The organism is Streptomyces anulatus (assembly GCF_014650675.1).
Lineage (GTDB): Bacteria > Actinomycetota > Actinomycetes > Streptomycetales > Streptomycetaceae > Streptomyces > Streptomyces anulatus.
This window is the reverse complement of record NZ_BMVK01000011.1, coordinates 1-114,169: the sequence shown is the minus strand read 5'-3', so window position 1 is coordinate 114,169 and position 114,169 is coordinate 1. Positions and strand designations below refer to the sequence as shown.

The following is a 114,169-nucleotide window of genomic DNA, read 5'->3' as shown; positions in this document are numbered from 1 at the left end:
CAGTTCGCGCGGGGAGACGCCCAGCACCGCATGGGCGGCCAGGGGAGGCAGACACACCTCGACGCACGCGACGTTCTCGCCCCGGATACGGGCCGGTCCGGGCGACAACGCGGCGACGAAGCTCCTCAGGGGACGGTGGGCCGTGGCGCTCTCCACGGTGAGGGGGTCGTCCCCGAGCCCGATGACGACGACCACGACCGGCTGGGGGAGCACCTGCATGTCCAGCCCGACGGACGCGCGGTCACGGAAACCGGCCATCCGTACGCCGTCGAGCGCGGTGCCGCCGAGGAGGTGGGCGACCTCCCAGCCGTTCTCGGAATCGTGATCCCCGGGCGCGGGACCCACGTGATTTCTGCGCATGCCTCTACGGTTGCCGACTCCGGCGCGCTTGTCTTGGACGAAAGTTCCGGAGTTCCGGACTCCCGGAGCCCCGCAATGCCGCAATGCCGCAATGCCGCAATGCCGCAATGCCGTTCAGCGGATCGCGCGGGGTGCGCGCCCGCGCCCCGGCTCACGGCAGCAGGCGCTGCTCCTTCGCCACCGACACCGCGCCCGCACGGGTGTCGACGCCGAGCTTGTCGTAGATCCGGCCCAGGTGGGTCTTGACCGTGGCCTCGCTGATGAACAGGGCGCGGGCGATGTCGCGGTTGCCGAGGCCCTGGGAGAGCTGGGCCAGGATGTCGCGTTCGCGGTCGGTGAGGCTGGGGCGGGGGCTGCGCATCCGGGCCATGACCCGGCTGGCGACGGGGGCCGAGAGCGTGGTGCGGCCCTGGGCGGCGGACCGGATCGCGGCGAACAGCTCCTCGGGGCGCTCCGCCTTCAGCAGATAGCCGGTCGCCCCCGCCTCGATGGCCCGGGTGATGTCGGCGTCGGTGTCGTACGTGGTCAGCACCAGGACGTGGACCGTGCCGTCGGCCGCGATGCGGCGGGTCGCCTCGACGCCGTCGATGCCCTCGCCGAGCTGGAGGTCCATGAGGACGACGTCCGGGGCGAGCCGGGCGGCGAGCACCACGGCCTCCTCGCCGCTGCCTGCCTCGCCGACGACCTCGATGTCCGGTTCGCTGCCGAGAAGGGCGAGCAGCCCGGCGCGGACGACCACATGGTCGTCGCAGAGCAGGATGCGTACGGGGGTCGTCTGCGGGCCTCGGCCGGTCATGCGGGGTCCTCCGGGACGGTGAGAGGGGCGGGCGCGAGCGGGATCGCGGCCGAGAGCACCGTGCCCTCGCCCGGGGCCGACTCGATGGTGAGTGTTCCGCCGAGCTGGTGCACGCGGGCCCGGATCGCGGGGAGCCCGTGGCCGCGCACGGTGTCGGGGCTGCGGACGCCCGAGGGCTCCGCGGTGAAGCCGCGGCCGTTGTCGCCGACGTCGAGGACCACCCGGTCGTCGAGGTGGGTCAGGGTCAGCCCGGCGGCGGTGGCCCCGGAGTGCTCCCGCACATTGGCCAGGGCCCCCTGGGCGATGCGCAGCAGGGCGGACTGCACCCGGTCCGGCAGCGGGGCGCCCGGGGTGCCCTCCACATGGCAGTGGACGGTCAACGCGCCCTCCGCCTGGGCGCTCTCGCGGGCCGCCAGCGCTTCCAGGGCCGCCTCCAGGCCGCCGCCCTCGGCCAGGTCGGCCGGGGCCAGGTCGTGGACGAAGCGGCGGGCCTCGGCGAGGTTGCGTTCCGCGATGCCGGTGGCGGTACGGACATGGCGGCGGGCGGCGTCCGGATCGGCCGTCCAGGTGCGGTCGGCCGCCTGGAGCAGCATCTGCTGGCTGGACAGGCCCTGGGCCAGGGTGTCGTGGATCTCCATGGAGAGCCGCTGGCGCTCGGCGAGGGTTCCCTCGCGCCGCTCGGTGGCGGCCAGTTCGCGCCGGGTGCGCAGCAGGTCGTCGATCAGCTCGCGCTGGCGTCCGGCCAGTTCCCGCTGGCGTACCGCCTGACGCTGCATATGGACGAAGACGGCGGTCGCCACGGCGGCGACGGCGGGCGGGGCCAGCACCAGATTCGGGTCGAACCCTTCGGCCAGCCGCAGTTGGGCGGCGACGACGAACGCGGTGAGCAGGGCGACCAGGGCGAGGGCCGCGCGCGGCGGCAGGATGCGCAGCCCGGTGTAGAACAACGGCACCGCGCACCACGCGAAGCTCGGCGCGAGGACGACCAGCACCATCCAGACGAGGACGAGCACCCCCAGCCAGACGAGCCGGCGCGGGGTGGGGCGCGAACCCAGGACGGGCCCCAGGAGGTACAGCACCGCCAGGGTGATCGACAGGGCGATGATCCACGGGGTGCGGGCCTCACCGGGGTGCCGCATCAGGAACCGGGTCAGCGAGGCGCCGAGCAGCAGGAAGAACGCGGCGTGCATGAGGAGCGCGAGCCAGCGGGCGTCGGGGTCGGCGCCGGGACCCGGGCCGGGGGCGGCGTCGGCGGGGCCGCCCCTCTCCGGGGGCCGCGGATCGCTCCGGTGGTCCACCTCGTACCTCGTGTTCCGTCTCGCCCGATCCCGCTGAGACCCTGCTGACCTGCGCGGATCTTCCATGGTGACCCGATCCGGCCACCCCTGCATCAACCGATCGGCTGATGGGGGCGTCGGCCGACCCGCGCGCCGCTTCCAGCCGGTACGTCGACCGTACGGGGCCGGATCCGCCGGGAGGATCGATACCAGAGCGAAACGCCCGGACCTCTTCCGGGCCGCCCCGCACACCGAACCACCGGGCCGCCCCCGGATCACCAAGGAGCCACCATGAAGAAGCTGTCGCTGCGCACCCGTGTCGTCACCGGCGCCGTCGTCGTCGCCGCCCTCGGGGCCGGCACGTTCGGCGCGATGTCCGCGAGCGCCTCCTCCCCGGCCGCCGCCCCCGCCGCCGCCGTCAAGGCCGACACGAGCAACCGGAACCTCCAGCAGACGACGCACCTGACCGTGGCCGCCGCCACCAAGGCCGCGCAGGCCACGCTGGACGCGGCGAAGAAGGAGAACCAGCGGATCTCCGTCGCGGTCGTCGACCGCAACGGCAACACCATCGTCACGCTGCGCGGCGACGGCGCGGGCCCGCAGTCCCCCGAGTCCGCGGTGAAGAAGGCGTACACCGCCGTCTCCTGGAACGCCCCCACCTCCGAGCTGGTCAAGCGCCTGGAGCAGGCCCCGAACCTGAAGGACATCCCTGGCACCCTGTTCCTCGGGGGCGGCGCTCCGGTGCAGGTCAAGGGCGCCCCGGTGGCGGGCATCGGCGTGGCCGGCGCGCCCAGCGGCGACCTCGACGAGAAGTTCGCCCAGGCGGGCGTCGCGGCCCTCGCCCGGTAGTCCCGCACCATCCGCACAGGCACCACCGGGAACGGAGTACCCATGAACGCCCTCGATCACGACCTGCTCACCGCCGCACGCACCGGCGACACCGAAGGTGTGCGCACCGCGATCGAGGGCGGCGCACGGGTCGACGTCCGCGACGACGAGTTGCGCACCCCCCTCCTCCTCGCCGTCCACGGCGGCCACGTCGAGGCGGCCCGCCTCCTCGTGGCCGCCGGGGCCGACCCGGACGCCCAGGACCGGCGCGAGGAGAGTCCGTGGCTGGCCACCGGGGTCACCGGCAGCGTCGCGATGCTGCGGGTGCTGCTGCCGGCCGGCCCGGACCTGACCCTGCGCAACCGGTTCGGCGGGGTCTCCCTCATCCCGGCGAGCGAACGCGGCCATGTCGCGTACGTACGGGAGGTGCTGCGGGTCACCGACATCGACGTGGACCACGTCAACCGGCTCGGCTGGACCGCCCTGCTGGAGGCGGTGATCCTCGGCGAGGGCGGGCTCGCGCACCAGCAGGTCGTGGAGCTGCTGCTCGCGGCCGGGGCGACGCGGGACCTGCCCGACGGCGACGGGGTGACGCCCCTGGCCCACGCCGAGCGGCGCGGCTTCGCCGAGCTGGCCGCCCTGCTGCGGGACGCCGCGTGACCGGGGAACGCGGCCCCCGCGCCGCCCTCCGAGCCTCGGGCCGCGGCGAGGGCCCCCCGGCCCCCGGCCCCCGCACCGCCCTCCGGCTCCCCGGCCCCCGCGCCCGTCGCCTCGCCCTCGGGCTCGTCGCCGCCGCCCTGCTCGCCGGGTGCTCGGCCGGCCCGACGGAGGCGGCCCCGGACACTCCGGAGACGTCCGCCGCGACCGGCGCCCCGGCGACCCCCGACCCCTCCCGCGCCCCCACCGGCCGAACCCCCGACGGCACCCTCCTCGTCGCCGACTTCGGCAGCGACACCGTGACCTTCGTCGACCCCGGCCGGGACGGGTCCGGCAAGGGCGGGGCCCCCATCGCCTCGGTGAAGGTCGGCACCGCGCCCTACGGTCTCGTCGTCGGCGAGGACGGCCGGGCCTGGGTCGCCACCGCCGAGGGCGTCGCGGTCGTCGACACCCGGGAGCGGACCCGGCTCGCGCTCGTCCCGTACGGGACGGAGTCCGGCCCGGTCACCACCGGCGAGTACCGGGGCGGCGGCATGGGCATCGCCCTGGCCCCGGACGGGAAGCACGTCTACGTCGGGGTCAACGTGCCCGGCGGCGACGGCGCGGTCGAGGTCATCGACACCGCGACCCGCGAGGTCACCGGCACCGCGCCCGTCGGCATGCGCCCCTTCGACGTGGACGTGTCCCCGGACGGCCGCGAGGTGTACGCCACCGATCACGACTCCTTCGACGTGACGGCGGTGGATGCCGACTCGCTGGAGACGCGGCGCATGGAAGTCGCCCCGTACGGCACGGAGGGCGGGCTCGGCTCCTGGCTGAAGCCGCACTACGCCGTCGTGCGCCCCGAGGACGGCAAGCTGCTGCTGCCGTTCGAGGGGGAGCGGCTCGCGGTCCTCGACCCGCGCACCGGAGAGGTGACCATCGAGCCGATGACCGCCAACACCCACCAGCACGGCGCGGCCCTCGCCCCCGACGGCACCCTCCTCGTGGTGGGCACCGGCCCGATCGGGTCGGACGACGAGGACCCCTCGCTCACCGTCCGGTCCCCCGACGGCGAGGAGCGGGTCGTCCCGCTGGACGGGCCGCACGAGGACGTGGCGGTGTCGAAGGACGGCCGTACGGCGTACGTCACCGGCGGCTTCACCCGCGACGGGTACTGGAACGGCGTCACGGTCGTCGACCTGGACGACGAGGAGAGCGCGCCGGTCCGCCTGAAGGCAGGCAACCGCCCGCTCGGAATCGCCATCCTCTGAACGGGAGCCGCCCGCTACTCCCCCGAGGCGGGCGGCTCCTTCCGGTCCCGGATTCCGGCGTACCGAGATCTAGGATCGACCGGGTGAACCACCTCCACCCGGCCCGGCGGCGCACCGCGCACCTCGTCCCGCCGCTCGCCCTCGCGCTGGCTCTCCTCGGCGGGGGCTGCACGGGCGGGGTCGAGGGGACCCCGGGCGCGGTCGGACTGCGCGACCCGTACTTCCCGGGGCTCGGCAACGGCGGCTACGACGTCACCCACTACGGCCTGGAGCTCGACGTCGACCCGGCCGCGGACCATCTGCGCGGCACCGCCACGATCACCGCCCGCGCCACCCAGGACCTGAGCGCCTTCCACCTCGACCTCGCCGGGCTCGACGTGGACGGCGCCACGGTCGAGGGCCGCCCGGCCGCCGTGAACCGGGCGGGCAAGGAGCTGACGCTGCGTCCGGCGGCCGACGCCGAGGACCGGCTGCGCAAGGGGCGTACGTTCACCGCCGTCGTGCGCTACTCCGGCTCCCCGGAGACGATCACCGACCCGGACGGGTCGAAGGAGGGCTGACGGCGGACGGCGGACGGCGCGGTCGCCCTCGGCGAACCGGCCGGGTCCATGGCCTGGTTCCCCGGCAACCACCACCCGAGCGACAAGGCCGCGTACGACATCGGGATCACCGTCCCCGAAGGGCTCGCGGGGATCTCCAACGGCGAGCTGGTGTCCCGGCGTACGACCAACGGGCGCACCGCCTACCGCTGGCGGACCGCCGAACCGATGGCGAGCTATCTGGCGACCGTCGCCGTGGGGCGGTTCGTCACCGAGGAGTCGGTGACCCCCGACGGCATCCGGCTGTTCACCGCCGTGGACCCGGCGTCGGCGGCGGCGAGCGAGGACGTGCTGGCGCGGATTCCGGCCGTTCTGAAGTGGTCGGCAGGGAAGTTCGGCCCGTATCCCTTCTCCTCCGCCGGGGCGATCGTCGAGCGGACGGGCGACTCGGCCTATGCGCTGGAGACCCAGAACCGGCCCGTCTTCCCCGGCCCGCCGGACACCGCGCTCCTCGTCCACGAGCTGGCCCACCAGTGGTTCGGGAACTCCGTCACCCCCGCGACCTGGCGGGACATGTGGCTGAACGAGGGTTTCGCGACCTACGCGGAGTGGCTCTGGGCCGCCGACCACGAGGACGTACCGGTCGAGGAGAGCTTTCAGGAGGCGTACGAGTCCGACGCGAACTGGGCGTTCCCGCCCGCGGATCCGCCGACCGCCGCCGAGCTGTCCGAGCCGCCGGTCTACGGGCGCGGGGCGATGGCCGTGCACCGCGTCCGGCTCGCCATGGACGACGACCGGGCGTTCTTCGCCCTGGTCGAGGGGTGGACGAAGGCCCACCGGCACGCCAACGCCTCGACCGGGGACTTCACCGCGTACGTGGAGGAGGAGACGGGGCGGGACCTGACGGAGTTGTGGGACGCCTGGCTGTACGGCAGGAGCCGGCCGCCCCTGGAGGGCTGACCGGCTCCCGTACCCGCTGACGTGACGCGTTACTTGACGTTGACCCCGGTCCAGGTGGCCGAGACCGCCTTCAGCTCCTCGCTGTCCGCGCCGAACAGGTCGGTCGCGGCCTTCTCGGTCGCGACGCGCGCGCCCGCGTAGTCGGTGGTGGAGGTCATGTAGACGGAGAGGGCCTTGTACCAGATCTGGTACGCCTTCTCCCGGCCGATGCCCGTCAGCGTCGAGCCGTCGGAGGTCGCGGAGTCGTAGTCGACGCCGTTGATCGTCTTCTTTCCGCTGCCCTCGGCGAGCAGGTAGAAGAAGTGGTTGGCGACGCCGGAGGAGTAGTGGACGTCGATGTCGCCGAGGTTCTCGTCCCAGAAGTCGGCCGAGCTGCCGTCCTTGCTGGGCTTGTCCATGTAGCGCAGCGGGGTGCCGTCGCCGTTGATGTCGATCTTCTCGCCGATGAGGTAGTCCCCGGCGTCCGACGTGTTGTCGGCGAAGAACTCCACCGAGGCGCCGAGGATGTCGCTGGTCGCCTCGTTGAGGCCGCCGGACTCGCCCGCGTAGTCCAGGTTGGCGGTGGCGGAGGTGAGGCCGTGGGTCATCTCGTGGGCCGCGACGTCGATGGAGGTGAGGGCGTTCTTGTTGCCCTCGCCGTCGCCGTACGTCATGCAGAAGCAGCTGTCGTCCCAGAAGGCGTTGACGTAGTTCTCGCCGTAGTGGACCCGGGAGTAGGCGGCCTTGCCGTCGCCCGCGATGCCGTCGCGGCCGAGCGCGGTCTTGTAGAAGTCCCAGGTCTTCGCCGCGCCGTAGTGGGCGTCGACGGCGGCGGTCTGCCGGTCCGCGCCGGTGCCGTCGCCCCAGGCGTCGTCGTCGTCCGTGACGAGTTCGCCGGTGCCGGAGGAGCCCTGGTTCAGGTCGTACGTCTTGTGGCCGCCGCGCTCGCCGTCGGTGAGCTCGAAGCCCGCGTCGGTCTTCGTGGTGGTCAGCTCGACCTCGCCGCTGTACTGGCTGGTGCCGGTGCCGGTCTCGATCGCCTCGTAGCTGTGCAGCTTCTCGCCGGTCGTGGCGTCGGTGATGGTGTGGACGCGGCTGGGCGTGCCGTCCTTCTGGACGCCCTTCTTGACGGTCTCCCAGGCGAGGACGGGGTTGCCGTCAGCCGCGTAGATGACCTTGCGGGCGCTCGCCGCGGCCTTCAGCTTCGGCGTCGTCGACGCCACGGCTATCTTCGCCTCCGTCGCCTTGTCCACGCTCTTCAGCGTGGAGTCGGCGGCGGTGTGGGTGACGAGGTCGCCGCCGAGGACGGGCAGACCGTCGTAGGTGCGCTCGTAGCGGGTGTGGACCGTGCCCTTGGCGTCCTTGACGACGTCGCGGGCGATCAGCTTCTCCCGGCCGCCGAGCTTCAGGGCCTTCGCCGCCGAGGAGGCGTCCGCCTGCGCCGACTTGATGGCCGTGGCGCGCTGCGCCGAGGGGTTCACGCCGAGTGCGGCGGCCGTGGAGGGCGCCGCCGCGGCGGTACGGGCGTCGTCGCCGCCGGGCGAGGCGACGGCGGATCCGGCCTGGACACCGGCGACGACCATCGCGGCGACCGCCGCGAGTGCTGCGAGCCGACGGGTGCCACGGTTGGCGCGGGAGTTGTGGGGGGTGGTGTGGAGGTTCATGTGTGTGTTCTCCGTTGGTCGTCCTGTGGGGGGACTACGAGCGGAGAGCGTGCCACCTCATGAGCGAAGTTGACGGTGTGCCGACAATTGCCTCACAAGATTTTGACCAGCTCTTGTACGAATGGGGTGCCGTGCTGTCCGGTATTCGGTGAAGTGGTGGATTTTCCGCCGTACGGGGCAGGGGGCGTGACGGACCCTCACACACGCCGGAGCCCCCGGCCGCGAAGGCGGCCGGGGGCTCCGGTGAAGCGGGTGAAGCAGTTGTGCGCTCGGGTCAGAGGTTGACGCCGAAGTCCTGGGCGATGCCGCGCAGGCCGGAGGCGTACCCCTGGCCGACCGCGCGGAACTTCCACTCGGCGCCGTTGCGGTAGAGCTCGCCGAAGACCATGGCGGTCTCGGTGGCGGCGTCCTCGCTCAGGTCGTAGCGGGCGATCTCGGCGCCGCCGGCCTGGTTGAGGATGCGGATGAACGCGTTGCGGACCTGGCCGAAGTTCTGGCTGCGGTTCTCGGCGTCGTAGATGGAGACCGGGAAGACGATCTTGTCCACGTCGGCCGGCAGACCCGCCAGGTTGACATTGATCTGCTCGTCGTCGCCCTCGCCCTCACCCGTGACGTTGTCACCGGTGTGCACGATGGTCTGGTCCGGCGTCGACTTGTTGTTGAAGAAGACGAAGTGGCCGTCGGAGACGACCTTCCCGCCCGGGTTGACCGCGATCGCCGAGGCGTCGAGGTCGAAGTCGGTGCCGGTGGTGGTGCGGACGTCCCAGCCGAGGCCGACCGTGACGGCGGTAAGGCCCGGTGCCTCCTTGGTGAGCGAGACGTTGCCGCCCTTGGACAGGCTTACTGCCATGGGAAGTCCCTTTCCTCGTCGTGTGCGGGCTTCGTGCCATCACGAAAGCTACCGTCACCCGTCATAACGCAAGCAGCAGACCACGAGGTTCCTGGTCGCTTTACTTTCTTTGCCGAGCTTCGTCCCGAAGTGGAGCCGGACAGGGGACCCCGGTGCGTGATCCGGCGCGGACCCCGTGCGCTAAAGAAGGTGACGAGCGGGGTGTCGGGAAGGGACCATGGGTGTCATGTCCGGGCCCTATGTCATCCGCGGCTCGGTCTCCCTCCCGGAGGCCGAGCTCATGTGGCGTTTCTCGCGGTCCTCCGGGCCCGGCGGCCAGCACGTCAACACCAGCGACTCCCAGGTGGAGCTGCGCTTCGACCTGGCGGCGACCGACGCGCTCCCCGAGGTGTGGAAGGCGCGGGCGCTGGAGCGGCTCGCGAGCAGGCTGGTGGGCGGGGTGATCTCCGTACGGGCCTCCGAGCACCGCTCCCAGTGGCGCAACCGCGAGACGGCCGCTGTGCGGCTGGCCGCCCTCCTGGCCGAGGCCACCGCGCCGCCGCCCAAGCCCCGGATCAAGCGGAAGATCCCGCGCGGGATCAACGAGCGCAGGCTGCGCGAGAAGAAGCAGCGCGGCGACACCAAGCGCGGGCGCTCGGGTCGCGACTGGTGACTCCGCCGCTGTGCGCCGTCAGCCCAGCTGGCGGTAGCGGCCCCTGAAGTACGCCAGCGGTTCGCCGTCCGGGCTCGGCAGCTCCGCCGTGAGGACCCGCCCGATCACCAGGGTGTGGTCCCCGGCCACCACCCGCTGCTCGGTGCGGCACTCCAGTGTCGCCAGCGCCCCGCCGATCAGCGGCGCTTTCGTCACCTCGCCCCGTACGTAAGGGACGTCCTCGAACAGCAGCCGGTCGCTGATCCGGCCCTTCATGGCGAACCGCCCCGCGACGTGCCGCTGACTCGCGGCCAGGACGGAGACCGCCCACAGCGGCTGCTCGTCCAGCAGGTCGTCCATCCGGGAGCCGTTGCGCAGGCTCACCATCACCAGGGGTGGTTCCAGGGACACGGACATGAAGGCGGTCGCCGTCATGCCCACGTCCTCGCCCCGGCCGTCCTCGTCGAGGGGCGGCTCCTGGGCGGTGACCAGCACCACCCCGGCGGCCAGCCGCGCGAGAGCGGCACGGAACTCGTCATTGCTCACTCCCTCAGCATGGGGGACGGTCTCGGGGCGCGGGGTGGGAGGTTTCGTCTGGAGCACACCCAGACGCTAACCGCAGGGGCCGGACGGCGGCATCGGGCCAGGGGACCAGGCCGGTCCTAGGACCCCGGAACGACCGTGTGCGCGGGCGCGCGAGCGGTGCGACAGGCGGGCGCACACAACGGGAACCAGCCGTTCCCGGCGCGCACCGAACGAGGTTCGTCGCCCTGAGTCACCGGCGCCTCTCGGCCATCTGTTGTGACTTGAGTCACAGAGTCCATTTTCTGCTGACCCTGTGTACCGGGTGCACAGCTCACTGTGATTCAGTGGCCGTGACACTGCAACAAGTACGTCGATATGAAACCTGGAGTTGCTGTCGAGGTCTCGGGGAGTGCGAGCGATGGAGGCCGAGTCGGAACCGTACGTCCGCCTTGCGACCATGCGGCAGCTGCATCAGGCCGTCGCTGATCTCAACACGGCACGGAGTCTGGCGGACACGCTGCAGACCGTGGCCGACGGGATCGTCGCGGGCCTCGGCTACGAGCTGGGCTGCGTGAACCTGGTCCGGCCGGACGGCGACCTCGTCATCGCCGCCTTCGCGGGCAACGCCGCCGCCGAGGCGCTGATCACCGGCCGCGTCGGCTCCCGCGCCTCCTGGGAACGCCGGCTCTCCATGGGCGAGGCCTGGGACGGCCTGCGCTTCATCCCGCACACCGAGGGCTGGGTCCTCCTCGACGACGACGTACCCCAGTGGCACACCGAGGGGCCCGAACCCCGGTTCGAGGACGAGTGGCACCCGCTGGACCGGCTCTACGCTCCGATGTACGCCTCCGGGGGCGGCCAGGACCTCCTCGGGGTCATATCCGTCGACCGGCCGCGCAACGGACGCCGCCCCGGAGCATGGGGGCGCGAAGCGCTCCAGATGTACGCCTCCCAGGCCGCCATCGCGATCAGCAACGCCCGCCTGCGGGCCAACATGCAGCGCGCCCTGGTCCGGCTGGAACGGGAGCAGCAGGCGCTGCGGGCCAGCGAGGAGTCCTTCCGGCAGGCCTTCGAGTACGCGCCCAGCGGCATGGCCATCGCCGAGATGGGCGGCGACCAGCACGGCCGGCTGCTGCGCACCAACGACGCCCTGTGCCGGCTGCTCGGCCGCCCCGCCTCGGTGCTCCGCCGCTACTCCTTCGCCGATCTGGTCCACCCCGAGGACATCGGCACCCTGCTGCGCACCTCCGCCGAGGGCGGCCGGGCCGAGCTGCGCCTCAGCCGCCGGGACGGCACGTATCTGTGGGTGTCGCTGCGCAACTCGGTCGTCGCCGACACCGCCGACGGGCCGCGCTTCCTGCTCACCCATGTCGAGGACATAGAGGAGCGCAAGCGGCACGAGCTGAACCTCGCCCACCGCGCCTCGCACGACGCGCTGACCGGGCTGCCCAACAGCGCCGAGCTGAAGTCGCGGCTCAGCGCCCGGATCTGCGAGCGGCCGCACTCCCCGGCCGCGACCGCGATCGAGGCACTGGACGCGGCGTACGGGGACGTCGAGTCGTCCCTGACCCACGGCTACCAGGCCGACGGCTACGAGGGCGAGGCGGCGCCCGGCGGCGGGCCCTTCGACCACCATGTGCACGCGGTGGCCCCGGACCCGGAGCACGACGACGGGACGAAGGGGCTCGCGGTCCTCTTCTGCGACCTCGACGGCTTCAAGTCCATCAACGACCGCTTCGGGCACCACACCGGCGACGCCGTGCTCATCGAGGTGGCCCGGCGGCTGAGCACGTGTGTGCGGGACGGTGACACCGTCGCCCGGCTCGGAGGTGACGAATTCGTCGTTCTCGCCGACGGCCTCGGAGCGGCGGACGCCGCTGACCTGGCCGTTCGCCTGAGAAATGCCATCATTCCGCCCATAAGGGTCGACGGTCGCGCGGTCCGGGTCGGGGCGAGTTTCGGCATCGGCTGGGCCGAGTGCGGAATGACCGTCGAAGAGGTCCTGCGCTCCGCCGACCAGCGGATGTACGTGGAGAAGCGGTCCCGGTCGAAGGTTCACCGCAGGGCCGGATGACGTTCACGACCCGTTTCTCCCCCTACCCCGTACCCGTTCCCCGGCGGCCGTCCCGCCCGCTGAGCACAATTCGGGGCCTGCTCCGTTCGAGGTAGGCTCGGCCGGTCGGCGACGGCTGGCGACATGGTGAGGAGTGACCCAGGGATGACGGCCGGAAACAACGGCGCGAGCAAGCCCGAGGACGACGATCCGTTCGGCTATCTGTACGCGGACGGACAGGCGGCAGGCGCCCAGCCGCCCGGTCAGGGCGGCTACGGCTACCCGGGGCCGGCCGCGCAGCCGGGTGTGCCCAGAACGTCCTACAACCAGGTGCGGGCCGTCGGCGAGCGCCAGTACGGCCAGCAGCAGGTGCCGCAGCAGCAGGGCGGGTACGGCTACCCGCCCCAGCAGAACTACGGCCAGCAGCCCGCGCAGCAGTACAACGGGCAGAACCCGCAGTACGCGGCCCCCGAGACCTACCCGGGCGGCGGCTCCAACGGGCAGCCTCCGGCGCAGGGCGGCCACGGCGGCGGTCCGGGCCGGGGCGGCCCGAACACCAGGGCGCTCCTGATCGCGGCGGTCGCCGTGGTCGCGGTCGTCCTCATCGGCATCGGCGCCGCCCTGATCACGGGCGACGACGGCGACAAGGACGACAAGAAGGACGAGGCGTCCTCCTCGCAGGGCCCCGCCGGCGAGGTCGAGGAGTCCGAGAAGCCGGAGAAGAAGCCCAAGGAGACCCCGAAGCCGGTCGAGCTGCCGAAGCAGGACGCGGCGACGCTGACGCTGGGCGGCACGGCGGCCCTGGACTCCACGGTCAAGGGCGCCAAGGGCGCGAACGGCAACTACATCAACCTGAACGAGGTCGGCCGGTCGGCCACCTGGACGGTCGAGGTTCCCGAGGCCGGCGCGTACACCCTGTACGTGACCTACGGCGTGCCCGGCAAGGACGCGAAGACGACCCTGACGGTCAACGCGCAGGAGCCCCGCTCCATCAACATGAAGAACTTCGCCCAGGCCGCCGAGGGCGACCTGGAGAAGGGCTGGACGAACACGTACGCGTACGTCCAGCTCGACAAGGGCTCCAACAGCCTCAAGCTGTCGTGCGAGACGGGCGACGAGTGCGACGCCAATCTCGACCAGCTGGAGCTGAAGTCCGGCCACATCAAGAGCTAGCCACGCGTGTGAGCGACGACGCCCTGACCGCCCCCGAGGTGGTCAGGGCGTCGGCGTGTGCGGCTCCACCGTGACGCGCGGCAGCAGCTCCGCGTAGGCCGCCGCGTCGAAATCGCCGGCCGTCGGGGCCAGAACGGTCGCCGTCGACAGGGCCACCGCCCGGGCGAGGCGCTCCGGCCAGTCGAGGCCCTCGGCCAGGGCGGACAGCAGCCCGGCCACCGCGGAGTCGCCCGCGCCGGTCGGGTTGCCGCGCACGGGGGCGGGCGGGGCGGCCCGCCAGACGCCGTCCGGGGTGACGGCGAGCACGCCCTCCGGGCCGAGCGAGGCGATCACGGAGTGGGCCCCGCGGCGGCGGGCGTCGCGGGCGGCGCGCAGCGGTTCGCGGGAGCCGGTCAGCCGGGCCAGCTCCTCGGCGTTCGGCTTGACCAGGTCGGGGCGGGCGGCGATGCCCCGGCGCAGCGGTTCGCCGCTGGTGTCCAGCAGCACGGGCACGGCGGCGGCGCGGGCGATCCGGACCAGTTCCGCGTAGGCCCCGACATGGATGCCGGGCGGCAGACTGCCGCAGAGCGCGACCGCCTCGGCTCCGGCGACCAGCTCCTCGTACGTCCGCAGGAAGGCGGCCCATTCGGCGGGGCTCACCTGCGGTCCGGGTTCGTTGAGCTGGGTGGTGTCGCCGGTCGAGCGGTCGGTGATCGCGAGCGTGCGGCGGGTGTTCCCGGCGACGGGCACGAGGGCGTCGCGCGGCGGGAGCGGGGCGAGCAGGGAGCGCAGGACGTCCCCGGTCGGGCCTCCGGCGAAGCCGGTGACGACGCAGTCGTGGCCCAGCGCGCCGAGGACCCGGGCGACGTTGAGGCCCTTGCCGCCGGGGCGTTCGGTGACCTCGCCGACCCGGTGGCTGCCGTGCGGGACGAGCGCGTCGACGGTGTACGTCACGTCGAGCGCGGTGTTCAGGGTGACGGTCAGGATCACCTCTGCCGGTCCCTCCCTCGGTGCGCACCCGTCCGCCGGGCGCCGATCTGATGATCATGTCAAAGCGATGGCGGTCGGCCCAGTCCCGCGGGCCGACCGCCATCGCTTCGTTACGTGCTCACCGGCACCTAGGCGGTCTTCGGCTCGATGATCCACTCGCCCTGGCGCATGACGCCCTTGAGGACGAAGTCCTCGTCGAGGACGACCAGGTCGGCGTCCTTGCCCGCCTCCAGCGAGCCGACCCGGTCGTAGACGCCGAGCAGCCGGGCGGGGTTGGCGGAGATGGACCGGACGGCGTCCTCGACGGGGATGCCGTCGAGGGTGACGGCCCGCCGGAACGCGGTGTCCAGGGTGAGCGTGGAACCGGCGATCGAGCCGCCCTCCACCAGCCGGGCCACCCCGTCGGTGACCTCGACCGCGAGCGGGCCGAGCTGGTACTCCCCGTCGCCGAAGCCGGCGGCGTCCATCGCGTCGGTGATCAGCGCGACGCGGCCCGCGCCCTTGTGGCGGTAGGCCAGCTCCAGGACGGCCGGGTGCAGATGCGTGCCGTCGTTGATCAGCTCGACGGTGATCCGGTCGTCCTCCAGGAGGGCGGCGATCGGGCCGGGATCGCGGTGGGCGAGCGGCGGCATCGCGTTGAACAGGTGCGTGGCGACGGTCGCGCCCGCGTCGATGGCCTCGACGGTCTGCTCGTACGTCGCGTCCGTGTGGCCGATCGCGGCGATGACCCCGTGCTCGGCGAGCAGCCGTACGGAGTCGATGCCGCCGGGCAGCTCGGTGGCGAGGGTGAACATCCGGGCGGTGCCGCGCGCGGCGTCCAGCAGCTTGCGGACGTCGGCCGGGTCCGGGTCGCGCAGCAGGTCCTCGCTGTGGGCGCCCTTGCGGCACGGAGAGATGAAGGGGCCCTCGAAGTGGATCCCGGCCAGGTCGCCCTGCTCGACCAGCTCGGACAGGACGCCCGCGCGCCGGGCGAGGAAGTCCATCTCGCCGGTGACCGTGGAGGCGACCATCGTGGTGGTGCCGTGCTCGCGGTGCGTACGGATGCCGGTGAGGACCTCGTCGACGGTGCCGGAGGTGAAGGAGGCCCCGCCGCCGCCGTGGTTGTGCATGTCGACGAAGCCGGGGACCACCCAGTGGCCGGCGAGGTCGATGATCCGGGCGCCCTCCGGTGCGGAACCGGAGATCCGGGAGCCCTCGACGGTCACCCGGCCGTCCTCGACGGTGCCGGTGGGGAGCACCACCCGGGCGCCGGCGAGAACGGTGCTGTCTGCTGCGCGTCCGGCCATCAGGCGGAAACCTCCGTGGAGAGTAGATCCCAGGCGAGCAGCCCCGCGCCCAGGCATCCGGCGGTGTCCCCGAGGGCCGCCGGGACGATGTGGGGCAGTTTCTGGAACGTGATGCGTTCCTCGACGGCCGCACGCAGTGGTGTGAACAAGGTTTCCCCGGCTTCGGCGAGACCGCCACCGATGATCAGCGTGCCCGGGTCGAGAAGGGTGAGCGCGGTGACGAGGCCGGCGGCGAGCGCGTCGACCGCGTCCTGCCAGACCCGGACCGCCGCGGGGTCGCCCGACTCGACGGCCTTCGCGCAGTCCGCGGCGTCCGCCGCGGGGTCCCCGGAGGCGGCGGCCCAGGCCCGGGTCACCGCGGCGGCGGAGGCCAGCGTCTCCAGACAGCCGCGCTGGCCGCAGCTGCAGTCGGGGCCGTCCGGGCGGACCACGATGTGGCCGATCTCGCCCGCGTCCCCGTGGGCGCCCGCCTCGATGGCGCCCGCGATGCCGATGGCCCCGGCGATCCCGGTGCCCAGCGGGACGAACAGGAAGCGGTCCGAGCCCCGCCCGGCCCCGATCCTGCCCTCGGCGAGCCCGCCGGTGCGGACGTCGTGGCCGAGGGCGACGGGGACGCCGAGGCGTTCGCCCAGCAGGGCGCGCAGCGGTACGTCGCGCCAGCCCAGGTTCGCGGCGTACACCGCGATGCCCTTCTCGGCGTCGACGATGCCGGGCACGGCGACCCCGGCGGCGACGGCGCTCTCGCCGAGGTGCTCCTCGCCGTGGGCCCGCAGGTCCGCCGCGAACGCGAGGATGGTCTCGACGACCGCGTCGGCGCCGCGCTCCCGGCCGGTGGCCCGCCGCGCCTCGTGGAGGAGGGTGCCGTCGGTCCCGACCAGTGCGGCCTTCATTCCGGTGCCGCCCACATCGAGGGCGATGACATGTCTCACGGGAGACAGTTTCGCCCGCCGACCCCCAAAAGGTCTAGTCCACTAGCGCGGTTTGTTGCGCACCCATACAAAATGATGAACGAGTGAAGGCCGGTCTTTTTCTGCCGGAAAGTCACTTACGGGGAACGCGGACCGGGGGTAACCCGGACTAAAGGTCTGGACCAACATACGGGTCGGGGGTCCCGACTGCCAGTATGCGCACGGCAGTTGTGGCTCCCGGGACTCGTGTACGTTGCCGAAGCGATACTCCGGTGGTGTAGACCTTCGCAGCGCCAATGGGGGAAAATCGCAGTTCATCCGGATGGTGTCCAGGAAGGGCGGCGTTGCCGCGGCCGATCAGAGGTCGCAGGCCGACGCCGTGCGCGCCATCCGTGAGCAGGCGATCGACGAGGATGGGCGAGGCTGTGCAGCGGCGCTTTTTGGGTCTGACCGCGGTGATGGCCGCGCTGGGAATGACGGCGACGCTGTCGGCTTGCGGGGGTGACGCCGAAGCGGGCGACGTCACGCTCAAGCTGGTCGCCGCCGATTACGGCACCGGACCGGAGAACAGTTCCGAGAAGTACTGGAGCGGGGTGGCGGCGGGCTTCGAGAAGGAGCACCCCGGCATCAAGGTGGACGTCACCGTCCTGCACTGGAAGGACGTCGACCGTGAGGTCGCCGAGATGGTCAAGGCCGGTGACGCCCCGGACATCGCGCAGATCGGCGCGTACGCGGACTACGCCAAGGCGGGCAAGCTCTACACCGCCGACGAGACGCTCGCGATCCGCACCACGGCGAACTTCCTGCCCGGACTCACCGACGCGGGCAAGATCAACGGCACGCTGTACGGCCTGCCCTTCGTCGCCAGCACCCGGCTGCTCTTCTACAACGAGCAGCTCTTCGACCAGGCAGGTCTGGACGCCCCCGAGACCTGGGACGACATCCGGAGCGACGCCGCCGCGCTCAAGACGAAGGGCGTCGACTACCCCTTCGCCCTGCCGCTCGGCCAGGAGGAGGCCCAGGCCGAGACCCTGATGTGGCTCCTCAGCGGTGGCGGCGGCTACACGGACGACGTCGGCGCGTACGACATCGACTCGGCCGAGAACGTCGCCACGTTCCGCTGGCTGCGCGACAACCTCGTCGGCGAGGGCCTCACCGGCCCGGTCGCGCCGGGCAAGCTGGACCGGGCGAAGGCGTTCGAGGCGTTCGCCGACGGCAAGGTCGGCATGCTCAACGGCCACCCCACCCTGATGGACAAGGCCGAGGCCGAGGGCATCAAGGTCGGCATGGTGCCGCTGCCCGGCTCCGACGGCCCGACCAAGGGCTCCATGGGCGTCGCCGACTGGATGATGGGCTTCAAGGAGAACGGCCACCGCCAGGAGATCGGCAAATTCTTCGACTACGCCTACTCCGACGAGAACGTGCTGGAGTTCGCCGAGAGTTACGACCTGCTTCCGGTGACCGGCAGCGCCTCCGCCGCGATGGAGGCCGACAAGAAGCACAAGAAGCTGCGTCCCTTCCTGGCCGCCCTGCCGAACTCGACGTTCACCCCCTACGGCAAGACCTCCTGGGCCACGGTCAGCGACGCGATCAAGAAGAAGATAGGCAGCGCGGTCGCGCCGGGCAGCAACCCCGAGAGCATCCTCGGCGAGGTGGCGGCCGAGGCGACACGGGCGGAGGCCGCCGAGTAGCCACCGCGGGCACGGTGTCGGGGGTGGGCATTAGGTTGGTTGATATGACCGCCCCCGACCACGAGCACCACGCCCCCCGGGCCGAGCCCGCCCCCCGCGCCGGCGAGCTGTCCGTACGGGACCGGGCACTGCTGGCCCTGGAGAGGCGCTCCCATGCGGGGCCCGGGGCGAAGGAGCGGGCGATCCGCGAGGAGCTCGGGATCTCGCCGGTCCGCTACTACCAGCTGCTGAACGCGCTGATCGACGACGAGCGGGCGCTGCGCGAGGACCCCGTCACGGTGAACCGGCTGCGGCGCGTGCGGGACGCGAAGCGCGGGAGGCGCTGAGGACTCCCTTCCGGGGGCTCCGCCCCCGGGCCCCCGCTCCTCGATCGTCGGAGCGGCTTGAGCCCCCCGGAGGGGCGCGAACCTTACGGGGCGCAGCCCAGCACCAGGTCCACCGCCCGGTCCAGGCAGGCCCGTTCGCGGTCGGTCAGATACGGGTTCGCCCGCTGTCGGGCGCGGGCGAGGGCCAGATCGGCGGCCGACGCGCCACCGTCGTCGGCGAGTTCCGCGAGGAGCGCCGCCAGCAGGGGCCGGACGTCCGCCCCGGCCGGGAACTCCGGGTCGAGCGCGATCCGGGCCAGGGTCAGCGCCGACATCGCCCGGTCGAGGCCGGGCGGACCCTCCGCCGCGGTGGACCAGTCGATCACCACCGCGCCCCTCCCCGTCAGCACCACGTTCTCCGGATGCAGATCCAGGTGGAGCACGCAGTCCTCCGGGTTCGCCGAGACCCGGGGCGGTATCGCGTGGAGCTCACGCAGCAGACGGGCGAGCAGCGCGCCCGCCTCGGCCGCCCCCAGCCGCCCCGCCAGCAGCGCCTCGGCCAGGGTCGGGCCGGTCAGCCGCTGGAGCACCAGGTCCGTGGGGCGGGCCCCTTCGGCGGGCGGACCGATGCGCGGCACCGGAAAGCCGAAGGCGCCGACGTAACTCATCACGGCCAGCTCCTCCGTGGTGTCGGTGCGGTCCCGGTAACGGCGAAGGACCCAGGAGCCGTCGAGTGCGTACACGTCGGCGGTGCGTCCCGAGCCCAGAAGTTGCCCTGTGTGCATGAGGCCGAACCTACCCGGGCGCCTCGCGGAAAGGGAGACGCGCTCCCGCTTCGCCCGGCCGGGCAGCCCCATAACGCGGAGGGAGGGGGGTGAACGGGATCTCCTGCACCGGGCGTCACCGCCGCTACGGTTTCGGCAATTCCCTGGTCCGGACCAACCCCCACCGGATCCGGACACCCCCTGAACCAAGGAGAGTTACGTGGAGAGAACCACGCTCCGCAGACGCGCCCTCGCCGTCGGCACCGCCACGGTGGCCGTGGGTGCGCTCGCCCTCGCCGGGCTGACCGGTGTGGCGTCCGCCGACCCCGCGGCCACCACCGCCCCGCCGGTCTCCGCGGACAGCCTGTCGCCCGGCATGCTGGCCGCCCTGGAGCGCGACCTCGGCCTGGACGCGGACGCCGCCCGCAGCCGGATAGCCAACGAGTACCGCGCCGCCGCCGTCGCCGCAGGGCTGGAGAAGTCCCTCGGCGCCAGCTTCGCCGGAGCCCGGGTCAGCGGTGCGAAGGCGGCCCTGACCGTCGCCACCACCGACGCCTCCGAGGCCGCCCGGATCACCGACGCCGGGGCGCGCGCCGAGGTCGTCGGCCACAGCCTGGACCGCCTCGAAGGCGTCAAGAAGACCCTCGACAAGGCCGCGCTGCGCACGGCGCCGAAGGACGTGCCCGTCTGGTACGTCGACGTCGAGGCCAACCGGGTCGTCGTGAACGCCGCGAGCACCGCCGCCGGACAGGCGTTCCTCAAGGCGGCCGGGGTCGACAGCGGCCTCGTCACCGTCGCCCGGTCCGCCGAGCAGCCCCGCGCCCTCGCCGACATCCGAGGTGGCGACGCGTACTACATGAACGGCTCCGGCCGCTGTTCCGTCGGCTTCTCGGTGACGCGCGGCACCCAGAACGGCTTCGCCACCGCGGGCCACTGCGGCCGCGTCGGCACGACCACCAACGGCGTCAACCAGCAGGCCCAGGGCACCTTCCAGGGTTCGACCTTCCCGGGCCGGGACATCGCCTGGGTCGCCACCAACGCCAACTGGACCCCGCGTCCGCTGGTGAACGGCTACGGACGGGGCGACGTCACCGTCGCCGGCTCCACCGCGTCCGTCGTCGGCGCCTCGGTCTGCCGCTCCGGCTCCACCACGGGCTGGCACTGCGGCACCATCCAGCAGCTGAACACCAGCGTCACCTACCCGGAGGGCACCATCTCCGGGGTGACCCGCACCAGCGTCTGCGCCGAACCGGGCGACTCCGGCGGCTCCTACATCTCCGGCAGCCAGGCGCAGGGCGTCACCTCCGGCGGCTCGGGCAACTGCTCCTCCGGCGGCACGACGTACTTCCAGCCCATCAACCCGCTGCTCCAGGCGTACGGGCTGACCCTGGTCACCAGCGGCGGCGGTACGCCGACGGACCCGCCCACCACCCCGCCGACCGACCCGCCCGGCGGCACCTGGGCGGCCGGCACCGCGTACGCCGCCGGCGCCACGGTGACGTACGGCGGAGCCACCTACCGCTGCCTCCAGGCGCACACGGCCCAGCCCGGCTGGAACCCCGCCGACGTGCCCGCGCTCTGGCAGCGGGTCTGACCGGTCCGGGCCCCACCCGGCACCCCCGTACCTCCTGAACCTCCCCGCCTCCCGCCTCCCCGCGTCGAGGACCCCCGAGGACTCCGAGGAATCCGTCATGACCCCACACATGGACAACGCAACCCCCCATGACCCGAACGCCTCCGACGAGGCGTCGGGGGACCGGCGGCGGATCAGCCGCAAGGGTCTCCTGAAGGCCGCGCTCGTCGCGAGCGCCGCGCCCCTGCTCGCCGGAGGGGGCGTCGCGCTCGCCCGGGACGCCGCCTCCACCGGGAACGGGCCCCTGGCCCCGACCCCGGAGTGCGACGACGGCGACGACACGACGCCGCCGCAGATGGAAGGGCCGTACTTCAAGCCCAACTCGCCCCGCCGCACCAGCCTGGTGACCCCGAGCACCCCCGGCATACCGCTCACCGTGAGCGGCTACGTCTTCGGCCGGGCCTGCCGGCCCATCTCCGGAGCACTGCTGGACTTCTGGCAGGCGGACACCAACGGGGCCTACGACATGGTCCAGTTCGCCTTCCGGGGGCACCAGTTCACCGGCGCCGACGGGTCGTTCAGCCTCACCACCATCGTGGCGGGGCTCTACCCGGGCCGCACGCGGCACATCCACGTGAAGGCGCAGGCGCCCGGCGGGCGCATCCTCACCACCCAGCTGTACTTCCCGAACGAGCCGCGCAACAACACCGACGCGCTGTTCGACCCCGAGCTGCTGATGAACGTCCGCAACGTCGGGAACGGGCGCCAGGGCACCTTCGACTTCGTGCTGGACGTCGCCCAGACGCCCAACCCGACCGATCCGCCCACCGAGCCGGGGTCCACCACCTGGGCCGCCGGCACCTCCTACCGCGCGGGTGACCGCGTGACGTACGGCGGGGTCGCCTACCGCTGTCTGCAGGCGCACCAGGCCGTGTCGGGCTGGGAGCCGCCGAACGTCCCCGCGTTGTGGGAACGCGGGTAGACGAGGAACAGCGAGCGCACCACCGCCCGCGCCCCGTTCACGCCGTCCGGCGCGTGAACGGGGCGCTTCTCGTGTTCCTCCCCGCCGTCCGGACCCGGCCCGGAAAGATTTTCGCGGATCGTCCGAAACATTTGCCCGCCCCCGCCGCGTCGTACAGGGGGAAGAGCGGAACGGACGGACGGGGGAGGGTATGAGGGCGTCGCGGACCGAGGAGTTCAAGGTGTTCGCGGCCGGCCGGGCCGGCCATCTGTTCCGCTCGGCCTGCCTGCTGACCAGCGGCGATGTGCACCTCGCCGAGGACCTGGTGCAGGAGACACTGAGCCGGATGTACGTGCTGTGGGGCCGCGCCCGCCGGATCGACAACCCGGCGGCTTACGCGCAGACCGTGCTCGTACGGACCTTCCTGACCCACCGGCGACGCCGCTCCGCGAGCGAACGCCCGCTGGCCGAACTGCCCGAGGGCGCTCCGGCCGACCCCGACGACCCGGCGCTGCGGATGACGCTGCTCCGGGCCCTGGCCCAACTGGCGCCCAAGGACCGAGCGGTCGTGGTGCTGCGGTACTGGGAGGACCGGAGCATCGAGGAGACCGCCGCCGCCCTCCAGGTCAGCCCCGCCGCCGTACGGACCCGCTGCGTGCGGGCGCTCGGGCGGCTGCGTGAACTGCTGGGCGGCAGCATCGCGGAGTTCGCCGCCCGCTGACCTCCGTGCGCCCGCCCAACCGGCCCCTCGGGGCCGTCAACTGTCGAGCATCCAGAACGAGAAGTGGTGGTTCCCCATGCCCAGCGAAGACGATCTGCCGTTCGAGGACGGCCTCGGCGCGGAACTCCGCCGTGCCGGAGAGACCTTCGAACTGTCCGGCCGAGGCGCCGTGGTGGACGGCGCGCTGGAGCGCGGACGGCGCACCGTGCGCCGCCGCCGTGCCGCCGCCGTGGCGGGCAGTGTGCTGACCCTGGCCCTCGTCGGCGGCGGGGTCACGTTCGCCACCGGTCAGCTGAGTGCCTCCGGCGACGTGGCGGGGGTCGCGAACAGCGGTCCGGCCGCGCCGACGGCCGCGACCTTCGCTCCCACGAGCGTGGCCGGGGGCACGCCCGCGCCCCCGTCGCCCGCCCCCGCCACGTCCGCCGCGAAGGACGCGGGGAAGCCGTCGCCCGACCCGAAGGACGCCGCGAAGCCTTCGCCCGGTCCGAAGGACACCGGGAAGCCGTCGGCCCCCGCGAAGGACACCGGGGCGCAGGCTCCCCCGCTCGACTACACGCTGCTGATGCCCACCTTCCGCGCCCTGCTGCCCGAGGGCCTCTCCGTGGGGGAGGAGACGGACACCGGGGGCGAGTTCGTGTCGGTCGTCGTCGACGACGGCGAGGGCCGTTCCCTCGTGCAGATCAATGTGCAGGCCGACATGCGGGACGTCGCCGACGATCTGTACGGCGAGGCGACCACCCTGCCCGACGGCACCCTGCTCGCCACCTCCAAGGAGCCCGGCGAGAAGGGCGGCGCGGGGGTCGTCCAGTGGTCGGCCGACACGATGCGCCCCGACGGCATGCGGGTCGTCGTCTCGGCCTTCAACTCCGGCGCGCAGTCGACGCCCGCCACCCGTCCGGAGCCCGCGCTCACCATGGACCGGCTCGTCGCCCTGGCGACCAGCCCGGAATGGCTGAAGCTCCAGCAGTAGTCCTCCCGCGCGGCCCCCCGTCACTTGGCGTCCGCGTACCGCTCCACCACCGCCGTGGTGAAGGGGAACCGCACCGGCGTCTCCCCGAAGGCGGTCCGCCCGGCCAGCTCGCCCGCCGCGCGGATCGCCTCGGCGACGGCCTCGGTCTCCCCGGCCGGGCAGTGCACGATCACCTCGTCGTGCTGGAAGAACACCAACTGCGCCCGCAGCCCCTGCTCGAAGAGCGCCCGGCGCAGCGCTGCCAGCAGCAGCAGCGCCCAGTCGGCCGCGCTGCCCTGCACCACGAAGTTACGGGTGAAGCGCCCCCGGGCCCGCGCCGGACCGCCGTCGGACGCGGCCCCGGAGCCCTCGGGACCCTCCTGGGGAAGGCCCGCCTCCTCGTCCTGGCCCGCCAGTGCGACCGGCGGGCTGGTCCGGCCCAGCCAGGTCCGCACCAGGCGCCCCTCCTCGCCCGCCCGCGCCGCGTCGTCGACATAGGCGACGGCGAGCGGGAAGCGGCGGCGCAGGGCGGCCAGGTTCTTCAGCCCGTCCCCGGACGTCTGGCCGTAGATCGCCCCGAGCAGCGCCAGCTTGGCGTGGTCGCGGTCGCCGGAGAACGCCCGGTCGGACAGCGCCTTGTAGAGATCGCCGTCATGACCAGCCACCTCCATCAGGCCCCGGTCGCGGGAGATCGCCGCCAGCACCCGGGGCTCCATCTGGTCGGCGTCCGCGACGACGAGCCGCCACCCCTCGTCGGCGACGACGGCCTGCCGGATCACCTTGGGGATCTGGAGGGCCCCGCCGCCGTTGGTCGTCCAGCGGCCGCTGACCGTGCCGCCCGGCTGGTACTCCGGGCGGAAGCGGCCCTCGCGCACCCAGTCCTGGAGCCAGGACCAGCCGTGCGCCGTCCAGATCCGGTACAGCTTCTTGTACGCGATCAGCGGCTCGACCGCCGGATGGTCCACCTCCTCCAGCTCCCACCGCCGGGTCGACTTCACCGGGATCCCCGCCCGCGCGAACGCCTTCACCACATCGGCGGGCAGGTCGGGGCGGACCCTTCGGCCGAACGCCGCCGACACCTCGTCCGCCAGCTCGGCGAGTCTGCGGGGCTCGCCGCCGCCCGCGTACCGCTCGCCCAGCAGTCCGTTCAGCAGCTCCCGGTGGACGTCGGCGCGCCAGGGCAGCCCGGCCCGGTGCATCTCGGCGGCCACGAGCATCCCCGCCGACTCCGACGCGGTCAGCAGCCGCATCCGGTCCGGGTGCTCCGCCGCGTCGTGGCGGCGCACCTGGTCCGCGTAGACCCGGAGCAGCCCCTCGAACGGCACCCCGGTGCCCGACGGTGGCTCGAAGAGGGAGGACTGCGCGCCCGGTTCGGCGGACCGGGCGGGCGGGTCCGGCGGCACCGGCGCGTTGTCCAGCCGGGCCAGCGCGGCGGCGGCGGAACGGGGCTCGCCGAGCCGCCCGGCGTGCCCGAGCAGCAGCAGCTCGGCGCACTCGATGTCGTAGCACCGCTCGACCCGGACCCCGGCGGCCAGCAGCCGGGGGTAGATCTCGGCGGTCGACCGCCACACCCAGCGCACCACGTCGGGCCGGGAGCGGATTGCCTCGACGAGGTCGGGCTCGGCGCGGACCGGCCCGGCGGGCAGGCCGTCCCGGGACAGCGGCGCGAGCAGCGCCCCGCCCCCGTCCGCAGCAGCCACCGCCCACCGTTCGGTCATGGGTGCGAGTCTGGCACCCGCCACTGACAGTGCCCCGGAGGCGGGGCGCCGACTGGCCGCTCGTCCCCGCAGCCGTGAGGATCACTCCATGGAAGCGATCGTGTACGAGGAGTTCGGCGGCCCCGGCGTCCTGCACCTGGAGCGTCTCGACCCGCCGCGCCCCGGCCCCGGCCAGGTCCGGGTCGCCGTGCGGGCGGCCGGCGTGAACCCGCTCGACCACAAGATCCGGAACGGCTGGATGGAGGGCGCCTTCCCCACCCCGTTGCCCGCCACGCCCGGCGCCGAGTTCGCCGGGGTGGTCCTGGAGGCGGGGGAGGGGGTCTCGGAGTTCGCCCCCGGTGACGAGGTCCTCGGCTGGAGCGCCACCGGCTCCTACGCCACCGAGGCGCTGGCCGAGGCCGCCTCCCTCGCGCGCAAGCCCGCGGGGCTGTCCTGGGAGGAGGCCGCCGCGCTGCCCGTCGCGACCGACACCGCCTCCCGGGTGCTGGACGAACTGGCTCTGGCCGAGGGCGAGACGCTGCTCCTGCACGGGGCGGGCGGCGGCGTCGGCTCCGTCGCCGTACAGCTCGCGGTGGCCCGCGGCGCGACCGTCATCGGCACCGCGTCCCCGGCCAACCACGACTATCTGCGGGTGCTGGGCGCGGTCCCGGTGGCGTACGGGGACGGGCTGGTCGAGCGGGTGCGGGAGCTGGTCCCGGAGGGCGTGGACGCGGTGTTCGACGCGTCGGGGCGCGGCGCGCTGCCCGCCTCCATCGAACTGCGCGGCGGCACGACCGACCGGATCGTCACCATCGCGGACGGGGACGCGGCCGAGCTGGGCGTCGCCTTCTCCTCCGGCGGCGGCGGACCCTCGGCCGACCGCCTCGGGGCGAACGCCCGGCTGGCGGAGACCGGTGAGCTGCGCGTGGAGATCGCCCAGGTCTTCCCGCTCGCCGACGCCGCGAGCGCCCACGCCCTGAGCGAGGGCGGCCACGTCCGGGGCAAGCTGGTCCTGCTGCCGTAGACGGCCGTGCGGGCGGTGACAGCGCGTGCGGGCCGTGCGGGCGGTGCGCCTACCCTTGGCCGGATGGAATCGGTGATCGACCGGGCGTGCGCGGCGGCCCTCTACGCGGAGGGCGACGCCGCCCTCGACACCGGGGCCTCCCTGCTCGCCGCCGCTCCGGAGGCGGACGCGGAGGCGCACCGGCGCGGCGAGGAGTTCGTACGCCGGGCGTGGGACCGGGGCTGGCACCCGGCCGACCTGGTGCGGTTCGTCCGCCACGAGCTGGACGAGCGGCGGGCGTCGCTGGCCGCGACCCTGATCGCCGCCGAGACCGCCCGGTATACGGAGCTGCCGCCCCGCTGGCGGCAGCAGCTCGCCGAACTGCCCGCCCCCGTGCCGCGCAACCGACCGGACCGGTTCCGTTACGCCGGTGACCTGCTGGAGCTGTACCGGCTGCTGCTGCGGCTGCCCGCCATCGAACCCGTGGGCCCCCCGCCCGGCGCCGCCGCCGAGCAGCTGCACCGGCCGCCCGCCGCCGACGAGCCCCGGATGCTCACCCGGATCCGGGCGCTGCTGGCGAAGGCGGAGGCGACCGGCTTCCCGGAGGAGGCCGAGGCGCTGACCACCAAGGCGCAGGAGCTGATGGCCCGGCACAGCATCGACGAGGCCCTCCTCGCCGCCCGGACGCACAGCCGCGAGACGCCCGGAGCCTGCCGGATCGGGGTGGAGCCCCCGTACGAGAGCGCAAAGGCGATCCTGCTCGACGCCGTCGCCTCCGCGAACCGCTGCCGGGCCGTGTGGAACGACGGTCTCGGCTTCACCACGGTCGTCGGCTTCGAGCCGGACCTGGAGGCCGTCGAGCTGCTGTTCACCTCCCTGCTCGTCCAGGGGACGGCCGCGATGACCCGGGCGGAGGCCGGGCAGCGCGCCGGGGGGCGCAAGCGGACCAAGACCTTCCGGCAGGCGTTCCTGATGGGGTACGCCCAGCGGCTCGGCCGCCGGCTCGCCGACGGCGCCGAGCGGGTCACGGCGGCGGCGGACGGCGCCGACGCGGCCCCGGCCGGCGAGCTGCTGCCGGTGCTGGCGGCCCGGGACGTCGCGGTCACCGACGCCGCCGGGCGGATGTTCCCGAGGACCACGACATCCCGGGTCCGCGGCGTCACCGACCTGGACGGCTGGACGCACGGCACCGAGGCCGCCGACCGGGCCCACACGGGCGGCACGCCCCGGGGGCCCGAGGGGGAGATCAGGCCCTAGGGCCTGCTCTCGAACTGCCGTCTGCCGGGCGACGCCCGGCACTGGGGTCGACCGGCGATCCGGGTCGGCTTCGCGGGGCTAAGCCCGGCTTGTCCGGGATTGCGGCTAGGCTCGGCCCATGAGCTGGCTCCGGGCGCTGAAGGAGACCGCCCGCTCGGGGCTGGAGATCGAGCGGCAGAGACTGGAACCCCTCATCGCCTTCCGCGGTGCGGCCGGCCTCGCCCTCGTCGTCGGGGTCAGCCTCGTGCTGTTCGGGCCGGAGATCGCGGCGAGCTCCGCGTTCGGCGCGTTCCAGGCGGCCATCGCCACCTTCCAGCGCAGTTGGCGGCCCCGCCCGGTCCTCGCTCTGGTCTCCGGCATGAGCCTCGCCGTCTCGACGTTCGTCGGCTATGTCAGCGGCGCGCACGTCGTGCTCTTCCTCTGTCTGCTCGGCGTCTGGACCTTCCTCGCCGGGCTCGCCTGGGCGGCCGGCCCGACGGGCGGCATCATCGCCGCGTCCAACGTCGCGATCATGCTGGTGACGATCACCCTGCCCACCTCGGTCGTGGACGCCGCCGCCCACGCGGGGATGATCGCCGTCGGCGGCTTCGTACAGGCGGCGCTCATCGTCCTCTTCCCGGTCCGCAGATGGGGCGCCCAGCGCGACGCGCTCGCCGACGCCCTGGCCGCCGAGGCCGACTACGCCCGGCGGCTGCGGCACGACCCGGTCGCCCCCTTCGACCCGCTGCCCCTGATGACCGCCCGCAGCGCCGCCGCCGTCACCCCGCGGGAGGCCCGCCGCCGCCCCGCCGAACTGCACGGGGCCCGGGGGGTCGCCGAGCGGCTGCGCCCGGTGCTCGCCTCGCTCGCGGACCCGGCGATGGGGGTGCCGGGCGACGGTCTCGAACGGCTCTGGGTGAACGAGCTGCTGGGCGCGGCCGGATCGGTCCTGGACGCCGCCGCGCGGGCCGTCCGGCACGGCGAACCCGTCCATCTCTCCGCCACCGACCTGGGCGTCCTGAAGACCCCCGACAACGACGTGATCCTCGTCGGCCCCGCCCGCCGCGCCGCCGACCGGCTCGCGGCCCTGCTCGACGACGTCCTGGAGATCGCGGAGGGCACCGGGACCGACAGCGGGGTCCCCTCCGACCTCGCCCCGGACACCCGGCACCGGCCCACGCTGCTGAAACTGGTCCCGGTGGTGCTGGCCTCGATGCGCCGCGAGCTGCACCACGGCTCGCCGATCATGCGCCACGCCATCCGGGTCGCGGTGGTCGCCGTCGCCGGGTACTTCGTCGGCGAGGCGGTGCCGCTCGGCCACGGCTACTGGGCCCCGATGACCGCCGTCATGGTGATGCGGCCCGAGTTCTCGCAGACGTACGCCCGCGCGGCGGGACGCTTCGGCGGCACCCTGGTCGGCGTCGGGCTCGCCACCGCCGTCGTGCAGACCGCCCACCCCGACGCCCGGCTCTCCGCGCTCCTCGCGGTGGTCTGCGCCTGGCTGATGTACCTGCTGATGCGCACCGGCTACGCGGTCGGCCAGGTCTGCGTCGCCGCGTACGTCGTGTTCCTGCTCGGCATGGCCGGCGACGACTGGTCCCAGACCGTCACCGAGCGCATCGTGCTGACGCTCGTCGGCGGACTCCTCGCGATGGTCTCGTACGCCGTCTACCCGGCCTGGGAGACCCCGCGGCTGCGCAACCGGCTGGCCGAGTGGCTGGTGGCGGACGTGGAGTACGCGGCCACGGTCGTCGACCGGTACGCGGACCCCGCCGCCCGGGACGCCGAGGACGTCCGGGACGCCCTGATCGCCACCCGGGAGGCCCGTGTGGCGTGGCAGGAGGCGCTGGCGACCGCCCAGCACGAACCCGTACGCCACCGGGGCATCTCCCGGGCCGCCGCCACCGACGCCCAGCACGCGCTGGCCCAGCTGGGCCGGTCCGCGATGGTCCTGGAGGCCCATCTGCCGGCCAGGTCGGCCGATCCGGTGCCCGGCGCCGCCCAGCTGGCCGAGGCGTTGCGCGGGGCCACCGAGAAGGGCGCCAGGGCGGTACGGGAGCGGCGGCTGCCCGACTGGCAGCCGGTGGTGGACGCGGTGGCCCACTGGGACATGCCCACCCCGACGGACGACGGCACGACGCCGATCGGCGACCCGGTCGTGCGCCGGGGCGCGGCGCTGCTCCTGGACGCGCTGGAGGAGTTCACCCGCGCCCTGGACGAGCGGGGCGGCTCCACCCGCGTCAGCAGCACGCTGGCCGAGGGCTGAGCGGCCCGGGCGGGCGTCAGGCCGGGGCGGGCGTCACGGCGCGGGGACCTCGGGCAGGTCCGCGACGTCGGGGAGCGAGGGCATGCCGCTCGGCAGCTTGCCCGGGTCGGCCTTGGTGAGCGTGTCCTTGACTCCGCCGTCCCACGAGAGGACCAGCTTCGTGCCGTCCACGGAGTCGATCGCGCCCATCGTGCGGTCGGCGGAGCCGCCGGTGCACTTCAGCGCCAGCATCGGTTCGCCGCCCATGTCCTTCACATCGCCCTGGCACACCGACTGGTCGGCGACGAGGGCGACCTTGCCGCCGGCGATGGACACGGTGACGTTCTTCGCGTCCGTCAGCCCCACCCAGGTGCCCTCCAGCGCCGCGGCGTCCGTGGCGCCGCTTCCTGCGGACTCCCCGGAGCCGTTGCCGCCGCCGCCCCCGGGCGTCGCGCTCGCCGCGGAATCCGCGCCGGAATCCTTGCTCGCGTCGCCGCTGCCGCAGGCGGTCAGCGCCAGTGCGGCGGCCAGAGCGGCGACCGCGACGGCGCCGGTGCGTAGAGAGCTGGTCACGTGGAGTTCCCCCTTGCTGTTTTCCGGTCGAAAGACCGCGCCACGTTACCAAGGTCCGCAACGATCAACTCCCTTGAACGGGAGCGAAATAGGCGTGCCGTTCGTCTCTCTTCCCGGAGGCGCGACCGGGGCGGATAAGCCTGTAATCAAAGGAACACCCGGCGTGCACGTGCATCTGCTCATGCATTGGCATATGAACAGAGCTATGATCCGAGCTAGTTGACACTTGCACCTTGCAACTCGGGGAGCGTCCTGTGCACCACGTGTACAACGGCATGGCGGCCACAGAGCTTCGCGGAGTCGTCTGGCAGAAGAGCAGGCACAGCAACTCCCAGGGATCCTGTGTGGAGTTCGCGCGGCTGCCCGGAGGGAATGTGGCGATGCGGAACTCCCGTCACCCCGACGGGCCCGCCCTCGTCTATACGCCCGCGGAGATAGAGGCGTTGCTGCTCGGCGTCAAGGACGGCGAGTTCGACCACCTCGCCGCCGGCGCCTGACGCGCGGTCCGGCCCGGGACGGGCCGGACCGGAGTACTCACGAACCCGTCTTCGGGTTCTCCTGGAGCCGGAAAAGGGCCCAGACGACCTTGCCGTACAGCGGGCCGGAAGGCAGTTCCCCGAGCTGTACGGGAGAGGGGTGCCAGCCCCAGCTGTCACTGACGCATTCCACCAGGAACAGTCCGCGGCCGGATTCGGCCGAATCCGCGGCCTCGCCCGCCACCGGGCTCTCCCGGCTGGGATCGCGCACGGCGCACACCAGTCGCGAGGTCCAGCGCATCAGGTGCAGGCGCACCGGCGGGTCCTGGAATTCCCGGGGCGGATCGTCGGGCAGTGCGTGGCGCAGGGCGTTGGTGACGAGTTCGGACACCACCAGGGCGACATCGTCGAAACGGTCGCCCAGTTCCCATCGCTCCAGCGTCGACCGGGTGAACTTCCGTGCTCCGCCGACCGCTTCGTAGCGTGCGGGCAGAGCGCAGGACGCCGATCCGGCAACCCCTGAGGGGTCGGTGGGGGGAAGCCCCTGCCGTAACGGCTCGAGCATCGTCGATCCATTCGTCCCCATACGAGGCACTCCCGGGATTCGCGGCTGTAGCGGCACTGCCTGTAGCGGTACTGCGGGGGGTACAGCGGCACAACACGAGCACGCAGGTGCGCGAGGACCATGGTTCCGAATGCGCAGGGCAGATGCAAGGGCAGATGCACGTGCACGCGCCGGACCTGCCCGATACCGTGGTGGTTCTGGGGCATTTCTTCCCGGGGTCAGTTTCGGAGCTTTCTGGACGTCTTCCCATTTCCGTAATCGAATGAGTACGGGCTGAAGCGTTTTGGTGGCAGAATCCGGCACTCGGGGTTGGGGGGCTCCGGATGCCAGGTAGGCGATGGGGAGGGTCGGACCAGTGTCGGCAGGCGAGTCGAGTGGATCGGTGGTGCGGCGCATCCTCCTGGGCTCTCAGCTCAGGAGACTGCGGGAGTCGCGCGGAATCACCCGTGAGGCGGCCGGCTACTCGATCCGGGCCTCCGAATCGAAGATCAGCCGCATGGAGTTGGGACGGGTGAGCTTCAAGGCCAGGGACGTCGAGGACCTGCTCACGCTCTACGGGGTCGCGGACGAGGCTGAGCGCGACTCCCTCCTCGGTCTGGCCCGCGAGGCCAACGTGGCGGGCTGGTGGCACAGTTACGGAGACGTGCTGCCCGGCTGGTTCCAGACGTACATCGGCCTGGAGGGCGCGGCCTCCCTCATTCGTATCTATGAAGTGCAGTTCGTGCACGGGCTGTTGCAGACCGAGGCGTATGCCCACGCCGTCGTCTCGCGCGGGATGCGCGGAGCCTCGCCCGCCGAGATCGACCGCCGGGTCGCCCTGCGTCTGGAGCGTCAGAAGGCCCTCGTCTCGGAGCGCGCCCCGACGTTCCACGCCGTTCTCGACGAGGCGGCGCTGCGCCGGCCGTACGGCGAACGCGACGTCATGCGTGCCCAATTGCGGCATCTGATCGATATGTCGGAGCAGCCGAACATCACGCTTCAGGTCATGCCCTTCAGTCACGGCGGTCATGCCGGCGAGAGCGGATCGTTCACGATGCTGCGTTTCCCGGAATCCGATCTGTCGGACATTGTCTATTTGGGGCAGCTGACGAGCGCGCTCTATCTGGACAAGCCCGAGGAAGTCGCGCAGTACGAAAAGGCCATGGCGGGCCTCGCCCAGGACAGTCCCACTCCGGAAGACAGTCGGGATCTTCTGCGCGGTCTACTCCAACTGGCGTAATTTCTCGTTACGATGACGTCGCATCAGGAGTCTGCGAACGCCTGCAGTAAGGGATTGCATGTCCTTCTTCCATGAACTGGCCCACCAGTACATCGACGGCGAGTGGCTGACCGGCAGCGGCTCGTGGGACATCATCGATTTCAATCCCTACAACGGTGAGAAACTCGCCGCCGTCACCGTGGCCACCGCGCTGGAGGTCGACCGGGCCTACCGGGCCGCCGAGCGGGCCCAGCAGGAATGGGCCGCCGTCAATCCGTACGAGCGTCGCGCCGTCCTCGAACGCGCGCTCCGCATCACCGGTGAGCGCGCGGAGGAGATCGCCGAGGCGATCATCGACGAACTGGGCGGCACCCGGGTGCGGGCCCAGTACGAGGTCCGGGGCGCGACGGAGTTCCTGCGCGAGGCGATCCGCCAGGCGCTGCGGCCCACCGGGCGGCTGCTGCCCGCGGTGGGGGACGGCAGGGAGAACCGGCTCTACCGGCTGCCCGTCGGCGTCGTGGGCGTCATCAGCGCCTTCAACTTCCCCTTCCTGGTGACGATGAAGTCCGTCGCGCCCGCCCTGGCGCTCGGCAACGCGGTCGTCGTGAAACCCCATCAGAACGCGCCCGTCGTGGGCGGCGGCCTGATCGCGAAGATATTCGAGGACGCCGGGCTGCCGGCCGGGCTGCTCAACGTGGTGATCACCGACAGCGCCGAGATCGGCGACGCGTTCATCGAGCACCCCGTACCCAAGGTGATCTCGTTCACCGGCTCCGACCGGGTCGGCCGGCACATCGCCGCCACCGCGGCCGGCGCCTTCAAGCGGACCATCCTCGAACTGAGCGGGAACAGCGCCCTGGTGGTGCTGGAGGACGCCGACGTCGACTACGCCGTCCGGGCGGCCGTCTTCAGCCGCTTCCTGCACCAGGGTCAGGTCAGCATGGCGGCCAACCGGATCCTGCTGGACCGGTCGGTGGCGGCGGAGTTCACCGAGCGGTTCACCGCCGAGGTGGCCGCCCTGAAGACCGGGGACCCGAGGGATCCGGAGACCCGGATCGGACCCGTCATCAACGCCTTCCAGGCCGACGCGCTGGACGCCCTCGTCGACCGGGCGGTCGCGGACGGCGCGACGGCACTCGTGCGCGGCCGGACCGTCGGCAACGTCGTCGGCCCGACCGTCCTGACCGACCTCCCGGAGGACTCCCCGCTGCTTCAGCAGGAGATCCTCGGCCCGGTGGCCCTGCTGCTGACGTTCGACGGCGAGGAGGAGGCCGTGCGGATCGTCAACCGGGGCCCGTACGGCCTCAGCGGCGCGGTGCACACCCGGGACGCGGAGCGCGGGGTGAAGTTCGCGCAGCGCATCGTCAGCGGGATGTTCCACGTCAACGACTCCACCGTGCAGGACGATCCGCTGGTCGCGTTCGGCGGCGAGAAGACGTCCGGGGTGGGGCGGCTGAACGGCGAGGCCGTCGTGGAGGCGTTCACCACCCAGAGGTGGATGTCGATCCAGCACGGGCGTTCGGTCTTCCCGTACTGAGGGGGCCTCCGCCTTCCTCAGTTCCCCGGGCCCCGGAACGTGGTCCGGTACGCGCTCGGCGAGACGCCCAGCGCCGCGTGGAAGTGGTGGCGCAGATTGGCCGCCGTGCCGAGTCCGGCGCGCGCGGCCACCTGCTCGACGGGCACGTCCGACTCCTCCAGCAACTCCCGGGCCAGTTCGATGCGTTGCCGGGTCAGCCAGTTCATGGGCGTCAGGCCGACCTCGTCCCGGAACCGCCGGGTGAAGTGCCGGACGCTCATCGACTCCCTGGCCGCCAACTGCCCCAGCGTGATCGGGTCCTGGAGCCGCCGCAGCGCCCATGCGCGGGCGGCCGAGGTCCCGGGAGCCGACCGTTCGGGCACGGGGCGCCGGATGTACTGGACCTGCCCGCCCTCGCGGTGGGGCGGTACGACGGTGCGCCGGGCCACGTCGTTGGCGACGGCCGTTCCGTGGTCCCGCCGGATCATGTGCAGGCACAGATCGATCCCGGAGGCGCAGCCCGCCGAGGTCAGCACGGTCTCCCCGTCGGTGTAGAGGACGTCCGGGTCCAGCTCGACGCGCGGGAAGAGCCGGGCGAACAGGTCCGTGTACCGCCAGTGGGTGGTCGCGGTGTGTCCGTCGAGCAGCCCGGCGGAGGCCAGGACGAAGGCGCCGGTGCAGATCGAGGCGACCCGGGTCCCGGGGCGGATCAGGGCGAAGGCCTCGGCGAGCGGGGGCGGGAGCGCCGGCGTCTCCTGGACGTAGTCCTCGTACGAGGAGAGGACGATCACCGTGTCGGCCTCGGCCAGCGCCCCGGGGCCGTGCGGGACGGCCACGGTGAAGTCGCCGTCCGTGCGCACGTCCCCGGGCGACAGGGAGCAGGTGGCGACCTCGTACAGCGGCTCGCCGTCCGCCGAGGCCCCCTGTCTGGCCTGTCCGAAGAGCTGGTGCACGATGCCCAGCTCGATCGGGAGCAGGACCTCGCGGGCGAGCACGGCGACGCGGTGCCGTCCGGGGCGGGTGAAGACCGTCATGGCCATATTCTTGCGCACCTGGTCCATCTGGACACTCGTGAGGACGGACCCCGCTCGCGACGCTGAGTCCATGGCCTCTTCGACCTCGGCATCCCCGTACACACCGCCCTCCCGCCGAAGCTTCCGGATCCACCGCGCCTGGCTGATGGCCGCCGTCGCGGGCGCGGCCATCGTCACGGCCGGGGCGTTCGCCACCGTGCCGGGCCTGCTGGTGACGCCCCTGCACGAGGAGTACGCCTGGGAGCGGGGGCAGATCGCGCTCGCCGCCTCGGTGAACATGGTGCTGTTCGGCCTCACCGCCCCGTTCGCGGCGGCGCTGATGGACCGGATCGGGGCCCGTCGGGTCGTCATGGGCGCGCTGCTGCTGGTCGCGGCGGGGGCGCTGCTCACCGGCTTGATGACGCGGCCGTGGCAACTGGTCGCGTACTGGGGTCTGCTGATCGGCCTCGGCAGCGGCTGCCTGACCATGACGTTCGCCGCCGGGATCACCGCCCGCTGGTTCGACCGGCGGCGCGGCCTGGTGACCGGTGCGCTCAGCTCCTCCAGCCACCTGGGCCAGTTGCTCTTCCTGCCGTTGCTGGCCTGGTCCGTCGGGCGCTTCGGCTGGCGTCCGCCGGTGGTGACGCTGGCGCTCGTCGCCCTGGCGGTCGCCGCCCTGGTGTTCCTGCTGCTGCGCGAGCATCCGGCTGATGTGGGTGCGAAGCCGTACGGGGCGAGGGAGTTCGTCCCCCGGCCGCCCCCGGTCCCCGGGGCGGCCGGGCGGGCGCTGAGGGTGCTGCTGCGTGCGGCGCGCACCGGTCCGTTCTGGCTGCTGGCCGGGATGTTCGCCCTCTGCGGGGCATCCACCAACGGCATCATGTGGTCCAACTGGGCGCCCGCCGCGCACGATCACGGCATGCGGGCCACGGCGGCGGCCTCGCTGCTCTCCCTCGTCGGGATCTTCTCCGCCCTCGGCGCGCTGCTGGCCGGCTGGCTGACCGACCGGTTCGACCCGCGCCGCCTGCTGACCGTCTGCTTCGCCGTCCGCGCACTCACCCTGCTCGCCCTGCCCCTGGTGTTCGCCGCCGAGGTCACGGCCCCGATGCTCCTGTTCGTGGCGGTCTACGGACTCGTCGACGTGGCGACCGTGCCGCCCGTCATCGAGCTCGCCCGCCGGGTGTACGGAGAGGACGGCCCCGTCGTCTTCGGCTGGACGAACGCGGCCCACCAGCTGGGGGCGGGCGCCTCGGCGTACCTCGGGGCCACCGCGCGGGACGTCCTCGGCACGTACGACGTGGTGTGGGCCGCGCTGGCGGCCGGCTGCCTCGCCGCCGCGCTGCTGGCCCCGGCGGTACGGATGAGGGCACACCGACCGGCTGTCCGCAAGCGGGCGGCTACCCTAGTCAAAGTTGAATAGGCGCTCCGGCGCGGAATGCCGCCGGGGGAAGGGATGGATGTCATGTCCGCGATCCGGCTGCTGGTCCTCGGCGCCGTGCGTATGCACGGCCGCGCGCACGGCTATCAGGTCCGCAACGACCTGGAGTACTGGGGTGCGCACGAGTGGTCCAACGCCAAGCCCGGGTCGATCTACCACGCCCTGAAGCAGATGGCGAAGCAGGGACTGCTCGTCGCGCACGAGACGGCCCCCTCCACGGCGGGCGGCCCGCCGCGCACCGAGTACGAGGTCACGGACGAGGGGCTGGCGGAGTACCGCGCCCTGCTGCGTGACGCCATCCGCTCCTACGACCAGCAGATGGACGTCCTCTCGGCGGCGGTCGGGTTCATCGTCGACCTGCCCCGCGAGGAGGCGGTCGGGCTGCTCAAGGAGCGGATCGAGGCCATGAAGGGGTGGCGGGACTCGGTCACCGAGTACTACACGCCCGAGGAGGGTCCCGGATCCCTCGGCCACATCGGCGAGATCATGAACCTGTGGGTGCACTCGGCCGACGCCGGCGTGGAGTGGACCCGGGGCCTGATCGCCCGCATCGAGGGCGGCGCGTACACCTTCGCCGGTGAGGGCGAACCGTTCGTCGGGGTGCTGGCCGATGGCGAGGAGAACCCCTACGCCACCGGTGTCCCCGATCCCGGGGACCACGACTAATCAAGTTTGACGAATGGCGGATCGGGGTTTACCTTTTCCCCTGCTAGTCAAGTTTGACTACAGGAGGGTGCGGACATCGTGACCGATGCGATCGTCATGGACGGCGTGCACAAGCGGTACGGGGAGAAGCGCGCCCTGGACGGACTGGACCTGGCCGTCGGCAGCGGCACCGTGCACGGAGTGCTCGGCCCCAACGGGGCGGGCAAGACCACCGCCGTACGGATCATGTCGACGCTGCTGCGCCACGACGCGGGTCGGGTGACCGTGGCCGGCCTCGACGTCCGTGAGCGGGCGGGCGAGGTGCGGCGCAGGATCGGGCTCCTCGGCCAGCACGCCGCGGTGGACGAGCAGCTGGGCGGGCGGCAGAACCTGGAGATGTTCGGGCGGCTGTACCACCTGGGCGCACGCCGGGCGGGCAGCCGGGCGGACGAGCTGCTGGAGCGGTTCGGCCTGGCGGACACCGGGCGCAAGGCCGTCAAGCAGTACAGCGGCGGCATGCGCAGACGCCTCGACCTGGCCGCTTCGCTGATCACCGACCCGGACGTGCTGTTCCTGGACGAGCCGACGACCGGCCTCGACCCGCGCGGCCGGACCGAGGTGTGGGACGCGGTGCGGTCCCTGGTCGGCGGCGGCACCACGGTGCTGCTGACCACGCAGTATCTGGAGGAGGCGGACCAGCTGGCCGACCGGATCTCGCTGATCGACGGCGGCCGGGCGGTGGCCGAGGGCACCCCCGACGAGCTGAAGGCCCTCGTCGGCGGCGACCGGATCGACATCGTCCTGCGCGACGCGTCCCGGCTGGTGGAGGCGGCCGCCCTGCTCGGCGGCGCGGACCTGGTGCTGGACGCCGACCGGCGGCGGATCGGCGCGCCCGCCCCGGACCGGATGGCGGCCCTGGCCCGGGCGGTGCGGGTGCTGGAGGAGGCGGGCATCGAGGCGGAGGACATCGCGGTGCGCCGCCCCACCCTGGACGAGGTGTTCCTGTCGCTGACCGGACAGCCCGTCGACGAACAGCCCGACGAGAAGGCGGAGGTGGCGGCATGAGCGCGACGACGACGGTGGCCCCCGGACCGGGCGGGGCGCCCTCCCGGCTCGGCTGGGCCCTGGCCGACTCCTGGACGATGACCCGCCGCGAACTGGCGCACTGGGCCCGGCAGCCCGTCCAGGTGCTCGTCGGCCTGGTCTTTCCGGTGATGCTGCTGCTGATGTTCACGTATCTGGTCGGCGGCGGCCGGGGCGTGGACGGCGACCCCACGGAGTTCCTGGTCCCCGGGATGCTCGCGCTGACCATGGCCTTCGGCCTGGAGAGCACGATGCTCGCGGTCACCCAGGACCTCGGCAAGGGCGTCATCGACCGCTTCCGTTCGATGCCGATGGTCCCCGGCGCCGTCCTGGTCGGCCGCAGCGCCGCGGACATGCTCCAGTCGACGGCCGCGCTCGCGGTGATGACCGGGGTCGGGTACGCGGTCGGCTGGCGCTGGCACCACGGGGCCGCCGCCGCGCTGGGGGCGTTCGGACTGCTGCTCCTGCTGCGGTTCGCGATGCTCTGGGTCGGCATCCTGCTGGCCATGGTGGCGGGGCGGCCGGAGATGGTCGCGGCGGTCCAGATCCTGGTCTGGCCGGTCGGCTTCCTCTCCAACGTCTTCGCCGCCCCCGAGTCGATGCCGGGCTGGCTGGGCGCGGTGGTCGAGTGGAACCCGATGTCCGCCACGGCCACCGCCGTACGGGAGCTGTTCGGCAACCCGGGCGGCGCGACCGGCTCCTGGGCGGCGGAGCACGCCGGGCTCCTCGCGGTGCTCTGGCCGGTGGCCATCATCGCGGTGTTCTTCCCGCTGGCCGTGGTCAGGTTCGCGCGGCTCAGCCGGTAGTCGCGCTCAGCGGCGCCGGTGGTCGCGCTCAGCGGCGCCGGTGGTCGCGCCCGGCGGTCTCGGAGGGCGCGCTCAGTGGTGGAAGGAGGTCGGGACCGCGCGGTCGTGGCTCAACGGGTGCTTCTGGTCACGGAGTTCGGGCAGCAGCGCCTTCAGGTCCTCGATCAGCAGCTCGGCCAGGTCGGAGGAGAACCCGTTGCGGCACACCACCCGCAGCACCGACAGGTCCTGCCGGTTGGCGGGGAAGGTGTACGCGGGCACCAGCCAGCCGCGCTCCCGCAGCCGGCGCGACACGTCGAACACGTCGTACGCGTGGATGTCCGCGTTCGTCGTGAAGGCGAACACCGGCAGCTCGTCGCCCCGGGTGAGCAGCCGGAAGTCGCCCAGCTCCTCCACGGCGCGGGCCAGGCCGCAGGCCACGTCCCGGGAGGCCTGCTGGACCGCCCGGTAGCCCTCGTGCCCGAGGCGCAGGAACGTGTAGTACTGCGCGACCACCTGCGCCCCGGGCCGGGAGAAGTTCAGCGCGAACGTCGGCATGTCGCCGCCCAGGTAGTTGACCCGGAAGACCAGCTCCTCCGGCAGCGCCTCCGCCGTACGCCACAGCGCCCAGCCGACCCCCGGGTAGACGAGGCCGTACTTGTGCCCCGAGGTGTTGATCGACGCCACCCTCGGCAGCCGGAAGTCCCACACCAGGTCCGGGTCGAGGAAGGGGGCCACCATCGCGCCGGACGCCCCGTCCACATGGACCGGGATGTCGAGGCCGGTCCGCTCCTGGAGGGCGTCCAGGGCCGCGCACAGCTCCGCGATCGGTTCGTAGGACCCGTCGAAGGTGGAGCCGAGGATGCCGACGACCCCGATGGTGTTCTCGTCGCAGAGCTCGGCGGCGGCCCCCGGGTCGAGGTGGAACCGCTCGCCCTCCATCGGGACGAGCCGGGCCTCCACCTCCCAGAAGTTGCAGAACTTCTCCCAGCAGACCTGCACATTGACGCCCATCACCAGATTGGGCCGGGCCGTCGCCGGATAGCGGTCCGCGTTCCGCTTCGCCCAGCGCCGCTTCAGGGCGAGCCCCGCGAGCATGCAGGCCTCGCTCGACCCGGTGGTCGAACATCCCACGGAGGCCCTCGGATCGGGCGCGTTCCACAGGTCGGCGAGCATCGCCACACAGCGCCGCTCCAGCTCGGCGGTGCGCGGGTACTCGTCCTTGTCGATCATGTTCTTGTCCCGGCACTCACCCATCAGGACGCCGGCCTGCGGCTCCATCCAGGTGGTGACGAACGTGGCCAGGTTGAGCCGTGAGTTCCCGTCGAGCATCAGCTCGTCGTGGACCAGCCGGTAGGCCGTCAGCGGCGGCAGCGGGCCGTCGGGCAGCCGGTGCCGGGGCGGCGCGGTGTTCATCGCGGCCGTCGGGTCCGCCTCGCCGAAGAACGGGTTCAGGGCGAGCCTGCGCCGCTCCTCGGAGGGTTCGTCCTGTTGCGGGTGGGCACCGCGGTGGAGCGGCATGGTGGGGCCCTTCTCTCGGCCGAAGCGGTCGGGGTGCGGGGGTCAGCTCTCGGCGGCCAGGCCCGCCTTGATCGCCCGGGTGAACTTCACGACCCGCTCGGCCTGCACCCGGGCGGCGGTCAGGGTCTGCTCGCCGACCGGGATGTCGCCCTGCCCGGCGACGTGGGAGGTGCCGTACGGATTGCCGTCGACGAACTTCGTGGGGTCGGTGTACCCGGGGGTGACGAGAATGCCGCCGAAGTGGTGGATCGTGTTGTAGAGCGCGAGCAGCGTGGACTCCTGGCCGCCGTGGGCGGTGGCGCTGGAGGTGAAGCCGCTGTAGACCTTGTCGGCCAGCTGCCCCGCCTGCCACATCCCGCCGAGCGTGTCGAGGAACTGCTTCAGCTGGGCGGTGACGTTCCCGTACCGGGTCGGCGAACCGAGGATCACCGCGTCCGCCCACGCCATGTCGTCCGGTGAGACCTCGGGGATGTCCGCGGTCGCCCGGACGTTCTCGGCCCACGCCGGGTTGGAGTCGATGGCCGCCTGCGGGGCGAGCTCCGCCGCCCGGCGCAGCCGCACCTGCGCCCCGGCCCGCTCCGCGTCCCCGGCGATGGCCTTCGCGATCGTGGCGACGGTGCCGGTGGAGGAGTAGTAGATGACGGCGACGTTGACGGGCGTGGGCATGCGGGAGACCTCCGTCGAAGCAGCGGGGCGCAAAAGGCTCTTATCAGTGGATAACGATGCTGAAGCGCACGCAGCAGACGATACGGAGGTTCGGCGTGTCCGGCGCGCCGAACGGGGCCTTCTCCGTGACCGGGGCGCCGCCCCCTCAGCGCAGCGACTTCCCGTCCCCGTCCAGCTGCATCTGGGCCCGCCCGGTGACCAGCAGCCAGGCGGGCAGGGTGGCCGCGCACAGCAGCGGCAGCACGGAGGTGTCGCTGACCAGCACCGCCGCGGTGAACAGGCTCACCCAGCCCTGCCGGGTGACGGCCAGCAGGACGCCCAGCACCGCGCAGGACACCGCGAGCGACGGCGGGACCGCGTCGACCAGCGCGTGGGCGCAGAGCCCCAGTGACACCCCCGCGAAGACCGCGGGGAAGATCCGCCCGCCCCGGAAGCCGCAGGCCGCCGCGATCACGAGGGCGGCCGTCTTCACCACCGCCATCCCCGCGAACTCCCCGGCCGACCAGCCGTCGGGGTCCCCGGCGAGCACCTTCACCTCGTCGAGCCCCTTGAAGAGGGTGAGGTGGCCGCCCAGCGCGCCGAGCAGTCCCAGCACCAGCCCGCCCAGCGTCAGGGCGAGCACCGGATGCCGCAGCGCCGTGAAGGCCCGGTGGGCCACCGGGAAGGCGTACACCGCGAGCAGGCCGAGGAGCGCGCCCGCCGAGGCGATCAGCAGGGCGGAGAGCAGATCGCCCCAGTGCGGTCCGGCGTACGCCGGGAGGGACAGGTCGAAGCTGGGGTGTGCGATCAGCGACATGGTCAGCGCGCCCGCCGTGCCGGCCGCGAGCGGGGCGAACAGCCGGTCCCAGAACGCCCCGGGGCCCGGCTGCGAGGCCAGCGCCTCGGAGAGGATCAGCGCCGCGGCGACCGGGGTCCCGAAGAGGGCCCCGATGGTCCCGGCCGCGGCGAGCGCCACCCACAGCTCGCCCGGCGCACCGGGCGCGAACCGCCGGCCGAGCCAGAAGGCCAGCGCGATGTTGGCCGCCGTGATCGGGTTCTCCGGCCCGAGGCTCACCCCGCCCGCCAGCGCCAGGGTGGTCACCAGGAGCAGCCCGGGCACGATGCCGGGCCTCATCGGCGCGTCCACCAGCCCGGTGGTGGCCGGATCCGGCCCGCCGTGCCCGGGCACGGCCCGTAGGGCGAGCCCCACCGCGAGGCCGGTCGCGGTGAGCATCACGATCATCCACAGCGAGGAGAACCGCCCCACCCCGAGCGCGTCGGGCAGGGTCTCCCAGAGCACGTCCTGGAGCTGCTCCGCCAGCAGGCTCACCCCGAGCAGGATCAGCGCGCAGACGACGCCGACCGCGATGGCGGGCAGCACGAGCGGCAGCAGCCGCCGGGCCGGGGCGGCCGGAGGGTGCGGGGGAGCCGGCGGGGGTGCGGGGGATTCGGGGGCCACCGGCTCACCCTAGGGTGACAAAGCTGACAAAACGCTTCAATGGTGGCCCCAGTGGCCCCGCGTCACACCTTGCTGATCACCGCCGCCGTCCCGTACGCGCAGACCTCCGTGCCGACGTCCGCCGCCTCCGTGACGTCGAAGCGCATCATCAGGACCGCGTTCGCGCCCCGGGCCCTGGCCTGCTCCACGAGCCGTTCCATCGCCTGGTTGCGCGTCTCGACCAGCGTCTTGGTCAGCCCCTTCAGCTCGCCGCCGATCATCGACTTCAGCCCGGCGCCGATCTGGCTGCCGAGGTGACGCGACCGCACGGTCAGTCCGAAGACCTCGCCGATGACCTGCGTCACCTGATAGCCGGGTACGTCGTTCGTGGTGACGACCAGCACGTCCGCCTGGGCCGCCTGGCCACCGCCGAATTCCTCAATGCCCATGTTTGTGGCACCTCCTGTGATCAGCTTCGGGTCGCTCCGCACGATGCGCATTCCCGCTGTGCGCCACTGGAACCAAGGGCACCGGCCGGGCGTTGATAGCTTGGGGCAGCCACAGAGCCGCCATCGCACACCATCCTGGAGCCCGGACCCTTGAATACGCTTGCGCTCGGACCGAGCTGGCTGGACCCGGACTATCTGCTCAACACGTTCGGACTCCCCGGCCTTCTTCTCATCGTCTTCGCCGAGTCCGGCCTCCTGATCGGGTTCTTCCTGCCCGGCGACTCGCTGCTGTTCACCACGGGGCTGCTGGTGACCACGGGGCAGCTGAAGTACCCGCTCTGGCTCGTCTGCACGCTGGTGGCCGTCGCCGCGATCGTCGGAGACCAGGTGGGCTATCTCTTCGGCCGCAAGGTCGGCCCGGCCCTCTTCAAGCGCCCCGACTCCCGCCTCTTCAAGCAGGAGAACGTGGAGAAGGCCCACGAGTTCTTCGAGAAGCACGGACCGAAGTCCCTGGTCCTGGCGCGCTTCGTGCCCATCGTGCGCACCTTCACGCCGATCATCGCGGGCGTCAGCCGGATGAACTACCGCTCCTTCATCACGTACAACGTCGTCGGCGCGATCCTCTGGGGCGTCGGCGTCACCGTGCTCGGCGCGATGCTCGGCAAGATCGACTTCGTGCACGAGCACATCGAGATGATCCTCATCCTGATCGTGCTCATCTCCGTGGTGCCGATCGTGGTCGAGGTGCTGCGGGCCCGCAGCCAGGGCAAGAAGGCCGCCGCGGCCGAGGCCCTGGAGGGCGACGGCTCCGGCCGCCCCCCGGCGGGCGGCAACGGCCCCGCCACCGGCCAGCGCGGCCGGCACGCCAAGCGCTGACCTCGCGCCGCGTACGTACGCACCGAAGGCGCCCCTCCCCGCAGGTCCGGGGGAGGGGCGCCTTCGTCGTACGGGGCACGGGGCGCGCGGGGTGCGAGGGGCGGGGTACGAGGCGCGCAGCCGCGCGGTGCGCACGGGCCCCGCGCCGCCCCGCGCGCTCAGAACCCCCTGGTCCGCTTCGCCGCCCGGCGGCTCGCCCCGCCGACCGCGCCCGGCACCCCCATGAACAGCCGCGAGATCTCGCTCCCCAGGTTCACCCCGATCGCGATGGCCAGCGCCGTCGCCACCGCCGTCGACAGCGAGGCCAGCCCCGTGTCCAGCTCGTTCTGCGCCACGCCGAGCAGACCGAAGTACGTCGCCGAACCGGGCAGCAGCGGCCCGATCGCCGCCGTGATGTACGGCAGCGAGGAATGGAACCGGTAGCGCGAGAACAACTGGCCGAACAGTCCCACCAGACCGGCCGCCACCGCCGTCGCCGCGACCGGCGAGATGCCCCCGGTCCGTGCCATCGCCCCGAAGATGATCCAGGCCACTCCGCCGTTCAGGGTGACCGCCAGCACGGTGGAGCGCTCCTGCTGGAGCAGCACCGCGAACGCCAGGCTCAGCGCCATCGACGCCAGGATCTGGATCACCGGCTCGTTGTACGGCGTGAACCGGGCCTCGGGATTGAGCTCGGCCCCCAGCTGGAGCCCCAGGTACAGGACGATCAGCACACCCGCGACGATCCCGATGAAGAAGTACATGACCTCCAGGAGGCGGGCCGAGGCGGTGATGTAGTAGCCGGTCAGCCCGTCCTGCACCCCTGCCACCAGCGCCCGCCCCGGCAGCAGCGCGAACAGCCCACCGGTGATCACCGCGGACGGCCGGATATCCGTCGAATGGGTCAGCGTCAGCGCCACCCCCATCGCGGCGGGCGGCATCGCGGCCACCGTGAACTGGTAGAACTCCGGCAGCCCGCGCCCGGCGCACAGCCACGCGAGACGGTCGCCGAGCATCGCGCCCGCCGCCGCCACGACGAACACCAGGAACCCGCCGCCGACCAGCACGGAGGCCGAACCGGCCAGCAGCCCGGCGGCCGCCGTCAGCACCCAGCCCGGATACGGGTGGCGATTACGGCGGATCTCCGCGAGCCGCCGGTAGGCCTCCTCCAGCGAGATCTCGGCGTCCGTGCTGGTGATGTCGTCGACCAGCCGGAACACGGCCGCCAGACGGGTGTAGTCGGTGCCCCGACGGCGTACCGTACGGCTCGCCGTCACCGGGTCGTCGACCAGCGACGGCTGGTGCGAGATGGACAGCAGCGTGAACGTGACCGTCGGCTCGCTGCGGTCGAGACCGTAGGACCGGGTCACCGCGAACATGGCCGCCTCGACGTCCTCGGCGCCCTCGCCGCCCGCCAGCAGCAGCTCCCCGATACGCAACGTCAGGTCGAGCACGCGCGGCACGGCGGGGCCCGTCTCGTCGTCGGTCCGCTGGATCGCCTCCGTGGCCGGACGCTCGGTCACCGGCATCCGCAGCATTGTGCGCATCCGGTCCTGCCAGGGGGCCTCCTTGGTCAGCCTGACCATCGGAATGCCCTGCGCCGGGGTGAACGCGGGCGGCGACTGCTGGGCGTTGTACGTGCTCGGCGGGGTGAAAGCGGAACTCAGCGTGTCGGAGTTCGTGCCGCTCCCGGACCCGCCGCCCGAAGCGGCCGGACCACCCTGGTCCTGGTGCACACCGGTCGGCAGCGCGAACTCCGACGTCGGATGGTCCTCCTCGGGCGGCGACGCCGGATGACTCGTCCCCGCGGGCGGGGCGAAAGCGCTCCGCGCCTCGTCGGACTGGGGCTTCTGGTCCTCAGGACCGCCCGATTCCGCCACCACTCGACCTCGTTCCTCCTCGACTGCACGTCACTGGGAGTGCCCCGCCGCACGTGTGCCCAGTATGGCCACGGCCATGGGCCCCGCACGCGCAGAAGTGCGGACAGCGAAACGGGCGGCACACCCGCGAAGGTGTACCGCCCGTTCCGGGACGGCCGTCCGGCTCACAAACGGAACCGGAAGAGGGACGTCAGTGCGCGCCGCCCTGGGCCTCAAGACGCTTGTACGAGGCCTCGATCTCGGCCTCCGCCTCGGTACGGCCGACCCAGTCGGCGCCCTCGACGGACTTGCCCGGCTCCAGGTCCTTGTAGACCTCGAAGAAGTGCTGGATCTCCAGGCGGTCGAACTCCGACACGTGGTGGATGTCGCGCAGGTGCTCCACCCGCGGGTCGGACGCCGGGACGCAGAGCAGCTTGTCGTCGCCGCCCGCCTCGTCGGTCATCCGGAACATGCCGATGGCACGGCACTTGATGAGGCAACCGGGGAAGGTCGGCTCGTCCAGAATGACCAGCGCGTCCAGCGGGTCGCCGTCCTCGCCGAGGGTGTTCTCGACGAAGCCGTAGTCGGCCGGGTAGCTGGTCGAGGTGAAGAGTCGACGGTCCAGGCGGATCCGACCGGTCTCGTGGTCCACCTCGTACTTGTTCCGCGAACCCTTCGGGATCTCGATGGTGACGTCGAACTCCACGGGTGGCTCCTCCATGATCAACACATACGACTGGTGATTAAGTGTCCCCCACGCAGAAGAGTGCTCGCGAAAGGGGCTGGTCAACGGTGGCCGAGCCGGTGGAAAGACCGTCGATGCGCCCGTCGGACCCGTGGGGCAGGCTGAAGGTCCTGAAGAACAGACACAACGGGTCGTACACCTGGCAGGTCATCGCAGGCTCCGCCACGCTCGGCCTGGTCGTCGCTGCCGGCGCCGTCCTCGCCGCCGGCCCCTGGGACAACGGTCAGCGTAAGGCCGAGCGGGCACTGGCAGTCACCGCGGACCGAACAGGTGGCGCACATCACGGCCGCCCGACGCCCGACGGCCCCCGCCCGGCCCCCAGCGCCCCGGCGGTCCTCCCGGCGCTCGGCACCACCACCCACGACGCCCCCCAGGACGCCGCGGCGCTCCGCGACACCCTCGCCCCGCTCATCGGCGTGCCCGAACTCGGCGACAAGGTCACCGCGTCCGTCATCGACACCGCCACCGGCAAGCAGCTGTACGGAAACGGCGCCACCACCGCGATGACCCCGGCGTCCACCATCAAGATCGCCACCACCACCGCCGCGCTCTCCGTGCTGGGCCCCGACCACCGCATCGCCACCACCGCCGCGCTGTCCCCCGACGCCCGCACCCTCACCCTCGTGGGCGGCGGCGACCCGACGCTGAGCAAGGCCGCCCTGCGCTCGATGGCCGCGGACGCCGCGAAGGCCCTGCGTGAGGACGGCAAGGACTCCGTGCGGCTCGCCTACGACACCTCCCGCTACACCGGCCCCGTGCTCCACCCGATCAGCCCCAACGAGAACATCGCCCCCGTCACCGCCCTGATGGTCAACGAGGGCCGTGTCAACGACACGGACCGCGGCCCCGCCAAGCGCACCGACGACCCCGCCGGAGACGCGGCCCGCGCCTTCGCCGCACAACTGGAAAAGGCCGGCGTCAAGGTCACCGGCACGCCCCGCGAGGCCCGCCCGGCGGACAAGGCCCGCACCGTCGCCACCCACCGCTCGGCCCCGCTCTCCGCCCTCGTCGAGCGCACCCTCACCAACAGCGACAACGACATCGCCGAGGCACTCGCCCGGCAGACCGCCATCGCCAAGGGAGAGAGCGCCGACTTCGCCGGAGCCCGCCGCGCCGTCACCAACGAACTGAAGAAGCTGAAGGTCCCGGTGACCGGGGCCCACCTCGCCGACGGCAGCGGCCTGGACCGCAAGGACCGGGTCACCCCCGCCCTCCTCACCGCCCTCCTCGCCCGCGCCGCCGACCCCGACCGCCCCGGACTGCGCCCGGTCCTCACCGGCCTCCCGATCGCCGGATTCAGCGGCACCCTCGGCGACCGCTACCGGGACGGCTCCGAAGGCACCGGCCTGATCCGCGCCAAGACCGGCACCCTCAACGGCGTCAACTCCCTCGCCGGAACCGTCGTCGACCCCCGGGGCCGCCTGCTCGCCTTCGCCTTCCTCGCCTCCGGCAGCCTCTCCGCCACCGAAGCCGAACCCGCCCTCGACGCCCTGGCCACCGCACTCGCCCGTCCGGCCCGCTGATCACCGCCCAGCACCCGAAGAGCCGTGCAAGACCCCACCACGGGGCGACGGGCTCACGTACGGTTGACGCATGACGAGCATCGGTGGTGCCCAGATGGTCGACTGGAATCTCGCGGTGGCGACCGCGACCCGGCTCGTACGGCCCGGGCCCGACATCAGCCGCGAGGAGGCCCGCGCCGTCGTCGCGGAGCTCCGGCGGCACGCCAGGGCCTCGGAGGAACACGTCCGGCTCTTCACCCGGATGATCCCCGAGGGGACCGAACCCGAGGACACTCCCGTCCTCGTCGTCGACCGGGCCGGCTGGATCAAGGCCAACGTCGCCGGCTTCCGCGAACTGCTGCGCCCCCTGCTCGCCAAGATGGAGAGCCGCCGCTCCGGCGGACCCGGCGGCGCCGTCCTCGGCGCGGTCGGCGGCAAGGTCACCGGCGTCGAGCTGGGCATGCTGCTCTCCTTCCTCGCCTCCCGGGTCCTCGGCCAGTACGAGACGTTCGCCCCGGCCACCAGGGACCTGCCCGCCTCCGCCGACGGCGGCGGCCGGCTGCTCCTCGTCGCCCCGAACATCGTCCACGTCGAACGCGAGCTGGACGTCGACCCGCACGACTTCCGGCTCTGGGTCGCCCTCCACGAGGAGACCCACCGCACCCAGTTCACCGGCGTGCCCTGGCTCCGCGACCACCTCCAGGGCGAGATCCAGACGTTCCTCGACGAGACCGACGTCGACCCGATGACCTTCCTGGAGCGCCTCCGCGAGGCCGCCCAGTCCCTCTCCGGCGCCGGACGGCCCGAGGGCGAACAGGGCGAGAGCGACAACCGGAGCCTCGTCGACATCGTCCAGACCCCCGCCCAGCGCGAAGTGCTCGGCCGCCTCACCGCCGTCATGTCCCTCCTCGAAGGACACGCGGACTTCGTGATGGACGGCGTGGGCCCCGAGGTCGTCGGCTCCGTCTCCGAGATCCGCGAGAAGTTCCAGCAGCGCCGCGCCCAGGGCGCCGGCCGTCTCGACCAGGCCCTGCGCAAGCTCCTCGGCCTGGACGCCAAGCTCCGGCAGTACAAGGACGGCGAGAAGTTCGTACGATCGGTCGTCGAAGAGGTCGGCATGGACGGCTTCAACCGCGTCTGGACCTCACCGAACACCCTCCCGACCAAAGCCGAGATCGCCAAGCCCGCCGACTGGGTCGCGAGGGTGCACCGTAAGGCCGAATCCTGACCCTCGGGCGGTCCGGGGACCGATATTGGTCCGCCAATCACCCATCCGAGGGACCGTAGGGGCATGGGAAGGCGTGCAATGCTCGATGAACAGCTTGCCTCTGTCACCATCGACGCACTCTGAGTGACGGGACTCACGCGTTCCGGCGCTCGACGCTCCTCCCGAACTCCACGAAGGGCACCGGACATGGGTCCCCATCCTGCGGTCGCGGCGATACGCCTGGCGGTCCGCCGCGTACTCCACGACGTACTCACCGAATTCCACCGGCACGCCGACCACGACCGGCCCGCCGACGCGGCGAGGCGCCCCGCGCACGCCGCCCGCTCCCGCTACGCCGAGGCCGGCGCCGCGGGCAGCCCCCGCACAGCACTCCCCGAACGGCCCGACACCCCCCTCGTGCTCGTCGCCTGCTCCGGCGGCGCCGACTCCATGGCGCTCGCCTCCGCGCTCGCGTTCGAGGCCCGCAAACTCGCCGTCCGGGCCGGCGGCATCACCGTCGACCACAACCTCCAGCCGGGATCCGGTCTCCGCGCCGCCGAGGTCGTCACCCGGCTCACCGCCATGGACCTCGACCCCGTCGAGGCCGTCGCCGTGCACGTCGGACGCGAGGGCGGCCCCGAGGCCGCCGCCCGCGACGCCCGCTACGCCGCGCTGGACGCCGCCGCCGAACGCCACGGCGCCGCCGCCGTCCTGCTCGGCCACACCCGCGACGACCAGGCCGAGACGGTCCTCCTCGGGCTCGCCCGCGGCTCCGGCATCCGCTCGCTCTCCGGCATGGCCGCCGCCTCCGGGCCGGCCGGCCGCTACCGCCGCCCCTTCCTCCAGCTCGACCGGCAGGCCGTCCGCAAGGCCTGCCTGGTCCAGTCCCTGCCCGTCTGGGACGACCCGCACAACATCGACCCCGCCTACACCCGCTCCCGGCTCCGCCACGAAGGCCTGCCCGCCCTGGAGAAGGCGCTCGGCAAGGGCGTCGTCGAGGCCCTCGCCCGCACCGCCCAGCTCTCCCGCGACGACGCCGACGCCCTGGACACCTGGGCCGCCCAGGCCGAGCTGTCCGTACGCGACGAGACCGGCCGCCTGGAGTGCGCCAAGCTCTACGTCCTGCCGCCCGCGGTGCGCCGCCGGGTGCTGCGCCGCGCACTGATCGAGGCCGGGGCGCCCGCCGGCTCCCTCTTCGCACGGCACCTCGAAGAAGTCGACCGCCTGATCACCGGCTGGCGCGGCCAGCGGGCCATCAACCTGCCCGGCCGCGTCGAGGCGATGCGGCAGGGTGGCAGACTGGTCATTCGGCAGAGCTGACGCGCAAGCGGCTGAAGTGCAGGCGAACAGCCGGCCCGGCCCGGGGCGCTTTCCCGGGCCGGCAGGCAGAGAAAGAGACGTGGGTGAACGAGAAGGACATGGGTACCGACCTTCAGTCGGTGCTCCTCACCAAGGAAGAGATCGACGCGAAGCTCGTCGAGCTGGCCGCGAAGATCGACGCGGAGTACGCGGGCAAGGACCTGCTGATCGTCGGCGTCCTCAAGGGCGCGGTGATGGTCATGGCGGACCTGGCGCGCGCGCTGTCCACCCCCGTCACGATGGACTGGATGGCCGTCTCCTCGTACGGGGCGGGCACCCAGTCCTCCGGCGTCGTCCGGATCCTCAAGGACCTCGACACCGACATCAAGGGCAAGCACGTCCTGATCGTCGAGGACATCATCGACTCCGGTCTGACGCTGTCCTGGCTGCTGTCCAACCTGGGCTCCCGGGAGCCGGCCTCGCTGGAGGTCTGCACCCTGCTGCGCAAGCCGGATGCCGCAAAGGTCGCGATCGATGTGAAGTGGATCGGTTTCGACATCCCCAACGAGTTCGTCGTCGGCTACGGGCTGGACTACGCGGAGAAGTACCGCAACCTGCCCTTCGTCGGCACGCTCGCCCCGCACGTCTACGGCGGCTGACCCCGGCCGACCCGCTGGGGAACCCTCACTGCCCTCGGGCCGTTGAAGCTGCGAAAGCAGGTTTCTCCGCCGAACCCGGCAGTCGCGGGTGACGATGCTGGGGTACCGTCCGAAGAACAGTCTTTTCAAACAGTCTTTTCAAACAGCAGCATTTACCTACGGGCAGGAGGGACGGGGCGTCTTCGCTCCGTATGGATGGACGTGAAGCGATACTTCCGTGGGCCGGTCATGTGGATCGTGCTGGCCGTCCTCGCCGTGGTCGTGTTGATGCAGGTCGTCGGCTCGTCTGGCGGCTACAAGACGGTGGACACCGGCAAGGTGATCCAGGCGATCAGCAAGGACCAGGTGGAGCAGGCCAAGCTGACCACCGGTGACGAACAAATCCTCAAGATCGAACTGAAGGACGGCCAGAAGCTCGAAGGCGAGTCCGGCAGCAAGTTCCAGGCGAGCTACATCGGCAACCAGGGCGTCGAGCTCGCCGACACGTTGCAGCAGAAGTTCGAGAACGGCGACATCGAGAAGGGTTACACCGTCTCGCCGTCGAAGCAGTCCCCGTTCGTCTCGATCCTCCTCTCGCTGCTGCCCTTCGTCCTCATCGTGGTCGTCTTCCTGTTTCTGATGAATCAGATGCAGGGCGGCGGTTCCAAGGTCATGCAGTTCGGCAAGTCCAAGGCCAAGCTGATCACCAAGGACACCCCCAAGACGACCTTCTCCGATGTGGCGGGGTCCGACGAAGCGGTCGAGGAACTCCACGAGATCAAGGAGTTCCTCCAGGAGCCGGCGAAGTTCCAGGCCGTCGGCGCCAAGATCCCCAAGGGCGTCCTGCTCTACGGGCCGCCCGGTACGGGCAAGACGCTGCTCGCACGCGCCGTCGCCGGCGAAGCGGGCGTGCCGTTCTACTCGATCTCCGGTTCCGACTTCGTCGAGATGTTCGTCGGCGTCGGCGCCTCCCGTGTGCGCGACCTCTTCGAGCAGGCCAAGGCGAACGCTCCGGCGATCGTCTTCGTCGACGAGATCGACGCCGTCGGCCGCCACCGCGGCGCCGGCATGGGCGGCGGTCACGACGAGCGCGAGCAGACGCTCAACCAGCTGCTCGTCGAGATGGACGGGTTCGACGTGAAGGGCGGCGTCATCCTGATCGCCGCCACGAACCGCCCGGACATCCTCGACCCGGCGCTGCTGCGCCCGGGACGCTTCGACCGGCAGATCGCGGTCGACCGCCCGGACATGCAGGGCCGCCTGGAGATCCTCAAGGTGCACCAGAAGGGCAAGCCCGTGGCGGAGGGCGTCGACCTCGGCGCCGTCGCCCGACGCACGCCCGGCTTCACCGGCGCCGACCTGTCGAACGTGCTCAACGAGGCGGCGCTCCTGACGGCGCGCAGCAACAAGAAGCTCATCGACAACGAGAGCCTCGACGAGGCCATCGACCGCGTCGTGGCGGGCCCGCAGAAGCGGACCCGGATCATGTCCGAGAAGGAAAAGAAGATCACCGCGTACCACGAGGGCGGACACGCCCTGGTCGCGGCGGCCTCCCCCCAGTCGGACCCGGTCCACAAGATCACGATCCTCTCCCGCGGTCGCGCCCTCGGTTACACGATGGTGCTCCCGGAGGAGGACAAGTACTCCACGACCCGCAACGAGATGCTCGACCAGCTGGCGTACATGCTGGGCGGGCGCGCGGCCGAGGAGCTGGTCTTCCACGACCCGACCACCGGCGCTTCGAACGACATCGAGAAGGCCACTGCGACGGCCCGCGCGATGGTCACGCAGTACGGCATGACGGAGCGTCTCGGCGCGATCAAGTTCGGCAGTGACAACTCGGAGCCCTTCCTGGGCCGCGAGATGGGTCACCAGCGCGACTACTCGGAAGAGGTCGCGGCCCTGGTCGACGAGGAGGTCAAGAAGCTCATCGAGACCGCCCACAACGACGCGTGGGAGATCCTCGTCGAGAACCGCGACATCCTCGACGCCCTGGTGCTCGAACTGCTGGAGAAGGAGACGCTGGGCAAGGACGAGATCGCGGAGATCTTCGCCCCGCTCGTCAGGCGTCCCGCCCGCCCGGCATGGACCGGATCCGCCCGACGCACCCCGTCGACGCGGCCCCCGGTGCTCTCTCCCAAGGAGCTGGCCCTCACCAACGGCGCATCGGTCGCCAATGGTTCGGCCACCCCGCCGGAGATCGCCCCGACGGACCTGACGAAGGACATCGCCCCGTCCACCGAGGCGATTCCCGAGGAGCGTCCCGAGAGCTAGTCCCGGACCGAATCCGGTGAGACCCCCGTCACGGGAGCCGACCCGGTCCCGGAATGGATGCCGCGCCCCCCAGGTTTTAGCCTGTGGGGGCGCGGCTTTTTCGTATGCCTGCGAGGTCTGAGCGCGAACCCGCGCACGGGACAGCACAGAGGAACGAGGCACAGATGACCGACCCGGTGACGCTGGACGGCCAGGGTTCGATCGGCGAGTTCGACGAGAAGCGGGCCGAGGCGGCCGTACGCGAACTGCTGATCGCCGTCGGAGAGGACCCGGACCGCGAGGGCCTGCGGGAGACGCCGGGGCGGGTCGCGCGGGCGTACAAGGAGATTCTGGCCGGCCTGCGCCAGGAACCCGAGGACGTACTGACCACGACCTTCGATCTCGGGCACGACGAGATGGTGCTGGTGAAGGACATCGAGATCATGTCGCTCTGCGAACACCATCTCCTGCCCTTCCACGGTGTCGCGCACGTCGGCTACATCCCGGCCGATTCGGGCAAGATCACCGGCCTGTCGAAGCTGGCCCGTCTGGTGGACGTCTTCGCCCGCAGGCCCCAGGTACAGGAACGCCTGACCACGCAGGTGGCGGACTCGCTCATGCGGATTCTGGAGGCCCGGGGAGCGATCGTGGTGATCGAGGCTGAGCACATGTGCATGTCGGTCCGAGGCATCCGCAAGCCCGGAGCGAAGACCACGACGTCGGCCGTTCGCGGTCAGCTGCGTGACGCCTCGACCCGGGCCGAGGCGATGAGCCTCATATTGGCGCGCTAGCCCCGTATGTCAGTGGTGCCCGATACGCTCCTCGGCCTGTGATGGTGAGCAGGCCGAGGAGCGCCGCATGAGCTACGGGTTACCGAGCAAGCAGACCGTCAACGCGGTGGGAGGGCGCCTCCGGGCCCGGGACATAGCTGTCGGCACCAGGCTGTGGACGCTGGACGGCCTCCGTACGGCGCAGACCACCGTCACGCACGTTATGGCGGCAAAGGCGCGTACCGCCGTGGAGGTCGTCACCGGCCACGCAGCGTTCATGGTGGCCACCGACCTCCCGTTGGTCACCTCGGACGGCTGGGTCCGTGCCGAGGACGCCGCAGGCAGGACCGTCATCCGGACCCACGCCCGCAAGCTCTGCCGCGAGCGGCTCACGTTCCGGGTGGGATACGCCTTCGGCTACTTCGTCGGCGCCACCTGTGCGGACGGCACGGTGGGAAGGAACTACGTCTCACTCGTCGTGAACGACGAAGCGTTCGCCTCCCGCTACGCACGTAGCCTCAACGAGGCGACGGGGCTGGATGCACGGCCCCAGCCCGTGACGCGGCCCTCCGGGTACCTGGGCCGGGACATTCCCGGATTCCGCGTGCGCGTGGTGTCCTCCTACCTTGCCGACGCGCTGCGACAGTACGCGGGCGGCGACGCGCATCACATGAGGCAGTCCTTCCCTCGCGTTGTGCTCCGGGACCGCGAGGTCTTCGACGGCTTCCTGGACGGGTACGCGGACGGTGACGGGTGCCGGGCCAAGCACTGGGCCGGTCGCACTCTGGTCAGTGCCAACGTGCCGTTCCTCGTCGACCTGGCCGCGATCATCGGCGCGCGATTCACTCCCGCCAGGAAGGGCCTGGCCTCGCATCTGACCGTGGTGGACCGCTGGGCGGCCCGAGGCACCTTCCGTCCGGAGCATCATGACGCCGAACCGGTGGAATCGAACTGGGTGACGGTCGAGGCCGTCCGGCCCCGCACCGCGCCCGGCAAGCCGTTCACCCTGTACCGGTACCGGCTCCGGCCGCATCCCACGTTCCTGGTGAACGGGCATCTGGTCCGCGCGGCGGAGTGAGTGGACCGGGCGACCGCCCTACGCGGCTGCCGCGCCCGTGCCGTCGTGGTCGTTGCCGTTCTCCGGGAGGCGGCAGACGCGTTCCAGGAAGAGCGCGGCCGCGATGACCGCGATGCCGGCCACCACCGCCGCGCCCGCGTAGATGGCCTGGTCGCGGCGGGGCGGGATGTCGAGGTAGCTCAGCAGGAAGACGCCGGTGCCGCCGTACATGCCGGCGACCAGGGCGGCGACCAGGGCGCTCGCCTGGCCGAAGACGACCGCGCGGGCCGCGAACAGGGGCTCGACGCCCTTGGCGCCGGGGCGGCGCTCGCGCTGGGCGCGGAGGCGGGTGCGGGTGGAGAGGGCGGTCGCGAGGAGGATCGCCGCGATCACGGCGAGCACGATCGACGCGGCCAGCGGGACGCTCGGCAGGGTGCCGAAGGCGTCCCAGAGGCGGGCCCCGCCCCAGGAGAGGACACCGGCGGCGGCGAAGAGGCCCGCCAGTACCCCGAGCCGTAGTTGCTTCACCGAGTGAGCCGCCCTTCGCGCCGCCTGTGCCCGGTCCGGCCGTGCGCCGGACCACCGTCCGTCGAGCCTAACGATTACTCCGGCAGGCGCAGTTCCAGGTCGGCGCGGGGCAGGACGCTGTCGCGGCCGACCCCGGCGAGGAGCTGGGCCACCGGGCCGGCGCCGGGCAGCTGCGCCTCGGGGTCGATGTCGTGCCAGGGGGCGAGGACGAAGGCCCGCTCGTGGGCGCGCGGGTGGGGGAGCGTGAGCACCGGGTCGTCGGAGAGGACGTCGGCGTACGCCACGATGTCGACGTCGATGGTGCGCGGACCCCAGCGCTCCTCGCGGACCCGGTCGAAGGCCTCCTCCACGGCCTGGCCGCGCTCCAGCAGGGAGGCGGGGGGCAGCGTCGTCTTCACGAGGATGACGGCGTTGAAGTACGAGGGCTGGGAGTCCGCCTCGACGCCCCAGGGCTCCGTCTCGTACACCGGGGAGACGGCTTTGACCCGGAGGCCCGGGGTGTCCTCCAGGGCGTCGACGGCCCCCTGGAGGGTCTCCAGCCGGTTGCCCAGGTTGGAGCCGAGGGAGATCACGGCCATCTTGGGGTTGGAGAGCGTGACGTCGGCGGCGTCGACCTGTCGGACGACGGCGGTCGGAACCGGCTGTACGGTCGGGTCGCTCTGCCCTTCGGTGGAAAATGCAGTCATGATCGGCTCCGGGTGATGGTGATGGTCACGTCGTCGAAGGGGACGGTGATCGGTGCGTCCGGCTTGTGCACCACCACCTCGACCTCCAGGACGCCTTCGTGCTTCAGGCACTGCTGGGCGATGCGCTCGGCGAGCGTCTCGATCAGATCCACCGGTTCGCCGGTCACCACGTCGACGACCTCCTCGGCCACCACGCCGTAGTGCACGGTGCGGGCCAGGTCGTCGGTGGCTGCCGCGGGACGGGTGTCGAGGCCGAGCACCAGGTCGACGATGAAGGTCTGGCCCTCTTCCCGTTCCCGGGGGAAGACACCGTGGTGCCCACGGGCCTTGAGGCCGCGCAGCGCGACACGATCCACGCGAATCACTCCTGCTGTCGTTGGTCGAGAGGCACCCGGCCGCGTGCGGGCGGCGAGGTGCCTTCTTTCGAATCTACCTGCGAGCACCGACAGTGCTCGCCCGTGGGGGCCATGGACAGCGCCTCACCGGGCTGGTAGCCGCCCATACCCGGTGGTCATCGGTTCCAATCCCTACCGGTCCCGTACCCACTCAGGAGGGTGTTTCCTCGTCGTCGTCCTCATCGGAATCGGTCAGGACGGGCGACCCGTGGTGGGACCAGAGTTTCCAGCCGTCGGCGGTGCGCCGGAACACGTTCGTGGCGACGACCAGCTGGCCCACGAGCGGGCCCAGCGCGTTGCCCTCCTCGGCGGGACCCCCGCTGAGGATGTTCTCGGTGCAGGTGACCAGCGCGGTGTCGCCGGTCATCGAGACGTTGACGTCGGTGAGGAAGAACTGGATGTACTCCGTGTTCGCCATGATCAGGGCGTAGCTGCGCAGCACGTCGCCCCGGCCCGTGAGGACCGGCCAGCCGGGGTGGACGCAGGAGACGGTGAGGTCCTCGCCCGGCAGCCACCGGCCGGAGAGCTCGTCGTAGTCGCCGCGTTCCAGCGCCTCGTAGAAGGCGGTGTTGGCCGCTTCGACCTCCGCGATGTCGGCGGCGGCCTGTGCGTGTTCCTCGTTCACGCGGCTCCCTCGACCGCGCGGGCCACGCGGACGGCGTCGGCGGTGGCCCGTACCTCGTGGACCCGGACCGCCCAGGCTCCGGCCGACGCGGACAGCGCGGAGACGGCCGCGGTCGCCGCGTCGCGTTCGCGGGCGGGCGGCGGGGCCGAGCCCGGCCCGGCCAGGACGTGCCCGAGGAAACGTTTGCGGGAGGCGGCCACCAGCAGCGGGCGGCCCAGGGTGCGCAGCTCGGCCAGGTGCGCGACGAGCGACAGATCGTGGGCGGCGTCCTTCGCGAAGCCGAGGCCGGGGTCGATCACGATGCGCTCGGGGGCGACGCCGCCCGCGATCACCGCGTCCATCCGCTGCCGCAGCTCGTCGAGGACCTCGGCGACCACGTCCTCGTACACCGCGCGGCTGTTCATCGACTCGCTGAAGCCGCGCCAGTGCATCACGACGAACGGGACCTCGGCGGCGGCGACGGCCGGGATCATGTCCGGGTCGGCGAGGCCGCCGCTGACGTCGTTGACCAGGACGGCCCCGGCGGCGACGGCCTGCTCGGCGACGCGGGCGCGCATGGTGTCCACGGAGACGGTGACGCCCTCGGAGGCCAGCCCTCGCACGACCGGGACGACCCGGCGCAGCTCCTCGGCCTCGTCCACCCGGCTGGCGCCGGGGCGGGTCGACTCACCGCCCACGTCCACCAGGTCCGCGCCCTCGGACACCAGGTGCAGACCGTGCTTGACCGCGGCCGTGGTGTCGAACCAGCGGCCGCCGTCGGAGAAGGAGTCGGGCGTCACGTTGACGACGCCCATGACCGCGCAGCGGTCCCACTCCGGCAGTCCTCGGACCGTGCCCCGCGTGCGTGTCGTACTCATACCACCAGCCTAGGCCCGTCCCGCCGCCCGTCACGCCGCGCGTACCCCGTGCTCCTGGGCGGCGGGGAGCGTGTGGCCGCACGGGCGCGGGCGGCCGCGGCGGAACGGGCGGGGCAGCGAGAGGTTCACGAAGCCCTCCGCCCGCATCGCCGCGATCCCGATGCGGGGCAGGTCGCGGCTGGTGCGGAAGACCACGAAGCGGGGCTCCCAGCGGGGCTTGAACTTGGCGTTGAACTTGTACAGCGACTCGATCTGGAACCAGCGGGAGAGGAAGATCAGCAGCCCGCGCCAGCAGCGCAGGACCGGGCCCGCGCCGAGCCGCTCGCCGCGGGCCAGCGCGGAGCGGAACATGGCGAAGTTCAGTGAGACCCGGGTGACGCCGAGCTTCTCGGCGGCCTGGAGCGAGGCGACGATCAGGAGCTCGTTCATGCCGGGGTCGGCCGAGCGGTCGCGGCGCATCAGCTCCAGGGACATGCCGTCGCGCCCCCAGGGGACGAAGTGGAGGACCGCCTTCAGGTCGCCGTTCGGGGAGTCCTCCGTACCGGAGCCGGGCAGGTGGGCGGTGGCGATCACGCAGTCGCCGTCGGCCGGGTCGCCGATCCGGCCCAGCGCCATGGAGAAGCCGCGCTCGGTGTCGGTGCCGCGCCAGTCGGCGGCGGCGCGGCGGATCCGGTCCAGCTCGGTGTCGCCGATGTCACGTGCCCGCCGGACCCGGGTCTCGTAGCCGTTCCGTTCGATGCGCTTGACCATCTGGCGCACGTTCCGCATGGCCCGTCCGGCGAGGGAGAAATCCGCTGTGTCCACCACCGCCTCGTCGCCCAGTTCGAGGGCGGTGAGTCCGGTCTCGCGGGTCCAGACCTGGCCGCCGGTCTCGCTGCAGCCCATCACGGCGGGGGTCCAGGAGTGCGCCTGCGCCTCGTCCATGAAGCGTTCGATCGCGCCCGGCCAGGCCTCCACGTCACCGATGGGGTCGCCGCCGGCCAGCATCACCCCGGAGACGACCCGGTAGCAGACGGCGGCCTTGCCGCTGGGGGAGAAGACGACGCCCTTGTCGCGGCGGAGCGCGAAGTGGCCGAGCGAGTCCCGGCCGCCGTGCCGCTCCAGCAGGGCGCGCAGCCGGCTCTCGTCGTCCTCGGTGAGGCGGGCGGCCGGGTGTTCGGGGCGGAAGGCGAGGTAGATGGTGGTGACGGCGGTGAGCAGGCCGAGCGCGCCCAGCGAGTAGGCCACGGTCCAGCCGGTGCGCCCGGCGTAGTCGACGGGCCCCTCGACGCCGAACAGGCCGTACAGCACGTGCTGGAGGCGGTCGGCGATGGACGGGTCGCCGACGACCCGGCCGGGGTGGACGCTCACGATGATCAGCCCGAGTCCCAGCGAACCGGCTCCGAGCAGGACGAAGTTGGCGAGGGCGCGCCAGCGGCTGCGGGGGTCGGGCAGCGCCCGGAACTGGTCCCGGTGGCGCACCAGCAGCCAGCAGAGCGCCAGTGAGACGAGCACCCCGACGATCGAGTGGCGGTAGGTGAACTGGGCCACGGCCCCCGCGGGCAGCAGGATCACCGCCGCGCGCCAGGCCCGCCGCTTGTGCCGCTTCAGCCCGTGTGCGAGCAGGAGCAGCAGCATGCCGACGCTGAGCGAGAGCGCGGCGGCGAACGGCCCGAGAGCCCCGGGGAGCACCTCGGCGAGGGTGTGCATCCGGCTGTGCCGGAAGCGGGGGAAGACCCCGGCGGCGACGTCGATCAGTCCGACGACGGTGCAGGCGCTGCCGACGAGCGCCGGTACGGATTCGGGGCGCGGCCCGTGGAGCAACCGGCGGACGCGCTGCGGAACCGACACCGAATTATCCCCATCTAGCGTGACAGACATCGCTTCCCGTGGCTTCGCGAGAGATTCCTTGAGTCCGCCGGCCGGAGCCCCACGGACGATGTGCGCCCTCTAGGACGTGGGTTGTGGAGCGCGGGTTCACCCACATTCCGGAAATTTCCCGTATCCGGCCCGCGTAAGGAATCACGGAGAAAGCACGCTCATGGGTCTCACCAGCACCGCAGTCCTGGCGGTCGTGGCGGCAGTCGCCGTCGCGCTGTTCGCCGCCACGGTCGGGCTCTGGCCGCGTCTGGCCCGGCCCGGAGCGGCCGCGGTGTCGGGCCGGGTCGGGCTGCTGCTGGCGACCCAGCTGACGCTGTTCGCCGCGGTGGGTCTGGCGGCCAACAACGCGTTCCTCTTCTACGGGTCGTGGGCCGACCTCTTCGGCCGGCAGCAGGAACTCGGTGTGGTCACCGACCACGCGGGGAACGGGTCCGGCTCGCGGCACATGGCGCGGATCGGCACCCGGCACCCGGACGTGCCGGGCGGCCGGGTGCCCTCGGTCGGCGGGCGGATCGACCAGGTGGTCGTCTCCGGGCGGACCTCGGGCATCGAGTCCCCGGCTTACGTCTATCTGCCGCCGGAGTACTTCCGGGCGGCGTACGCCGGGCGGACGTTCCCGGCGGCCGTGGTCCTCACCGGCTACCCGGGCACGGCGGAGAACCTGCTGAAGGGGTTGCGCTACCCGCAGACGGCGCATGACCGGGTGAAGGCGGGGAAGGCCCGGCCGATGATCCTGGTGATGCTGCGGCCGACGGTCGCGCCGCCCCGGGACACCGAGTGCGTGGACGTCCCCGGGGGCCCGCGGACCGAGACGTTCTTCGCGAAGGACCTCCCGGAGGCGATCGCGGGGTCCTACCGGGTCGGGAAAAAGGCCCGCAACTGGGGCATCATCGGCAACTCGACCGGCGGCTACTGCGCGTTGAAGATCGGGCTGCACCACCCGGAGCGGTACGCGGCGAGCGCCGGGCTCTCCGCGTACTACAGGGCGGCCGAGGACCCGACGACGGGCGACCTGTTCCACGGGAACGAGGAGCTGCGCGACCGGGCCGACCTGATGTGGACCCTGGAGAACCGGCCCCCGTCCGGCGGTTCGTTCCTGGTGACGACGTCCCGGGAGGGCGAGGACAACCTCGGGAGCACGATGGAGTTCATCGAGAAGGTGAAGGCGCCCGCGAAGGTGTCCTCCATCGTGCTCGACAGCGGCGGGCACAACTTCACCACCTGGCGGCGGGAGATCCCGCCGGCCCTGGAGTGGCTGAGCGCCCGCCTCAGCGCGGGCTGAGCGCTGTCGCTCAGCCGGTCGGAGCGATCGTCGCCACCGTCTCCACGGCGACCTCGGCGCGCGGTACGTCGTGGGCGTCCGCGTCGATGGAGCGGCGCAGGGCCTCGTGGAGCCGGGCGGGGGTCAGCACGCCGAGGAAGCGGCCCTCGCTCTCCTTGTCGATGACCGCGATCCAGCCCGCGTCGTGCTGGAGCATGGTGGCGAAGGCCTGCTTGAGGGGTGCGCCGAGCGGAAGCCAGGCCTCCATGCGGCGGGCGTGTTCGCGGACGGTGCCCTTGGCCGTGGCGTCGGCGGTCGCGTCGGCGGGGATCCAGCCGTGGAGGTTGTCCCGGCCGTCCAGGACGACCGCCCAGCGCGCGCCCTGGGACCGGAGCCGTTCGGTGGCGGTGGCCAGGGAGTCGTCGAGGTGGACGACCGGCGGCTGGTCGAGGTCGCTCTCCTCGATGGGCGTCACCGAGAGCCGCTTGAGCCCGCGGTCCGCGCCGACGAAGTCGGCCACGTACGGGGTCGCGGGGGCTCCGAGCACGGTGGCGGGGGAGTCGAACTGCTCGATGCGGCCCTGCCCGTAGACGGCGATCCGGTCGCCGAGGCGGACGGCCTCCTCGATGTCGTGCGTGACGAACAGCACGGTCTTGCGCACCTGGGCCTGGAGTTTCAGGAATTCGTTCTGGAGGCGTTCGCGGACGACCGGATCGACCGCCCCGAAAGGCTCGTCCATCAGGAGAACGGGCGGATCGGCGGCCAATGCGCGCGCCACGCCCACGCGTTGGCGCTGGCCGCCGGAAAGCTGTTCCGGATAGCGGTCGCCATAAACGGAAGGGTCGAGTCCGACGAGGTCGAGGAGTTCGGCGGCGCGCTCGCGTCCCTTTCCGCGCTTCCATCCCAGCAGATGGGGAACGGTCGCGGTGTTCTCCAGCACCGTCTTGTGCGGGAAGAGTCCCACCTGCTGGATCACATAGCCGATTCGGCGGCGCAGTTGGACGGGATCGATGGTGGATATGTCGTCCCCGTCGAGGAATATCCCGCCCTCGGTCGGTTCGATCAGCCGGTTCACCATCTTCATGGTGGTCGTCTTGCCGCAACCGGAAGGTCCGACGAGCGTGACCAGTTCACCCTCGGCGACCTCGAAGGAAAGGTCGTCGACGGCAGTGGTGCCGTCGGCGTACCGCTTGGTGACGTGCTCGAAACGGATCATGGTTCCCCATTGTGGAGGGCGTTCTGTGAAGGGCATGTTGCCGGAATGCGACAGCTTCCGCGATTGTCAGTGGTCGAGGATAGGCTCGCCAGTCATCAGTTCGATCCGGGGCGATCCGGGGGAGAACCCGGCATGGTCCGGGCGTGATCCGGGCGCGGTTCCGGGCGACGAGCGAAAGCAGGAGGTGGGGGGCGGATGGCCGAGCAGAACTGCCTGGTGACGAACGACTGGATCTGCGGGGAGTATCTGCGCTCCCGCAGCCAGGAGTTGACCGACGCGACCGTGCAGCACATCGGGATCACGGTGGTCTCGGTGCTGATCGGGCTCGCGGTCGCCTTTCCGCTGGCGCTGCTCGCCCGCCGGGGCCGGCGCTTCGCCGGACCGGTGCTCGGGCTGACGACCGTGCTCTACACCGTGCCCTCGCTGGCGATGTTCTCGCTGCTGCTGCCCGTGTTCGGGCTGTCGGCCGCGCTCGTCGTCACGGGCCTGGTGCTCTATTCGCTGACCATCCTCGTACGCAACATCCTGGCCGGGCTCGAAGCCGTGCCCGAGGAGGCCAGGGACGCCGCCCGAGGCATGGGATACGGGCCGGGGCGGCTGCTGTGGGAGGTGGAGCTCCCGCTGGCGCTGCCCGCGGTGATGGCGGGGCTGCGGATAGCCACCGTGTCGACGGTCGCGCTGACCACGGTCGGCTCGCTCGTCGGCAAGGGGGGCCTCGGCAATCTCATCGAGGACGCGCTGCCCAGCTTCTTCAAGGCCCAGGTGCTCGCCGCCTCGGTCCTGTGCGTGCTGCTCGCGGTGGCGGCGGACCTGCTGCTGCTCGGCCTCCAGCGGCTGCTGACGCCCTGGACCCGGATATCGGGCACGTCCCGGACGCCCGGGACGGCCGGGGGCGGGCGCACCGACCCGGACGGACCGGGCGGACCGGCGGGCTTGCCCGCTCCGGCGAAGGTGGAGGCGGGCTGACCCGTGGGAGTCATCGGCGATGCCTGGACCTGGCTGACCACCGGGGCCAACTGGTCGGGCGACGGAGGGGCCGCGCACCGGCTCGGCGAGCATCTGTACGTGAGCGGGGTCGCCCTCGCGGTGGCCTGCGCGATAGCCCTGCCGCTCGCCCTGTATCTGGGGCACATCGGCAGGGGCGGTGCGCTCGCGGTGAACATCTCCAACGTGGGGCGGGCCGTCCCGGTCTTCGCGGTGCTGGCCCTGTTCATGGTCACGCCCCTGCGCAACTCGGGCTACTGGCCCACCATCATCGCGCTGGTGCTGTTCGCGGTGCCGCCGCTGCTGACCAACGCCTACGTCGGGATGCGGGAGGTGGACCGGGCCGTGGTGGAGGCCGCGCGCGGCATGGGGATGTCGGGCGGGCAGCTCTTCGTCCGGGTCGAGCTGCCGCTCGCCTACCCGATGATCATGACGGGGCTGCGGTCCGCCGCCGTCCAGGTCGTGGCCACCGCGTCGATCGCCGCGATGGTCGGCCTCGGCGGTCTGGGCCGGATCATCACCGCCGGGTTCAACACCTACGACACCGCCCAGGTCTTCGCGGGCGCCGTCCTGGTCGCCGGACTCGCCCTGCTGGTGGAAGGGGTGCTCGTGGGCCTGGACCGGTTGCTGTCACCGCTGCGCCGCCGCCGGCCCGCATGAGCGCACGCCCTTCTTCCGGCCCGCTTTCAGCCGGTCATTTTTCTTCTGGTCACTTTTCTTCTGTTCGGACGGAGAACAACACATATGAGCAGGACCTCGCGGATAGCTGGAGCGGTCGTCGGCATGGTGGCGCTGGCCGGGTCGCTCGCGGCCTGCGGCGGCGACAGCCTGGAGAAGGAGAAGGGCGGCTCGGGCTCCTCGGCCGGTGACGGCAAGAAGGGCTCCCTGGTCGTCGGCTCCGCCTCGTTCACCGAGTCCAAGGTGCTCGCCGAGCTGTACGCACAGATCCTGGACGACGCCGGATACAGCACCTCGATCACCACAGTGAAGAACCGTGAGCTGTACGAGCCCTCGCTGGAGAAGGGCGAGATCGACGTCGTACCGGAGTACGCCGCCACCATCGCCGAATTCCTCAACGCCAAGGTCAACGGCGCCAAGGAGGCCCAGGCCGCGCCCGTGGCCTCCGGGGACGCCGCCGCCACGGTGGCCGCTCTGGAGAAGCTCGCCGGGCCGCTGGGCCTCAAGGTCCTCCCGGCGGGGAAGGCCGTCGACCAGAACGCCTTCGCGGTCTCGAAGGAATTCGCCGAGAAGAACAACCTCACGACGCTTTCCGATCTGGGGAAGTCGAAGATCAAGGTCAAGATCGCGGCGGGCGACGAGTGCGAGGTGCGGCCGTTCTGCGCACCCGGTCTGAAGAAGACCTACGGCATCGACGTCACCGGTATCGACCCCAAGGGCGTCGGCACCCCGCAGTCCAAGCAGGCCGTCCGCGACGGCAAGGTCCAGCTGGTCCTGACGACCACCACGGACGCGGTGCTGGACGGGCTGGTGTTCCTGGAGGACGACAAGAAGCTCCAGAACGCGGACAACGTCCTCCCCGTTCTGAATGCCGCGGACGCGGGCGCGCCGGAGATCGCCGAGGCACTCGGCAAGCTCACTTCCGCACTCACCACGGAAGATCTCGCCGAGTTGAACCGGAAGGTCGACGCCGAGCGGGCCAAGCCGACCGATGTGGCCAAGGAGTATCTGGAGTCGAAGGGCCTGATCAAGAAGTAGCACGCGATCACGAGGCAAAAGGGCCGGGTGGAGGGCCTTTGGGGGGCCGCGAGGTAACCGGCGGGGAACAGATTGGCGGGCGGCCCCCCAAGTGGCCCGTACACACGGTAAATTTCAGGCCATGCCACGTGGACGCCACCGCCATTCGCCACCCCTCCACAGAATCCTGCCCCCCTCCGTGGTGGCGGGAGTGTCGGTCGTCGGTGCCGCCGGCGCCTGGCTCCTGGCCGAACCCCTGGTCCTGCGCGGCCTGGTGACCGCCGTGGCGGCCGCCGCCGTCACCGGCGCGTATCTGATGCGCAGCTGGGACCGGGCGGCGGGGCTGCGGGTCGCCGAGCTGACCCGGGCACGCGTCAGTGACGAGTGGCGGGCCGAGGAGCGGATAGCCGAGCTGGAGCAGGACCTGGAGGAGTCGCGCGAGCTGCGCACCCGTCTGGAGACCAAGCTCCGCCGCAAGCGCGTCGAGCTCGCGGGGCTGCGCGGGGAGCACGCCGGACTGCTCCGCCGCTACGCCAACGCCGAGACCGAGCGGGCCAGCGCCCTGGAGGGCCGCAGGCAGCTCGCCATCGAGGCCGCGGCCCCCAAGGAGCTGCTGCCCGCGCGGTCCACGCCGACCCCCGAGTCGTACCGGCGCGCGGACGAGGCCCTGATGAACCTCACGCGCAACGCGGCGCTCCAGGAGACCCGCAGGACGGTGGAAGCGGTCCGGCGGCGTCAGTCGGCCGTTGCCGACCGGCACCGGGACACGGAGGCGGACGGCCCGCAGGGGAAGCACGCGGCGGCCACCGGGGCGGGCGAGCACCGGGACCACCAGCACCGCCGCTCCTCGACCACCCCGCCCGCCCCGGCCCCGAACGCCGAGAACGCGAACGCCCCGGCCCCGAACGCCCAGGACGCTCCGAACGCGGGCACCCCGGCCCTCGCGAAGGCCCCCGGGACCCCGGCGCTCCCGAGCGTGAAGGCCCCGGCCTCCATCGCGCCGCTGCCCGTGCCGCGCGCGATCCCGGCCGCCTCGGCCGTCGTCCCGTACGCCGCCGCGCGCCGCCACCTGGCCCCCCAGGGCAACTTCGACTTCTTCGGCACGCAGCACGCCCAGAGCACCGAGAAGGCGAACGCCGCGATCGAGTCCGTGCAGAACGAGGACCTCGCGGACGTCGTCGGCGAGGAGGCGCTCGCCGCCCACCGCACGGGAGCCGTCGACAACCGGGCCGTCGGCAAGGTCATCGACCTCACCGCGCACGACGAGACCGAGCAGATCGAGGTGGCGGAACTGCGCGGCGCGGTCTCCTGAGCGGGCGCGGCCGCCCGGGAGGAGGTCCCGGGGCCCTCAGCCTGTCGCTGTCGCCGACGACTACTTGTCGATGTCGCCGACGACGAAGAACAGCGAGCCCAGGATCGCCACCATGTCGGCGACCAGGGTGCCCGGCAGCAGCTCGGTGAGCGCCTGGATGTTGTTGAACGAGGCGGAGCGCAGCTTCAGCCGGTAGGGCGTCTTCTCGCCCTTGGACACCAGGTAGTAGCCGTTGACGCCGAGCGGGTTCTCCGTCCAGGCGTAGGTGTGGCCCTCCGGCGCCTTGAGCACCTTCGGCAGCCGCTGGTTGATCGGCCCCGGTGCCAGGTGGGCCATCCGGTCCAGGCACGCGTCCGCCAGGTCCAGGGAGTTGAGGGTCTGCTCCAGCAGGCACTCGAAGCGGGCCAGGCAGTCGCCCTCGGTCCGGGTGACGACCTTCAGGGTGTCCTGGAGCTCCCCGTACGCGAGATACGGCTCGTCGCGCCGCAGGTCGAAGTCGACGCCCGAGGCGCGCGCGATCGGCCCCGACACCCCGTACGCGTGCACCGCGGCGGCGGACAGCACGCCCACGTCGCGCGTACGGCCCCGGAAGATCTCGTTGCCGAGGACGAGGTTCTCGTACACGTCCATGCGGGAGCGGACGGAGGCGACGGCGTCGCGGACCCGGCCGGCCCAGCCCGCCGGGACGTCCTCCTTGAGCCCGCCGACCCGGTTGAACATGTAGTGCATCCGCCCGCCGGAGACCTCCTCCATCACCGCCTGGAGCTCCTCGCGCTCCCGGAAGGCGTGGAAGACCGGGGTGATGCCGCCGAGTTCGAGGGGGTAGGAGCCGAGGAACATCAGGTGGTTGAGGACCCGGTTCAGCTCGGCGAGCAGGGTCCGCGTCCACACCGCGCGCTCGGGGACCTCCATGCCGAGCATCCGCTCGACGGCCATCACCACGCCCAGTTCGTTCGAGAACGCGGACAGCCAGTCGTGGCGGTTGGCGAGCATGATGATCTGCCGGTAGTCACGCGCCTCGAAGAGCTTCTCCGCGCCCCGGTGCATATAGCCGATGACCGGCTCCGCGTGCTGCACGCGCTCGCCGTCCAGCACGATCCGCAGCCGGAGGACCCCGTGCGTCGAGGGGTGCTGGGGACCGATGTTCAGCACCATGTCGGTGCTCTCCGCCGCTCCGCCGATGCCGATCGTCGTCTCCGTCATGCGGGACAGTATTCCCTGACCCCGCCGCGCCGGGGCGGTCACCCGCGTTCCGGCCCCACCCGGTGCAGCAGCCACCCGAAGTCGCCGAGGCCGCCGCGCGCGGTCAGCTCCGCCGCCTGGCCCGCGGCAGCCAGCGCGGTGACGTAGCCCGCCGGATCGGTCGCGGCCAGGCTCAGCGGCGGCCGGCCGCCGCCGACGCCCAACCGGTGCAGCGCCGCCCGCTGGTCGGTCAGCTCGGCGCTCGCCTGCCCGGCGGCCGCCGCGCAGGCGTCCAGCGCCACATGCGCGGTCAGGTCGCAGGAGCCGTCCGGCACCGGACGCACCTCGCGCCCGCCCCGGAAGCCGGTCAGCGTCCCGAAAGGCGGCCGCGCGCCCCGTACATGGGCGTAGTCCACCGCCACCGCGACACCGGCGGCGAGCGAGCCGACGGCTCCCGCCCAGGCCGCGTCCCGGGGGCGGCCGATCTCCGCCCGCTCGCCCGGCTCGGTCAGCGGCCACCAGCGCTCCAGCCACGCCGCGTCCGCCCCGCCCACCGCTTCGCCGAGGCGCTCCGCACCGTCCGAGGTCCGCACCTGGACGTACCGGGGGACGCCGTCCGGGTCGGCCTCCGCCACCTCGGCCGGAACGTTGTCCAGCCACTCGTTGGCGAACAGCAGCCCGGTGACCCCCGAGGGCGGCTCCGCGCACCACTCGATCCGGGGGTCCAGGCCCGGGGGCCGGTCCGCGACCTCGACGGCGTACGCGGTCACCTCCAGGCCCGGTGGCAGTGCGGCCAGCACTCCGGTCAGCAGCTCGCCGCGCCCCGCCCCGACATCGACCAGCGCGACCGTGCCGGTGTCCAGCTCCCGCGCGGTCCCGGTCAGCAGCCGGGCCACCGCCGCCGCGAAAAGGGGCGAGGCGTGGACCGACGTACGGAAGTGGCCCGCCGGTCCCTCCGGGCTCCGCAGCGGGCTGCGGTAAAAGCCCTCATCTCCGTACAGAGCGGCCTGAGCCGCCTCCCGCCACCCACGCCACTCGTCCGTCACGTAGGCAAGTCTCCACCTTGGGGAGTACGGTCCCAGGACCCGGATCGACCCTTCGGTTGACCCGGGCACCGATCAGCTGTCCCTACGCTGGGTTACGTGCAGCGCCTCTACGATTTCATCCGCAGACACCCGACGGGCGTCGACGTCTTCTGGGCCGTCTTCCTCCTCGGGCTCTCCGGCGTGTCGATGGTGTCGGGCATGTACGACGCGGGGCGCGAGGAGATCGTCGCCGTTCCGGTGATCCTGGGGCTCTCCACGGTGGTGGCGCTGCGCCGCAGGGCCCCGGAGAAGATGCTGCTGCTCGCCATCCTGGTGGGCGTCGTGCAGCTGGTGTTCGACGTCCGGCCCGGCATCGGGGACTTCGCGTTGCTGGTGATCACGTACACCGTGGCCACCGTCGGGGAGCGCTGGGCGTCCCGGCTCGCCCTGGTCTGCAGCCTGAGCGCGGCGGCCCTGTCGCAGCTGCGGTGGGAGGCCGAGCCGGGCGGATCCTGGCCCCAGGTGGTCTTCGTGACGATCATCATGACCGTGCCGTTCGTGCTGGCCTGGGTGCTCGGGGACTCGCTGCGGACCCGGCGCGCCTACTTCGACCAGCTGGAGGAGCGTGCCGCCCGCCTGGAGCGGGAACGCGAGGCGCAGTCCAAGGTCGCGGTCGCCGCCGAGCGGGCCCGGATCGCCCGCGAGCTGCACGACGTCGTCGCGCACAACGTGTCCGTGATGGTCGTCCAGGCCGACGGCGCCGCCTATGTCATGGACGCCGCTCCCGACCAGGCCAAGCAGGCCCTGGAGACCATCTCCAGCACCGGCCGGCAGGCGCTCGCGGAGATGCGGCGGCTGCTCGGGGTGCTGCGGACCGGGGACGCCCCGGAGAGCGGGGAGTACGTCCCCCAGCCCGATGTGGAGCAGATCGAGGACCTGGTGGCGCAGGTGCGGCAGACCGGCCTGACGGTCGACTTCAAGGTCGAGGGCACCCCCCGCCCGCTGCCCAGCGGCGTGGAGCTGACCGCGTACCGCGTCGTGCAGGAGGCCCTGACGAACACCCGCAAGCACGGCGGACCGGACGCCGGGGCCAGCGTCCGGCTGGTCTACTTCGACGACGGCCTCGGGCTGCTGATCGAGGACGACGGCCGGGGCGCGGCGCACGAGCTGTACGAGGACGGCGGCGCGGACGGTGCCGGGCACGGGATGATCGGGATGCGGGAGCGGGTCGGCATGGTCGGCGGCACCCTGGACGCGGGGCCCCGGCCCGGCGGCGGGTTCCGGATCAGCGCCCTGCTGCCGCTCAAGCCTCCGGGCTGACCCCGGCCGGGGCCCTCCACGCCCCGCCGCCCCCGCCTTCCACGACGACGACCCAGGACAGGACACGATTCCCATGACCACGGCCATCCGCGTGATGCTCGTCGACGACCAGGTGCTGCTGCGGACCGGCTTCCGGATGGTGCTCGCCGCCCAGCCCGACATGGAGGTCGTGGCCGAGGCCGGGGACGGGGCGGAGGCGATCGAGATCCTGCGGTCCACCGCCGTCGACGTGGTGCTGATGGACGTCCGCATGCCCCGGCTGGACGGCGTCGAGGCGACCCGTCGCATCTGCGCGCAGCAGGACCCGCCGAAGGTGCTGATCCTGACCACCTTCGACCTGGACGAGTACGCCTTCTCCGGGCTGAAGGCGGGGGCCAGCGGCTTCATGCTCAAGGACGTGCCGCCCGCCGAGCTGCTCGCCGCGATCCGTTCGGTGCACAGCGGGGACGCGGTCGTCGCCCCGTCGACCACCCGCCGGCTGCTCGACCGCTTCTCGCCGATGCTGCCCAGCGGCGAGAAGGAGCCGAAGAACAAGCACATCGGGAAGCTCACCGAACGCGAACGGGAAGTCATGCTCCTGGTCGCCCAGGGTCTGTCGAACGGGGAGATCGCGGCCCGGCTCGTGCTCTCCGAGGCCACCGTCAAGACGCACGTCGGCCGCATCCTCACCAAGCTGAACCTCCGCGACCGGGTCCAGGTCGTCGTCCTCGCCTACGAGACGGGCCTGGTCCGGGCCGGCGGCGGCGCGGGCTGAGGAGCCCCGGCGCGGATCGCCCTGCGGGAAACCGGGGGGCTCAGCGCAGGACGCCCTCCAGGAAGTCGCTGCCGAGCCGGGCGACGACCGTCAGGTCCAGCTGGTGCAGGACGTAGCGGCCGCGGCGGCGCGTCGTGACCAGCCCGGCCTTCTTGAGCATGGAGAGGTGGCGGGAGACCTCGGGGGAGGTGATGCCGTTGGAGTCGGCCAGCTCGCCGGTGGTGTACGGGGAGCGGGCCAGGTTGCGGCAGAGCCGCATCCGCATCGGGTGGGCCAGCGCTTCCAGGCGCAGCTGGAGCAGTTCCACGGAGGCGGGCGCCGGCAGGTCGGGCAGGTGGACCGGGTAGTGGATCACCGGCCGCCAGCCCGGGGCGTGCAGCACCATCAGATGCGGCCAGCCGAAGCTGGTCGGGATGAGCGTCAGGCCCCGGCCGACGCCCGGGTCGACGGCGGTGGTCCGGCCCTCGGACAGCTTGTCGACGTTGATCCGGCCCGCACTCTCGTCCAGCGTCACGGCGGCCGACACCGCCCCGACCGCGTCGGCCAGTCCCTTGCGCCGCAGCAGCTCCGTCTTGTGCCGGGCGTCGGCGACCAGCTGGACGGAGACCCGGCGCCAGGTGTCGGCGAAGAACGCCTGGTCGCAGTCCTCGAAGAGCCGCCGGACCCAGCCGCGTACGGAGGCGGGGTCGGCCAGCAGCCGCCGGGTGAAGTCCATCTGCTGCGGGCCGCGCGCCGCCGCCAGGTCCAGGGCGCGGCCCCGCATCCCGGCGTCGTTCAGCGGTGACGGCGCCCCGGCCCCGTAATGGCTGGCGCAGGTGAACTCCAGGGCCGCGGCGACGAACCGCTCGTCGTCCAGCTTGTCCAGCAGGTCCAGGTCCTCGGCGAGCGTCGCCCCGGTCCTGCCGTCGCCGCCCCGGATCCCGGAGAACGGCATGAACACGTCGGAGAAGGTGTTCCGCCAGAGGAACTCCGCCTCCAGCAGCCGGTCCGCGAGGTCGGGCTCCAGGGCCGTCGCGGTCGCGGTGGCCCAGCCGTGCAGCCCCGGATGGTGTCCGGGCTCGGAGAGGGCGTGCAGGGCGAGGCCCAGCTCGGCCAGGGGAGAGGTCGCGAAAACGACGCGGTCGGCGGGCAGGCCCGCGATGTCTATGTGCACGCTCACCCCTCCATAGTGGGGGTACGGGCACGGGGCCGTCGTTCCGATTGACGGGGGCCGTCAATCAACGCGCGGCGCCGCCGTGACCTGCGCAGGCTGGTTCGTATGGACGCCATTCAGCAGCACATGCTCGACACCTACCGCGCGGCCCGGCTGGCGGAGCCCGCACCCCCGCCGCCGGGCCGGCACGACCGCTCCGTCCTGCGCGACCTGTACCGCCACTGGCTGACCCACCCGCCGACGCGCCGTTCCGGCAAGCCGGGCCGTTCCGGCAAGCCCGGCGAGTCCGGCACACCCAGCCCGTCCGGCGTTTGAGGACGGAACCCCGAGGCCGGAGGGCCCGGCCACTCGACGAGGTCCCGACGCCGGGGCCCGGCCACGCGACAAGGCCCCCGACGCCGACGGCCCGGCCGGTCCGCGCAGCCCCTACGTCAGGTACCCCACGAACCCCGCCACCGCATCCCGCACATCCTCGGCCGACCACTCAAGACCCGCCCCCGCCACCGTCACCTCGGTGTACGAGACCCCCGGCGGCAGCCCCGTCCCGGCCGCACCAGCGAACCAGCGCCGGAACAGCGTCACGCCCGTCTCCTCGGCCTGCCGCACCGACGCCTCGTCCAGCACCTCGGCCCCGTACGGCAGCCAGACCTGGAACTGATGCGTGTGCGGCGGTTCCGGATGCACCCGGAACCACGGCACCCCCGACGCCGCGAACCCCTCCGCCAGCGCCCCGGCCACCACCTTCGCGTGGGCGACGTACGACGGCAGGCGCGGCAGTTCCCGCTCCAGGCCCAGCAGTGCGGAGAGCGCCGCCGGGTACTGCTGGAAGAGCTGGCCCCCGTACCGGTGGCGCCACACCCGGGCCTCCTCCACCAGCGTCGAGGGGCCGGCCAGCACCGCGCCCGACAGCCCGTCCAGGGACTTGTAGAACGACACGTACACGCTGTCCGCGAGGGCGGCGATCTCCGACAGCTCCCGCCCGAGGTGCGGGCCGCACTCCCACAGCCGCGCCCCGTCGAAGTGCACCACCGCGTCCCGCTCCCGGGCCGCCTCCACCACCGCCGTCAGCTCCTCCCAGGACGGCAGCACGAACCCGGCGTCCCGCAGCGGCAGCTCCAGCATCAGCGTGCCGAACGGTTCGGGGTACTCCCGGACCTCCTCGGCGCTCGGCAGCCTCGGCCCGGACGTCGGATGCACCGTGCGCAGCCCGCTCACCGCGGCCAGCGCCCCGCCCTCGTGCAGCTCCGGATGGGACAGGGGGTGCAGCGCCACCGTCGCGTCGCCCGTACGCCCCGCCCAGCACCGCAGCGCGACCTGCTGGGCCATCGTCCCGGTCGGGAAGAACGCCGCCTCCTCCATCCCCAGCAGCCCGGCCACCCGCCGCTCCAGATCGGCGACGACCCCGCCCCCGTACACATCGGTCCAGTCCTCCGGATCGTGTACGGAAGCGGCGCCGGCGGCCAGCGCCGCCAGCCGCTCGCCCAGCGTGCCGTCCGCGCCCACCCGGGCCAGCGTCCGCCGCGACGCCCGCCATGCGGTCAGCCTGCGCCGCCGCCGCTCCTGCTCATCCATGGTCACCATGGGACGATCATCACCCGGGCCTCCGCCCGCCCGCCCGCCGGTTTCCGCCCGCCCGGGTCCGGCCCGGAATCGGGCCCGGAGGTAGGTGCAGGGTCAGGGCCGGAAAGTTATCCACAGGCTGTGGGCGGCTGGGGAGCTTCGCCGAAACGCTGGCGTAGCATGCAGAGAAATCGTCCGGTACCCCCCGCGGACTGGAACGGAAGGCCATCGCCGCGTGAACGCACCAGTTTCGAAGGAACCCCTCGACGCGAGGGACCGCCCCGCCCGACTCACGGTCGGCGTCGTCGGTGCGGGCCGGGTCGGACCCGCCCTCGCCGCATCCCTCCAGCTCGCCGGGCACCGCCCGGTCGCCGTGTCCGGTGTCTCCGACGCCTCCCGGCGCCGCGCCGCCGAGCTGCTCCCCGACGTGCCCGTGGTGGAGCCCGCCGAGGTGCTGGCCCGCGCCGAGCTGGTGCTGCTGACCGTCCCCGACGACGTGCTGCCCACGCTGGTCGAGGGCCTCGCCGAGACCGGCGCCGTACGGCCGGGCCAGCTGCTCGTCCACACCTCCGGGCGGTACGGGGCGCGGGTGCTGGACCCCGCGCTGCGGGCCGGGGCCCTGCCGCTCGCGCTGCACCCCGCGATGACGTTCACCGGCACCGCCGTCGACGTCCAGCGGCTCGCGGGCTGCTCCTTCGGCGTCACCGCCCCCGAGGAGCTGCGGCTCGCCGCCGAGGCCCTGGTCATCGAGATGGGCGGCGAGCCCGAGTGGATCGCCGAGGAGTCCCGCCCGCTCTACCACGCGGCCCTCGCCCTCGGCGCGAACCACCTGGTCACCCTGGTCGCCCAGTCGATGGAGCTGCTGGCCAAGGCCGGGGTCGCCGCCCCCGACCGGATGCTCGGCCCGCTGCTCGGCGCGGCCCTGGACAACGCCCTGCGCTCCGGCGACGCCGCTCTGACCGGCCCGGTCGCCCGGGGTGACGCGGGCACGGTCGCCGCCCACATCGGCGAACTGCGCGAGCACGCCCCGCAGGCGGTGGCCGGATACATCGAGATGGCCCGCGCCACGGCCGACCGGGCGCTCGCCCACGGCCTGCTCAAGGCCGAGCTGGCCGAGGACCTCCTCGTCGTCCTGGCCGACCAGGAGCGCCGCCCCGGCGGCCCCGGACCGGGGGAGACCCGATGAGGATCATCAGCTGTACGGGATCCGGGGGAGACCGATGACGATCATCAGTTGTGCCGGACCGGGGGAGACCCGATGACGCGCACGGTACGGCCCGCCCTCCTGCGCACCGCCGCCGAGCTGGACGCGCTGTCCCGCCCCGCCGGGGCCGAGCGGGCCGTCGTCATGACGATGGGCGCGCTCCACGAGGGCCACGCCGCCCTGATCCGGGCCGCCCGCGCGGCGGCCGGTGCGGACGGCCAGGTCGTGGTCACCGTCTTCGTGAACCCGCTCCAGTTCGGCGAGGCCGCCGACCTGGACCGCTATCCGCGCACCCTGGACGCCGACCTGGAGATCGCCGGGGCGGCGGGGGCCGACGCGGTCTTCGCCCCCGGCGCGGACGAGGTCTACCCGGGCGGTGAGCCCCAGGTGCGGATCACCGCGGGCCCCATGGGCGAGCGCCTCGAAGGCGCGGCCCGTCCCGGGCATTTCGACGGGATGCTCACCGTCGTCGCCAAGCTCCTCCACCTCACCCGCCCCGACGAGGCGTTCTACGGGCAGAAGGACGCCCAGCAGCTCGCCCTGATCCGCCGCATGGTCCGCGACCTGAATTTCGGCGTCCGGATCACCGGCGTGCCCACCGTCCGGGACGCGGACGGCCTCGCGCTCTCCAGCCGCAACCGTTTCCTGACCGCCGAGGAGCGGCACACCGCCCGCGCGCTGTCCCGCGCCCTGTTCGCGGCCCGTGACCGGCTCGCCGCCCAGCAGGCGCTGCACGAGCGGGCCCGGGCCACCGCACCCGGCGGCGACCGGGCCGCCGGGCTCAACAGGCTCGGCGAGGCCCGCGCCGCCGCCGACGCCCAGGCCGTGGCGCTGGTCCGGCCGGGCGGGGCGCCCGCAGCCGTCCGGGCCGCCGCGCGGACCGTCCTGGAGGAGGCCGCGGCCCGGGACAGGGCGCCGCTCGCCCTCGACTACCTGGCCCTGGTGGACCCGGCGGACTTCACCGAGATCCCGGACGACCGCGAGAACGGGGAGGCGATCCTCGCCGTCGCGGCCCGGATCGGGGACACCCGCCTCATCGACAACATCCCCCTCACCTTCGGAGCCCTGACGTGACCGGAATACGGCTGACCGCCCCCGCCCCCGGCTGGGCCATCGACGCGGACGTCGTGGTCGTCGGATCCGGCGTCGCCGGGCTGACCGCGGCGCTGCGCTGCGCCGCCGCCGGCCTGGACACCGTCGTCGTCACCAAGGCCCGCCTCGACGACGGCTCGACCCGCTGGGCCCAGGGCGGCATCGCCGCCGCGCTCGGCGAGGGCGACACCCCCGAGCAGCACCTCGACGACACCCTCGTCGCGGGCGCGGGCCTCTGCGACGAGGAGGCCGTGCGCACCCTGGTCACCGAGGGCCCCGACGCCGTACGCCGGCTGATCAACACCGGCGCGCACTTCGACACCACCGACAGCGGCGACATCGCGCTGACCCGCGAGGGCGGCCACCACCGCCGCCGCATCGCCCACGCGGGCGGCGACGCGACCGGCGCGGAGATCTCCCGCGCCCTGGTCGGCGCGGTCCGCGAGGCCGCCCTGCACACCATCGAGAACGCCCTGGTCCTGGATCTGCTCACGGACGCCGAAGGCCGTACGGCGGGCGTCTCGCTGCACGTCATGGGCGAGGGCCAGCACGACGGCGTCGGCGCGGTCCGGGCCCCCTCGGTCGTCCTGGCCACCGGCGGCATGGGCCAGGTCTTCTCCGCCACCACCAACCCCCCCGTCTCCACCGGCGACGGGGTGGCGCTCGCGCTGCGGGCCGGGGCGGAGGTCTCCGACCTGGAGTTCGTCCAGTTCCACCCGACCGTCCTGTTCCTCGGCGCGGACTCCGAGGGCCAGCAGCCGCTGGTCTCCGAGGCCGTACGCGGCGAGGGCGCGCATCTCGTCGACGGCGACGGCGTCCGCTTCATGCTCGGACAGCACGAGCTGGCCGAGCTGGCCCCCCGCGACATCGTCGCCAAGGCCATCACCCGCCGCATGCTCGACCACGGCGCCGAGCACATGTATCTCGACGCCCGGCACTTCGGGGCGCGGATGTGGGAGCAGCGCTTCCCCACCATCCTGGCCGCCTGCCGGTCCCACGGCATCGACCCGGTGACCGAGCCGATCCCGGTCGCCCCGGCCGCGCACTACGCCTCCGGCGGCGTCCGCACCGACCTGCGGGGCCGTACCACCGTCCCCGGCCTGTACGCCTGCGGGGAGGTCGCCTGCACCGGTGTGCACGGGGCCAACCGCCTCGCGTCCAACTCCCTCCTGGAGGGTCTGGTCTTCGCCGAGCGCATCGCCGCCGACATCGCCGAGGCCCGCCCGCCCCGCACCGAACCGGCCGGGGACCCGGACGCGGGCGATCCCGCCCCGCTGCTGGCCCCCGAGGCCCGTACGGCGATCCAGCGCACCATGACCCGGGGCGCCGGAGTCCTGCGCTCCGCCGACAGCCTGGCCGCGGCCGCCGAGGAGCTGGAGGCCCTGCACCGCGGTGCCGCCGCCGACGCGGAGGGGCCGAGCGGCGCCAAGGCGGTCGTCCCCGGGGTCGACGCCTGGGAGGTCACCAACCTGCTCCTGGTCTCCCGGGTCCTGGTCGCCGCCGCCCGGGACCGCGAGGAGACCCGCGGCTGCCACTGGCGCGAGGACCGGCCCGACCGCGACGACGCCCACAGCCGCCGCCACCTGGTCGTCCGCATCGCGCCGGACCGCACCCCGGTCGTCCACCGCACGGAGACCGCCGCATTCCCGCCCGTACGCCCGTCGGATTGAGCAGACTGCTGGAAGCAGCCGCACCGCCGGACAGCACAGGGCGGCACCGGCCGCAGCAGAAGCACCAGCCCTACCCGCACCACCCGCCACACCCCGAGGAGCCGTCACCGTGAGCACGCCCGAAGAGAATCCGCGCCCCACACCCGTGGACGTACCGCTGATCCGGGTCGGCGCGCCCGCATCGTCGACGCCGGCGGAAGGCGGCTGCGGCGACGGCTGCGGCTGCGGCGGTGACGACGGATTCGACCCCGAAGCCCTGGAGTGCGGCCTGGACCCCGCGCTCGCCCTGCTGCTGGCCCAGTCGGGGCTCGACCCCGTCCAGGTCGAGGACGTCGCCCATGTGGCGATCGAGGAGGACCTCGACGGCGGGGTGGACGTCACGACCGTGGCGACCGTCCCCGAGGACGCCGTGATCACCGGTGACTTCACCGCCCGGGAGGCGGGCGTGGTCGCCGGGCTCCGGGTCGCCGAGGCGGTCCTGTCGATCGTCTGCACCGAGGAGTTCGAGGTCGAGCGGCACGTCGAGGACGGCGACCGGATCGTCCCCGGCCAGAAGCTGCTGACCGTCACCACCCGCACCCGCGACCTGCTGACCGGCGAGCGCAGCGCGCTGAACCTGCTCTGCCGCCTCTCGGGCATCGCGACCGCCACCCGCGCCTGGGCGGACGTGCTGGAGGGCAGCAAGGCCAAGGTCCGCGACACCCGCAAGACGACGGCGGGCCTGCGCGCGCTGGAGAAGTACGCGGTGCGCTGCGGCGGTGGCGTCAACCACCGCATGTCGCTCTCCGACGCGGCCCTGGTCAAGGACAACCACGTGATCGCCGCGGGCGGCGTCGCCGAGGCGTTCAAGCGGGTCCGCGCCGAGTTCCCCGAGCTGCCCATCGAGGTCGAGGTCGACACGATGGACCAGGTCCGCGAGGTGCTGGACGCGGGCGTCGACCTGATCCTGCTGGACAACTTCACCCCGGCCGAGACCGCCGAGGCCGTCGCCCTGGTCGACGGCCGGGCGATCCTGGAGTCCTCCGGCCGGCTGACCCTCGACTCGGCCCGCGCCTACGCCGAGGCGGGCGTCGACTACCTCGCGGTCGGGGCGCTCACCCACTCCTCGCCGATCCTCGACATCGGCCTGGACTTCCGCGACGCCGACGCCACCGACGGGGCCGACGCCTGATGCTGCTCACCATCGACGTCGGCAACACGCACACGGTCCTCGGCCTCTTCGACGGCGAGGAGATCGTCGAGCACTGGCGGATCTCCACGGACGCCCGCCGCACCGCCGACGAGCTGGCCGTCCTGCTCCAGGGCCTGATGGGCATGCACCCGCTGCTCGGCATGGAGCTGGGCGACGGCATCGAGGGCATCGCGATCTGCGCCACCGTCCCCTCGGTCCTGCACGAACTGCGCGAGGTCACCCGGCGCTACTACGGCGACGTCCCCGCCGTCCTGGTGGAGCCCGGCGTCAAGACGGGCGTGCCGATCCTGATGGACAACCCCAAGGAGGTCGGCGCGGACCGCATCATCAACGCGGTCGCCGCCGTCGAGCTGTACGGGGGCCCGGCGATCGTCGTCGACTTCGGCACCGCCACCACCTTCGACGCGGTCTCCCCGCGCGGCGAGTACGCGGGCGGGGTGATCGCCCCCGGCATCGAGATCTCGGTCGAGGCCCTCGGCGTCAAGGGCGCCCAGCTCCGCAAGATCGAGCTGGCCCGGCCGCGCAGCGTGATCGGCAAGAACACCGTCGAGGCCATGCAGTCCGGCATCGTCTACGGCTTCGCGGGCCAGGTCGACGGGGTGGTGGCCCGGATGAAGAAGGAGCTGGCCGCCGACCCGGACGACGTCACCGTGATCGCGACGGGCGGCCTTGCTCCGATGGTGTTGGGGGAGTCCTCGGCCATCGACGAGCACGAGCCGTGGCTGACGCTCATCGGGCTGCGCCTGGTGTACGAGCGGAACGTCTCCCGGTCGTAGCGGCCCTCCCGCCGGGACCCGGTGGCACCTGCGGGAACGGCCGGGGGCGGGGGCCGGGGACGCCGCCGGGGTACGCCGCGCCACCGACGACCAGTTAAACGGATTTTGTCCATTTAGCACGTATTGTCGCGTTATGCCCACGCCCTACGGTTCACGAGGCGGCATGGCGTTCAGCGCGGACGAGCTGCGGGTGCTCCGACGTGCCCTTGCCATCGCCCTCCACCCCATGCCCCTGTCCGACGAGGACGTCCAGGACTGCCTGCGGCTCGCCGGCTCCGTGGACGAGGCGGCCGGCGAGGCGGGTCGGCTGCGAGCGTTCCTCCTCGCCGACCTCGCCCGCTACCGCAACGCCCTCCCCGGCTCCGCCACCGGCTACCTGGAGCTGCTCCAGGACGCCCTGGCGGCCGGCTACGACCCCCGCCCGGACGATCTGGCCGCCCTGCGGGCCCTGCGCGGCGGGCGGCTCGCAGCGGCCCTCCTGGAGCGCTGCCAGGTGCTCGCCGAGCGTTCCGTACGGGCCCGCCTCGCCGGCCGCTCCGCCGGGCTCACGGCTCCCGGGCCCCGCAGCCGGCTGCTCGCCCTGCCCGGCGGCCGTGCCGCCGACCGGGAGCCGGACCGGCCCAGGACCCCGGCCGCCCCGGACCGCCCGCAGAAGCCGGGCGACCGCCCGATGCCCAAGCCCTCCGAAGTCTTCCCGCCGCGCCGCCGGCCCGCGCCGCCCCCGTCCGAGGAGCGGGCCGCGGGCTGATCCCCGCGCGGCATCCGACGCGGCGGCCTCCCACCGGGAGGTCGCCGCGTCGGGCGGTTCCGGGCTCGCTACTCTGGACGGCATGGACTATGTATCCGCGCTCGTGCCCCCCGTGGTGATGGCCGTCTTCTTCATCGCCCTGATCGTGATCATCGTCAAGAGCCAGGGCGGTCCGAACAAGACCAAGGAGGACGCCGTGGTGGACGCGGCGCTCGCCCGCGCGGAATCCGTAAAGCAGACCGCTCGTCCGGAGAATGTCTGATCGCGAGAGCGGCCCGTCCGCCCCGTAATCCTCCCGACGCGCACACCCGGAGCGCACGACTCGTCCGAGCCGTGCGCTCTTTTGCTGTGTAAATACCAGAACATTCAGGACATCTAGCACTAAAGTGATCTCGTGCCCCGCCAATTGGGAGACCTCGAAGACGCCGTGATGACACGCGTCTGGCAATGGAACCGACCGGTCACGGTGCGGGAAGTCCTTGAGGACCTTCAGCAGGAACGGTCCATCGCCTACACGACCGTGATGACGGTAATGGACAATCTCCATCAGAAGGGCTGGGTGCGCAGGGAAGTCGACGGCCGGGCCTATCGATATACGGCCGTCTCCACCAGGGCCGCCTACTCGGCCGCACTGATGAACGAAGCCTGGTCACGCAGTGACAACCCCGCCGCCGCACTTGTCGCGTTCTTCGGCATGATGTCCGCCGAACAGCGCGAAGCACTGCAGGACGCTGTTCGCATGGTTTCCCCCAACCTTGCCGAAACCACCCCCGGCGACCCCGCGGAACCGACCGCCGGCGCCGCCGGAGATGACGCCCCGGCCGATGACGCGACGCAGGAGAGCGGGCGATAGCGTCGGGGCATGTCCCCAGAGCAGCCACAAAGTGATCCGGATACCGAACTTCATACCGACCCGTCGGTAAATAAGCCCGCCATCACCGTCCGACGGGCCAGAACGAGTGATGTCGCGTCGGTGCGACGACTCCTCGACGGGTACGTGTCCGGACGCATCCTGCTCGACAAAGCGACCGTCACCCTTTACGAGGACATCCAGGAGTTCTGGGTCGCGGAACGCGACGAGGACGCGACAGTCATCGGCTGCGGCGCACTTCACGTCATGTGGGAAGACCTGGCGGAAGTGCGGACCCTTGCCGTCGACCCCCGCATCAAGGGCGCGGGAGTCGGGCATCACGTACTGGACAAGCTCTTGCAGACCGCGCGATGGCTCGGTGTCCGCAGGGTTTTCTGTCTCACCTTCGAAGTGGACTTCTTCGCGAAGCACGGCTTCGTCGAGATCGGGGAGACGCCCGTTGACACCGATGTCTACAGTGAGCTGCTGCGTTCCTACGACGAGGGTGTCGCGGAGTTCCTCGGTCTCGAACGAGTGAAGCCGAACACCTTGGGCAACAGCCGGATGCTTCTGCACCTGTGATCTGCAGAAGGACCTGCAACCCTATGTCCGAATCGCGCATGTTTCCTGTCTTCTCGGGCTGCTGAACCTCTCCCGGGGGTTTGTGTTTTCGAGGGAAAAGCGGTTTCCTTTCCGCGTACTCCATTTTCGATGAAAGGAAATCCCGTGGCACAGAAGGTTCAGGTCCTTCTTGTCGATGACCTCGACGGCGTCGAGGCCGATGAGACCGTCACGTTCGCCCTTGACGGCAAGACGTACGAGATCGACCTCACCACGGCCAACGCGGACAAGCTTCGCGGCCTTCTCGAGCCCTACACCAAGGGTGGACGTCGCACCGGTGGCCGTGCCGCCACGGGCCGCGGCAAGGGCCGCGCCGTGGCCGGCGGTAACAAGGACACCGCGGAAATCCGCCGGTGGGCGCGGGAGAACGGCCACAACGTGAATGACCGCGGCCGCGTTCCCGCCGAGATCCGTGAGGCTTACGAGAAGGCCAACGGCTGATCCGCTCCACCCCTTGTCAGCACCCCGGAACGGGCGCGTGACAACCGGACCCGATGGCATTCGGTAGCCGCGGCGTCCACCAGGCGTACGAGATCGGGGGCATCCCCACCGCTGCTCCCGAAGCCCGCGAGGGCCGGCAGTCCCGGCCCGGGCACACGCCTCGGCTCTGGGGGCCGCAGCCACACAGCGGCCCCCGGCGAGTCCCCCGGGGCGCCCGGGAGAGGCGGGGCCGTGACGCGGCCCCCCGCACCCACGGCGGCCAGGTCCAGCGCGACCGGGCCCCACTCCAGCCAGTCGAGCAGCCCCGGCAGCTCATCGGCGCCGCCCGCGGCGACCAGCAGCCCCATCCGCGTACCGGACAGCAGCACGGGACCGGTGCGCACACCGCGCCGCAGCACAGCGTGACCGGCCTCGGCGGGCAGCTCCAGCACATCGAAGAGCGCCCCGGTGAGCAGTCGCAGCGGAGCCCGGCCCGCGGTGGCCCAGCCCAGCTCCGTCGCGTACCGCCGGGCAAGTGCGGCGTCGGCGGAACCCGGAGCGGCATCGGGCGACGATCGGGGCTGAGGGACGGCGGGGGTCATGTCCGATGAACCGCCGAATCACCTCCGGGGTTACGCAGGGTTCGCGACGGATCACGTTCCGTCCCGGCCGTGGGGGCGCGCGAGAGCATTCAGCAGCGCAAGGATGTTCGCCCGTAGCGGAGGGAACCGGGGCGCGCCGCATGGACTGTCAGTGATTGCGGGTAAGACTTTCCTAGTGGGAAGGGGCGACACGCGGGCCGAGGCGTCTCACGTTCGCCATCGGCGTACTGGCGAAAGGGGTATCTGCCTGGCCTGCGGGAACATCGTCTCGCACCATCGGGTTGGAGCAGTTGTCAGCTGTTCGGCAGTAAGAATCCCCGCCCGGCGCGGGGTGATCCGGACGGATGTCGGCAGTTGGAATGAGCTGTCCCGTCCTGCGGGACTAGCATGCGGAAGGACTGGGAGGGGACCGACCCCTCACTGACCGACCGCTCTGAGGAGCGATTAACGATGTTCGAGAGGTTCACCGACCGCGCGCGGCGGGTTGTCGTCCTGGCTCAGGAAGAAGCCCGGATGCTCAACCACAACTACATCGGCACCGAGCACATCCTCCTGGGCCTGATCCATGAGGGTGAGGGTGTCGCCGCTAAGGCCCTGGAGAGCCTCGGGATTTCGCTCGAGGCGGTCCGCCAGCAGGTGGAGGAGATCATCGGGCAGGGGCAGCAGGCTCCTTCCGGGCACATCCCCTTCACTCCGCGAGCCAAGAAGGTCCTGGAGCTGTCGCTCCGCGAGGCTCTTCAGCTGGGCCACAACTACATCGGCACCGAGCACATCCTGCTCGGCCTGATCCGCGAGGGCGAGGGCGTCGCCGCCCAGGTCCTCGTGAAGCTGGGCGCCGACCTGAACCGGGTCCGGCAGCAGGTCATCCAGCTGCTTTCCGGGTATTCGGGCGGCAAGGAGGCGGCCACCGCAGGCGGTCCCGCCGAGGGCACGCCCTCCACGTCCCTGGTGCTCGACCAGTTCGGCCGGAATCTCACCCAGGCCGCTCGTGAGTCCAAGCTCGACCCGGTCATCGGGCGCGAGAAGGAGATCGAGCGGGTCATGCAGGTGCTGTCCCGCCGGACCAAGAACAACCCGGTCCTCATCGGCGAGCCCGGCGTCGGCAAGACGGCGGTCGTCGAGGGCCTGGCCCAGGCGATCGTCAAGGGCGAGGTGCCCGAGACCCTCAAGGACAAGCACCTCTACACCCTGGACCTCGGCGCCCTGGTCGCCGGCTCCCGGTACCGGGGTGACTTCGAGGAGCGCCTGAAGAAGGTCCTCAAGGAGATCCGCACCCGCGGCGACATCATCCTGTTCATCGACGAGCTCCACACGCTGGTCGGTGCGGGTGCCGCGGAAGGCGCCATCGACGCGGCTTCGATCCTGAAGCCCATGCTGGCGCGCGGTGAGCTCCAGACCATCGGCGCCACCACGCTCGACGAGTACCGCAAGCACCTGGAGAAGGACGCCGCTCTCGAGCGCCGCTTCCAGCCCATCCAGGTCGCGGAGCCGTCGCTGCCGCACACCATCGAGATCCTCAAGGGCCTGCGCGACCGTTACGAGGCCCACCACCGGGTCTCCATCACGGACGAGGCGCTGGTCCAGGCCGCGACCCTGGCCGACCGGTACATCTCGGACCGCTTCCTGCCGGACAAGGCGATCGACCTGATCGACGAGGCCGGATCCCGGATGCGCATCCGCCGGATGACCGCGCCGCCGGACCTCCGCGAGTTCGACGAGAAGATCGCGGGCGTCCGCCGCGACAAGGAGTCGGCCATCGACTCCCAGGACTTCGAGAAGGCGGCTTCCCTCCGCGACAAGGAGAAGCAGCTGCTGGCGGCGAAGGCCAAGCGCGAGAAGGAGTGGAAGGCCGGCGACATGGACGTCGTCGCCGAGGTCGACGGCGAGCTCATCGCCGAAGTCCTGGCCACGGCCACCGGAATCCCGGTCTTCAAGCTGACGGAGGAGGAGTCCTCCCGTCTGCTGCGCATGGAGGACGAGCTCCACAAGCGCGTCATCGGGCAGAAGGACGCCATCAAGGCCCTTTCGCAGGCGATCCGCCGTACGCGAGCCGGTCTGAAGGACCCGAAGCGCCCCGGTGGCTCGTTCATCTTCGCCGGCCCGTCCGGTGTCGGTAAGACCGAGCTCTCCAAGACGCTCGCCGAATTCCTCTTCGGCGACGAGGACGCGCTGATCTCCCTCGACATGTCGGAGTTCAGCGAGAAGCACACGGTTTCCCGTCTCTTCGGTTCGCCCCCCGGCTACGTGGGCTACGAGGAGGGCGGCCAGCTCACCGAGAAGGTGCGCCGCAAGCCGTTCTCCGTCGTCCTCTTCGACGAGGTCGAGAAGGCCCACCCCGATATCTTCAATTCCCTGCTCCAGATTCTGGAGGACGGTCGCCTGACCGACTCCCAGGGTCGGGTCGTGGACTTCAAGAACACGGTCATCATCATGACGACCAACCTCGGGACCCGGGACATCTCGAAGGGCTTCAACCTGGGCTTCGCCGCCCAGGGCGACGTCAAGACGAACTACGAGCGGATGAAGACCAAGGTCAACGAAGAGCTCAAGCAGCACTTCCGGCCGGAATTCCTCAACCGTGTCGACGACACGGTCGTCTTCCACCAGCTGACCGAGGAAGACATCATCCAGATCGTCGACCTCATGCTCGCCAAGGTCGACGAGCGCCTCAAGGACCGCGACATGGGCATCGAGCTCAGCGGCGAGGCCAAGATGCTGCTCGCGAAGAAGGGCTACGACCCCGTGATGGGCGCCCGGCCGCTGCGCCGGACGATCCAGCGGCAGATCGAGGACATCCTCTCCGAGAAGATCCTCTTCGGTGAGCTGCGTCCCGGTCACATCGTGGTCGTGGGCACCGAGGGCGAGGGTGACGACAAGACGTTCACCTTCCGCGGCGAGGAGAAGTCGGCTCTGCCCGACGTCCCGCCGATCGAGCAGGCGGCAGGCGGCGCCGGCCCGAACCTCACGAAGGACGCGTGACACGCGCGTAGGGCGTGAGCCCGAGCGTGTGAAGGGGCTGCCCCGGAACCGGTTTCGTCACCGGTCCGGGGCAGCCCCTTTTCTGCGGCTCACAGGTACGGGCTGACCGTGAGCCGTTCGCCCAGTCCCTCCGCACCGACCACGGTGATGTGCTCGCGTCCGGTGACCGTCACCGCGAGGTCGGGCCAGTCGCCGACCGCTGACAGATCCAGGCCGCCGGCATGCTCCGAGACGTCCAGGGTGAGGTGGGTGACTCCCGGGAAGAGGGGCCGGACGACGTCCAGGACCCGGCCGTCGCGCGGAGCCTGGAGCCTCAGCTCCTCGACGGCCGGGAGGGCGGGCGCGTCGGTGGGCGGGTCCTGCCAGGGGAAGGCTTTGAACGTCAGCTCGGTGATCCGAGGGAACGCGGCCAACGCGGTGAGCGCCTCGTTCCAGTCGCTCAGCTCGGAGACCTCCAGGGCGATCAGCGAGGGCCAGGCGTCCAGGGCGTCCAGCACGAGCGGCCGTCGCGCCGTGAGGGCGAGGTCCTCCACCGGAGGGTGGGGGGCGATGTCGCTGAGCCGGTCGGTCGCGAGCCCCGTCAGCTCCAGCGACCCCAGTGAGGCGGGCAGGTCGGCGGCGATGGCCTCGTGCGCGGTCGGCAGACCGGAGAGATCCAGGCACAGCGTCGTCAGCGCGGTCAGTTCCCCGAGAGCAGTCAGATCCCGGATCCCGGGACAGCTGTCGATCTTCAAGTACCGCAGGGTCGGAGCGACCGGCAGCAGACAGGAGAGGCCGGTCAGCGACGCGTTGTCGTCCAGGACGAGGTGCACCGGCCGTTTGCCCTCCAGCGCCGCTCGTATCTCCGCTTCGGGGGCGTCCACCTCCAGGCGCAGATACTGGAAGTCGGGCAGATGCCGCAGGGCCGCCAGCCGCCTGCGGTCGCTCACGATGAGGAACACCGCCGCGAGGTCGCACCGGGCCAGCACCTCGATGGCGTACTCCTCGGGGGGAAAGCTCTCCCACTCGTACGCGAACCGCATGCTCAGATCGGGATGGGCGAGAAGCCAGGACTCGGCGTACGGCACCGCCGCGGCTCCCCCGATCGCGGCGATCAGGTCCGCCACGTGCTCGACGCCGTGGTCTCCGGGCCTCCTCCGTCCCGGCGCCGGCAGGAACTCCAGCGCCGCCTCGCCCAGCCCGGCCAGGACGTCCACCTGGTCGCCGTCCGTCGGCGGGAACAACGCCGCCGTGCCGGCGCGCACCCGTTCCCGTACCCCACCGTCCAGCCACGCCGCGTGCTGCGCGCACAGGGCGGCGAGGACATGGAGGCCCACACGGTCGATCGTCCCTTCCTCGTGCGTCAGCCCCGCGTCCAGCAACCCCTCGACCAGCACGGCCAGTTCGCGGCGCCCGCAGTGGCCCGCCGCCAGCAGGACCACGTCCTGCCAGGGCTCCTCGTCCGCGTGGCGCAGCAGTTCGTTGAGGTGGTCGTCCTCGACGAGCTCCTTCGCGGCCAGGTAGTCCTGGAACGTCCGGTGGATGAACTGGTAGGTGGCGTCGGCGCGTTCCTGGAGCAGACCACTGCGGTTGAGCAGGTGGGTGAGGATCCTCTCGGGCGGGCCCTGGGCCCTGACCCGGTCCATCCCCGCCAGCGCACGGCCGAGTTGGCGCAGTGCCTGGCCCCGGGTGAACTCCGACTGGCCCTCGCGGACCAGCCAGACGGCGATCCGCTGGAGGAGCTGGGTGGCTTCCTCGACGTCCAGCTCGATGCCCTCGGGGTTCCCGATCCGGCGGCGACGGTCGCGGTGGCCCACCAGCAGCTCCAGGGCCGAGCGGTACAGCTGCCAGCGGGTCTCGGGAAGGAAGCCGTCGCGCCGGCGGTGCAGCGCGCAGATCACCGCGCAGAGCAGCGGCGTACGGGCCAGGTCACCGAGCGTGGGGTTCTGGTCGAACTGGCGGGACAGGTCGCGGCCCAGCTCGTCCAGCCGATCGGCGTCGTCCTCCTCCGACAGCCGTGCCGCCCGATGCCAGGAGGCCACGAACGCCTGGATGTCCTCGTTCCGCATCGGCAGCAGCCGCAGCTCCCCGAAACCCTCGGAGCGCAGCCAGTCCGGCTCGACGGCGAGCGGTCGCACGGTCGCGACGCACCGGGTGTCCGGGTAGCGGTCCAGGAGCTGCGCGAGCCAGAAGTGCGCCTGTTCGCGCTCCTCCGGCGGCACCTCGTCCAGGCCGTCCACCAGCAACAACGCCCGCCCGGACGCCAGGACCCGGCCCGCCCAGCCCTCCGGGGCCGCGTCGATCACCAGCCCCGCCGCACCCGACAGCTCGGCCGGACCCGGGAACGTACCGCCGCGGGCCCGCAGGGTGCGCAGGGGCACCACGAAGGGGATCAGGCCGTTCAGCGGGGCCAGCGCGTCGCTCAGGGTGCGGGCCGAGGCATGGGCGGCGAGCCACCACAGCAGCGTCGTCTTGCCCGCGCCCGCCTCGCCGCGCAGCAGGACCCGGGGGCGGTCGGCGAGGAGGGCGTCGATGCGCTGGGGGAGGGGCGGGGCGTGGGCGGCGGGGGGTCCGGGAGCGACCCGGTCCTGCGCCTGGGCCCGGTCCTGCACCCGGTCCTGCGTCTGTGCCTGGGCCTCCAGGCTGAGATAGGCGGTGTCCAGGTCCCATTCGGCGTCGTGCCGACTCAGCTCGTCCAGGCCGAAGATCTTCGTACGGCGGTAGGCGACGCCGAGCGCCTGGGCGTACTCCGCCTCGTACCGCAGGTCACGCGGGAAGCTGCCGTGGACGAGCTCTTGGCGCAGGTCGATTCCGGTCCGCTGATAGACGAGGCGGAAGGGCTTCGCCGCCAGGACCGGGGCGAGCGGGACGCATTCGACCCGCCGGCCGTCGCGCTGCTGCGGGACCTGCCGGGCGATGCCCAGGAGCACGTCCCCCATGAAGACCGGGCCGCCGGAGAGCCCGGACAGGGCGGCCGGCTCGTCGTCCGGGCGTGCGGCGGGCGGGCCGTCCAGATCGCAGACCAGCAGGTCGCGGACCCGGCCCGCCATGGGCAGGACCGTCGCCGTGTACTGGTCCGCCTCCAGGCGCTGGTCGCGGCCGTAGCGCTGGATGCGCGGGAAGCCGGTGATCTCGCACTCGGGTATCGCCTGGCGGGTGTCGACCACACCGAGCCGTACGGGGGGAACGGGCCGCACCGGTTCGATGGCCTGGAGGAGCGCCACGTCCAGGCGGTAGTCGATCCAGGCGACCGTGGCGCGGGTGCGCTCCGGGCTGTCCGGGTGGGCGACGTGGACGGTGCCGGTCTTGACCACATGGGCGCAGGTCAGGATCAGCAGGTCGGTGAGGAGGACACCACTGCCCTGGAGGACCCCGGAGACGACCACCGTGCGGTCGGAGGGGTGGGTGCCGGAGGGACGCGTCGTGCTCACGCGCGGGCGGACCCCTCGCCGAACCCCGCCGTGGACCCGTCGTCCTCTGCTGTGCTCCCGCCGAACCCCGCCGTGGACCCGTCGTCCTCCGTCCCGATCTCCCACGCCTCGCCCGTGGCGGCGTTGCGCGGGGTCAGGGTGAAGGCCACCTTGTGCGTGCGGCCCGTGGTGCGGGCGGCGTCCGCGCCCGCCTCGACCACCCAGGCCTTCACCTTGCCGCCCGCCTTGGCCTCCCGGCGCAGTTCGAGGGTGAACTCCATCTGGATGTCGCCGACCGCGAAGGAGACCGGGTGGTCCGTGGCCCGGGTCGCCGCGTCGATGAGCTGGTTGCGGATGGACGCGACGGCATCGGCGAGCTCGATGCCGTCCAGCGCGTGGGTGTTCTCGGCCGTCATGGGGTCCCCCGGGGTGCGGTGCCGCTTTCCCGTCAGCGTAGTGAAGTAGCAGGCCGAAGGTCCCGAATCGGAAGGACTTAGGTCCCACCGGCGGTGACAAGGCGCACAGCCCGAAACAGGCCTACTACCCGGGCTAGGAGAAAGCGCCGTGATCGGCCGCGGGACCTTCGGCCCGGCGGCGGCAGGCCCTTTCGAGGCTCTGGGCGATACAGCCCTTTCGCGGTGCCATGTCCGGAAAAGGGCCCATGGAGCAGGCGTTAAACGTCTTCCGCGCGAAGGATTTCGTAGCCCGCGCCGACTCCTCACAGGGGGACAAGCGCGACGAATTCCCCCGGCCCCCTCTACGGCTTTTCTTCGTAGATGGGGTGTTTGAGCACCGGCGGGGGTGCGGGTTACCAAGGTGGAGCAAGCCCGGACAGCACGCCGGGTCCACTCACCTTCGGAGGACTTCCTCGTATGAAGCGCGCAACGAACCAGCACACCATCCGCCCGTCCGCCTTCCGCGTCCGTGGCGCCGTCCTGGCCGCCGGCCTGGGAGCGTCCGTGGTGCTGGGTGCCGGATCGGCGTTCGCGTCCAGCGGCAGTGAAGCCGCTGCCGCTCCCCTCGCCGCCGCCACGGCCGCCGACTCCGTCGCCCAGCAGGCGACCGCGCAGGGCAAGGCCGCCGACGCGGCCAAGAAGGCCTCCGCGAAGAAGGCCTCCGACGCGAAGAAGAAGGCCGAGGACAAGAAGAAGGCCGCGAAGAAGAACGCCGCCTCCTGGAAGTCCCCGGTCAAGAAGTACACGCTGAGCGCCAGCTACGGCACCGGTGGCGCCCGCTGGGCCGCCAAGCACTCCGGCCAGGACTTCGCCGTGCCGGTCGGCACCGACGTCGTGGCCGCCCACAAGGGCACCGTCGTGAAGGCCGGCCCGAACGGCGCCGGCGACGGCCCCGCGTACGGCAACGCCGTCGTGATCAAGCACTCCAACGGCAAGTACTCGCAGTACGCGCACCTGTCGAAGGTCAACGTGAAGATCGGCCAGACCGTGAAGACGGGCCAGAAGATCGCCCTGTCCGGCAACACCGGAAACTCCAGCGGCCCGCACCTGCACTTCGAGATCCGCACCAGCCCGAACTACGGCTCGGCGCTGAACCCGGCCGCGTTCCTCCGCTCGGTGCACGTCTCCATCTGATCCGGCCGGCGTAACCGCCCACCCGCCGGGACCCGGCGGGCGAGCAGCACAACCGAAAAGAGTCAGTGGACCCGTTACACCCCGGTACCCGGGGCGTGCGCCCGGGTCACCCGTCCGACGGCGACGTCGAGGACAGCCTCACGGCTCACTCCTCGGGGTCGCCGTCGGCGTTCCCGCAGCCCGATGCGTGCCCCGTGCGTGCCCGGTGCGTGCCCGATGCGTGCCCGACGGGGTGCCGACGGGTGCCCGACCGGCGTACGGCTCAGTCCGACGCCTGCCGCTGGTCCGCCATCCGCAGCACCGGGAAGCTCCCGGTGTCCGTCGGCGCGTGCTCCGGCAGCCACAGCACCGCGATCGCCCCGCCCGTGCCCTCCGCCGCACCCGAGGGCGCCGCGTTGCGGAAGGTCAGCCGGGCCCCCAGCACCCTCGCCTGGCCCGCCGCGATCGTCAGCCCGAGCCCGTGCCCGTGCCCGGCCCGGTCCATGCTTCCGGTACGGAACCGGCTCGGCCCGTCCCGCAGGAGCTCCTCCGGGAACCCCGGACCGTGGTCGCGGACCCGCACCACCCGGCCCTCGACGGTGACCTCCACCGGGGTCGAGCCGTGCTTGGCGGCGTTCCCGAGCAGATTGCCGAGGATGCGCTCCAGCCGGCGCGGATCGGTGGAGACCCACGACTCGTGCACCACCCGCACGGTCACCTCGGGGTTCAGCAGCCCGATCCGGCGGCTGACGAACTCGCCGAGCGGCAGCATCTGGAGTTCGGCCCGCTCCGACGCGCTGTCCAGGCGGGCCACCTCCAGCACGTCCTCGACCAGCGTCCGCATCGCCTGGGCCCGGTCCCGTACCAGCTCGGTGGGGCGGCCCGGCGGCAGCAGCTCGGCCGCCGTGAGCAGCCCGGTCACCGGGGTACGCAGCTCATGGGCGATATCCGCGGTGACCCGGCGCTCCGCCTCGATCCGCTCGTTCAACGCGTCGGTCAGCGCGTCGACCGCCCGCGCCAGCTCGTCGGTCTCGTCGCGGACGACCCCGCCGACGGCCTCCCTGACCCGTACGTCCGTCTGCCCCTGGGCGACCCGGCCCGCCGCTGCCGCCGCCTTGCGCAGCCGGCGCGAGAGCTGGCCGCCGATGAGGACCCCGAGCGCGCAGCCGCCGAAGACCACCGAGACCGAGCCGATGATCAGGGCCCGGTCCAGGTCGTCCATGATCGTGGCGGAGCGGTCCGCGAACCGGGAGTGCAGCGAGAGCACGTCCCCGCCTGCCAGCGGAACCGCCGCCCAGACCTCGGGGACCCCGTCGGGTGCCTGCGTCACATGGGTGGCCCGGCGGTTCTTGCGGACCTCGTCGCGCAGGCTCGGCGGGATCGTCGGGTCGTTGAGCTTCGCCCCGAATTTCGGCCCGCCCTTCTGCATGCTCGTCGCCTCGTAGAAGCGCTGGGCGCCCAGCAGCCGCTCCAGCTGCACCTCGCGGGCGTTCTCGATCATCGAGACGCGGGCCGCGTTGTGCACCACGAGGCTCAGCGCCACCGCGATGAGCGCGCCGACCGCCGCGATGGCGATGCTGATCTTCCAGCGGACTCCGGTCCGCAGGGCCAGTCGCTTCATCCGCGCAGCTTGTAGCCGAAGCCGCGGACCGTATCGATCCGGTCCTGGCCGATCTTGGTGCGCAGCCGCTGGACATGGACGTCCACGACCCGGGTGTCACCGCCCCAGCCGTAGTCCCAGACCCGCTCCAGGAGCTTGTCGCGGGACAGGACGGTGCCCGGCGCGGACGAGAACTCCAGCAGCAGCCGCATCTCGGTGGGCGTCAGCGCCACCTGCTCGCCGGCGCGCCGGACCTCCATGCCGTCCGTGTCGACCTCCAGATCGCCGAAGACCAGCACCCCGCCGAACGCCCCGGCCTCCTCCTCCGCACCGCCGCGGCCCGGCCCGTCCGGCCCGGCCGCGTGGCCGAAGCGGCGCAGCACCGCCCGGATGCGCGCTACCAGGACCGCGCCGTCGAACGGCTTGGTGACGTAGTCGTCGGCCCCGGCCTCCAGGCCGAGCACCACATCGATCGAGTCGGCCCGCGCGGAGAGCATGATCACCGGGACGGTCGACTCGTCGCGGATACGGCGGCACAGGCTCACCCCGTCCAGGCCCGGCACCATCACGTCGAGCAGGGCGATGTCCGGCCGGTCGGCGCGGAACGCCTCCAGACCGGAGAGCCCGTCGGGCATCGCGGTGACCGTGAAGCCGACCCGTTCCAGGGCGAGCTGGGTGGCCTCGCGGATGACGTCGTCGTCCTCGACGAAGAGGACGTGGGTCTCGGCCATGGGGCTGCTTCTCGCTTTCCGTTCCCGCCCGGTTCCACCGGCACGACGTCGTTCCTGCCGGGGTTCAATTCCTGCTCTGCTCCGCCGGCGTGTCCGACGGAGCAGGCTCCACCGGCTCTACCGGTTCCACCGGTTCCATCGGCTCCGACTGCACCGGAAGCTCGCTGTCCGTGCCCTCGACGGCACGGCTGAAGTCGTTGTGCACCCGGTCGTGCTCGGTGAAGCGGTCGCTCGCCCAACGGTAGGTGACCACCTCCGAGCCGGACGGGTACGCCAGCGGATCCTTCGACCCGTAGACCTGGGTCGTCACCACCAGGTCGCCCCGGTCGATCGTTCCGTAGACGGCGGGGACCTCGGCCGCGAAGACGTTCTTGTACGAGCCGTCGCCGTCCGCCCGGTACACATACGTTCCGACGCCCACCGAGTCGGCGCAGCTCATCACGTTGACCACCACGTCGGCGGCCCGGCCGCCGGTCATCGACCCGTAGGAGGTGTCGATCGGATAGGCCTTGCCCGCGCAGGGCTTGAGCCCGTCCCTGACCTGCTCGCCCACCTTGGGGTCGTCCTGGAGGAGCCGCACGGCGTCGACCCGCCTGACGGGCGGGGTCGTGCCGGAAGGGGTGGCCCGGGGGGTGATCTGGGCGACCGGCTGACTCCCGGCGGGGCCCTCGTCGCGGGTGCCGGTGCCGCCCGTGGAGCAGCCGACGCCGAACAGCCCGAAGGCGACGAGTCCGGCCAAGGCCGTGCCACCCGCCGCCATACCGCTCCGGAATCCCCGGCTCCGGCCCGATCTCCCCGGGTCGTCGCCGTCGTCCGATCCCCCGGAACCACTCAAGGAGGAGTCACTCGAGGCAGGGCCGCTCCCGGAAGGGCTGCCCGGGGAGTCGTCCCCGAAGCCGCCCCCGACACCGCTGCTGCCGCTCAGGCCGCGCACCGCTCCATCCCCCGCTCGTCGTGACGCCCGTTCCGCTGCGCCGGTGTGTGTGCCCTCGCCCCCGGCACCGTCGTCACCGGCGACCGCTGGGCGGGGACACGGGCGGAGGTGACCGGCGCCGCGCTCCGGTGGCCCCCGGTCTCCCGGGCGACCGCCTCGCGGCTGACCAGCTCGCGGCTCTCCAGCTCCTGGCGCAGCCGCGCCAGGGCCCGGTGCAGCGTGCTCTTGACCGTACCGGCCGACATGCCGAGCGCCGCGGCCGTCTCCTCCGTGCTCATCTGCTCCCAGTGTCGCAGCACGACGACGCTGCGTTGCTTGGGAGCCAGAATGCCCAGGATGTCCATCAACAGGGCGCGGTCGGCGCGCTGCTCACTGCCGTCCTCGACGCTCGCGTCGGGCAGCTGCTCGGTCGGGACCTCTTCGAGCTTGCGCGCCCGCCACCACTCCGTACGGGTGTTGATCATGACGCGGCGCAGATAGGCGTCGGCCAGGGACTTGTCGGCGATGCCGTCCCAGCGGCCGTAGGTGCGCACCAGAGCGGTCTGCAGCAGGTCCTGGGCATCCACGGGGTCCGGAACCAGACGGCGTGCGCTGCGCAGCAGCGCCTCCTGCCGTGTGCGTACGTAGTCCTCGAACGCGAGCACCTCGCCCTGCGCCATGACAACCGCCTCCGTCCCCGAACATCCCCGTGTCACCCCGGGCCGCGGGTGTTCCGCGGTCCGGCCGTCCTGCTGTCGGAGACGCTACGGAGGCGTTGTCACGGCGATGTGCGGAGCAGCCGTAGGCCGGTGCACGGCTGCCCATCGGTTGTGTAACAGTGCCGGAGAGGACGTTTCCCGGGGACCGGCGACAGGGCCGCCGGATTCGGGGCCGGGTGTCAGGTCATCGGCAGCCGGTACCGGCCGTCGGCCAGCGGCTCGACCAGCCCGTCGGCCACCAGCCCGTCCAGCGCACGGGCCCGCTGCACCGGCTCCTCCCACACCGCGTCCAGCGCGGCCTGGGCCACGGGGCTCACCGAGTCCCGCAACACCGCCAGCAGCCGCCCGCGCACCTGGCGGTCGGTACCGGCGTACGTCTGACCCTTGCGCGGCGGCCCCTGGTGCGCGGGCTTCCCGGCCAGCCGCCAGGCACACCGCGAGGCGATCGGGCACCGGTCGCAGTCCTCGTTGCGCGCGGTGCACACGAGGGCGCCCAGCTCCATCGTGGCCGCCGCCCAGCGCGCCGCCCGTTCGTCCTCCTCGGGCAGCAGCGCCCGCGCGAGCTTGCGCTCGGCGGCCGTGGTCGCGTTCGGCGGGTACTGGACCCCGGACGCGGCACGGGCGAACACCCGGCGGACGTTCGTGTCGAGCACCGCGTGCCGCTGTCCGTACGCGAACGAGGCCACGGCCGCCGCCGTGTACTCGCCGATCCCGGGCAGCGCCAGCAGCTGGGCGTGCTCGCTCGGCACATCGCCGCCGTGCCGTTCCGTTATCGCCTGCGCGGCCCCGTGCAGGCGCAGCGCACGGCGCGGGTAGCCGAGCCGGCCCCAGGCGCGGACCGCCTCCCCGGGCGCCTCGGCGGCGAGGTCGGCGGGGCGGGGCCAGCGGGCGAGCCACTGTTCGTACACCGGGAGGACCCGGCTCACCGGGGTCTGCTGCAGCATGAACTCGCTGACCATCACTCCCCAGGCGCCCGCTTCGGGGCGGCGCCAGGGCAGATCGCGGGCATGCTGCTCGAACCACCCGATGACGGGGGTGTGGAGGGAGGCGGCGGGGGGCGTCTGTGTCGAAGTCATGGCAGTCATCGCACGGACGATCCTGGCACGGAAGCGGGAGCGGCGGTCACGGGCGCGGGGGTGTCGGCCCACGAGGCGGTCCAGGGGGTGACAACGCCACCCGTTCTGTCCCCTGTGACCGGATCCCCGTGATGATGATCGGCAAAACTTGCGGCCGGAGCGGCGGGTGGGGCCTGAGTCGGTCCGGATCTCTCGTAGAGTTCGGGCCGTGGGATCTATGCGCAATCCGGTCGGTCCGCTTCCCTCCAGCATCTACTGGCGACGAAGGGCGGTAGCGGGACTTCTGGTTGCGCTGCTCGCCGTGCTGATCGCCTGGGGTGTGACGTCCGGAGGCGGTGGAGGAAGCCGGAACGACGGCAAGTCCGGCGGCTCCGACCCGGTCGAGTCGATCACTCCCGGGCCCTCGGGCTCCGGTCCCGCGATCAGCCAACAGCCGGGCGGCCGCGACGAGTCGGGTGAGAACGGCGGCTCCGGGGGCTCCGGCGGGTCGGGCGGCTCCGACGGCGGCGCCGGCGCGTCCTCCGGCGGTGCGGGCGACGGCGCTTCGTCCGACGGGGCGTCAACGGGCGGTGCGGGCACGGCCGGTTCGGGTACGGGCGGCGGCGGCACGGCGGGCCAGCAGGTCCCGGCCGGCTCCCCGCTCCCCGAGTGCAAGCCCGCCGCGGTGCGGTTGAGCCTGCGGACGAAGGTCAGTTACGGCCCCGACGACCGGCCGAAGTTCGAACTGATCGCGAAGAACACCTCGTCGGCCACGTGCAAGGCCGACCTCGGGCCGAAGAGCGCGGTCCTCACGGTCACCGAGGCCGGTGGCGAGGACGACGATCCGATCTGGTCCTCGAAGGACTGCCCCGCCTCGGCCGGCCCGCTGTTCCTGAAGGTCCCGGCGGGCGCGACGGTGATCCACACGGTCGACTGGAACCGCACCCTGTCCGCCCCCGGCTGCGCGACCCCTCCGGCGGGCAAGGCCGGCCCGGGAACGTACCTCCTGGAGGCGAAGACCCCGGGCGAGGCGGTCCAACGAGCGTCGTTCGTCCTCGCCAAGGACTGACCACCCGAGCCCCCTCGGACCACCTTCAGCCCGCCCGGCCATCCCCAGCCCGCCCGGCCATCCCCAGCCCGTGCAGCCATCTCCAGCCCGTCCGGCGTTTGAGGACGGAACCGTGCACACGGACGTGCGATGCGCCCACGGGGCCGGGTGGGCCCGGTAACCCCAGCCTGTCCGGCGTTTGAGGACGGAACCGTGCAGGCGGACGAGCGAAGCGACCATGGGGCCGGGTGGGCCCGGTAACCCCAGCCTGTCCGGCGTTTGAGGACGGAACCGTGCAGGCGGACGAGCGAAGCGACCATGGGGCCGGGCAAGCCCGCATGAGCACCGCCCGTCCAGCCCCAGGGTTCCGTCCTCAAACGCCGGACGGGCTGGAGGTGGCCGGGGCTCCGTCCTTGTGCGCGCCGGACGGGCTGGAGGTGGCCGGGGCTCCGTCCTTGCGCGCGCCGGCCGCCCGGCCCGAAAGCCTGGGCGGCACGCGAAAGAGGGCGCCCGTCAGGACGCCCCCACCCGCGGCCGATCTCAGACGTACCGCTCCAGGATCGACGACTCCGCCAACCGCGAGAGCCCCTCCCGCACGCTGCGCGCCCGCGCCTCGCCGACGCCGTCCACCGTCTGGAGGTCGTCCACGCTCGCCGCCAGCAGCTTCTGCAGACCGCCGAAGTGCTCCACCAGCCGCTCGATGATCGCCCCCGGCAGCCTCGGCACCTTCGCCAGCAGCCGGAAGCCCCGCGGGGAGACCGCCGAGTCCAGCGTCTCGGGCGAGCCGCTGTAGCCCAGCGCCCGCGCCACCACCGCCAGCTCCAGCAGCTCCGTGTGGCTCAGCGCGTCCAACTCGGTCAGCGCCTCGGCCACCGTGCGCGACCGCTTCGCCGTCGGCTCGGGGACGTAGTCGCGGACGACCAGCTCCCGCTCCGGCTCCACCCCGGCGATCAGCTCGTCCAGCTGGAGGGAGAGCAGACGTCCGTCGGTGCCGAGCTCGACCACGTACTCCGCGATCTCCGTGGCGATCCGCCGCACCATCTCCAGCCGCTGCGCCACCGCCGTCACGTCCCGGACGGTGACCAGGTCCTCGATCTCCAGGGCGGACAGCGTGCCCGCCACCTCGTCGAGCCGCAGTTTGTACCGCTCCAGCGTGGCGAGCGCCTGATTGGCCCGGGACAGGATGGCGGAGGACTCCTCCAGGACCCGCCGCTCCCCGTCCACGTACAGCGCGATCAGGCGCATCGACTGGGAGACCGAGACGACGGGGAAGCCGCACGCCTTGGAGACCCGGTCCGCCGTACGGTGACGGGTGCCCGTCTCCTCCGTGTGGATCGAGGCGTCCGGGACCAGCTGCACGCCGGCCCGCAGGATCTTGGTCATGTCCTTGTCGAGGATCAGCGCCCCGTCGAGCTTGCACAGCTCGCGCAGGCGCGTCGCCGTGAACTCCACGTCCAGCACGAATCCGCCGGTGCACATCGACTCGACGGTCTTGTCCATGCCCAGCACGATCAGCCCACCGGTATTGCCGCGGAGAATGCGCTCCAGGCCGTCCCGCAGGGCCATTCCGGGCGCGACCGCGCTCAACGAGGCGCGCATCAGCGCCTCGTTACCGGTGCCTTGGCCGGACTTTCCGGGCGTCGTCGCCCGGTCGTTGGCTGCCACTGCACTCCTCCGGTCACAGGTTGCGATGCCCTTGCGTCCCCCATGCCGTGTCCACGGGCGGGCGAGACCAGGGCAAAGTCTACCGGCGCGCGTTGTCTTCCTGACGAGGCTGCGGCGCCTCTTGACGAGAGCGGCGCGGGAGGACCCGCAGAGCGTCGCCCATGTCGGCGACTTCCGTGACCTTCATACCGGCCGGTACCTTCCCCGGGTCCGTCGGAACGAGCGCGTGGGTGAAGCCCAGTCGGTGTGCCTCGGCCAGTCTCCGCTGCACCCCGGTGACCCTCCTGACCTCGCCCGCGAGCCCCACCTCACCGATCGCGACCAGGTTCTTCGGCAGCGGGGTGTCGCTGGCCGCGCTGGCCAGCGCGAGCGCGATGGCCAGGTCGGCGGCGGGCTCGGTGAGCTTCACGCCGCCCACCGTCGCGCTGTAGATGTCCCGCTTGCCGAGCGCGCTGATCCGGCCGCGCTGCTCCAGCACGGCGAGCATCATCGAGACCCGGGAGGTCTCCAGGCCGGAGGTGGTGCGCCGGGGCGAAGGGATCTGCGAGTCGACGGTGAGCGCCTGCACCTCGGCGACCAGGGGCCGCTTGCCCTCCAGGGTCACCGTCAGGCAGGTGCCCGGCACCGCCACGTCGCGGCGGGTCAGGAAGAGGCCCGAGGGGTCGGCGAGTCCGGTGATGCCCTCGTCGTGCAGTTCGAAGCAGCCGACCTCGTCGGTCGCCCCGTAACGGTTCTTGACGCCGCGCACCAGACGCAGCCGGGCGTGGCGGTCCCCCTCGAAGGACAGCACGACGTCCACCAGGTGCTCCAGCAGCCGGGGGCCGGCGATCGCGCCGTCCTTCGTGACGTGGCCGACGAGCAGCGTGGCCATCCCGCGCTCCTTGGAGGCCCGGATCAGCGCTCCGGCGACCTCCCGCACCTGGGCCATCCCGCCGGGCGCGCCGTCGATCTCGGGCGAGGCGACCGTCTGCACCGAGTCCAGGACGAGCAGCGAGGGCTTCACCGCGTCCAGGTGGCCGAGCACCGCGGACAGATCGGTCTCCGCCGCGAGGTAGAGGTGGTCGTTGATCGCCCGGATCCGGTCGGCCCGCATCCGGACCTGGCTCGCGGATTCCTCGGCGGTCACATAGAGCGTGCGGTGGTCCTCGCTCGCCGCCTTGGCCGCCACGTCGAGCAGCAGCGTCGACTTGCCGACACCCGGCTCGCCCGCCAGCAGTACAACCGCGCCCGGCACCAGCCCGCCGCCGAGCACCCGGTCCAGCTCACCGACGCCGGTCGACCGGGCGGTGGCCTGCCGGCTGTCGACCTGGCCGATGGGCACGGCCGCCGTGGAGACCCGGCCCGCCGCGGTGGTGCGCACGGCGGGGGCGCCGCCGAACTCCTCGACCGTCCCCCACGCCTGGCACTCGGGGCAACGGCCGAGCCACTTGGCGGTGGTCCAGCCGCATTCGGTACAGCGGTAGGACGGCCGGTCCTTCGCGGATTTCGTACGGGCAGCCATGGCGCCACCGTATAGGTGGGGTACGACAACGCCTCCCGGCCGGGAGGGCGCGCGGGGCCCCGCCGCGCGCAGGGCGCACGAAGGCGCACCGGAGCACTACGGGCGGAATCCATGATCCCTGTCCTCTTTCGAGGTATACGTTCACCCGTAAGGATTAAATGTGCTCAAGGGGTACTTGGGGCATGTGCTCCTTTGCCTACGGTCGCCGGGTGACGAGCAGCAGGCTGGAGACCCCTACGCACACCACCGGCGCACACCGGGCGCACCGCCGAGCACCCCACGCCCCGGCGCAGCGACCGCCCGTACGGTACGAGCCGTATCTCGACGGACTCTTCACCTACTGCCTCTCCGTGCTCTGCGACCACGAAGCGGCCACCGAAGCGCTCGGCGCCGTCCTGTCGATCGCGGACCGGCAGGACGCCCGGGGCCCCACGGCCGAGGAGGAACGTAAATCCTGGCTGTACGCGCTGGCCCGCTGGGTCTGCCTGCGCACCCTCACCGAGCGCGGCCGCGGCCGCCAGGCCCACCGCCGGTCCTCCGGGACGGTCAAGCCGCCCCGCACGGCCAAGGCCTCCGAAACGCGGAAAGGCTCCAAGGCCTCCGCGCCGTCCCGGCACCAGGGGGTGCACACCGCCCGGCGCACGCCGGAGCACACCACGCCCGCCACACCCGAGGACGCCGCCACGCCCGCCCCCTCGGAGTCGCCGGCCGCCGAAGCCCGTCGCCGGGAGCTCGCCACGCTCGCCTGGCCCGAGGCCGCGGGCACCACCCCGGAGCAGCGCGAAGCCCTCGAACTGGCCGTGCGCCACCGGCTCGCCCCGCGCTCCGTCGCCGTCGTGCTGGGGCTGGAGCCGACCACCGCCCGGGACCTGCTGGCCGGCGCGGCCTGCGAGGTGGAGCGCACCCGCGCGGCCCTCGCCGTCGTCGAGACCGCCGGCTGCCCCACCGTCGCCCGGCTCACCGGCGACCACCAGGTGCTGCTCTCCGCCGCCCTGCGCCGCGAGCTCGTCCGGCACGTCGACGACTGCCCCCGCTGCCGCCGTGCCGCCGAGCGGGCCGATGCCGAGGGACCCTGGCCCGGAGCGGCCCTGGCCCCCGTCGTCGCCCTGCCCGTCGTCGAGGCCCCCCGCCCCTCCGTGTACGTCGCGATGGCCCAGGCCCAGCGCTCCCGCACCGCCGGCCCGCGCTTCGACCGGGCCGGGTATCCGCTCGACCCCAAGGACCAGGCCGCCCGCCGGGACCGGCTGCGCGCCCGGGTCGTCACGACCACGGTCGTCGCGACGGTGGTCGCCGCCCCCGTGATCGCCCTGTGGGCCGCGTACCGGGGAGCGCCCCAGACCGGCGAGGGCCACGACGGGACCTCGGTCACCGCCACGGAGGTCGACGGCGCCGGCGGTATGAGCGGCGCCCCCTCCGACGCCACCGGCGACGACCGCCCGGGCAACCGCTTCGGCGCCCGCGTCCCCGATGTCACCGCCGAGGTCGTCAGCACCGGCGGCGCGCAGCACGGCGATGCCCGGCTCGCGGTGACGGCCCGGACCTCGGGGGCCGTCACGACGCTCACGCTGACCGCCTCCGGCCGGGGGCCGGTCAGCTGGTCGGCGGCGACGGACGCCCCGTGGCTGCGCCTCAGCCGTACGTCCGGAACGCTCGCGGCCGGGCAGAGCACCACGATCGCGGTCTCGGTGGTCCGGGACGCGCAGCCGGGCGGGCCGTGGCGGGCCCGGATCTCGCTGACCCCCTCGGGTTCCGCCGTGCTCATCGACGGTCACGGGGGCACGTCCCCGACGACGGGCGGCCCGCGCCCCACGCGCCCCGGCACGGGCTCCCCCCGCCCCACGGACCCCGGCCCGACCGATCCGGGCCCGACCGATCCCGGTCCGACCGACCCGGGTCCCACGGACCCCGGACCGGGCCCGACCGACCCGACCGGTCCGCCGGACCCCACCGATCCGCCGGACCCGACCGGTCCGCCCGACCCCACGGACCCGCCCGAACCGACACCGGGCCCGACCGACCCGAGCCCCACGGACCCGGCCCCGACCGACCCCGGCCCCTCCGCCCCGGACCCGACGGGCTGAGCGCCCGCCGGCCGGTCTCAGCGCTTCTTCGGCGCGGGGAGCGGGTCCGCCGGGTGCGGGGCCATCGGCAGCAGCGACGACAGCCGCTCCTCGCACAGCTCGACCAGCCGGTCGTACCCCTCCTTGCCCATCAGCTCGATCAGCTCCGGGCGGTAGGACACGTACACCGGGTCACCGGCCCCGTGCGCCGAGGTGGCCGAAGTGCACCACCAGTGCAGGTCGTGACCGCCCGGACCCCAGCCCCGGCGGTCGTACTCGCCGATCGTCACCTGGAGCACCCGGGTGTCGTCGGGCCGGTCGATCCAGTCGTACGTCCGCCGCACCGGCAGCTGCCAGCACACGTCCGGCTTGGTCTCCAGGGGCTCCTTGCCCTCCCGCAGCGCCAGGATGTGCAGCGAGCAGCCCGCCCCGGCGGGGAAGCCGGGCCGGTTCTGGAAGATGCAGGAGCCCTCCCAGCGGCGCGTCTGGCGTTCGCCGTCCTCGTCGACGCCGACCCAGCCCGTCTCCGCACCGACGTCGTGGAACTGCCACAGCTCCGGGGTCAGCCGCGCCACGTGCCCCGCGACCCGCTTCTCGTCGTCCTCGTCGGAGAAGTGCGCCCCCAGCGTGCAGCAGCCGTCGTCCGCGCGGCCCGCCTGGATGCCCTGGCAGCCGCTGCCGAAGATGCAGGTCCACCGGGAGGTCAGCCAGGTCAGATCGCAGCGGAAGACCTGCTCGTCGTCCGCCGGATCGGGGAACTCCACCCAGGCCCGTGCGAAGTCGATGCCCTTCTCGTCGGACGGGTCCGGACCGATCGCCTCCGGCGGTGACGCCTGCTTGTTCGACTTCTGCTTCTTCGTGGCTTTGTCCTGCTTAGCCTTTTTCGTCTTTGGCACGCGCCCAGAGTAGGTCCAACAGCGCAGTAGCGTTCCCGTATGAGACTCGGAGTCCTCGACGTGGGATCGAACACGGTTCATCTGCTGGTGGTCGACGCCCACCCCGGCGCCCGCCCGCTGCCCGCGCACTCGCACAAGGCGGAGCTCCGGCTCGCCGAACTCCTCGACGAGGGCGGCGCGATCGGCCCCCTCGGCGTGGACCGGCTCGTGGCGACGATCGCCGGTGCGGTCCAGGCCGCCGAGGACAAGGGGTGCGAGGACGTGCTCGCCTTCGCCACCTCCGCGGTGCGCGAGGCGACCAACGCGGACCTGGTCCTGGAGCGCGTACGGGTCGAGACCGGCGTCGACCTCGCGGTCCTCAGCGGCGAGGAGGAGGCCCGGCTGACCTTCCTGGCCGCCCGCCGCTGGTTCGGCTGGTCGGCGGGGAAGCTGCTCGTCCTCGACATCGGCGGCGGCTCCCTGGAGATCGCCTTCGGCATCGACGAGGAGCCGGACACCGCCGTCTCCCTGCCGCTCGGCGCGGGCCGCCTCACCGGCGCCTGGCTGCCGGACGACCCGGCCGGCCCCGACCAGGTCAGGGCGCTGCGCCGGCACGTCCGGGCCAGCATCGCGCGGACGGTGGGGGAGTTCGCCCGGGCGGGCCGTCCCGACCACGTCGTCGCCACCTCCAAGACCTTCAAGCAGCTCGCCCGGATCGCCGGTGCCGCCCGCTCCACCGAGGGCCTGTACGTCCAGCGCTCCCTGAGCCGCAAGGCGCTGGAGGACTGGGTGCCCAAGCTGGCGGCGATGACGGTCGAGGAACGCGGCCGGCTCCCCGGGGTCTCCGAGGGCCGGGCCGCCCAGCTGCTCGCCGGGGCCCTGGTGGCCGAGGGCGCGATGGACCTGTTCGGCGTCGAGGAGCTGGAGATCTGTCCCTGGGCCCTGCGCGAGGGCGTCATCCTGCGCCGCCTGGACCACCTCCCGGCGGAGCACGCCGCGCTGCCGGGGTGACGCATGGCGGCGGCGGCCTCCGGCCCGCACCGCCCGGGTGACGTACGGCGGCGGAAACTCCGGGCCGCACCGCCCCGGCGACGTACGGTGACGGGGCCATGGCCCTGATCACTTTCCGCCGGGAGCCCTCGGCGCGGCGCACCGGTGCCCGTACGCTGTCCAGGTGGCAGAACCAGTGGTGCGCATCCCCGATGCGAAGGTCGCCCTGTCAACGGCCTCGGTCTATCCCGAGTCCACCGCGACGGCCTTCGAGATCGCCGCGCGCCTGGGGTACGACGGCGTCGAGGTCATGGTCTGGACCGACCCCGTCAGCCAGGACATCGAGGCCCTGCGCCGGCTCTCCGACTACCACCGGGTCCCGATCCTCGCGGTGCACGCCCCCTGCCTCCTGATCACCCAGCGGGTCTGGTCCACCGACCCGTGGGTCAAGCTCCAGCGGGCCAGGGCCGCCGCCGAGAAGCTCGGGGCCTCCACCGTCGTGGTGCACCCGCCGTTCCGGTGGCAGCGCAACTACGCCAAGGACTTCGTGACCGGGATCTGGCGGATGGCGGAGGAGACGGACGTCCGGTTCGCCGTCGAGAACATGTACCCCTGGCGCTACCGGGACCGCGAGATGCTCGCGTACGCCCCCGACTGGGACGTCACCAACGACGACTACCGGCACTTCACGGTCGACCTCTCGCACACCGCGACCGCCCGCACCGAGGCGCTCGCCATGGTGGACCGGATGGGCGACCGGCTCGCCCACATCCACCTCGCCGACGGCAAGGGCTCGGCCAAGGACGAGCACCTGGTGCCCGGCCGGGGCGACCAGCCGTGCGCGGAGCTGCTGGAGCGCCTCGCCCGTACGGGCTTCGACGGCCATGTCGTCATCGAGGTCAACACCCGCCGCGCGATGTCCTCCGCCGAACGCGAGGCCGACCTCGCCGAGGCGCTGGCCTTCACCCGCCTCCACCTGGCCACCTCCGCCCGGTCCTCCTCCGGCACGGCCGACCCGGCGTCGGCCGACCCGGCCTCCGGGCTCCGCCGCCCGTGACCGAGGACGCTCCCGCCCCGCGCCGCCGGGGCCGCCCCTCCCGCAAGACCGCGTCCGAGGGCCCCGACGCCCGTACGCGCATCCTGGAGGCGGCCCGTACGGAGTTCGCCGAGCGCGGCTACGACAAGACGTCGATCCGGGGCATCGCCAAGGCCGCCGGGGTCGACGCGGCCCTCGTCCACCACTACTTCGGCACGAAGGACGAGGTCTTCGCCGCCGCCGTCGAGGTCACCTTCGAACCCGCCCTGGTCGTCCACACCGTTCTCGGCGGCCCGCCGGAGGGCCTGGGGGAGCGGCTCGCCCGCTTCTTCCTCTCCGTGTGGGAGGACCCGGCCACCCGCTCCCCCCTGCTGGCGATCCTGCGCTCCGCGCTGACCCACGAGGCGGCGGCGAAGGTGCTGCGCGAATTCGTCCTGCGGCGGCTGCTGGAGCGGATCGCGGCGGAGCTGGACGTTCCGGACGCGACGTTCCGCGCCGAGCTGGCCGCCTCGCACATGATCGGCATCGCGACGCTGCGGTACATGATCCGCGCCGAGCCGCTCGCCTCCGCCGACCCGGAGGACATCGTGGCGATGGTCGCCCCCACGCTCCAGAGATACTTGGGCGAGCGCTGACCGTCCCCCGTACGACCCCCGCACCACCCCCGTACGGGCTGCCCGCCCATCGGCCTGCGCGTCCCGCATTCCGGACAGGCTGTCCAGATCTTGGATCCGGGGCGTACGCTCGAAGACAGTCATTCCTGCCCGAATTCGCAAGGCAGTCTTCTCTGCCGAAGGAGCGAGCGACGATGCCGCAGCTGAGGTCCCGCACGGTCACCCACGGACGCAACATGGCGGGCGCGCGCGCCCTTATGCGCGCGTCGGGCGTAGCGAGCGCGGACATCGGCAAGCCGATCATCGCGGTCGCCAACTCGTTCACCGAGTTCGTCCCCGGCCACACCCACCTCGCCCCGGTCGGCCGGATCGTCTCCGAGGCGATCCTGGCGGCGGGCGCGGTCCCGCGCGAGTTCAACACCATCGCCGTGGACGACGGCATCGCGATGGGCCACGGCGGCATGCTCTACAGCCTGCCCTCCCGCGACCTGATCGCCGACTCCGTGGAGTACATGGTCGAGGCGCACTGCGCGGACGCGCTGATCTGCATCTCCAACTGCGACAAGATCACCCCGGGCATGCTGATGGCCGCCATGCGCCTCAACATCCCGACCGTCTTCGTCTCCGGCGGCCCGATGGAGGCCGGCAAGGCCACCCTGGTCGACGGCACCGTGCGAAAACTCGACCTGGTCAACGCGATCAGCGACGCGGTCGACGAGTCCGTCTCCGACGAGGACATGCTCCGCATCGAGGAGAACGCCTGCCCCACCTGCGGCAGCTGTTCCGGCATGTTCACCGCCAACTCGATGAACTGCCTGACCGAGGTCCTCGGCCTCTCCCTCCCCGGCAACGGCTCCGTCCTCGCCACGCACACCGCCCGCCGGGCGCTGTACGAGGACGCCGGCCGCACGGTCGTCGAGATCACCAAGCGCTACTACGAGCAGGACGACGAGACGGTCCTGCCGCGTGCCATCGGCACCCGCGCCGCGTTCGACAACGCGATGGCGCTGGACATCGCCATGGGCGGCTCGACCAACACGATCCTGCACCTGCTGGCCGCCGCCGAGGAAGCGGAGCTGGCGTACGGCCTCGACGACATCAACGAGGTCTCGCGCCGGGTCCCCTGCCTCTCCAAGGTCGCCCCCAACGTCGCCCCCGGCGGTACGTACTACATGGAGGACGTCCACCGGGCCGGCGGTATCCCCGCCCTCATCGGCGAGCTCCACCGCGGCGGCCTGCTCAACGAGGACGTGCACGCGGTGCACTCCGACACCCTCGCCGAGTGGCTGAAGAACTGGGACGTCCGCGGCGGCTCCCCGTCCCCCGAGGCCGTCGAGCTGTGGCACGCCGCCCCCGGCTGCGTCCGCTCCGCGACCGCCTTCTCGCAGTCCGAGCGGTGGGACACCCTCGACCTGGACGCGGCGGGCGGCTGCATCCGCGACGTCGAGCACGCCTACTCCAAGGACGGCGGCCTCGCCGTCCTCAAGGGCAACCTCGCCGTGGACGGCTGTGTCGTGAAGACGGCCGGCGTCGACGAGTCGATCTGGACCTTCGAGGGCCCGGCCGTCGTCTGCGAGTCGCAGGACGAGGCCGTCGACAAGATCCTCCGCAAGGAGATCGAGCCGGGCGACGTCGTCGTCATCCGTTACGAGGGCCCGCGCGGCGGACCCGGCATGCAGGAGATGCTCTACCCCACCTCCTTCCTCAAGGGCCGGGGCCTGGGCAAGGTCTGCGCGCTGGTCACCGACGGCCGCTTCTCCGGCGGCACGTCGGGCCTCTCCATCGGCCACGCCTCGCCCGAGGCGGCCTCCGGCGGCACCATCGCGCTCGTCGAGGACGGCGACCGGATTCGGATCGACATCCCGAACCGCTCCATCGAGCTGCTCGTCGACGACGCCGAACTGGCCACCCGCCGCGAGGCGCTGAACGGCGTGTACGCGCCGAAGAACCGCGACCGCAAGGTCTCGGCGGCGCTGCGCGCCTACGCGGCGATGGCGACGAGCGCGGACCGAGGCGCGGTCAGGGACGTCTCGAAGCTGGGCTGACTCTCGGCTTTCAGCCCCTCCGGCGTTTGAGGAGCGGGGTCCGGGGTGGAGCCCCGGGTACCTGAGGCCGGACCCGGGCCCGCCCTCACCAGGCGCCCGGGTCCGCCCCGTCCACCGCGAACACCGACCCGTCCGGCGCCGTCCCCACGACCGTCCGCCCCGCCGTCACCGGCGCGGGCAGGTCCGAGGCGTAGGCGAGCTTCCCGCCGCTCAGCCGCGCCCGGGTCTGCCCCACCAGCGCACCCCGGCCCGTGTCGACGGCCAGCAGCCGCCCGTCCGCGGCGGAGAAGTACAGGTGCCCGCCCTCCCCGAGCACCGGAGCGGAAGCCCGACCGACCCCCGTCTCCAGCCGCCACAGCTCCGGCTTCGCACCGCCCGCCGCGGTGTCGACGGCGAGCAGCGACCCGCCCCGCGCCAGCAGGTACGCGACGTCCCCGGCCATGACGACCTGCGGCCCGTCCAACGTGAAGGGCAGCGGGACCCGGGCGGCCGCGCCGGTCGCGGGCGCGTACCGGACCAGCTCGGCGGTGTCCGAGTTCTCGTCCATCGCCGTCAGCACCAGCTCCCCGGCCCCGGCCGTGCCGACCGGGGTGAGCACCCCGTCCAGCCGCCGCTGCCAGGACGCCCGGCCGCTCGCGGCGTCCACCGCCGTGACGAGGGTCGACGCCCCGGAGGGCGCGTGCTCGAAGGCGTACGCGAGTCCGGACGCCCCGTCGTACAGGGCGAAGTCGGGCCGGGTGTGCTTCGCCAGCGGCCCCTTCCAGCGGGACGCCCCGCTCGCACCGTCCAGCGCCGTCACCGTGCCGTCGTCCGCGACGGCCAGCAGCGTGGTGCCCGCCGGGAAGGCGCCACCGGGGCTCGCGGACAGCGCGGTGTCCCGGACGGCGGTGCCCTTCACCGGGTCGAGCGCGCGCAGCTTCCCGTCCGGGCCCGCGGACAGCACGACTCCGCCCGAGACGATCGGAGCGTGGGCGGCCGTCCGCGACGAGGAGGACCGGGACGACCACAGCACGCGCCCGTCCGCCGGATCGATCCTGGCCGTGCCGGCCCCGGCCGCCGAGCAGTACAGCGCACCCCCCGCCCCGGCGGTGGAACAGACGGGCGTGGCGTTGCCCGAGGTCCGCAACGCGGTACGCCACGGGGTGACGGCGTCGTCGCCCTCCCCGCTCCCGGCGCCCGCGCTTTCCGGCTCCGGGCGGCTCACGTCCGTACCGCCGCCGCCCCACACGGCGTACGCCCCGGCGCCCGCCCCCGCCACGAGCAGGAGCAGCGCCGCCGTCACGATCAGCCGGACGCGCGGCAGCCGCCGACGACGCACCACGGGCGCGGGGCCCACATGGGTGTCCGCCTCCGAACCGTCCCGCTCCCTCGCCGCCGGCACCGCCGCCGCGACCACCGTCCGGCGCCGCTGCGACGGTATGAACGCGTCGGCCTCGTACGACGGGGGCAGCAGCGCTTCCATCACCTCGCCCGGCGTGGGCCGGTCGGCCGGGTCCTTCGCCAGGCACCGGGCGACCAGCGGCGCGAGGTCCTCCGGCACCCCGCCGAGGTCAGGCTGGTCGTGCACCACCTGGTACGCCACGATGTACGGGCTGTCCGAGTCGAACGGACCCCGGCCCGTCGCCGCGTGCACGATCACGGCCCCCAGCGCGAACACGTCGACCGGCGGCCCGACCTCGCGCGGCCGCTGGAACTGCTCGGGCGCCATATAGGGCGGCGAGCCGATCAGCTTGCCCGTCTCGGTGCGCAGATCACTGTCGTACGGCCGGGAGATCCCGAAGTCGATGACCTTGGGGCCACCGTCGGTCAGCAGCACGTTGCTCGGCTTCAGATCCCGGTGGATCACGCCCGCCCGATGGATGTCCCGCAGCGCCTCGGCCAGCCCGGCGGTCAGCCTGCGCAGCTCGGCGGGGGCCATCGGGCCGCTCCGCTTCACCTGCTCGGCGAGCGTGGGCCCGGGAATGTAGAGGGTGGCCATCCAGGGCCGCCCGGCCTCCGGATCGGCATCGACGACAGGTGCCGTGAACGCCCCGCTCACCCGCCGCGCGGCCGCCACTTCCTGCCGGAACCGCGCCCTGAACTCGGGATCCGCCGCGTACGGCGCGTGCACCACCTTCACCGCGAGCTGCATCCCCGAGGCCGAGCGCGCCAGATGCACGACCCCCATGCCGCCCGAGCCGAGACAGGCCTCAAGACGGTAGGTGCCGGCGTACTGCGGAAACTCCGCTTCCGGATGCGCTCCGGGCTCTCGCAGCGGCGGCATCGCCCACCCCCGTGTGTTCGTGCGCATGCGACGCACGGAGCCTAGTCGATGGTGCGTGCGAGAGGCACGGGGCTTGCTAGCCTGCGCGTCGTACGCGTCCCGCGTACGCATTTCTCAACGGGGGAGGCCCACATGGGCGTTGAAGAGCAGACCGCGGAGCACACCCAGGACCCGGCGGAAGCGGTGGACGGGATCGAGGGGGCGACGACCGCGGCGGAAGCCGCGGCGACCGGCACCCGCTATCCGATCGCCCCGGGCCACCGGGTCAACGTCCGCACCGGACCGGGCACCAACTACCGCATCGTCAGGACCCTGCCGTACGGACAGAAGATCCCGATCTACTGCCAGAAGCCGGGCGAGTGGGTCACCGGCCCGTACGGCACGTCGAACCTCTGGGACAACATCGCCAACGGCCAGTTCGTCGCGGACGCCTACGTCTACACGGGGCGTGACGGCTACATCGCACCGCGCTGCGACTGACGGCGAGGGCCCGGGTGCCCGGGGGCGACGGGGATAATCGACCCCGTGAGCGAGAACAGCGCAGCCCCCGGCACCCCGCCCGCCACGGCCACGGCCCCGGGCCCGCAGCCCGAGCCCATCCGCTTCTTCGGCACGACATGGGTCGACCACGACGGCGGTTACGGCCTCCGGCGCGTCGGCGTCGCCGTCGGCTCGCTGGCCGCCGCCGTGGCCGCCTGCTTCCTCCTGCGCTTCGCCTACGAGGGGCTGGAGATCGCGGAGGTCGGGGGCATCGTCGGGATGCTGGTGATCGCGATGTTCTCCATCTGCAGCGCCATCGCGTTCCGCAAGACCTGGGAGGGCTTCGCCGCCCGCCCGAAGGACCCGGCCCGTGAGGACTCCCTGCGCGGACTGAAGTCGATCGGCTTCATCGGCTCGCTCCTCGCCTACTTCGTCCGCTCGCTCACCGAGGCCCCGGGCGAGAAGCTGCGCCGCACCGAGTACGAGACGGCCCGCGTCCGGTTCGAGAAGCGCCGCTCGACCCGCACCGGCAACCCGGCGGCCCGCAGGACCTCCGGCCGCAAGCGCCCGAAGCGCGGCTGAGGACCGGCCCGCCCGAGAGACGACCCAGCAGCCCGCCGACACCGCGTCGGCGGGCTGCTGGGTTGTCCGCGTCCCCACCCCTTGACGGGCGGCACTGCCGGGCGAAGAATTCATCACATGATGAATTATGAACCCGGGGCAACCCCGCCCGAGCCCCCGACGGACCCGCCACCCCCGGCGATCGAAGCCCGCGGCCTCACCGTCGTCCGCGGCGACCGCACCGTCCTGCGCTCCCTCGACTTCACCGTCCGCCCCGGCGGCATCACCGGCCTCCTCGGCCCCTCGGGCTGCGGTAAGACCACCCTCATGCGCGCCGTGGCCGGCACCCAGGCCCGCGCCACCGGCACCCTCGACGTCCTCGGCCGCCCCGCGGGCGACCCCGCGCTGCGCAGCCGCATCGGGTACGTCACCCAGGCGCCCTCCGTCTACACCGACCTCACCGTCCGGCAGAACCTCGACTACTTCGCCGCCGTCCTGCACCCGGGCCGCGCCCACCGGGACGCCCGCCGCGCCGCCGTCACCCGCGCCATCGGGGACGTCGACCTCACCAGCCACGCGGACGCCCTCGCCGGGGCGCTCTCCGGCGGCCAGCGCAGCCGCGTCTCGCTGGCCGTCGCCCTCCTCGGCACCCCGGAGCTGCTGGTCCTGGACGAACCGACCGTTGGGCTCGACCCCGTACTCCGCCGCGACCTCTGGAACCTCTTCCACCGCCTGGCCGCCGAACGCGGCACCGCACTCCTCATCTCCTCGCACGTCATGGACGAGGCCGAGCGCTGCCACCGCCTCCTCCTGATGCGGGACGGCCAGATCCTCGCCGAGGACACACCCGACGCCCTGCGCCACCGCACCGGCACCCGGACCGTCGAGGAAGCGTTCCTCCACCTGGTCAACGCACGCCTGGCCGACGAAACCGCGCCACCCGGCCCGCCCCTCACCCAGGAGGCCTCCCGATGACGGCCACCGCCCCGCCCGCGACCGGCAGCGCCCCCGCCCGCCCGCTCACCCCGTCCCGTACGACCGCCACTGCGGCCCGCGTCCTGCGCCAGCTGACCCACGACCCCCGCACGATCGCGCTCCTCGTGATCGTCCCGGTCCTGCTGATCACGCTGCTCCGTTACGTCTTCGACGGCGCGGCCGGCACCTTCGACGCGATCGGGGCCTCCCTCCTCGGCATCTTCCCGCTGATCACGATGTTCCTGGTGACCTCGATCGCCACCCTGCGCGAACGCACCTCGGGCACCCTCGAACGCCTCCTCGCCCTCCCGCTCGGCAAGGGCGACCTGATCGCGGGCTACGCCCTCGCGTTCGGCGCGGTCGCGGTTCTCCAGTCGGCGCTCGCCACGGCCGTCTCCATCTGGCTGCTCGGCCTGGACGTCGTCGGCTCGCCCTGGCTGCTGCTCCTGGTCGCCCTGCTCGACGCCCTGCTCGGCACCGCGCTCGGCCTGTTCGTCTCGGCGTTCGCCGCGTCCGAGTTCCAGGCGGTCCAGTTCATGCCGGCGGTGATCTTCCCCCAGCTCCTGCTCTGCGGCCTGTTCACCCCGCGCGAGGCGATGCACCCGGTCCTGGAGGCGATCTCGAACGTCCTGCCCATGTCGTACGCCGTCGACGGCATGAACCAGGTCCTCCACCACTCCGAGATCACCGGCGACTTCGTCCGCGACATCGCCGTGGTCGCGGGAAGCGCCCTGCTGGTCCTCAGCCTCGGCGCGATCACCCTCCGCCGCCGTACGCCGTGAGAACCCCGATGCGAGGATGACGGGAGGACGGCCCGAACCAGACGACAGAGCACAGCCCAGCACCGCCCGGAGGGTGAACGCATGACCCAGACAGTCGCAGTCCTCGGCACCGGCAAGATCGGCGAGGCCCTGCTCAGCGGGATGATCCGGGCGGGCTGGCGACCGGCCGACCTCCTGGTGACCACCCGCCGGGGCGACCGGGCCCAGGAACTCCACACGCGGTACGGGGTCGAGTCCGTCACCAACGCGGAGGCGGCCAAGAACGCCGACATCCTCATCCTCGCGGTCAAGCCGCAGGACATGGGCAAGCTCCTGGACGAACTCGCCCCGCACGTCACCGCCGACCGCCTGGTCATCAGCGCCGCGGCCGGCATCACCACCGCGTTCATCGAGGACCGGCTCACCCCGGATACCCCGGTCGTGCGGGTCATGCCCAATACCCCGGTCCTCGTCGACGAGGGCATGTCCGTCATCTCGGCCGGCAGCCACGCCACCGGCGCGCACCTCGCCACCGCCGAGGAGATCTTCGGAGGCGTCGGCAAGACCCTGCGCGTCCCGGAGTCCCAGCAGGACGCGGCGACCGCGCTCTCCGGCTCCGGCCCCGCCTACTTCTACTTCCTGGTCGAGGCCATGACCGACGCGGGCATCCTGCTCGGCCTGCCCCGCGCCCAGGCCCACGACCTGATCGTCCAGGCCGCGATCGGCGCGGCCGTCATGCTCCGGGACAGCGGCGAACACCCGGTCAAGCTCCGCGAAGCCGTCACCAGCCCGGCCGGCACGACCATCAGCGCCATCCGCGAGCTGGAGAACCACGGCGTGCGCGCGGCCCTCATCGCCGCCCTGGAGGCGGCCCGCGACCGCAGCCGCGAGCTGGCCTCCGGCAACGGCTGACGCCCAGCTCAGACCCACAGTCCGCCCCCGGCCACCGGCACCACGGGCCGGGGGTTGACACACTCCGGACACATCCGTAGTGTGCTCCGAGTTGTCCGACGTGAGCGCCGACCCCGGTCGGTCCCCGGACAGCCATTCCGCAGTAACCACGACAGAACGCGCGACCTCGTGTCGCATGCTTTTTCGTGTGCCTGCGCGAAATGAGGAATCCGCGTTCGAAGGAACGCACCCCGATTAGCGTCGGGGCCAAGGATTCCGCTAAAGTCTCACTCGTCGGAACGGCCCAACGGCCGGGAGGACAAGCCCCGCTGACTGGGAATCAGGCCCGAAAGGATCTGATAGAGTCGGACTCGCCGGAAAGGGAAAACGCGAAAGCGAAGGACCTGGAAGGCGAGATGCGAGACCCGCTTCGACCGGGAATCGGACACGAAAGAGTCTGATAGAGTCGGAAACGCAAGACA

At 72.4% G+C, this 114,169-nt stretch carries 104 protein-coding genes and 1 pseudogene (1 of these 105 cut by a window edge); 62 read left to right on the top strand and 43 right to left on the bottom strand.

Going from position 1 to position 114,169, the window contains the following annotated elements:
* The 3 genes from IE272_RS25385 to IE272_RS25375 all read right to left on the bottom strand — a co-directional run.
* Positions 1 to 360 carry the start of an AraC family transcriptional regulator gene (locus IE272_RS25385; RefSeq protein ID WP_097935309.1) on the bottom strand. The gene continues 468 nt to the left of window position 1, outside the view, so 360 of the gene's 828 nt are visible here — the first part of the coding sequence; it begins with the start codon at positions 358 to 360; its stop codon lies beyond the left edge, outside the window.
* Between the two features lie 151 nt (positions 361 to 511).
* A complete protein-coding gene (locus IE272_RS25380) occupies positions 512 to 1,156 on the bottom strand; it encodes a response regulator (protein ID WP_057663838.1) in 645 nt (214 codons plus the stop codon).
* Entirely contained in the window at positions 1,153 to 2,454 is a 1,302-nt protein-coding gene (locus IE272_RS25375; protein ID WP_098891545.1) for a sensor histidine kinase, read from the bottom strand. The genes IE272_RS25380 and IE272_RS25375 overlap by 4 nt, the downstream gene beginning before the upstream one ends.
* 270 nt (positions 2,455 to 2,724) lie before the next feature.
* On the opposite strand from IE272_RS25375, the gene IE272_RS25370 reads away from it, so the two are divergent.
* From IE272_RS25370 to IE272_RS25355, 4 genes and pseudogenes are all read left to right on the top strand, one after another.
* On the top strand, positions 2,725 to 3,282 hold the full coding sequence (locus tag IE272_RS25370; RefSeq protein ID WP_007446530.1) for a GlcG/HbpS family heme-binding protein: 558 nt from the start codon (positions 2,725 to 2,727) through the stop codon (positions 3,280 to 3,282).
* Positions 3,283 to 3,324: 42 nt separating this feature from the next.
* Positions 3,325 to 3,921 (top strand): ankyrin repeat domain-containing protein, encoded by a 597-nt coding sequence (locus IE272_RS25365; protein WP_056699827.1) that lies wholly within the window; start codon positions 3,325 to 3,327, stop codon positions 3,919 to 3,921.
* The gene (locus IE272_RS25360) at positions 3,918 to 5,171 is read left to right on the top strand and encodes a YncE family protein (protein ID WP_190008138.1); all 1,254 of its coding nucleotides are present in this window, start codon (positions 3,918 to 3,920) and stop codon (positions 5,169 to 5,171) included. The genes IE272_RS25365 and IE272_RS25360 overlap by 4 nt, the downstream gene beginning before the upstream one ends.
* Positions 5,172 to 5,254: 83 nt before the next feature.
* Positions 5,255 to 6,670 (top strand): annotated as a pseudogene (locus IE272_RS25355) (M1 family metallopeptidase).
* A 29-nt stretch (positions 6,671 to 6,699) separates the two neighbouring features.
* Here the strand turns inward: IE272_RS25355 and IE272_RS25350 are convergent.
* Positions 6,700 to 8,313, bottom strand: coding sequence for a M4 family metallopeptidase (locus IE272_RS25350; RefSeq protein WP_056699820.1), 1,614 nt, complete (start codon positions 8,311 to 8,313; stop codon positions 6,700 to 6,702).
* Between the two features lie 274 nt (positions 8,314 to 8,587).
* A complete protein-coding gene (locus IE272_RS25345; protein WP_007446537.1) occupies positions 8,588 to 9,163 on the bottom strand; it encodes a TerD family protein in 576 nt (191 codons plus the stop codon).
* Positions 9,164 to 9,380: 217 nt separating this feature from the next.
* On the opposite strand from IE272_RS25345, the gene arfB reads away from it, so the two are divergent.
* Positions 9,381 to 9,815, top strand: coding sequence for an alternative ribosome rescue aminoacyl-tRNA hydrolase ArfB (gene arfB, locus IE272_RS25340; RefSeq protein ID WP_007446538.1), 435 nt, complete (start codon positions 9,381 to 9,383; stop codon positions 9,813 to 9,815).
* An 18-nt stretch (positions 9,816 to 9,833) separates the two neighbouring features.
* On the opposite strand, the gene IE272_RS25335 is transcribed toward arfB, so the two are convergent.
* Positions 9,834 to 10,340, bottom strand: coding sequence for a flavin reductase family protein (locus tag IE272_RS25335; RefSeq protein WP_098891549.1), 507 nt, complete (start codon positions 10,338 to 10,340; stop codon positions 9,834 to 9,836).
* A gap of 397 nt (positions 10,341 to 10,737) precedes the next feature.
* Here IE272_RS25335 and cdgB point away from each other — a divergent pair, with 397 nt between their 5' ends.
* Positions 10,738 to 12,393, top strand: coding sequence for a diguanylate cyclase CdgB (gene cdgB / locus IE272_RS25330; protein ID WP_190008136.1), 1,656 nt, complete (start codon positions 10,738 to 10,740; stop codon positions 12,391 to 12,393).
* A 144-nt stretch (positions 12,394 to 12,537) separates the two neighbouring features.
* Positions 12,538 to 13,545 carry a carbohydrate-binding protein gene (locus IE272_RS25325; protein ID WP_050361987.1) on the top strand — a complete coding sequence of 336 codons (1,008 nt, stop codon included), beginning with the start codon at positions 12,538 to 12,540 and terminating at the stop codon, positions 13,543 to 13,545.
* Positions 13,546 to 13,587: 42 nt separating this feature from the next.
* Here the strand turns inward: IE272_RS25325 and IE272_RS25320 are convergent, their stop codons facing one another.
* The 3 genes from IE272_RS25320 to IE272_RS25310 form a co-directional block, all read right to left on the bottom strand.
* Complete coding sequence (locus IE272_RS25320) at positions 13,588 to 14,514, bottom strand: 1-phosphofructokinase family hexose kinase (RefSeq protein ID WP_056699815.1); 927 nt, start codon at positions 14,512 to 14,514, stop codon at positions 13,588 to 13,590.
* A 128-nt stretch (positions 14,515 to 14,642) separates the two neighbouring features.
* Positions 14,643 to 15,800 carry an N-acetylglucosamine-6-phosphate deacetylase gene (gene nagA, locus IE272_RS25315; RefSeq protein ID WP_056699812.1) on the bottom strand — a complete coding sequence of 386 codons (1,158 nt, stop codon included), beginning with the start codon at positions 15,798 to 15,800 and terminating at the stop codon, positions 14,643 to 14,645.
* The gene (locus IE272_RS25310) at positions 15,800 to 16,729 is read right to left on the bottom strand and encodes an ROK family protein (RefSeq protein ID WP_190008128.1); all 930 of its coding nucleotides are present in this window, start codon (positions 16,727 to 16,729) and stop codon (positions 15,800 to 15,802) included. The genes nagA and IE272_RS25310 overlap by 1 nt, the downstream gene beginning before the upstream one ends.
* 392 nt (positions 16,730 to 17,121) lie before the next feature.
* On the opposite strand from IE272_RS25310, the gene IE272_RS25305 reads away from it, so the two are divergent.
* Together IE272_RS25305 and IE272_RS25300 are read left to right on the top strand one after the other, a co-directional pair.
* A complete protein-coding gene (locus IE272_RS25305) occupies positions 17,122 to 18,399 on the top strand; it encodes an ABC transporter substrate-binding protein (protein WP_050356795.1) in 1,278 nt (425 codons plus the stop codon).
* A 44-nt stretch (positions 18,400 to 18,443) separates the two neighbouring features.
* The gene (locus IE272_RS25300; protein WP_050356794.1) at positions 18,444 to 18,725 is read left to right on the top strand and encodes a DUF3263 domain-containing protein; all 282 of its coding nucleotides are present in this window, start codon (positions 18,444 to 18,446) and stop codon (positions 18,723 to 18,725) included.
* Between the two features lie 83 nt (positions 18,726 to 18,808).
* On the opposite strand, the gene IE272_RS25295 is transcribed toward IE272_RS25300, so the two are convergent.
* The gene (locus IE272_RS25295) at positions 18,809 to 19,489 is read right to left on the bottom strand and encodes a phosphotransferase (RefSeq protein ID WP_050356802.1); all 681 of its coding nucleotides are present in this window, start codon (positions 19,487 to 19,489) and stop codon (positions 18,809 to 18,811) included.
* Positions 19,490 to 19,688: 199 nt separating this feature from the next.
* Between IE272_RS25295 and IE272_RS25290 the strand changes: the two genes are divergently transcribed.
* From IE272_RS25290 to IE272_RS39155, 4 genes are all read left to right on the top strand, one after another.
* Positions 19,689 to 21,062, top strand: a complete 1,374-nt coding sequence (locus tag IE272_RS25290) for an alpha-lytic protease prodomain-containing protein (protein WP_050356793.1) — start codon at positions 19,689 to 19,691, stop codon at positions 21,060 to 21,062.
* A gap of 109 nt (positions 21,063 to 21,171) precedes the next feature.
* The gene (locus IE272_RS25285; protein WP_057663824.1) at positions 21,172 to 22,023 is read left to right on the top strand and encodes a dioxygenase family protein; all 852 of its coding nucleotides are present in this window, start codon (positions 21,172 to 21,174) and stop codon (positions 22,021 to 22,023) included.
* Positions 22,024 to 22,213: 190 nt separating this feature from the next.
* Complete coding sequence (locus tag IE272_RS25280) at positions 22,214 to 22,723, top strand: SigE family RNA polymerase sigma factor (RefSeq protein ID WP_050356791.1); 510 nt, start codon at positions 22,214 to 22,216, stop codon at positions 22,721 to 22,723.
* Positions 22,724 to 22,799: 76 nt separating this feature from the next.
* On the top strand, positions 22,800 to 23,693 hold the full coding sequence (locus tag IE272_RS39155) for a hypothetical protein (RefSeq protein WP_190008126.1): 894 nt from the start codon (positions 22,800 to 22,802) through the stop codon (positions 23,691 to 23,693).
* 20 nt (positions 23,694 to 23,713) lie between these two features.
* On the opposite strand, the gene IE272_RS25270 is transcribed toward IE272_RS39155, so the two are convergent.
* Entirely contained in the window at positions 23,714 to 25,390 is a 1,677-nt protein-coding gene (locus IE272_RS25270; protein WP_190008124.1) for a bifunctional 3'-5' exonuclease/DNA polymerase, read from the bottom strand.
* Positions 25,391 to 25,478: 88 nt separating this feature from the next.
* Between IE272_RS25270 and IE272_RS25265 the strand changes: the two genes are divergently transcribed.
* The 3 genes from IE272_RS25265 to IE272_RS25255 all read left to right on the top strand — a co-directional run bounded on the left by IE272_RS25265 (position 25,479) and on the right by IE272_RS25255 (position 29,874).
* A complete protein-coding gene (locus IE272_RS25265) occupies positions 25,479 to 26,393 on the top strand; it encodes an NADP-dependent oxidoreductase (protein ID WP_056711918.1) in 915 nt (304 codons plus the stop codon).
* Positions 26,394 to 26,456: 63 nt separating this feature from the next.
* Positions 26,457 to 27,629, top strand: a complete 1,173-nt coding sequence (locus IE272_RS25260; protein WP_057663818.1) for a DUF2786 domain-containing protein — start codon at positions 26,457 to 26,459, stop codon at positions 27,627 to 27,629.
* Between the two features lie 118 nt (positions 27,630 to 27,747).
* Positions 27,748 to 29,874 carry an FUSC family protein gene (locus IE272_RS25255; protein WP_190008122.1) on the top strand — a complete coding sequence of 709 codons (2,127 nt, stop codon included), beginning with the start codon at positions 27,748 to 27,750 and terminating at the stop codon, positions 29,872 to 29,874.
* Positions 29,875 to 29,907: 33 nt separating this feature from the next.
* Here the strand turns inward: IE272_RS25255 and IE272_RS25250 are convergent, their stop codons facing one another.
* On the bottom strand, positions 29,908 to 30,426 hold the full coding sequence (locus IE272_RS25250; RefSeq protein WP_190008120.1) for a hypothetical protein: 519 nt from the start codon (positions 30,424 to 30,426) through the stop codon (positions 29,908 to 29,910).
* Positions 30,427 to 30,680: 254 nt separating this feature from the next.
* Between IE272_RS25250 and IE272_RS25245 the strand changes: the two genes are divergently transcribed.
* Complete coding sequence (locus tag IE272_RS25245; RefSeq protein ID WP_003968242.1) at positions 30,681 to 30,923, top strand: DUF397 domain-containing protein; 243 nt, start codon at positions 30,681 to 30,683, stop codon at positions 30,921 to 30,923.
* Positions 30,924 to 30,960: 37 nt separating this feature from the next.
* Here the strand turns inward: IE272_RS25245 and IE272_RS25240 are convergent, their stop codons facing one another.
* Positions 30,961 to 31,467 (bottom strand): ATP-binding protein, encoded by a 507-nt coding sequence (locus tag IE272_RS25240; RefSeq protein ID WP_050356784.1) that lies wholly within the window; start codon positions 31,465 to 31,467, stop codon positions 30,961 to 30,963.
* Between the two features lie 355 nt (positions 31,468 to 31,822).
* On the opposite strand from IE272_RS25240, the gene IE272_RS25235 reads away from it, so the two are divergent.
* Entirely contained in the window at positions 31,823 to 32,686 is an 864-nt protein-coding gene (locus IE272_RS25235) for a Sco1979 family transcriptional regulator (protein WP_190008118.1), read from the top strand.
* Positions 32,687 to 32,744: 58 nt separating this feature from the next.
* Positions 32,745 to 34,202 (top strand): aldehyde dehydrogenase family protein, encoded by a 1,458-nt coding sequence (locus IE272_RS25230; RefSeq protein ID WP_057663807.1) that lies wholly within the window; start codon positions 32,745 to 32,747, stop codon positions 34,200 to 34,202.
* 17 nt (positions 34,203 to 34,219) lie between these two features.
* Here IE272_RS25230 and IE272_RS25225 read toward each other — a convergent pair whose 3' ends face one another.
* The gene (locus IE272_RS25225) at positions 34,220 to 35,221 is read right to left on the bottom strand and encodes a GlxA family transcriptional regulator (protein ID WP_229897649.1); all 1,002 of its coding nucleotides are present in this window, start codon (positions 35,219 to 35,221) and stop codon (positions 34,220 to 34,222) included.
* 64 nt (positions 35,222 to 35,285) lie between these two features.
* Here IE272_RS25225 and IE272_RS25220 point away from each other — a divergent pair, with 64 nt between their 5' ends.
* The 4 genes from IE272_RS25220 (at position 35,286) to IE272_RS25205 (ending at position 39,163) form a co-directional block, all read left to right on the top strand.
* Positions 35,286 to 36,611, top strand: a complete 1,326-nt coding sequence (locus IE272_RS25220; protein WP_190008116.1) for an MFS transporter — start codon at positions 35,286 to 35,288, stop codon at positions 36,609 to 36,611.
* A 42-nt stretch (positions 36,612 to 36,653) separates the two neighbouring features.
* A complete protein-coding gene (locus IE272_RS25215) occupies positions 36,654 to 37,295 on the top strand; it encodes a PadR family transcriptional regulator (protein WP_056700412.1) in 642 nt (213 codons plus the stop codon).
* Positions 37,296 to 37,373: 78 nt separating this feature from the next.
* Positions 37,374 to 38,339, top strand: a complete 966-nt coding sequence (locus IE272_RS25210; protein WP_050356780.1) for an ATP-binding cassette domain-containing protein — start codon at positions 37,374 to 37,376, stop codon at positions 38,337 to 38,339.
* Positions 38,336 to 39,163, top strand: coding sequence for an ABC transporter permease (locus IE272_RS25205; RefSeq protein WP_190008114.1), 828 nt, complete (start codon positions 38,336 to 38,338; stop codon positions 39,161 to 39,163). Before IE272_RS25210 ends, IE272_RS25205 begins: the two co-directional genes overlap by 4 nt.
* Before the next feature lie 72 nt (positions 39,164 to 39,235).
* Here the strand turns inward: IE272_RS25205 and gad are convergent, their stop codons facing one another.
* The 4 genes from gad to IE272_RS25185 form a co-directional block, all read right to left on the bottom strand.
* On the bottom strand, positions 39,236 to 40,663 hold the full coding sequence (gene gad, locus IE272_RS25200) for a glutamate decarboxylase (RefSeq protein ID WP_190008112.1): 1,428 nt from the start codon (positions 40,661 to 40,663) through the stop codon (positions 39,236 to 39,238).
* Positions 40,664 to 40,705: 42 nt separating this feature from the next.
* Positions 40,706 to 41,329 (bottom strand): NAD(P)H:quinone oxidoreductase, encoded by a 624-nt coding sequence (gene wrbA / locus IE272_RS25195; RefSeq protein WP_050356777.1) that lies wholly within the window; start codon positions 41,327 to 41,329, stop codon positions 40,706 to 40,708.
* Between the two features lie 145 nt (positions 41,330 to 41,474).
* Positions 41,475 to 42,767 (bottom strand): ion channel protein, encoded by a 1,293-nt coding sequence (locus IE272_RS25190; RefSeq protein ID WP_056700399.1) that lies wholly within the window; start codon positions 42,765 to 42,767, stop codon positions 41,475 to 41,477.
* Between the two features lie 62 nt (positions 42,768 to 42,829).
* On the bottom strand, positions 42,830 to 43,195 hold the full coding sequence (locus IE272_RS25185; RefSeq protein WP_012380348.1) for a YbjQ family protein: 366 nt from the start codon (positions 43,193 to 43,195) through the stop codon (positions 42,830 to 42,832).
* A 150-nt stretch (positions 43,196 to 43,345) separates the two neighbouring features.
* Between IE272_RS25185 and IE272_RS25180 the strand changes: the two genes are divergently transcribed.
* Complete coding sequence (locus IE272_RS25180; RefSeq protein ID WP_050356775.1) at positions 43,346 to 44,071, top strand: DedA family protein; 726 nt, start codon at positions 43,346 to 43,348, stop codon at positions 44,069 to 44,071.
* Between the two features lie 158 nt (positions 44,072 to 44,229).
* Here the strand turns inward: IE272_RS25180 and IE272_RS25175 are convergent, their stop codons facing one another.
* Both IE272_RS25175 and IE272_RS25170 read right to left on the bottom strand, forming a co-directional pair.
* On the bottom strand, positions 44,230 to 45,933 hold the full coding sequence (locus IE272_RS25175; protein WP_190008110.1) for a threonine/serine exporter family protein: 1,704 nt from the start codon (positions 45,931 to 45,933) through the stop codon (positions 44,230 to 44,232).
* Positions 45,934 to 46,120: 187 nt separating this feature from the next.
* Positions 46,121 to 46,615, bottom strand: coding sequence for an inorganic diphosphatase (locus tag IE272_RS25170; RefSeq protein WP_018959738.1), 495 nt, complete (start codon positions 46,613 to 46,615; stop codon positions 46,121 to 46,123).
* Positions 46,616 to 46,728: 113 nt separating this feature from the next.
* Here IE272_RS25170 and dacB point away from each other — a divergent pair, with 113 nt between their 5' ends.
* The 7 genes from dacB (at position 46,729) to IE272_RS25135 (ending at position 55,401) form a co-directional block, all read left to right on the top strand.
* Positions 46,729 to 48,177 (top strand): D-alanyl-D-alanine carboxypeptidase/D-alanyl-D-alanine endopeptidase, encoded by a 1,449-nt coding sequence (gene dacB, locus IE272_RS25165; RefSeq protein WP_190008108.1) that lies wholly within the window; start codon positions 46,729 to 46,731, stop codon positions 48,175 to 48,177.
* 70 nt (positions 48,178 to 48,247) lie between these two features.
* A complete protein-coding gene (locus IE272_RS25160; RefSeq protein WP_050356772.1) occupies positions 48,248 to 49,384 on the top strand; it encodes an Rv3626c family coenzyme F420 biosynthesis-associated protein in 1,137 nt (378 codons plus the stop codon).
* A gap of 186 nt (positions 49,385 to 49,570) precedes the next feature.
* Positions 49,571 to 50,683: a tRNA lysidine(34) synthetase TilS gene (gene tilS, locus IE272_RS25155; RefSeq protein WP_050356771.1), complete on the top strand. Its 1,113-nt coding sequence runs from the start codon at positions 49,571 to 49,573 to the stop codon at positions 50,681 to 50,683.
* 98 nt (positions 50,684 to 50,781) lie between these two features.
* Positions 50,782 to 51,321, top strand: a complete 540-nt coding sequence (hpt, locus tag IE272_RS25150) for a hypoxanthine phosphoribosyltransferase (RefSeq protein WP_003968263.1) — start codon at positions 50,782 to 50,784, stop codon at positions 51,319 to 51,321.
* Positions 51,322 to 51,516: 195 nt separating this feature from the next.
* Positions 51,517 to 53,574: an ATP-dependent zinc metalloprotease FtsH gene (gene ftsH, locus IE272_RS25145; protein WP_190008106.1), complete on the top strand. Its 2,058-nt coding sequence runs from the start codon at positions 51,517 to 51,519 to the stop codon at positions 53,572 to 53,574.
* A gap of 164 nt (positions 53,575 to 53,738) precedes the next feature.
* Complete coding sequence (gene folE / locus IE272_RS25140; RefSeq protein WP_007456833.1) at positions 53,739 to 54,344, top strand: GTP cyclohydrolase I FolE; 606 nt, start codon at positions 53,739 to 53,741, stop codon at positions 54,342 to 54,344.
* 67 nt (positions 54,345 to 54,411) lie between these two features.
* Positions 54,412 to 55,401, top strand: coding sequence for a hypothetical protein (locus tag IE272_RS25135; protein ID WP_229897608.1), 990 nt, complete (start codon positions 54,412 to 54,414; stop codon positions 55,399 to 55,401).
* Between the two features lie 18 nt (positions 55,402 to 55,419).
* Here IE272_RS25135 and IE272_RS25130 read toward each other — a convergent pair whose 3' ends face one another.
* The 6 genes from IE272_RS25130 to IE272_RS25105 form a co-directional block, all read right to left on the bottom strand.
* A complete protein-coding gene (locus tag IE272_RS25130) occupies positions 55,420 to 55,908 on the bottom strand; it encodes a DUF3180 domain-containing protein (RefSeq protein WP_007456836.1) in 489 nt (162 codons plus the stop codon).
* Between the two features lie 74 nt (positions 55,909 to 55,982).
* Positions 55,983 to 56,594: a 2-amino-4-hydroxy-6-hydroxymethyldihydropteridine diphosphokinase gene (gene folK / locus IE272_RS25125; protein WP_050356769.1), complete on the bottom strand. Its 612-nt coding sequence runs from the start codon at positions 56,592 to 56,594 to the stop codon at positions 55,983 to 55,985.
* Positions 56,591 to 56,950 carry a dihydroneopterin aldolase gene (gene folB / locus IE272_RS25120; protein ID WP_007456839.1) on the bottom strand — a complete coding sequence of 120 codons (360 nt, stop codon included), beginning with the start codon at positions 56,948 to 56,950 and terminating at the stop codon, positions 56,591 to 56,593. Before folB ends, folK begins: the two co-directional genes overlap by 4 nt.
* A gap of 190 nt (positions 56,951 to 57,140) precedes the next feature.
* Positions 57,141 to 57,614, bottom strand: a complete 474-nt coding sequence (locus IE272_RS25115; protein ID WP_056700391.1) for a nuclear transport factor 2 family protein — start codon at positions 57,612 to 57,614, stop codon at positions 57,141 to 57,143.
* Positions 57,611 to 58,471, bottom strand: a complete 861-nt coding sequence (gene folP, locus IE272_RS25110) for a dihydropteroate synthase (protein WP_073747031.1) — start codon at positions 58,469 to 58,471, stop codon at positions 57,611 to 57,613. Before folP ends, IE272_RS25115 begins: the two co-directional genes overlap by 4 nt.
* Before the next feature lie 30 nt (positions 58,472 to 58,501).
* Complete coding sequence (locus tag IE272_RS25105) at positions 58,502 to 60,331, bottom strand: phosphatidylglycerol lysyltransferase domain-containing protein (RefSeq protein WP_057663785.1); 1,830 nt, start codon at positions 60,329 to 60,331, stop codon at positions 58,502 to 58,504.
* Between the two features lie 160 nt (positions 60,332 to 60,491).
* On the opposite strand from IE272_RS25105, the gene IE272_RS25100 reads away from it, so the two are divergent.
* A complete protein-coding gene (locus IE272_RS25100; RefSeq protein ID WP_190008104.1) occupies positions 60,492 to 61,613 on the top strand; it encodes an alpha/beta hydrolase in 1,122 nt (373 codons plus the stop codon).
* Between the two features lie 10 nt (positions 61,614 to 61,623).
* Here IE272_RS25100 and IE272_RS25095 read toward each other — a convergent pair whose 3' ends face one another.
* Entirely contained in the window at positions 61,624 to 62,808 is a 1,185-nt protein-coding gene (locus IE272_RS25095; protein ID WP_190008102.1) for an ABC transporter ATP-binding protein, read from the bottom strand.
* A gap of 195 nt (positions 62,809 to 63,003) precedes the next feature.
* On the opposite strand from IE272_RS25095, the gene IE272_RS25090 reads away from it, so the two are divergent.
* The 4 genes from IE272_RS25090 (at position 63,004) to IE272_RS25075 (ending at position 66,799) form a co-directional block, all read left to right on the top strand.
* Complete coding sequence (locus IE272_RS25090; protein WP_050356764.1) at positions 63,004 to 63,774, top strand: ABC transporter permease; 771 nt, start codon at positions 63,004 to 63,006, stop codon at positions 63,772 to 63,774.
* A gap of 3 nt (positions 63,775 to 63,777) precedes the next feature.
* On the top strand, positions 63,778 to 64,452 hold the full coding sequence (locus IE272_RS25085) for an ABC transporter permease (protein WP_050356763.1): 675 nt from the start codon (positions 63,778 to 63,780) through the stop codon (positions 64,450 to 64,452).
* A gap of 84 nt (positions 64,453 to 64,536) precedes the next feature.
* Entirely contained in the window at positions 64,537 to 65,508 is a 972-nt protein-coding gene (locus IE272_RS25080; RefSeq protein WP_050356762.1) for an ABC transporter substrate-binding protein, read from the top strand.
* 121 nt (positions 65,509 to 65,629) lie between these two features.
* Positions 65,630 to 66,799, top strand: coding sequence for a hypothetical protein (locus tag IE272_RS25075; RefSeq protein WP_169808538.1), 1,170 nt, complete (start codon positions 65,630 to 65,632; stop codon positions 66,797 to 66,799).
* Between the two features lie 60 nt (positions 66,800 to 66,859).
* Here the strand turns inward: IE272_RS25075 and IE272_RS25070 are convergent, their stop codons facing one another.
* Together IE272_RS25070 and IE272_RS25065 are read right to left on the bottom strand one after the other, a co-directional pair.
* Positions 66,860 to 68,002 (bottom strand): NADH-quinone oxidoreductase subunit D, encoded by a 1,143-nt coding sequence (locus tag IE272_RS25070; protein ID WP_050356760.1) that lies wholly within the window; start codon positions 68,000 to 68,002, stop codon positions 66,860 to 66,862.
* Between the two features lie 38 nt (positions 68,003 to 68,040).
* Positions 68,041 to 69,027, bottom strand: a complete 987-nt coding sequence (locus IE272_RS25065) for an SAM-dependent methyltransferase (protein WP_190008100.1) — start codon at positions 69,025 to 69,027, stop codon at positions 68,041 to 68,043.
* Between the two features lie 96 nt (positions 69,028 to 69,123).
* Here IE272_RS25065 and IE272_RS25060 point away from each other — a divergent pair, with 96 nt between their 5' ends.
* Both IE272_RS25060 and IE272_RS25055 read left to right on the top strand, forming a co-directional pair.
* Complete coding sequence (locus IE272_RS25060) at positions 69,124 to 70,326, top strand: sensor histidine kinase (protein ID WP_050356758.1); 1,203 nt, start codon at positions 69,124 to 69,126, stop codon at positions 70,324 to 70,326.
* 73 nt (positions 70,327 to 70,399) lie between these two features.
* A complete protein-coding gene (locus tag IE272_RS25055; RefSeq protein ID WP_047177265.1) occupies positions 70,400 to 71,080 on the top strand; it encodes a response regulator transcription factor in 681 nt (226 codons plus the stop codon).
* Between the two features lie 40 nt (positions 71,081 to 71,120).
* On the opposite strand, the gene IE272_RS25050 is transcribed toward IE272_RS25055, so the two are convergent.
* A complete protein-coding gene (locus tag IE272_RS25050) occupies positions 71,121 to 72,233 on the bottom strand; it encodes a DUF5937 family protein (RefSeq protein WP_050356799.1) in 1,113 nt (370 codons plus the stop codon).
* Between the two features lie 105 nt (positions 72,234 to 72,338).
* Between IE272_RS25050 and IE272_RS25045 the strand changes: the two genes are divergently transcribed.
* Positions 72,339 to 72,548: a hypothetical protein gene (locus tag IE272_RS25045; protein ID WP_056700377.1), complete on the top strand. Its 210-nt coding sequence runs from the start codon at positions 72,339 to 72,341 to the stop codon at positions 72,546 to 72,548.
* Positions 72,549 to 72,659: 111 nt separating this feature from the next.
* Here IE272_RS25045 and IE272_RS25040 read toward each other — a convergent pair whose 3' ends face one another.
* A complete protein-coding gene (locus IE272_RS25040) occupies positions 72,660 to 73,814 on the bottom strand; it encodes a threonine aldolase family protein (protein ID WP_050356756.1) in 1,155 nt (384 codons plus the stop codon).
* 214 nt (positions 73,815 to 74,028) lie between these two features.
* Here IE272_RS25040 and IE272_RS25035 point away from each other — a divergent pair, with 214 nt between their 5' ends.
* The 10 genes from IE272_RS25035 (at position 74,029) to IE272_RS24990 (ending at position 82,387) form a co-directional block, all read left to right on the top strand.
* Positions 74,029 to 74,979: a Rossmann-like and DUF2520 domain-containing protein gene (locus IE272_RS25035; protein WP_057663761.1), complete on the top strand. Its 951-nt coding sequence runs from the start codon at positions 74,029 to 74,031 to the stop codon at positions 74,977 to 74,979.
* 72 nt (positions 74,980 to 75,051) lie between these two features.
* The gene (panC, locus tag IE272_RS25030) at positions 75,052 to 76,071 is read left to right on the top strand and encodes a pantoate--beta-alanine ligase (protein WP_056700371.1); all 1,020 of its coding nucleotides are present in this window, start codon (positions 75,052 to 75,054) and stop codon (positions 76,069 to 76,071) included.
* On the top strand, positions 76,068 to 77,759 hold the full coding sequence (locus IE272_RS25025; RefSeq protein ID WP_057663758.1) for an L-aspartate oxidase: 1,692 nt from the start codon (positions 76,068 to 76,070) through the stop codon (positions 77,757 to 77,759). The genes panC and IE272_RS25025 overlap by 4 nt, the downstream gene beginning before the upstream one ends.
* A gap of 109 nt (positions 77,760 to 77,868) precedes the next feature.
* Positions 77,869 to 78,930, top strand: coding sequence for a carboxylating nicotinate-nucleotide diphosphorylase (gene nadC, locus IE272_RS25020; protein WP_229897606.1), 1,062 nt, complete (start codon positions 77,869 to 77,871; stop codon positions 78,928 to 78,930).
* Positions 78,930 to 79,727: a type III pantothenate kinase gene (locus IE272_RS25015; protein WP_050356751.1), complete on the top strand. Its 798-nt coding sequence runs from the start codon at positions 78,930 to 78,932 to the stop codon at positions 79,725 to 79,727. Before nadC ends, IE272_RS25015 begins: the two co-directional genes overlap by 1 nt.
* 163 nt (positions 79,728 to 79,890) lie before the next feature.
* Positions 79,891 to 80,475 carry a hypothetical protein gene (locus IE272_RS25010; protein WP_007456881.1) on the top strand — a complete coding sequence of 195 codons (585 nt, stop codon included), beginning with the start codon at positions 79,891 to 79,893 and terminating at the stop codon, positions 80,473 to 80,475.
* An 82-nt stretch (positions 80,476 to 80,557) separates the two neighbouring features.
* Positions 80,558 to 80,737, top strand: coding sequence for a hypothetical protein (locus tag IE272_RS25005; RefSeq protein ID WP_032793702.1), 180 nt, complete (start codon positions 80,558 to 80,560; stop codon positions 80,735 to 80,737).
* A gap of 168 nt (positions 80,738 to 80,905) precedes the next feature.
* Positions 80,906 to 81,328, top strand: a complete 423-nt coding sequence (locus tag IE272_RS25000; protein ID WP_050356798.1) for a BlaI/MecI/CopY family transcriptional regulator — start codon at positions 80,906 to 80,908, stop codon at positions 81,326 to 81,328.
* A gap of 9 nt (positions 81,329 to 81,337) precedes the next feature.
* Positions 81,338 to 81,907: an amino-acid N-acetyltransferase gene (locus tag IE272_RS24995; protein ID WP_032793703.1), complete on the top strand. Its 570-nt coding sequence runs from the start codon at positions 81,338 to 81,340 to the stop codon at positions 81,905 to 81,907.
* Between the two features lie 144 nt (positions 81,908 to 82,051).
* Entirely contained in the window at positions 82,052 to 82,387 is a 336-nt protein-coding gene (locus IE272_RS24990) for a histone-like nucleoid-structuring protein Lsr2 (protein ID WP_003968298.1), read from the top strand.
* Here IE272_RS24990 and IE272_RS24985 read toward each other — a convergent pair.
* On the bottom strand, positions 82,366 to 82,968 hold the full coding sequence (locus tag IE272_RS24985) for an SCO3374 family protein (RefSeq protein ID WP_050356749.1): 603 nt from the start codon (positions 82,966 to 82,968) through the stop codon (positions 82,366 to 82,368). The two genes, IE272_RS24990 and IE272_RS24985, sit on opposite strands and share 22 nt — an antisense overlap.
* 450 nt (positions 82,969 to 83,418) lie before the next feature.
* Here IE272_RS24985 and IE272_RS24980 point away from each other — a divergent pair, with 450 nt between their 5' ends.
* Entirely contained in the window at positions 83,419 to 85,947 is a 2,529-nt protein-coding gene (locus IE272_RS24980) for an ATP-dependent Clp protease ATP-binding subunit (RefSeq protein ID WP_007456892.1), read from the top strand.
* 89 nt (positions 85,948 to 86,036) lie between these two features.
* Here IE272_RS24980 and IE272_RS24975 read toward each other — a convergent pair whose 3' ends face one another.
* Complete coding sequence (locus IE272_RS24975) at positions 86,037 to 89,357, bottom strand: serine protease (protein ID WP_190008098.1); 3,321 nt, start codon at positions 89,355 to 89,357, stop codon at positions 86,037 to 86,039.
* Positions 89,354 to 89,752, bottom strand: coding sequence for a trypco2 family protein (locus IE272_RS24970; protein WP_050356747.1), 399 nt, complete (start codon positions 89,750 to 89,752; stop codon positions 89,354 to 89,356). The genes IE272_RS24975 and IE272_RS24970 overlap by 4 nt, the downstream gene beginning before the upstream one ends.
* Before the next feature lie 456 nt (positions 89,753 to 90,208).
* On the opposite strand from IE272_RS24970, the gene IE272_RS24965 reads away from it, so the two are divergent.
* Positions 90,209 to 90,925 (top strand): M23 family metallopeptidase, encoded by a 717-nt coding sequence (locus IE272_RS24965; protein WP_050356746.1) that lies wholly within the window; start codon positions 90,209 to 90,211, stop codon positions 90,923 to 90,925.
* A 262-nt stretch (positions 90,926 to 91,187) separates the two neighbouring features.
* On the opposite strand, the gene cseC is transcribed toward IE272_RS24965, so the two are convergent.
* From cseC to IE272_RS24940, 5 genes are all read right to left on the bottom strand, one after another.
* Positions 91,188 to 92,525: a two-component system sensor histidine kinase CseC gene (cseC, locus tag IE272_RS24960; protein ID WP_050356745.1), complete on the bottom strand. Its 1,338-nt coding sequence runs from the start codon at positions 92,523 to 92,525 to the stop codon at positions 91,188 to 91,190.
* Positions 92,522 to 93,235, bottom strand: coding sequence for a two-component system response regulator CseB (gene cseB / locus IE272_RS24955; RefSeq protein ID WP_007456903.1), 714 nt, complete (start codon positions 93,233 to 93,235; stop codon positions 92,522 to 92,524). Before cseB ends, cseC begins: the two co-directional genes overlap by 4 nt.
* Positions 93,236 to 93,299: 64 nt before the next feature.
* Positions 93,300 to 93,995 carry a hypothetical protein gene (locus tag IE272_RS24950; RefSeq protein WP_050356743.1) on the bottom strand — a complete coding sequence of 232 codons (696 nt, stop codon included), beginning with the start codon at positions 93,993 to 93,995 and terminating at the stop codon, positions 93,300 to 93,302.
* Positions 93,996 to 94,156: 161 nt separating this feature from the next.
* A complete protein-coding gene (locus IE272_RS24945) occupies positions 94,157 to 94,828 on the bottom strand; it encodes a SigE family RNA polymerase sigma factor (protein ID WP_050356742.1) in 672 nt (223 codons plus the stop codon).
* A gap of 218 nt (positions 94,829 to 95,046) precedes the next feature.
* Positions 95,047 to 95,952 carry an iron-sulfur binding domain-containing protein gene (locus tag IE272_RS24940; protein WP_190008096.1) on the bottom strand — a complete coding sequence of 302 codons (906 nt, stop codon included), beginning with the start codon at positions 95,950 to 95,952 and terminating at the stop codon, positions 95,047 to 95,049.
* A gap of 292 nt (positions 95,953 to 96,244) precedes the next feature.
* On the opposite strand from IE272_RS24940, the gene IE272_RS24935 reads away from it, so the two are divergent.
* The gene (locus IE272_RS24935) at positions 96,245 to 96,991 is read left to right on the top strand and encodes a hypothetical protein (protein ID WP_050356741.1); all 747 of its coding nucleotides are present in this window, start codon (positions 96,245 to 96,247) and stop codon (positions 96,989 to 96,991) included.
* Between the two features lie 519 nt (positions 96,992 to 97,510).
* Here the strand turns inward: IE272_RS24935 and disA are convergent.
* The gene (gene disA / locus IE272_RS24930) at positions 97,511 to 98,635 is read right to left on the bottom strand and encodes a DNA integrity scanning diadenylate cyclase DisA (RefSeq protein WP_007456913.1); all 1,125 of its coding nucleotides are present in this window, start codon (positions 98,633 to 98,635) and stop codon (positions 97,511 to 97,513) included.
* A gap of 79 nt (positions 98,636 to 98,714) precedes the next feature.
* Positions 98,715 to 100,136 carry a DNA repair protein RadA gene (gene radA, locus IE272_RS24925; protein WP_007456915.1) on the bottom strand — a complete coding sequence of 474 codons (1,422 nt, stop codon included), beginning with the start codon at positions 100,134 to 100,136 and terminating at the stop codon, positions 98,715 to 98,717.
* A gap of 209 nt (positions 100,137 to 100,345) precedes the next feature.
* On the opposite strand from radA, the gene IE272_RS24920 reads away from it, so the two are divergent.
* Positions 100,346 to 102,217 carry a BACON domain-containing protein gene (locus IE272_RS24920; protein WP_444544791.1) on the top strand — a complete coding sequence of 624 codons (1,872 nt, stop codon included), beginning with the start codon at positions 100,346 to 100,348 and terminating at the stop codon, positions 102,215 to 102,217.
* A 17-nt stretch (positions 102,218 to 102,234) separates the two neighbouring features.
* On the opposite strand, the gene IE272_RS24915 is transcribed toward IE272_RS24920, so the two are convergent.
* Positions 102,235 to 103,092, bottom strand: coding sequence for a DUF3109 family protein (locus IE272_RS24915; RefSeq protein ID WP_050356739.1), 858 nt, complete (start codon positions 103,090 to 103,092; stop codon positions 102,235 to 102,237).
* A gap of 39 nt (positions 103,093 to 103,131) precedes the next feature.
* Between IE272_RS24915 and IE272_RS24910 the strand changes: the two genes are divergently transcribed.
* The 4 genes from IE272_RS24910 to ilvD all read left to right on the top strand — a co-directional run bounded on the left by IE272_RS24910 (position 103,132) and on the right by ilvD (position 107,756).
* A complete protein-coding gene (locus IE272_RS24910) occupies positions 103,132 to 104,082 on the top strand; it encodes a Ppx/GppA family phosphatase (protein WP_050356738.1) in 951 nt (316 codons plus the stop codon).
* 175 nt (positions 104,083 to 104,257) lie between these two features.
* Positions 104,258 to 105,118: a sugar phosphate isomerase/epimerase family protein gene (locus tag IE272_RS24905; protein WP_057663732.1), complete on the top strand. Its 861-nt coding sequence runs from the start codon at positions 104,258 to 104,260 to the stop codon at positions 105,116 to 105,118.
* Positions 105,115 to 105,732, top strand: a complete 618-nt coding sequence (locus IE272_RS24900) for a TetR/AcrR family transcriptional regulator (RefSeq protein WP_050356736.1) — start codon at positions 105,115 to 105,117, stop codon at positions 105,730 to 105,732. The genes IE272_RS24905 and IE272_RS24900 overlap by 4 nt, the downstream gene beginning before the upstream one ends.
* Positions 105,733 to 105,905: 173 nt before the next feature.
* Entirely contained in the window at positions 105,906 to 107,756 is a 1,851-nt protein-coding gene (gene ilvD, locus IE272_RS24895) for a dihydroxy-acid dehydratase (protein WP_056700346.1), read from the top strand.
* Between the two features lie 85 nt (positions 107,757 to 107,841).
* Here the strand turns inward: ilvD and IE272_RS24890 are convergent, their stop codons facing one another.
* Positions 107,842 to 110,019: a serine/threonine-protein kinase gene (locus IE272_RS24890; RefSeq protein ID WP_190008223.1), complete on the bottom strand. Its 2,178-nt coding sequence runs from the start codon at positions 110,017 to 110,019 to the stop codon at positions 107,842 to 107,844.
* 132 nt (positions 110,020 to 110,151) lie between these two features.
* Between IE272_RS24890 and IE272_RS24885 the strand changes: the two genes are divergently transcribed.
* The 5 genes from IE272_RS24885 (at position 110,152) to proC (ending at position 113,708) form a co-directional block, all read left to right on the top strand.
* Complete coding sequence (locus IE272_RS24885) at positions 110,152 to 110,499, top strand: SH3 domain-containing protein (RefSeq protein WP_056700342.1); 348 nt, start codon at positions 110,152 to 110,154, stop codon at positions 110,497 to 110,499.
* Positions 110,500 to 110,544: 45 nt separating this feature from the next.
* Positions 110,545 to 111,081: a hypothetical protein gene (locus IE272_RS24880; RefSeq protein ID WP_057663726.1), complete on the top strand. Its 537-nt coding sequence runs from the start codon at positions 110,545 to 110,547 to the stop codon at positions 111,079 to 111,081.
* Positions 111,082 to 111,198: 117 nt separating this feature from the next.
* Positions 111,199 to 112,035 carry an ABC transporter ATP-binding protein gene (locus IE272_RS24875; protein ID WP_190008091.1) on the top strand — a complete coding sequence of 279 codons (837 nt, stop codon included), beginning with the start codon at positions 111,199 to 111,201 and terminating at the stop codon, positions 112,033 to 112,035.
* Positions 112,032 to 112,817 carry an ABC transporter permease gene (locus IE272_RS24870; RefSeq protein WP_190008089.1) on the top strand — a complete coding sequence of 262 codons (786 nt, stop codon included), beginning with the start codon at positions 112,032 to 112,034 and terminating at the stop codon, positions 112,815 to 112,817. Before IE272_RS24875 ends, IE272_RS24870 begins: the two co-directional genes overlap by 4 nt.
* Before the next feature lie 81 nt (positions 112,818 to 112,898).
* Positions 112,899 to 113,708: a pyrroline-5-carboxylate reductase gene (gene proC / locus IE272_RS24865; protein ID WP_050356729.1), complete on the top strand. Its 810-nt coding sequence runs from the start codon at positions 112,899 to 112,901 to the stop codon at positions 113,706 to 113,708.
* Positions 113,709 to 114,169 lie beyond the last annotated feature (461 nt).

Coding starts and splice junctions, on each gene's coding strand:
- IE272_RS25380 (WP_057663838.1), bottom strand. CDS start 1,156: ATGACCGGCCGAGGCCCGCAGACGACCCCCGTACGCATCCTGCTCTGC.
- IE272_RS25370 (WP_007446530.1), top strand. CDS start 2,725: ATGAAGAAGCTGTCGCTGCGCACCCGTGTCGTCACCGGCGCCGTCGTC.
- IE272_RS25365 (WP_056699827.1), top strand. CDS start 3,325: ATGAACGCCCTCGATCACGACCTGCTCACCGCCGCACGCACCGGCGAC.
- IE272_RS25350 (WP_056699820.1), bottom strand. CDS start 8,313: ATGAACCTCCACACCACCCCCCACAACTCCCGCGCCAACCGTGGCACC.
- IE272_RS25345 (WP_007446537.1), bottom strand. CDS start 9,163: ATGGCAGTAAGCCTGTCCAAGGGCGGCAACGTCTCGCTCACCAAGGAG.
- arfB (WP_007446538.1), top strand. CDS start 9,381: ATGGGTGTCATGTCCGGGCCCTATGTCATCCGCGGCTCGGTCTCCCTC.
- cdgB (WP_190008136.1), top strand. CDS start 10,738: ATGGAGGCCGAGTCGGAACCGTACGTCCGCCTTGCGACCATGCGGCAG.
- IE272_RS25325 (WP_050361987.1), top strand. CDS start 12,538: ATGACGGCCGGAAACAACGGCGCGAGCAAGCCCGAGGACGACGATCCG.
- nagA (WP_056699812.1), bottom strand. CDS start 15,800: ATGGCCGGACGCGCAGCAGACAGCACCGTTCTCGCCGGCGCCCGGGTG.
- IE272_RS25305 (WP_050356795.1), top strand. CDS start 17,122: ATGGGCGAGGCTGTGCAGCGGCGCTTTTTGGGTCTGACCGCGGTGATG.
- IE272_RS25300 (WP_050356794.1), top strand. CDS start 18,444: ATGACCGCCCCCGACCACGAGCACCACGCCCCCCGGGCCGAGCCCGCC.
- IE272_RS25295 (WP_050356802.1), bottom strand. CDS start 19,489: ATGCACACAGGGCAACTTCTGGGCTCGGGACGCACCGCCGACGTGTAC.
- IE272_RS25285 (WP_057663824.1), top strand. CDS start 21,172: ATGGACAACGCAACCCCCCATGACCCGAACGCCTCCGACGAGGCGTCG.
- IE272_RS25280 (WP_050356791.1), top strand. CDS start 22,214: ATGAGGGCGTCGCGGACCGAGGAGTTCAAGGTGTTCGCGGCCGGCCGG.
- IE272_RS39155 (WP_190008126.1), top strand. CDS start 22,800: ATGCCCAGCGAAGACGATCTGCCGTTCGAGGACGGCCTCGGCGCGGAA.
- IE272_RS25270 (WP_190008124.1), bottom strand. CDS start 25,390: ATGACCGAACGGTGGGCGGTGGCTGCTGCGGACGGGGGCGGGGCGCTG.
- IE272_RS25265 (WP_056711918.1), top strand. CDS start 25,479: ATGGAAGCGATCGTGTACGAGGAGTTCGGCGGCCCCGGCGTCCTGCAC.
- IE272_RS25260 (WP_057663818.1), top strand. CDS start 26,457: ATGGAATCGGTGATCGACCGGGCGTGCGCGGCGGCCCTCTACGCGGAG.
- IE272_RS25255 (WP_190008122.1), top strand. CDS start 27,748: ATGAGCTGGCTCCGGGCGCTGAAGGAGACCGCCCGCTCGGGGCTGGAG.
- IE272_RS25240 (WP_050356784.1), bottom strand. CDS start 31,467: ATGCTCGAGCCGTTACGGCAGGGGCTTCCCCCCACCGACCCCTCAGGG.
- IE272_RS25230 (WP_057663807.1), top strand. CDS start 32,745: ATGTCCTTCTTCCATGAACTGGCCCACCAGTACATCGACGGCGAGTGG.
- IE272_RS25225 (WP_229897649.1), bottom strand. CDS start 35,221: ATGGCCATGACGGTCTTCACCCGCCCCGGACGGCACCGCGTCGCCGTG.
- IE272_RS25220 (WP_190008116.1), top strand. CDS start 35,286: ATGGCCTCTTCGACCTCGGCATCCCCGTACACACCGCCCTCCCGCCGA.
- IE272_RS25215 (WP_056700412.1), top strand. CDS start 36,654: ATGTCCGCGATCCGGCTGCTGGTCCTCGGCGCCGTGCGTATGCACGGC.
- IE272_RS25205 (WP_190008114.1), top strand. CDS start 38,336: ATGAGCGCGACGACGACGGTGGCCCCCGGACCGGGCGGGGCGCCCTCC.
- gad (WP_190008112.1), bottom strand. CDS start 40,663: ATGCCGCTCCACCGCGGTGCCCACCCGCAACAGGACGAACCCTCCGAG.
- wrbA (WP_050356777.1), bottom strand. CDS start 41,329: ATGCCCACGCCCGTCAACGTCGCCGTCATCTACTACTCCTCCACCGGC.
- IE272_RS25185 (WP_012380348.1), bottom strand. CDS start 43,195: ATGGGCATTGAGGAATTCGGCGGTGGCCAGGCGGCCCAGGCGGACGTG.
- dacB (WP_190008108.1), top strand. CDS start 46,729: ATGCGCCCGTCGGACCCGTGGGGCAGGCTGAAGGTCCTGAAGAACAGA.
- IE272_RS25160 (WP_050356772.1), top strand. CDS start 48,248: ATGACGAGCATCGGTGGTGCCCAGATGGTCGACTGGAATCTCGCGGTG.
- tilS (WP_050356771.1), top strand. CDS start 49,571: ATGGGTCCCCATCCTGCGGTCGCGGCGATACGCCTGGCGGTCCGCCGC.
- hpt (WP_003968263.1), top strand. CDS start 50,782: ATGGGTACCGACCTTCAGTCGGTGCTCCTCACCAAGGAAGAGATCGAC.
- ftsH (WP_190008106.1), top strand. CDS start 51,517: ATGGACGTGAAGCGATACTTCCGTGGGCCGGTCATGTGGATCGTGCTG.
- folE (WP_007456833.1), top strand. CDS start 53,739: ATGACCGACCCGGTGACGCTGGACGGCCAGGGTTCGATCGGCGAGTTC.
- IE272_RS25135 (WP_229897608.1), top strand. CDS start 54,412: ATGAGCTACGGGTTACCGAGCAAGCAGACCGTCAACGCGGTGGGAGGG.
- folK (WP_050356769.1), bottom strand. CDS start 56,594: ATGACTGCATTTTCCACCGAAGGGCAGAGCGACCCGACCGTACAGCCG.
- folP (WP_073747031.1), bottom strand. CDS start 58,471: ATGAGTACGACACGCACGCGGGGCACGGTCCGAGGACTGCCGGAGTGG.
- IE272_RS25105 (WP_057663785.1), bottom strand. CDS start 60,331: ATGTCTGTCACGCTAGATGGGGATAATTCGGTGTCGGTTCCGCAGCGC.
- IE272_RS25100 (WP_190008104.1), top strand. CDS start 60,492: ATGGGTCTCACCAGCACCGCAGTCCTGGCGGTCGTGGCGGCAGTCGCC.
- IE272_RS25095 (WP_190008102.1), bottom strand. CDS start 62,808: ATGATCCGTTTCGAGCACGTCACCAAGCGGTACGCCGACGGCACCACT.
- IE272_RS25090 (WP_050356764.1), top strand. CDS start 63,004: ATGGCCGAGCAGAACTGCCTGGTGACGAACGACTGGATCTGCGGGGAG.
- IE272_RS25080 (WP_050356762.1), top strand. CDS start 64,537: ATGAGCAGGACCTCGCGGATAGCTGGAGCGGTCGTCGGCATGGTGGCG.
- IE272_RS25075 (WP_169808538.1), top strand. CDS start 65,630: ATGCCACGTGGACGCCACCGCCATTCGCCACCCCTCCACAGAATCCTG.
- IE272_RS25070 (WP_050356760.1), bottom strand. CDS start 68,002: ATGACGGAGACGACGATCGGCATCGGCGGAGCGGCGGAGAGCACCGAC.
- IE272_RS25055 (WP_047177265.1), top strand. CDS start 70,400: ATGACCACGGCCATCCGCGTGATGCTCGTCGACGACCAGGTGCTGCTG.
- IE272_RS25045 (WP_056700377.1), top strand. CDS start 72,339: ATGGACGCCATTCAGCAGCACATGCTCGACACCTACCGCGCGGCCCGG.
- IE272_RS25040 (WP_050356756.1), bottom strand. CDS start 73,814: ATGGTGACCATGGATGAGCAGGAGCGGCGGCGGCGCAGGCTGACCGCA.
- panC (WP_056700371.1), top strand. CDS start 75,052: ATGACGCGCACGGTACGGCCCGCCCTCCTGCGCACCGCCGCCGAGCTG.
- IE272_RS25015 (WP_050356751.1), top strand. CDS start 78,930: ATGCTGCTCACCATCGACGTCGGCAACACGCACACGGTCCTCGGCCTC.
- IE272_RS25010 (WP_007456881.1), top strand. CDS start 79,891: ATGGCGTTCAGCGCGGACGAGCTGCGGGTGCTCCGACGTGCCCTTGCC.
- IE272_RS25005 (WP_032793702.1), top strand. CDS start 80,558: ATGGACTATGTATCCGCGCTCGTGCCCCCCGTGGTGATGGCCGTCTTC.
- IE272_RS25000 (WP_050356798.1), top strand. CDS start 80,906: ATGACACGCGTCTGGCAATGGAACCGACCGGTCACGGTGCGGGAAGTC.
- IE272_RS24995 (WP_032793703.1), top strand. CDS start 81,338: ATGTCCCCAGAGCAGCCACAAAGTGATCCGGATACCGAACTTCATACC.
- IE272_RS24985 (WP_050356749.1), bottom strand. CDS start 82,968: ATGACCCCCGCCGTCCCTCAGCCCCGATCGTCGCCCGATGCCGCTCCG.
- IE272_RS24980 (WP_007456892.1), top strand. CDS start 83,419: ATGTTCGAGAGGTTCACCGACCGCGCGCGGCGGGTTGTCGTCCTGGCT.
- IE272_RS24970 (WP_050356747.1), bottom strand. CDS start 89,752: ATGACGGCCGAGAACACCCACGCGCTGGACGGCATCGAGCTCGCCGAT.
- IE272_RS24965 (WP_050356746.1), top strand. CDS start 90,209: ATGAAGCGCGCAACGAACCAGCACACCATCCGCCCGTCCGCCTTCCGC.
- cseC (WP_050356745.1), bottom strand. CDS start 92,525: ATGAAGCGACTGGCCCTGCGGACCGGAGTCCGCTGGAAGATCAGCATC.
- cseB (WP_007456903.1), bottom strand. CDS start 93,235: ATGGCCGAGACCCACGTCCTCTTCGTCGAGGACGACGACGTCATCCGC.
- IE272_RS24950 (WP_050356743.1), bottom strand. CDS start 93,995: ATGGCGGCGGGTGGCACGGCCTTGGCCGGACTCGTCGCCTTCGGGCTG.
- IE272_RS24945 (WP_050356742.1), bottom strand. CDS start 94,828: ATGGCGCAGGGCGAGGTGCTCGCGTTCGAGGACTACGTACGCACACGG.
- IE272_RS24940 (WP_190008096.1), bottom strand. CDS start 95,952: ATGACTGCCATGACTTCGACACAGACGCCCCCCGCCGCCTCCCTCCAC.
- radA (WP_007456915.1), bottom strand. CDS start 100,136: ATGGCTGCCCGTACGAAATCCGCGAAGGACCGGCCGTCCTACCGCTGT.
- IE272_RS24910 (WP_050356738.1), top strand. CDS start 103,132: ATGAGACTCGGAGTCCTCGACGTGGGATCGAACACGGTTCATCTGCTG.
- ilvD (WP_056700346.1), top strand. CDS start 105,906: ATGCCGCAGCTGAGGTCCCGCACGGTCACCCACGGACGCAACATGGCG.
- IE272_RS24890 (WP_190008223.1), bottom strand. CDS start 110,019: ATGCCGCCGCTGCGAGAGCCCGGAGCGCATCCGGAAGCGGAGTTTCCG.
- IE272_RS24885 (WP_056700342.1), top strand. CDS start 110,152: ATGGGCGTTGAAGAGCAGACCGCGGAGCACACCCAGGACCCGGCGGAA.
- IE272_RS24875 (WP_190008091.1), top strand. CDS start 111,199: ATGATGAATTATGAACCCGGGGCAACCCCGCCCGAGCCCCCGACGGAC.
- IE272_RS24870 (WP_190008089.1), top strand. CDS start 112,032: ATGACGGCCACCGCCCCGCCCGCGACCGGCAGCGCCCCCGCCCGCCCG.
- proC (WP_050356729.1), top strand. CDS start 112,899: ATGACCCAGACAGTCGCAGTCCTCGGCACCGGCAAGATCGGCGAGGCC.